Here is a 115343-nt window from a genome sequence, read left to right as displayed (position 1 = left end):
ATCCGTTGTTGCCGACTTAATCCGTATCAGCCGTAGATTAAACGATAAGACAGTTGGTAAATCCTTTAATGAATTTTCTCGTCCAGCACAGTTAGCTAAGGCTGAGGATATTAAGAGTGATTACTATTTCTCTATTCAAACACCAGACCAACCTGGTCAAATTTTGCGGCTTGCAGAAATTTTTAATGCGCAACAAATTTCATTTAAACAAATTCTTCAAAGTCAAGCCAACGGACAAACTGCTCGTATTGTCATCGTCACACACGCTATGAACAAGAAGCAGTTGGATAATGTTTCAAAAGACTTAAAAGCTGTTGCTGATTTTGAAATTCATAATATCTTACGCGTTTTAGGAGAGTAATATGCAAATTAAAGTTCCTGCTACCTCAGCAAACGTGGGGCCAGGATTCGACTCAGTGGGAGTAGCGGTTAGTAAATACTTGACCATCACAGTGGAAGGGCCATCTGAGGAGTGGTATATTGAACACGATCTTGATTACGTGCCTCATGATAAGCATAATTTACTGCTCAAAACTGCTCTAAAAATAAAGTCTGATTTAAAACCACATCGCCTTAAAATGGTAAGCGATATTCCATTGGCAAGAGGATTAGGTTCATCTAGTTCGGTAATTGTAGCTGGTATTGAATTAGCCAATCAATTGGGAGACCTCAACCTCTCTAAAGAACAAAAGTTGCAACTGGCAACTGAAATAGAAGGTCATCCCGATAATGTGGCGCCAGCTATTTTTGGGAATCTGGTCGTTGCCAGTTATGTTGATAAAAAAGCGACTGCTATCGTGGCTGATTTTCCAGATGCTGCTTTTTTAGCCTTTATTCCAGACTATGAATTACGGACTTCTGATAGTCGAGGTGTCCTACCAACACAACTGTCTTATAAAAAAGCAGTTGCTGCATCATCTATCGCTAACGTGGCAGTTGCTGCCTTACTGACTGGTGATCTTACAAAAGCTGGTCAGGCTATTGAATCGGACAAATTTCACGAACAGTTTCGACAAAAACTTGTCCCAGAGTTTTCTACCATCAAAGCAATTGGACATGATCATGGTGCTTATGCGACTTATTTATCAGGTGCTGGACCAACAGTTATGGTCATTGCCCCTCATGAAAAGGTAGAAGTGATCAATAAAGCTGTGAATGCTCTTAATTTCAAGGGGGAATGCGTTTCTTTAACCGTCGATAAAAAAGGTATATCTGTTTCGTAAACATCACCTATTGTCGTGCATAATGGTTTTCATGGTCGATTGTAGTTAAACAATTTTCACTAAAACTTTAAATTTTATAGTTAATTAAGAGAGAAGGCTTCCTAAGACGAAAGGAGTGCCTTTCTTTTTTCCCTTTATTTTCGTTTGTCACCATTCATTCTCGAAAAATTTAGCTTTCCATGATATAATAGAACTGGCGTTTGCCAAGTTTTGGATGAAAGAATTGAAATGATTAATTATGACCATATACAGTCTGTTTTTACAGAAATAGACTATAAAGTAAACGAGCCCTTAAAGGGCTATACCTATACTAAAGTTGGCGGTGAAGCAGATGTTCTATTATTTCCAAAGAATAAAATAGAACTGGCTAAGATTGTCCGCTATGCTAATGACCATGAGATTCCTTGGATGGTTCTCGGAAATGCCAGCAATATTATTGTTCGGGATAAAGGGATTCGCGGGTTTGTCATCATGTTCGACAAGCTCAACACGATTACTGTTAACGGGTATACGATTGAAGCAGAAGCTGGTGCTAATTTAATCCATACGACTCGAGTAGCCCTCTATCATTCTTTGACGGGCTTTGAATTTGCCTGTGGCATTCCTGGGTCTGTTGGTGGCGCTGTCTATATGAATGCCGGAGCATACGGTGGTGAGATTTCGACTATTTTAGTCTCTGCTCAATTATTAACCAAACAAGGTGAGATTATTACGGTTGATAGTAGGGATATGAAATTTGGCTACCGACATTCGATGGTCCAAGATACAGGTGCAATCGTTATTTCCGCTAAATTCGCCCTCAAACCAGGTGTCTATGACATTATTGGACAAGAGATGGGACGGTTGAATTATCTTCGTGAATTAAAACAACCCCTAGATTTTCCGTCTTGTGGATCAGTCTTTAAGCGACCAGTTGGCCATTTTGCAGGTCAGCTCATTATGGAAGCTGGGCTCAAGGGCTATCGCATAGGTGGCGTTGAAGTCTCTGAAAAACATGCTGGTTTTATGATTAATGTGGATAATGCCACTGCTTCAGATTATGAAGAGTTGATCGCTCATGTAATCCATACTGTTGAAGAAAAATTTGGTGTGACGCTAGAACGCGAAGTCCGAATTATAGGAGAGGCTTGATGGCCGTTGGAGATATGAAAAAGGAGGGTCAGTCATTGGCTGAAAAACAACCGATTATAGCCTTTAAGGATGTTTCTAAAGTCTATGAAGACAATGGAACCGTCGTCTTAAAAAATATTAATTTTGAGCTAGAAGAAGGCAAATTCTATACCTTGCTGGGTGCCTCAGGATCTGGTAAATCTACAATCCTAAACATCATTGCAGGGCTTTTAGATGCCTCATCCGGAGATGTCTATCTTGATGGCAAACGGATTAACGATGTCCCAACCAATAAGCGCGACGTCCATACTGTATTCCAATCTTACGCCCTCTTTCCGCACATGAACGTCTTTGATAATGTCGCTTTTGCCTTAAATCTCCAAAAAGTGGACAAAGCAGAAATCGAGACCCGTGTCAAAAAAGCTCTCAAAATGGTTCGCCTTGAAGGTTATGAGAAACGCTCGATTCAAAAACTGTCAGGCGGTCAACGGCAACGAGTGGCCATTGCTCGTGCTATCATCAACCGACCACGCGTCGTGCTCCTAGACGAACCCTTATCAGCTCTTGACTTAAAGCTCCGGACAGAAATGCAATATGAATTGCGGGAATTGCAACAAGACCTTGGCATCACCTTCGTCTTTGTCACTCATGACCAAGAAGAAGCCCTAGCCATGTCGGACTGGATTTTTGTCATGAACGAGGGGGAAATTGTCCAATCTGGAACACCAGTGGACATTTATGATGAACCCATCAACCACTTTGTTGCAACCTTTATCGGAGAATCCAACATCTTGCCAGGCGTCATGATTGAAGATTACTTGGTCGAGTTTAACGGTAAACGCTTTGAAGCGGTAGATGGTGGGATGAAGCCAAACGAACCGATTGAAGTGGTGATCCGACCAGAGGACTTGCGCATTACCCTTCCAGAAGAAGGCAAGCTTCAAGTTAAGGTTGATACGCAACTTTTTCGCGGGGTTCATTATGAAATTATCGCCTATGACGAGCTTGGCAACGAATGGATGATTCACTCAACCCGCAAGGCCATTGTGGGAGAGGTCATTGGTCTTGATTTTGAACCAGAAGATATCCACATCATGCGTCTCAACGAGACCGAAGAAGAATTCGATGCTCGTATTGAAGAGTACGTGGAAGTAGAAGAGCCAGAAGAAGGGTTGATCAATGCCATCGAGGAGGAACGCGATGAAGAAAACCTCTAATTGGCTCTCCGTTCCCTACTGGTTGTGGTTGGCGCTCTTTGTCTTTATCCCACTAGCCCTGATTATCTGGCAGTCGTTCTTTGACATTCATGATAACTTTACCTTGGAGAACTACAAGACTTATTTTACATCGCCTAATGCGACCTATCTTAAGATGAGCCTGAACTCAGTTCTCTACGCAGGTATTATTACAGTAGTCACGCTCTTGATTGCCTATCCGACGGCTTATTTCTTGACCAAACTTAAACACAAGCAACTCTGGCTCATGCTCATTATCTTGCCGACCTGGGTTAACCTCTTGCTCAAAGCCTATGCCTTTATTGGGATTTTTGGCAATAGCGGAGCTGTCAACAGCTTTCTCGGTTTTATGGGTATTGCGCCTCAGCAAATCTTGTTTACGGATTTTGCCTTTATTTTTGTCGCGGCCTACATCGAGATTCCTTTTATGATTCTGCCGATTTTTAATGTCCTAGATGACATGGATCAAAATCTCCTTTCAGCTAGCCGAGACTTGGGGGCCAATAACTGGCAGACTTTTACCAGGGTTATTTTTCCCTTATCTATGAATGGGGTTCGTTCTGGCATTCAGGCGGTCTTTATCCCGTCACTCAGTCTCTTCATGCTGACGCGTTTGATTGGTGGGAACCGCGTGATTTCGCTTGGGACAGCTATTGAGCAACATTTCCTCACCACCCAAAACTGGGGGATGGGCTCAACCATCGGAGTTGTTCTGATTCTGACCATGCTCCTGATCATGTGGGCGACGAAAGAGAGGGCTGACCGATGAAAAAAATTGCCAACCTTTATTTAGCCCTAGTATTTATCATACTTTACCTGCCGATTTTTTATTTGATTTACTATGCATTTAATAGCGATGGGGATATGAATGGTTTCCAAGGCTTTACCTTGGAACATTTTCAGGCTGTCTTTAGCGATAGCCGTTTGATGTTGATAGTAGCTCAAACCTTTCTTTTAGCTTTTCTGAGTTCCCTAATTGCTACAGTGATTGGAACCTTTGGTGCTATCTACATTTATCAGGCCAAACGTAAACTTCGGGACGGGCTCTTATCTGCCAACAATATCTTGATGGTAGCGCCCGATGTCATGATTGGTGCGGCTTTCCTCATTCTCTTTACCATGATAGGCTTTCAATTAGGCTTTGTCTCTGTTTTGCTCAGCCACGTGGCCTTCTCCATTCCCATTGTGGTTTTGATGGTCTTGCCACGTCTTAAAGAGATGAACGCGGACATGATTTCAGCAGCCTATGACTTAGGAGCTAGTCATCGTCAGATGTTCCAAGAGATCATGCTGCCCTATTTGACACCGGCTATTATTGCAGGCTATTTTATGGCCTTTACCTACTCCTTGGATGACTTTGCAGTGACCTTCTTTGTTACTGGTAATGGTTTCTCGACCCTTTCTGTTGAGATATACTCACGGGCACGTCAAGGGATTTCCCTCGAAATAAATGCCTTGTCTGCTCTGGTCTTCCTGTTTTCAATCGTATTAGTCATTGGCTATTACTTTATTTCACGTGAGAAGGAGGAAGCATAATGCGTCGTTTTGTATCCTTTTTTGCTGGTATTTTAGCCATTATTCTTATCCTTTGGGGGATTAGTGCTGGCATGACTGCTCAAAAAGATTCTGGAAGCACGGGTAAGTTGGTCATCTATAACTGGGGAGACTACATTGATCCAGACCTCCTCGATGAATTCACTGCTGAGACTGGCATCCAGGTCGATTATCAGACCTTTGATTCTAACGAGTCCATGTACACCAAGATCAAACAAGGTGGTACCACATATGATATTGCTGTACCTTCTGAATACATGATTTCGAAGATGATCGAAGAAGGCATGCTCTTGCCCATTGATCACAGCCAAATCACAGGCATGGAAAATCTGGGCGAAGAATTTGTTGATCAATCCTTTGACCCAGCTAATAAGTACTCCATTCCCTATTTCTGGGGGACGTTAGGTATTATTTACAATAGCAGTATGGTCGAAGAAGAACCGCTCGAGTGGGAAGACCTCTGGAAAGAGGAATACCGCAACAAGATCATGCTGATTGATGGAGCCCGTGAAGGAATGGGGATCGGTCTTCAGACTCTTGGTTACAGTCTCAACTCAAATGATCCTGCTCAACTCCAAGAAGCTGCTGATAAGCTCTACGACCTCACACCAAACATCAAAGCCATTGTTGCCGATGAGATTAAGGGCTATATGATCCAAGAAGAAGCAGCTGTCGCTGTTAGCTTCTCAGGCGAAGCCAGCGAGATGCTAGATGGCAATGAAAACCTGGTTTACGTCGTACCGTCTAAGGGCAGCAACCTTTGGTTTGACAATATTGTTATTCCAAAGACGGCTAAAAATATTGATGGGGCTCACGCCTTCATTACCTTTATGTTGCGGCCTGAGAACGCCCTTCGAAATGCAGAATATGTGGGCTATTCAACGCCTAACAATGTGGCTAAAGACATGTTAGATGAAGAAACCCGTGAGGATCAGGCCTTTTACCCAAGTGGCGAAACCCTTGATAATCTTGAAGTTTACGATAACCTTGGTAAGGAATTACTGGGTGATTACAATGACCTCTACCTGCAGTTCAAAATGTATCGGAAATAATTTAAAAATGGAAGAAACAAAACAAGAATTTCAATATGTCTCACGATCCATCATGGTATCTGTCCAAAGAGGAATCTTTGTAGGTGTCGTGGTTGGACTAGTCGTCAGTTTGTTCAGACTCTTCATTCATCAAGGGTTTGACTGGGTCGTTCATCTGTATGCATTAGCACGACAAAATCTGTTCGTGCTTTTTGCTATTGTCACAGGATATATCATCTTGACTGGCGTTCTTGCCTATCTGACAAAGGGCGAGAGTGCTGTCAAAGGGTCGGGTATTCCACAGGTTGAGGGTGAACTAAAGGGTCTAATAGATTCCAATTGGTGGAATATTTTGTGGCGCAAGTTTATCGGTGGGGTCCTGGCGATTTCAAGTGGCCTCATGCTTGGTCGGGAAGGCCCCTCTATCCAATTAGGAGCTATGACTGGTAAGGGATTAGCCCGCTACCTTAAATTGTCTCCTATGGAAACACGAGTACTCATTGCCAGTGGAGCAGCTGCAGGATTATCTGCAGCTTTCAACGCTCCCATTGCAGGACTTCTTTTTGTGGTAGAAGAAGTCTACCGTCACTTTTCACGCTTAGTCTGGATTACGACCTTAACAGCAAGTTTGGTAGCCAACGCAGTGTCTCTTTGGATGTTTGGTTTAACGCCGATTTTGCAACTTCCGATGGATATTCCTGCCTTAAAACTCAGTCAATACTGGTTATTGATCCTCACAGGAATCATTTTAGGGGTAGCTGGGTATCAGTACGAACGTGTGATTTTAGCTATGCCAACTGTTTATGAAAAACTTGGTAAGTTTTTACGACTGCCCGTCAAATGGTATCCCTTGGTGCCATTTGCCCTTATCCTTCCTGTCGGTTATTTTCTGCCAGAACTATTGGGAGGTGGTCATGAGCTGATTATGCACCTTCCACATGCAAACTTTGGATTTTGGGCCCTGCTTTTAATTTTTGTCATACGTTTTGCTCTTAGTATGCTTAGCTATGGGTCTGGCTTGCCTGGTGGCATTTTCTTGCCAATCCTAGCTTTAGGATCCCTTTTAGGCTTACTAATCGGGTCTATTTTTGAACAAGTTGGCATAGTGACTTCAGCTGACTTGCCGCTATTCATTGTCATTGGGATGGCGGGCTATTTTGGGGCAATATCAAAAGCACCCCTAACAGGTATTATCCTTGTGACAGAGATGGTTGGGGATATGCGTCAGCTTATGCCACTCGGACTGGTTACCCTTTCGGCTTATATCGTGATGGATCTGCTCAAGGGCGCACCTATTTACGAAGCGATGCTAGAGCGCATTCTTCCAGAGCATGCCAGTGAAACTTCTAAAGCCACTTACATTGAAATTCCCGTTTCTGAGAAAATTGCAGGTCAGCGTGTCTGCGACCTGAATCTCCCAGAAGGTGTCCTCATCACGGGGCAAATCAATCACGGACGTTCAGAAATCGTCCATGGACAAACGGTCTTGTACCTGGGAAATACTATTCACCTAGTTGTTCGAACGCATCAAATGGATGCAGTTAAAGCTTTGCTTCTTGATTGAGACGAGGGAATTGTGTTACATGAACTGCTAAAGACAAGGTCAATGAGCCATGTATTTTGTGGAGTAATGGGTTTAGCTTTTTTGAAACTTTATTCATGCTTAACATTATGGGGAGCTTATATATGATCATTAGACATATTAAAGAACAAGATTTAGACACGATTTATCAGCTATACAGTCAAGAAGGGTGGAAGACTTATACCACTGAAATGATTGAAAGCTTAGTAAATAATTCCTACTGGAAGATTGTCGAAGATAATGGGGAAGTTTGTGGATTTGCAAGATACATCACAGACCACGTCTTAAGCATTTATCTTTGTGAAATTGTCGTTGCTCAGAATAGACGTCGACAAGGCGTTGGCCAAATGCTCATCGAAGCTATCTTTCAATCGCATCCGGGACTACGCATGGATTTATCATCCTTTGAAGATGGCTTTTATGAGCAGTTAGAGTTTAGAGCCATTGGAACAGCCTATCGTAAATATGGAAAAGGCTAACCATTTTGAATGTCAACTACAAACTAATTAAGAAAGGATAGTATGTCTCTTATAAGCGAAATAGATTTCTCTAGACAAATTCAAATCAAAAAAGGTTATTCTCCAGAAAAGAAGTACAAACTTATGGGAGACAAAGCTTATTTCCTAAAAATATCTCCCTTGTCATTTACGGAACGCAAACAATTAGAGCTAAAATACCTAAGTGACCTATCTAGCAAACTACTAAAACGAGCTCGGTTGTTAGATGTTGCGTTTGAAAAAAATCACATTTTTAGCCTATACGACTGGATTGATGGTGAAGACTTTAGAGATGTTGCAGATAGACTAACTGCCCAAGAATTGTATCAATATGGCGTTCAAGCAGGTCAGATGTTAAAGATTATCCATGATATTTCTATTGATGAAGAACTACCTGATTGGGCCAGTCACTATAAGGCTAAAATTGATCGAAAAATTGCGGCTTTCAACGAGGTCAAGGAGTTGTATCCAGATGGTGATGTCTTCATTGATTTCATTATGAACAATAAACATTTGCTTGATAATCGTCCGCAACGTTTGTGTCATGGAGACTACCATGTGGGCAATTTGATGATCGAAAAAACGTCTAAAGAACTGGTCATTATTGACTTTGGTACTTTAGAAATTGGTGATCCGTATGAAGAGTTTAATCGCATGATATGGAATGCCCAACTTTCAGAAGATTTTGCGACAGGGTTTATCCATGGTTATTTTAAGGGAAAAGAAATCCCAGAAAACTTTTGGGGTCTAATGGGGCTCTACATGGCGACTGACGTGATTGGCTCCATTCCTTGGGCTGTGCCTTTTGGTGATGAGCAGGTCCAAACCATGCTTACAAGAGCAAAAGCGGTGCTGGCTTGGTACCAGAATTTTGATACAATCCTTCCGAGTTTTTATAAAGAGGGAGATTCTCATTTCTAACCTAATCTTAGCTTATGTTAAAATAATTAAAAATAGGAAGGAGAAAGAGTGATCAAAGACATGGTACTATTTAAAAAGGGTTCATAAAGTAATCAAGAAAGTATTCCCTAATTCTTCAATAAAATAAGCACAAAAACTGGGAAAAGCCATATTTTTCCATAAGACAAGTGATATTTAGTTATTGACTGCTGTTATTTCCACTATTATACGACAAAAGACAAGGCTCCATGGACCTTGTCTTTTGTCGTATACGAACTATAGAGGAAATTGTAAAAACAAGTTGATATGATGGAGTTATAGTCAGGATCAAAAGATCACGCATGTTAAAGCTAAATGATATAGAACAAAATGTCATTTTCTTGATTGTTTACTATAAAACTAAAGTGAATAGCTCATGACTGTGACAAATACCCGATCTATTTACCTTTCCTGCATTGCAATGGTGTTATACCGTGATACTTTTTGAAGAGATTTTGGAAGTAGGATTGGCTAGAAAAGGAGAGGTAGTTACTAATATCACTGATACTGAAATCAGAGTATTTGAGAAGTTCTTTTGCTTCTTCTAGTTTCGTTTGGATAATGTATTCGTTGATGGTTTTACCTACTTCATTTTTAAATTTCTTTTTTAAATAAGAGTAACTATAACCACTGATTTGTGCAACATCTTCTACTTTAATGGTTTGATTGGTGTTATTATGAATGAACTGTAAGGCAACGAATACTTCCTTACTCGTCTGGCTATTCAATTTTTGTCTAATGACTCTATTTGTGAAATCATAATACATGGTCTGATTCAAGTCTAAAATTTTATTAATGTCGTCTAGACGCTCACATTCTTGAATATAGATGTCACTCAAACTGTATGCTTGTTCAACATCAAGACCACCAGCAACTGCAGCTCGTGTGACTAAAGTTACAGCAGTTATGAAAATATTTTTTTGCTGACGAACGGTATTTTCGGCTAGCTTACCAGCGCTAAGATTACCGGCTTCATTAAGAATTTCCACAATCCTTCTAGTATTTCCTGTTTCGACAGCCTTAAGCAAACGTTGCTCAAAGTGGTAGGTGTTGTGGATGCGACTTTCTTCTTTGCTTTCTGTCAATTGCTGAGCTAATCGACGATTAAAGTTTGTCTTATACTTGCTTTGTGCTGTCATTATTGGGGTTAAATCTAGGAGTTCATTATTCAGATTCAGATTAAGGAAATTGAGCATGTGGAGACATTGGTTGAGAGAATAAGTAGGGGTATTTTCTAACAGAGTTTGAAGAATGTCTTTGTAATTATTTGGAATAGACATTTCTTGCATAAAAGCTTCTACATGATTGGAAAGAAAACTTGTGCTAAAGATAGGTCCAATAACTATATAATCCAGACTATTTTTGATTTGAATGATACCAAAGAATGCGAAGGATTTGGTAATATAGTAATCGGTTCTTTTATTAAAATGAATATTTTCTGTATATGTAGAAAAAATTGGGAGCTGATCAGCTAGCCTAGGAAAAGAATAATCAACTTGAGCTGGTAGTGTCATTTTTGTGATAGGTATATAGGTCGCTTGGTAGAAGGATTGGCAAAATTTTTCTAGGTTCATTGAAGTATCCTTATCTAATTAAAATCAAAATTTATAATAAAAAACCTTATTTTACAATAAAACGTTTTCAATAAATTGTATTATAAAATTACGAAAAAAACAAGCGAGGATTTTGTATGACACCAGAAAAAATTAAAAAAATGGTTAGCCAACTAACTTTGGAAGAAAAAGCATCTCTTTGTTCAGGAAAAGATGTGTGGAATACCAAAGCCATAAAGCGCATGGATATCCCATCTGTAATGGTATCAGATGGACCACATGGCCTTCGTAAACAACCTGAAGATGGCGATCACTTAGGTATGCTCGATAGTATAAAGGCAGTTTGCTTCCCTGCTGGTTGCGCTATTGCGTCAAGCTTTAGCCGTGATACAGCTAAGCTTTTAGGAGAAACCTTAGCAAATGAATGTCAGGCTGAAAATATCAGTACTATTTTAGGACCAGCCATGAATATTAAGCGCTCCCCTCTTTGTGGTCGAAATTTTGAATACTTATCTGAAGATCCATTAGTATCGTCAGAAATTGCTAGAGCGTATGTTAGTGCTGTCCAATCAAAAAATATTGGGACAAGTCCTAAACATTTCTTGGCTAATAACCAAGAATACCGACGTATGACAAGTGATTCTATAGTAGATGAACGTACTCTTCGTGAGATTTATTTAGCTTCTTTTGAAGGTATGGTCAAAAATGCTAAGCCATGGACCATCATGAATAGTTATAATAAACTAAATGGAACTTATCTCTGTGAAAGTGAGGCAATGTTAACAGATGTTTTACGCAATGAATGGGGATTCGATGGATATGTTATGACCGATTGGGGTGCAATGAATGATCGTGTCAAATCCCTTAAAGCAGGATGTGAGTTAGAGATGCCTGGTGGTAATACAACGAATGATTTAGAGATTGTGGAGGCAGTACGCTCGGGCGACTTGGATGAAGCGGTGCTTGATCAAGCTGTTGAGCGAATCTTAACTATTATTTATCGCTTTGAAGAAAATCGTGATAAGAACATTTCATACACTTTAGACCAAGACCATGAAGTTGCTCGCCAACTAGCTGAAGAGTCCATCGTTCTTTTGAAGAATGATGACGGAATTTTACCTCTAAGTGCCAGTCAAAAAATTGCTTATATTGGACAGTATGCAAAGAAACCTCGCTTTCAGGGTGGTGGAAGCTCACATATTAACAGCCATAAGGTTGAATCAGCCCTATCAGTTGCTGATGAGAAGACTATCAGCTATGCAGCTGGTTATAATGATGCCACTGAAGCCATTGATGAGAAAATGCAGGCTGAAGCTGTTAAACTTGCTGCTGAATCAGATGTAGCCGTTCTTTTTGTTGGGCTACCTGATAGCTTTGAGTCAGAGGGTTATGATCGCAAACATTTGAAAATGCCAGCAAATCAAGTTGCTTTGATAGAAGCAGTAACTGCTGTTCAAAAAAACATTGTTGTTGTTCTTCATAATGGCTCAGCAATTGAAATGCCATGGATTGATAAGGTTCAAGCCGTTCTTGAAGTCTATCTTGGAGGCCAGGCAGTCGGAGGTGCCACTGCAAATATCCTCTTTGGTAACGTAAATCCGAGTGGCCGTTTAGCTGAAACTTTCCCACTTCGTCTCCAAGATACGCCAGCCTATCTGACCTTTGGGGGAGAAAAAGACCAGTCAGTTTATTCAGAAGGTGTCTTTGTCGGATATCGATATTACAACTCCAAAGATCTACCAGTTTTATTCCCTTTTGGACATGGTTTATCTTATAGTACATTTGAATATAGCAATATGACTGTTAGCAAAAACAAGCTGAATGATTCAGAAAGAGTGTCTATCTCTGTAGATGTCAAAAATACTAGCAATATAGCAGGAAAGGAAGTTATTCAACTTTATGTTTCTCCCATTAATAGTAGATTAATTCGTCCTGCAAAAGAATTACGGGCCTTTGATAAAATTCACTTAGAAGCAGGTGAAACTAAAACAGTCAGATTTGAGCTGGATAAACGAGCATTTGCCTATTGGGAGGTTGCTATTCACGACTGGCATGTCGAAGATTTAGATTACAAGATCAGCTTTGGAAAGTCAGCCTTGGACACTATTATGAGCGAAGTTATCCATGTAACTCCTAATCAGCTTTTACCAAAAGTATATGACTTAAACTCTACGATTGGGGAGATTATGGCGGATCAAAATGGCAAGGTCATTCTAGAACAGGCTATGGGTTCGGTTATGGCTGGCAATGCGGATGCTGCGACTGTAGCAGAACAAGGACCAAATGACATGATGAATGCTGAAATGTTCGCAGCCATAATGGAAGGAATGCCCTTGCGTCAGTTGCTCAGTTTTGTACCGGGTGTCGAGAAGGCTAGTTTGCAGCAACTGGTTGATGCTCTCAATCAGTAAAATATAAAAATAAAGAAATTTACTAAAAGGAGCTTTTCATGATTAGGAAACCTAAAAAAGATAAAAATGCCATCCGCTATGACCGCGATGGGATTCAAAAAGTAATGCGCGTTCGTGACTATTTTGCAGATTCTCTAGGTATGTTTTCATTGAACGTCATTTCGGGATTGGTTGGACAGTTAACCTATTTCTATACTGACAAGGTTGGCTTGGCTGCAGGTGCTATTGCTACCATCTTCATGGTCAATAAAATCTTTGACGCCTTCACTGATGTTATTATGGGGAACATTATTGACAATACTAAGCCTGGTAAGGAAAAGTACCGCCCATGGTTGCTTAAGGCCGGTGTTCCAGCAGGTCTGATGCTGATTACTATGTTTATGGTACCAAATGGAACTGACATTTTCCAATTGGGATATGTCATGGCAACTAACTTGTTATTAACTTCCGTGTTATATACAGCTATGGCAGTCCCTTATGTTTCCCTTCAACTGGTTCGTACACGTAGTCAGGAAGAACGGTCATATATTGGTACTTGGCGTGCTGCTGCTGGGTATGTATCTGGGATGTTCATTGCTATTTTGGTTATTCCTGTCACAAACATGCTGGGAGGTGACAAGGCAGCTTGGATTAAATTAGCCGCAATATTTGGTGCCTTAGTTGTTATTGCAATGCTAATTTGTTTTGCTTTTGCAAAAGAGTCAGCTGTTGATAGCAAAAACAAAGGTGAAGTTGTTGAGAGCGTGGAGGAAGAGCAAATGACTATGCGTGATGCTCTTTCAAAACTGGTCAAAAACAAATATTGGATGATGTTACTTGTTGTCAATGTTGCCATCAATATTTCGTATGGTCTGACTGGTACTTCTGGTACCTATTATGCAAAATGGATTTATGGTAACGACAACCTGGTTGCGGTTATGGGTGGATTAGGATTGATTCCAACCTTCCTTGGATTTGCTCTTTTAACACCTCTTGTTAAGAAATTTGGTCCAACCAAACTCTTGAAGTACATGGCATTAATTACAGTAGTCTTGACAACTGCGAGGATTGTAAATCCAGACCACTTTATTTTTAACACAGCAATTGGACTTGTGACAACATTTACAGGGATTCCTATTATGGCTTTGACTGGTGTTCTCATGGGAATGGTTGTCGATTATAACGATTACAAGTTTGGATCAAAAATGATTGGTCGATCTTCAAGTGCCCATAGTTTTGCCAACAAAATTGGTACTGGTATCGGTGCTTCTATGGTCGGCTGGTGCTTGGCACTTGCTAGCTATGATGGTTCTGCTGCTGTAGCAACGGAACCAGTCCGTCAAGCTATTTTTACCTTCTCAATCTACATTCCTCTCCTTTTGAACCTTGCTATCTTCTTGGCTCTTCGTAAATTTGACTTAGAAGGTCGTATGGTTGAAATTTATGCAGCCATTGCAGAGCGTCGTGCTGGAGGCGAGTCAAAAGAAGCTGCGCCAGCCATCGAAAAAGCAGAAGTCGTTAAAGGTGAAGTCCTTCTCGCTCCTGTTGCTGGTCAAACCTTCTCATTGCAAGAAGTGAATGACCCAGCCTTCTCAAATGGAGCAATCGGTCAAGGTATTGCTATCAAACCAAGTGAGGGTGTGCTCTATGCACCTGCTGATGGTCAGGTTAGTCTAGCCTTTGCCACAGGTCATGCCGTTAATATTGTGACACCAAATGGTGCCGAAATCTTTGTTCATATTGGTATTGATACTGTAACCATGAATGGTAATGGATTTGAGCTCAAAATTGCTCAAGGTGACTTTGTTAAAGCTGGCGATATTATTGGCAATTTCGACAAGGATAAAATTGCTGCCGCTGGGCTAATCGATACAACAGTCCTTCTTGTAACCAATACTAAAGACTACACTGAGATTAAATCTATAGCCGCTGACACAGTTGCTAAAGCAGATAAGGTTTTGGAACTTAAAGCCTAAATACAGACGAGGGTTGGAAAGGAGGCTTTTCAATCCTTGCTGTTTGTTTTAAGAAAAATGGAGAAAAATATGAAACTTTATGATATAACTATTGAATACCAGACTGAACCTCTCGGTTTAGCTGTGAAACGCCCACGATTTTCATGGAAATTGGCTAGTGGACAAAATGATACAGTTCAAAAAGCTTACCAAGTTATTGTTTCAAATGATGATTTACTTGTATGGGATAGTGGCAAGGTTGAGTCAGACCAGTCTATTCTGATTGAATATGCTGGTGCTGATTTAGAAGATGAGACAAATTATCAGGTCAAAATCACTGTTGAAGACAATCATGGGGAAATTGCAGAAGCAGTTACTCAATTCACAACTGGTATTTTTAATCCTCAAGATTTTGTAGCTGATATGATTGGTCATAATTTTGATGCTAGTGTGACCGCTCCGCCTATTTTCAAAAAATCCTTCACACTTGATAAAGCAGTTGATAAGGCGACTGTCTATGTGACTAGCCAGGGTGTTTATGAATTGGAATTGAACGGTCAAAGGGTGGGTCAAGACTATCTGGCTCCGGGCTGGACTTCTTACAATAAACGTCTTCAATATCAAATTTATGATGTGACAGAAGCTTTAACAGAGAACAATGAACTTGCTGTAACTGTTGGTCAAGGTTGGTATGCTGGTATCATGGGCTTTGAAATGAAAAACCACCACTATGGTGACCGTGTTGGAGCTTTCTTACAACTTAATATTTGTTATGAGGATGGCAGGAAAGAAATCATTGTCACAGATGAGACTTGGTCTGTTGAGACGGGTGCTATTAAATCCAGCGAAATTTACCTAGGCGAAACCATTGACAGCTATCAACCTCAAATTCTAAAAGGTAATGTTCTTGTCTTGCCATTTGATAAAACAACTCTAGTGGCTCAAGAAAACGAACCCGTTCGCATTACAGAACGCCGTGAAGTTGTCGCAGACTTTATTGCACCAAATGGGGAGCGCTTGCTTGACTTCGGTCAAAACATGACTGGCTGGGTTGAGCTTAAGGTCAAGGGCAAAGCAGGTCAAAAATTGGTGGTTGAACATGCAGAAGTTCTTGATAAGGATGGTAATTTTTATAAGGAAACCTTGCGTCAGGCGGTTTCTGTTGATACCTATATCTGTGATGGGACTGAGCAAGTTTTCCGTCCTCACTTTACCTTCCATGGTTTCCGCTATATCAGAATTACTGGTTTTGAAGATGTCAATGCCAACTTTACAGCCTGTGTCCTTCATTCAGACATGAAGCAAACAGGAACTTTCACCACTTCAAATCCTAAGATTAATCAACTCCAGAGCAACATCCGCTGGGGACAGCGTGGCAACTTCTTAGATGTGCCGACAGATTGCCCGCAGCGTGATGAACGTTTAGGCTGGACAGGGGATGCCCAGGTCTTCTCTTGGACCGCTGCCTATAACTACAATGTAGCACCATTCTTCAGTAAATGGATGAAGGATGTGGCAGCCGATTCCTCTCTTGAAAAAGGGGTACCACACGTAGTTCCTGATATTCTAGGTTCCTACAGCTCATCTGCCTGGTCTGATGTGGCAGTTGTAGTGCCTTGGGTTGTCTATCAAGTTTACGGTGACCTTCGTGTTTTAGAAGATTCTTGGACAGTCATGCATGAATGGGTTGATTACATCGCCAATCATGCCGAAGACAATGGCCTTTGGATGTCAGGTTTCCAATATGGTGACTGGCTGGCTTTGGATAAGGAAGAGAGTGCAGATCGTACTGGTGCTACAGACAAGTATCTGATTGCCAATGCCTACTATCTTTATGTGACAGATCTTGTCCGTCAAACGGCTCAGCTATTGGGCAAGAAAAAAGAAGCAACAACCTATCAACAACTTTATGATAGGGTACTCGCAGCCTTTCAAGATGAATACTACACCAAGACGGGGCGTATTGTCAGTGAAACTCAGACAGGTGCCATTTTGTCTCTATACTTCAATTTAGCAAGACCAAACGATCGTGGTCGTATTCTCAAGACTCTTGTAACCAATATTGAAAATCATAAAAATCACTTGTCAACTGGCTTTGTCGGAACGCCTTATATCAATCATGTCTTATCAGAAAATGGTGCTCATGACATAGCAGGAACTCTTCTTATGAGGGAGGACTACCCCTCGTGGCTATATGCTGTTAATATGGGGGCAACTACAATCTGGGAGCGTTGGAACTCTATCAAACCTGACGGCACTTTTGATGAGTCTGGTATGAACTCTCTTAACCACTATGCCTATGGTTCTATTGGAGACTGGATGTATCGTAAGGTTGCTGGTATCAATCAGACGTCACCAGGCTATAAGACCTTTGTCATCAAACCGCTCTTTATCAAAGGTTTGGATGAGGTGACAGCTACTTTGGAAACCCCTTACGGAGAGATTTCAAGTCACTGGATTTGTCGTGATAGCCAGATTATCATTGATGTAACTGTTCCAGTAAATACGACAGCTCAGCTTTACTTGCCAGAAAAAGATGGGTTCATCACACTTGGTTCCGGACAATACCATTATGAGTATGAAACCAATACAGATTTGGCCCTCTTACGCTTTAGTTTGGAAAGTACTTTCGGAGATATTCTAGAACAACCACTAGCTGTAGCAATGTTTAACCAGATGGCTCCAGGGATGCTTGATAATCCAATGATTGATATGGCACGTGGTATGACTCTAGTTGAAGTACTAGGTGCTGCACCTGACGCAAGACCACTCTATGAAGCAGTTATAAATGAGCTTAATAAACAGGAATTCTAATATCTACGACAAATTTAAACATGATTAAAAAAATTTCATCCATTTTGATAATAAGTTTAACGCAGACGTGATTGGCTCCATTCCTTGGGCAGTGCCTTTTGGCGATGAACAAGTAAAAACCATGCTTACAAGAGCAGAAGCGGTGCTGGCTTGGTACCAGAAGTTTGATACGGTCATGCCGAGTTTTTATCAGGGATAAATCAATGGTTTCTTATCCCGTACTAGCTTATGGTATAATATGAACTACCAATGCTATGAAGGAGTTTCCATGGTTTTATCAAAGAAAAAAGCCCGCCACGTCATTGAAGAGATTATCGCCCTTTTCCCTGATGCGCAACCTAGTCTGGATTTTAAAAACCATTATGAGTTGTTGATTGCGGTCATGCTGTCTGCCCAAACGACCGATGCAGCAGTCAATAAGGCGACCCCTGCCTTATTTGAGCGCTTTCCAACCCCTCAAGCGGCAGCAGCAGCCACGCCATCTGACATTGCGCCTTATATTGCTAAACTTGGCCTATACCGTAACAAGGCTAAGTTTATGCATGAGCTCTCTGTTCAGTTAATTGAGCGCTTTGATGGCATTGTCCCTCAGACCCGAGAAGAGTTGGAGAGTTTGCCTGGTATCGGGCGGAAAACAGCTAATGTCGTCATGTCTGTTGGCTTTGGCATTCCAGCTTTTGCTGTTGACACCCATGTGTCTCGTATTTGTAAGCACCACCAGATTGTGAAGCAATCGGCTACACCGCTTGAAATCGAACAGCGTGTCATGGATGTCTTACCACCAGAATTATGGTTGCCAGCTCATCAGGCTATGATTTATTTTGGACGTGCCATTTGCCACCCCAAAAATCCAGAGTGTGACCAATATCCGCAATTGTATCATTTTGAAGGTTTGTAGTTAGAAAGGTAACCATCTTGAGGTTAGATAAATTTATTGTGGCTGTTGGGGCTGGTTCCCGCAGTCAGGCTAAGTCCATGGTCAAGGCCAAACGGTTAACAGTTAATGGGCAAGTAGCTAAAAAGTCGGATATGAAAATCGATCCTGAGAAAGACAGTGTCTGCTTGGATGGTCAAGAGCTTGTCTATACAGCATTTGACTACATCATGCTCAACAAACCAGCTGGTGTCATCTCAGCAACAGAGGATGCGCGGGAGCGGACAGTCCTTGACCTTTTGCCTGATCGTTACCAGCGTGTTGCACCGGTTGGTCGCTTAGATAAGGATACCGTCGGGTTGTTGCTCTTGACAAACGACGGTCAGCTAAATCATAATCTCTTGTCGCCTAAAAAGCACGTCGATAAGTGTTATGAAGTGACCTTGGAACAGCCCTGCCCCCCAGAAGCCATTGCAGCGATGAAGACAGGTGTGACTCTTGATGATGGTTACCAATGCCTCCCAGCAGAATTGACCATTTTGTCCGATTATTTGGTTCATCTGACGATTCAGGAGGGAAAATTCCATCAAGTGAAACGCATGTTTTTAGCCCTTGGCAATAAGGTTACCCACCTGAAGCGCCTTCGAATGGGCAGCTTAACCTTAGATCCATCACTTGAGGAGGGTGATTTCCGCCTTCTTACAGAAGAAGAAGTAACCAGACTTCAAAAAAATGGCAACTAAACATATGTTCGTTTATAACGAATGTTTGTTTTTATTTCTCCTTCTTTAATTTTAAATAACGGACGTTTGGGGTAAAATAATCTATGGAAGCGTGGAAAACACGTAGCGATGCCTATTTCATAAGGCATAGGTAGGTCATTAAATCAATTGAGGTAGAGTAAATGAACTACGATTCACCCGTTTTTGACTATGAAGATATCCAACTAATCCCCAATAAATGTATCGTCAAAAGCCGTTCTGAGGCAGATACATCTGTGGTATTTGGTGGCCACACCTTCAAGCTACCAGTTGTTCCAGCGAACATGCAAACCATTTTAAATGAAGAATTAGCTGAAGAGCTAGCTAAAAATGGTTATTTTTACATCATGCACCGTTTTGATGAAGAAGCGCGCAAGCCCTTTATCGCTAAAATGCACGCTCAAGGTCTAATTGCCTCTATCTCAGTCGGTGTTAAGGACTATGAGTATGACTTTGTGACTTCTCTGAAAGAAGATGCCCCTGAATTTATTACCATTGATATTGCCCACGGCCATTCTGACTCGGTCATCAACATGATCAAGCATATTAAGGCAGAGTTACCAGAAACCTTTGTGATTGCAGGGAATGTCGGGACACCTGAAGCGGTTCGTGAATTGGAAAATGCAGGTGCTGATGCAACTAAGGTCGGTATTGGCCCTGGTAAAGTCTGCATTACCAAGGTTAAAACTGGTTTTGGTACCGGTGGTTGGCAATTAGCTGCTCTTCGTCTCTGTGCCAAAGCAGCGCGTAAACCCATCATTGCTGACGGTGGGATCCGTACACATGGTGATATTGCTAAGTCCGTTCGCTTTGGTGCCAGCATGGTTATGATTGGCTCCCTCTTTGCCAGCCACAATGAAAGTCCGGGTGAAACGATTGAAGTGGATGGTAAAGAATTTAAAGAATATTACGGCTCTGCCTCACAATTCCAAAAAGGCGAATACAAGAACGTTGAAGGCAAAAAAATCTTGATGCCGACCAAGGGGAGCATCTTTGACACCTTAACTGAAATGCAACAAGACTTGCAGTCCTCGATTTCCTATGCAGGAGGTAGAGACCTAGAAAGTTTGACGACTGTCAATTATGTCATTGTTAAAAATTCCATCTGGAATGGGGACAGTCTTTAAGAAGGGACCACGCACGGCGTGGTTCTTTTTGTCCTTCTTTAGATGTATTATATTGAAGAAAAAAAGAAAATCCTTGACACACTTTCAAAAATAGTTTACTATCTATTGGAGTTTACTAAGAAAAGGGATAAGAACTTGACAACTGCAACCAAAGCAAAAACAACTAAGAAAAAGACGAGTAAAAGCTCGCCAAAGAAAAACCTTGTCATCGTGGAATCACCTGCCAAGGCTAAGACGATTGAAAAATACTTGGGCCGCAACTATAAGGTTGTGGCTTCTGTTGGCCATATCCGTGACTTGAAAAAGTCATCTATGTCCATCGATTTTGAGAACAATTATGAGCCAGAGTATATCAATATCCGTGGTAAAGGGCCTTTGATTAACGACTTGAAAAAAGAAGCTAAAAAAGCTGGCAAAGTCTATCTCGCAAGTGACCCGGATAGAGAAGGAGAAGCCATTTCTTGGCACTTAGCTCATATCCTCAAGCTCGATCTTGAGGATAAAAACCGTGTCGTCTTCAACGAAATTACAAAAGACGCTGTTAAAAATGCTTTTAAAGAACCAAGATCGATTGACCAAGATTTGGTAGACGCTCAGCAAGCCCGTCGCGTACTTGACCGGATTGTGGGTTACTCTATCTCTCCTATTCTCTGGAAAAAGGTCAAAAAAGGCCTGTCTGCTGGTCGGGTACAATCTGTTGCCCTTAAACTAATCATTGATCGGGAAAATGAGATTAAGGCCTTCAAGCCTGAAGAATACTGGACTATCGATGGTACCTTTAAAAAGGGAATCAAGTCTTTTCAAGCTACTTTTCACGGTCTAGATGGGAAAAAACTCAAGCTCGAAAGCAATGGTCAGGTCAAAGAAGTTCTGGCTCGTTTGACTTCTGATGAATTTACAGTTGATCAGGTTGAGAAGAAGGAGCGTCGTCGCAATGCGCCGCTTCCTTACACGACCTCTACGTTGCAGATGGATGCGGCTAACAAAATTAACTTCAGAACCCGGAAAACCATGATGGTTGCCCAGCAGCTTTATGAGGGAATTAATCTCGGTAGCGGCAGTCAAGGTCTGATTACCTATATGCGTACAGACTCTACTCGTATCAGTCCTGTGGCACAAGGCGAAGCAGCAAACTTTATCACAGAGCGCTTTGGGGCCAATTATTCCAAGCACGGTAGTCGTGTCAAAAACACTGGTGGTGCTCAAGATGCCCACGAAGCCATTCGTCCGTCAAACGTTTTTCAAACACCAGAAAGTATTGCTAAGTACCTAGATAAGGACCAGCTCAAGCTTTATACCCTTATTTGGAATCGCTTTGTAGCCAGTCAGATGACTGCTGCTGTCTTTGATACCATGAAGGTTAGTCTTTCGCAAAATGGGGTGAGCTTTACTGCTAATGGTAGTCAGGTCAAGTTTAATGGGTATTTGGCTGTCTATAATGATACGGACAAGGACAAGATGCTACCTGAAATGGTTGCTGGTGATACCGTAAAGCGCACCAATACCAAACCAGAACAGCATTTCACCCAGCCTCCAGCCCGCTTTTCAGAAGCAACTCTGATCAAAGCGCTCGAGGAAAACGGTGTTGGACGTCCATCCACCTATGCGCCAACTCTTGAGACGATTCAGCGTCGCTATTATGTCAAGCTGGCTGCTAAACGCTTTGAACCAACAGAGTTAGGTGAAATCGTCAACCAGCTAATTGTGGAATTCTTCCCAGATATTGTGAACATAACGTTCACGGCTGAGATGGAGCAGAAGCTTGATGATGTTGAAATTGGTAAAGAGCAGTGGCAAAAGGTCATTGATGAGTTCTACCAACCGTTTTCGAAAGAATTAACCAAGGCTGAGGCTGAAATGGAGAAAATCCAAATCAAGGATGAACCTGCCGGCTTTGACTGTGACGAATGTGGTCACCCTATGGTAATCAAGCTCGGTCGTTTTGGTAAATTCTATGCTTGTAGCAATTTCCCTGACTGTCGCAATACCAAGCAGATCACCAAGGAAATTGGTGTGGATTGTCCGACCTGTGGCCAGGGGCAAGTGATTGAACGCAAAAGCAAGCGTAACCGCGTCTTCTATGGATGCGACCGTTACCCAGCTTGTGACTTCACGTCTTGGGACAAACCTGTGGGGCGGTCTTGTCCGAAATCGGGACATTTCCTTGTTGAAAAAGCCGTCCGTGGGGGTGGCAAGCAGGTCTTATGCTCTGATCCAGAATGTGATTATAAAGAAGCAATCGTGAAATAAGCAAAATCGCCATTGGTACTTTCCGTTATAATGGCGATTTTATTTTCTTTCCGTTATAATGGACATTTTTTAAAATTGCCGGTATAATGGAAAGTGTGAAAGGAGGAATAAATGATGTACCTAGCTCTTATTGGTGATTTCGTAAACTCCAAGGAATTGGATGACCGCTATGACATTCAAAAACGCCTCAAAGAAACCTTAACGGTTCTAAATAAGAAGTATAAGAAATACCTTGTCTCCCTCATGACTGTAACGCTTGGAGATGAGTTTCAAGGCCTTTTTCAACTGACCTGTCCCATTTTTAAATTGATTGATGAATTAACTGTGGCCTTATCGCCTTATGCGATTCGTTTCGGTCTGGGTATTGGTGACATCGTAACAGCCATCGATCCTGAACAGAGCATCGGTGCAGATGGCCCTGCCTATTGGCGCGCTAGAGCTGCCATTGAAATCGTTCATACCAAAAACGATTATGGCAACACCACAATAGCCATAGATTTCGGGGATGAGAAGGATAATCAGATTGGTAATGCCCTGATAGCGTCATCTGATCATATTAAAGCTAGCTGGCGCTCTAGCCAAGAAGAGATCTTTAAGGCTTTACTAGAGCGTGGCATCTATCAGGAATCCTTTGAGCAAAACGTAGTGGCAGAGAAACTAGGTCTTCACGAAAGTGCTTTTAGTAAACGTCTCAAAAGTAGTGGTCTCAAGGTTTACTGGAGGTGTCGCTTAGCCCTTCAAGAACTGATTAGAGATAGGGAAGGAGACCGTTAATGCCTCTAGTAACTGAAATTCTCCAACACCCTGTTTTTGTTGCGCTACTGAGTTGCCATTTTTTGTCAGATTATCATTTGCAGAACCAATCTATGGCAGATCAAAAAGAAAGGGACAAAAAAGTTCTGGCTAAACATCTCGCTCATGTTTTCTGGCCTTTACTAGTCGTTGGAATCGTTGTTCCCTCTCTCTATCGGCAATTGCTCCTTGTTTTTATTAGCCACGCGCTCATTGATTTTTTGAAGCCTTCTGTCAAAAAAATGCTCAAGCTTTCTGATAGCTTGACCTTTACCTTGGATCAATTGCTTCATATCGCTATCATTGTTAGCGTCACTTGGCATGTTCTTACCGATGGGATAGCTTTAACTAATCCCATACTTCCTTGGGCAGATGGCCTTCGTTTGGTCCTGTTTTTCTTAATGATTACCAAACCCGCTAATGTGGTTTTCAGGGTCTATTTTAGCAAATACCAACCCTCAAAGGTGGTCTGGAAAAACGGTCAAATCGACCAGAAGAAGGACGAGCATGTCACGATGCAAGGAGCAGGAGCGACGATTGGAAATCTCGAACGTATTGTTATGGGGATTTGCATTTACTTTGGTCAATTTGCCTCAATCGGCTTAGTCTTTACAGCCAAATCCATTGCCCGTTATAATAAAATTTCGGAAGACCCAGCTTTTGCTGAATATTACTTAATCGGATCGTTGTTTAGTATCCTATCCGTCTTAATAGCGTCCTGGCTATGTTTCATTATCTAAAAGAAAGAAAATTATAATTGTTATGAAATTTAAAGTGTTTAATGCTACTCCTGAAGAATCGCAAATTGCTCTCAATTGGGGGAAAGTGCATAATGTCGACATTGAAACGACCCCTCACCTTTTAACAATGGATGAATTGCCTGGTTTAGCAGGCATTGATGGGATTATCAACTTGCAAATTGGTCAATTAGAGCCTGAGCTTTATCCTGCCCTCAATCAGCTTGGCATCAAACAGATTGCTCAGCGCGGGGCGGGGACGGACATGTATAATATGGCTTTAGCCAGTGCCAATGACATCATCATTACCAATGTTCCTAGTTATTCCCCAGAATCTATCGCTGAGTTCGCTTTGACCCTTGCTTTGCAATTGATTCGTAAAACAGAGGACATTCGACTTCGTATTGAAGCGCATAATTTCCGCTGGGAGAATGTGATTTGTGGACGTGTTTTAGGTCAAATGACGGTTGCTATCCTAGGAACTGGTCGCATCGGACAAGCCACCGCAAAAATGTTTAAGAGTGTTGGATGCCGAGTCATTGGTTACGACCTCTACCCTTCAGAACAGATGGAGGGCATCATCGAGTACAAAGAGTCTATTATGGAAGCAGTCGAAGAGGCTGATGTGATTTCACTCCATATGCCACCAAGTCCTGAAACCCACCATCTTTTTGACAAAGCCATGTTTGAACGTCTTAAACCAGATGCTATTTTAATCAATACAGCTAGAGGTGCACTAATCAACACGGAGGACCTATTGGAGGCTTTAGATCTCGGACTATTGGCCGGAGCAGGCATCGATACTTATGAGTTTGAAGCTCCTTATATCCCCAAAGATTGGACAGGTCAACCGCTTGAAGACCAAACCTTTGAAGCCTTAATCCACCATCCTAAAGTGATTTATACACCGCATGTAGCATACTTCACTGATGAAGCTGTGAAAAATCTGGTCGAAGGCGCTTTAAATGCAACCCTTGATATTGTAAAAACAGGGACAACACAAAATCGGGTCAACTAGGTATAGAGAAGTCGTAGTCGCAAGACAGCGACTTTTTTGGTATAATCAGGAAGTATTAAAATTTATCTGAGATTAATAGGAGTGGGTGAAAATCGAATCCAAAATAGGTTTGACTTTGTCGTCGCAATCTCACTGTTTTCTCAAGAAGAATAGAAAGATTTGAGCTAGGGATTCCTAGCAAAGAGGTATTAGTGCATGTCTCAATCTTATATCAATGTCATCGGAGCTGGCCTTGCAGGCTCTGAAGCAGCTTACCAAATCGCCAAACGTGGCATTCCTGTGAAGTTGTATGAAATGCGTGGGGTAAAACCTACACCGCAACACAAGACAGATAATTTTGCGGAGCTAGTTTGTTCCAATTCCTTCCGTGGCGATAGCTTAACCAACGCCGTTGGTCTGCTGAAAGAAGAAATGCGACGCTTGGACTCGATCATCATGCGGAATGGTGAAGCCCACCGTGTGCCAGCAGGTGGAGCGATGGCAGTGGACCGTGAAGGCTATGCAGAAGCCGTTACTGCGGAAATCCACAATCACCCACTGATCGAAGTTATCCGTGAAGAAATCACAGAATTACCAACCGATGTGATCACCGTTATCGCAACAGGTCCTTTAACGTCAGACGCCTTGGCAGCGAAAATTCATGACTTTAACGATGGTGATGGTTTTTATTTCTACGATGCGGCAGCTCCTATTATTGATTTCAATACCATCGATATGAGCAAGGTTTATCTGAAGTCCCGCTATGATAAGGGCGAAGCTGCTTACCTCAACTGTCCAATGACTAAGGAAGAGTTCATGGCTTTCCATGAAGCCTTGACAACAGCAGAAGAAGCACCGCTTAATTCCTTTGAAAAAGAAAAATACTTCGAAGGTTGCATGCCGATCGAAGTCATGGCCAAGCGCGGTATCAAAACCATGCTCTATGGCCCGATGAAACCTGTTGGACTAGAATACCCTGAAGACTTTGAAGGACCTCGAGATGGCGATTTTAAAACGCCTTACGCTGTCGTTCAACTTCGCCAGGATAATGCCGCTGGTTCTCTTTACAACATGGTTGGTTTCCAAACCCATCTCAAATGGGGCGAACAAAAACGTGTCTTCCAAATGATTCCAGGTCTTGAAAATGCGGAATTTGTCCGTTATGGTGTGATGCACCGCAATTCGTACATGGATTCCCCAAACCTTCTTAACCAAGCCTTCCAGTCGAAGAAGCAGAGCAATCTCTTCTTTGCGGGACAGATGACAGGTGTTGAAGGCTATGTTGAGTCTGCTGCTAGTGGTTTAGTTGCTGGTATCAATGCTGCGCGCCTCTTCAATGGCGAAGAACCTATCTTCTTCCCTGAAACAACGGCCATTGGCAGTCTGCCTTATTACGTTACGCATACAGAGAGCAAGCATTTCCAACCCATGAATGTCAATTTTGGTATTATCAAGGAGCTTGAAGGCCCTCGGATTCGTGATAAGAAAGCACGCTATGAAGCCATTGCAGAACGAGCACTAGCCGACTTAGATCCCTATCTAGCTTACTAAGCAGGCGGTCGTTTCATAGTTCAATCTAGAATGGCTAGGTGAGTACCTAACTTTTTTATCCTAAAAATATGAAACAATTAAAGAACACGAAACGGTAGAGTAGTTTAAATGATTTTTACCGAAAATTTTTTTGAAAAAAAGTTTGTAAAGCCCTCATCGATGCCGGTTTTGGCTGCGCTAACTTAGATGGAACAATAGCACACATGGGAGTCTCAATGCCGTTGACAAAAAAATGGAGAAACCAGGAAGCAGACAAGAGTTAAAGTATTAGAATAGGAGAAACTATGAGAATTAAGGCAATTCCAGCATTAGCTGATAATTACATTTGGGTATGGTCGCAAGGGGATCAAGCCATTATCGTTGATCCAGGGGAGGCTAAACCCGTCCTAGAATACTTAGAGAAAAACCAGTTAAAAGCAGGTGCTATTTTAATCACGCATGTCCATTCTGATCATGTGGATGGCATCGGAGAGATCGTGGAGAAATACCCTAATGTTAGAACGTATGGTCCAGCAGAAGTCAGTCACTTGGTCCATACGGTTTTAGCAGATGGTGAGCAGATTGACCTCTACGGTTTTCAAATCGAAGTCTTTTTGACAGCTGGTCATTCTGAACAACACATTTCCTATTTAGTAGATAAGGAGCATTTATTGTGTGGAGATTCCCTTTTTTCAGCAGGGTGTGGCAGAGTCTTTACAGGCGATTATGATGCTCAATATCAGTCAATGGTCTTTTTCAGAAGTTTAGCCGATGAGGTGAAGGTGTATTGTGGTCACGAATACACGCTGACTAATTTGCGATTTGGCATGACTCTAAATTCGACTTCCTTTATTAAACATTATTACGAGCAAATGAAAGCCATTGGTGAACAAGGTAGTCCAACTTTGCCTTCGACCATAGGCGTTGAGAAGAAAATCAATGTTTTTCTTATGGCTGAAGATGTTGAAACATTGACAAGATTGAGGACATTACGAGATCATTTTTAGAAAAAGGCCTGAAGACGAACACTTAGGGAAACTTTTATAATCAAACACCAAACATTATGGCAGGCTATAGAGTTAATGATATAGACAAAGCAAGAAACATGGGCTTAAATGTTTTGGAAGCGAAAGAAGCAGAGGATGCCGTTGTGGATTTAACAGGCTCTGATCTGGAGCGCATCCATACTGGATGGAAAGATGCGATGGAAAACTTCTTCCCTGAGCATGGCTTTATGCATTCAGGAAAACCTGACTTTGAATATTATTATGAAGGTGATATGGATAGTAAAGACTACAAAATGGAACTTTGGATTCCAATAACTAAAGCTTAAAAAATCATTTTGTTGAGCAGAATTAAATACAGGACATAGGGAGATAGAAAGTAAAGCATCTGTCGTCTATTTTTTCCAATTGTTAAATGAGATAAACAGAATATAGTGACATACCTCCCTTATAGTAGACAGTGAAAAATAAAAAATTTCACAAGAAACTATAAGCGAGTATATCAAAAATCGCAAGTTTATGTTAGATTTACAGGGAAAAGAAAGAATTATACTTTAATATCCACTTACCAAAATTAATTTCAATGATAAGCGGTGATATTTTTTTGAATTTAATTTCACAATGTTTTAGTAAAAAAATAGCCTGGTAAATAAGGAAAGAAGGTAATCATTGTGAAAAAATAATCAAGCAAAATAGTTGACAAATTAGGAAATAATTTAGTTAAGCTTGACATGTCTTTCTGAATACGTTATCATAGATTTATCAAATAAATTAAGGGGAATACCTATGAAACTCATTGGAATTGTCGGTACAAATTCTGCCAAGTCAACAAACCGTCAGTTACTTCAATACATGCAAAAACGATTTGAAGATAAGGCTGAAATAGAATTAGTCGAAATAAAAGACCTACCAACATTCGATAAACCAGCAGACCGAATTCTTCCTGGAAATGTGAAGGAACTCGTTGCAAAAATAGAAGAGGCTGATGGTGTCATTATTGGTACGCCTGAATATGACCATTCCATTCCAGCAGTTCTGATGAATGCCTTAGCTTGGGTATCTTATGGTGTTTATCCGATGGCTAATAAGCCTGTTATGATCACTGGAGCTTCTTATGGAACGCTTGGTTCTTCTCGTGCTCAGTTGCAATTGCGCCAGATTTTAAACGCACCAGAATTAAAAGCTACTGTTCTACCAGACGAGTTTCTCTTGTCTCATTCTCTTCAAGCCTTTAATTCAGAAGGTGATTTGAATGATATTGAGACTAGCCAAAAATTAGATGCTATCTTTGATGATTTCCGCCTCTTTGTTAAAATGACTGAAAAGCTGTCTAATGCCAAAGATTTGTTGCGTAAAGAAGCTGAAAACTTTGACTGGGAATCTTTAGATTAGAAGTAGAAGAACTGTAGCGCTAGTCGTTTATAAAAAGTCAAATATCTTCTAGCCACGTCCACAAAGGAGAAACTGAGATGAAATTTGTTGCTATCGTCGGCTCAAATGCCGAGCAATCATATAACCGCATGCTCTTGCAATTCATGCAGCGCCATTTTAAAGTCAAATGTGAGATTGAATTATTGGAAATTAAAGATGTCCCAATGTTTAATCAAGATGAAGACCAAACGGATAGCTTTGCCATTCGTTACCTCTACAATAAAATTACACGTGCAGACGGTGTTATTATTGCCACACCTGAACACAACCACACGATTACACCAGCCTTGAAGAGCACCTTGGAATGGCTATCTTACAAGATTCATCCTCTTGAAAATAAGCCTGTCATGATTGTTGGTGCATCATACTATGACCAAGGAACGTCACGTGCTCAAGTGCACTTGCGTAAAATCTTGGAGGCGCCTGGTGTCAATGCCTACACGCTCCCAGGGAATGAGTTTCTTTTGGGTAAAGCTAAAGAAGCCTTTGACCTCAATGGTGACATTACTAACGAAGCAACTGTGAACTTCCTTGAAACTTGCTTAGATAACTTCATGAAATATGTTGATGTGGTATCTGCTTTGAAAAAACCAAAACCTATTGCACCAGAAGACTTAGATTGTACCCAACCTATTGCAACTACAGTTCGTGGGATTGATCCTGATGATCCAGAATGGCTAGAAAAAGCTTCAAAACAGGTAAATGCTGTTGAAGGAAATACCTATGTGAAGTTAAGCAATGGTCTCTTAACCGTTGACCAATTGGATATGTTTCTCAATGCAATGCCTTTTGAATTGACATTCGCAGATGATAACAACCAATTCTTGTACTACAATAACAAGCACCAAGAAGCTTCAACTATGCTTGGTAAACGTGTTAAAGAACAAGTTGGTAGCCGTATGAGAACAATTCATGGGACCCTTCCACCAGCTCGTATGAAAAACGTGGAATGGGTCATCGGAACGCTTCGTAACGGTAATCAAGAATATGTCCGTACCATTGTTCCTGGGACACCTCCGGAAATCATCAATACCCATAATTACCAAGCGATGTACTATCCTGATGGTTCTTACGCTGGTATCAATGAAATCATTTTTAACTTCAAACCATGGTTAGATTGGTATTTAGAAGCTACTGGTCAACGTTTGGTAGGAGGAACAGCAGCTCCTGTTATCCCTAATTCAAAACCCGCCCCACATGGTGCTGATGCAACATCTGGAGCTTCAGAAGAAGCTAATGATGCTGCCGTGACAGATGCTATCTCAGGTGCATCTGAAAGCTAATGATATTCCCCTGAAAGAGGTGAGCAGTCACTCATCTCTTTTCTTGTGACACAGATTTAAAAGGAATTTAACATGTCATTTTTTGAAAAAAAAATCACAGCTGCTTGCAACAAAAAGGAAGCCCTATTCGATGAAAGTTTAGGGCGTTACGCACTGCGTTCAATGTTTGCGGGAGCCTATCTCACGATGTCAACAGCAGTGGGAATTATTGGTGCTGACGTTATCTCAGCTCAATTTCCAGCCTTAGCCCGCTTTGTCTTTACCTTTATCTTTGCGATTGGTCTTTGCTTTGTCTTGATTTTTAACGGAGAACTAGCAACGTCTAACATGATGTACTTAACTGTTGGTTCTTATTATAAAAAAATAAGCTGGGCTAAAACAACTAAAATTTTACTTTATTGTACTTTCTTTAATTTTGTTGGCGCTCTTATTCTAGCCTATCTCTTTAACCAATCTTTCTCATTCATGACCTTAAAAGACGACAGTTTTGTGGTGACAGCTGTTACCATTAAACTTGGCAAGTCAGACTGGTCTAACTTTATCGAAGGAATCACAGCCAATATGTTTGTGAATATGGCCATTTTAGGCTACATCGTCCTCAAAGAAGAATCTGCAAAATTCTTTATCGCTGTATCGGCCATCTTCATGTTTGTTTTCCTGATCAATGAGCACTTAGTAGCTAATTTTGCTTCTTTTATGTTACTTGCCTTTAACCATGCCCGTGGACAAGTTGATGCCTTTAACGTAATTAATGTCCTCCGTCAGTGGATTGTGGTTTTCTTTGGGAACTGGCTTGGTGCAGGAATCTTTATTGGTATTGCCTATGCTTGGCTTAATCAAACCAAAACCGCTCACAAGGAAGGTTAGATATAAAGATCTGATGGCTACTTATTAGGGAGTGTCATTATGTATCAATGCTAAAAACAACCTGTAACTAAATAGAAGTTACAGGTCGTTTCTTCATCTATTCAAGAACTCATTGATTTTATCCACCAGTAACTGACCGCTCGCATCAACAATGTTGTTTCGTTTGCTCATTTCTTCTTGGAGAAGTTGTTGGCTTTGGTTGACCGTTGTCTGAGTTGTGTAGTAAAGAGTGATGGTAGATCCTCGTTTGAGAGAGGTTGTAAATAATGCTGGTTTGGGATCAAAGTCAACCACACTGCGAACCTCGGCAGTTGCATACTCTTTGTCCGCTATTGCAAGCTCAGGACTTACCTTAAATCCTTTTCTTTCCAGAAGTTCTCTAGCAGCCTCAAGGGTTAAGCCTTTTAGGACTGGTAACTCAACCTGTTCATCTACCAGCTCTTTAATTGTTTCATCCATGTAGTAAATGTCTACAATTGTTCCTTTGGAATAATAACCTGGTTTTGGTTGCATATCCAACACAGTATTAAGGCTAGCTGCTGACCACTTTTGATCAGGATCAACTAGAATGGGACGCGGTCGAAAACCAATCCGTTTGAGATGAGTAATCGCATCTAAAAGGCGCATAGTCGTTACGTCTGCTAAGTTTATCACGTTATGGTGATTAGCGCGTCTGCGTTCAGACTCTCCTTTAAACACTGGCGTCCATTGGGTAAGGCTGCTTTTGAGACGGTCTTCAACATCTGAGAATGCCCTTGTCACATGTTTGAGTTTTTTCTTTGGGATGTTCTTTAAAACACGCTTTTTACTGCTGACTTTTCTCACCATATCACTTAATTTCCTTTATCCTGTTTTTTTATTTCATTATATCATACTCATCATTGAACTGCGGTCAACTTCATTGGTTTATCGGTTATTTTTATAAGACAAAACAAGTGAAATAGGGTAAAATAAAAGAAGTGTGTCAATTGATGGAATTGACCTAAATGACCATAACATCATAGTATAGGACTTTTAAATGAGTATTTTAAACGTAGAACACTTAACCCATGGATTTGGAGAACGGGCGATATTTAATGACGTCTCTTTCAGACTCTTAAAAGGGGAGCATATTGGCCTCATTGGAGCCAATGGTGAAGGGAAGTCGACCTTCATGAATATCATCACTGGCAAACTCCAGCCTGATGAAGGCAAGGTTGAATGGAGCAAGCGTGTCCGGGTTGGTTACTTAGACCAGCACACGGTGCTGGAACCAGGCATGACTATCCGAGACGTCCTTCGCAGTGCCTTTTCTTACCTTTATGAATATGAAACCCGTCTGGGGGAAGCCTACATGGAAATGGCTGAAGCAGATGAGGACAAAATGGCAGAGTTAATGGAAGAAACAGGCGAATTGCAAGACCTTCTAGAATCTCATGATTTTTATATCGTCGATATCAAGGTAGAAGAAGTAGCACGCGCCCTTGGCATTACGGCTTTTGGCTTGGATAGTGATGTCAATGAGCTATCAGGTGGCCAACGGACTAAGATTCTATTAGCCAAGCTCCTGCTTGAAAAACCCGATATCTTGCTCCTAGATGAGCCAACTAACTACCTCGATGCTGAGCATATTGAATGGCTTCGCCGCTATCTGAACGAGTATGAAAATGCCTTTATCCTCATATCTCACGATATTCCATTTTTAAATAGTGTCATTAACCTGATTTACCATATGGATAATCAGCAGTTGAACCGCTATGTGGGTGACTATGACAAGTTCCAAGAAGTTTATGCTATGAAGAAGGCGCAGATTGAAGCAGCTTATAATCGTCAGCAAAAAGAAATTGCGGATCTCAAGGACTTTGTGGCACGGAACAAAGCTCGCGTAGCAACTCGTAACATGGCCATGTCTCGTCAGAAGAAGCTGGATAAGATGGAAATGATTGAACTGGTGCAGGAACGTCCTAAACCAGAATTCAACTTCTTAGTAGCGAGAACTCCTGGCCGTTACATCTTTAAAACAGAAGATTTGGTTATTGGATATGATACCCCTTTGACCAAGCCGATGAATCTTGAGATGCAACGTGGCCAAAAGATTGCCATTACCGGATCAAACGGGATCGGGAAAACAACCCTTCTTAAAAGTCTTCTGGGACTCATTGACCCTCTTGAGGGTGAGGTCGAACGGGGTGAATTTTTAGAAATCGGTTACTTTGAACAGGAAATGTCAGGCGATGTTGACAAATCCTGTTTGGATGAGATTTGGGACACTTTCCCTTACATGAACCAGGCTGAAGTACGCGCAGCTCTGGCTAAATGTGGTCTCACGACCAAGCATATCGAGAGCAATGTCCGAGTGCTCAGCGGTGGCGAACAAGCAAAAGTTCGCCTCTGCAAACTTCAAAACAAGGAAAGCAATGTCCTGATTCTAGATGAGCCAACTAACCACTTGGATGTTGATGCCAAGGATGAACTCAAGCGCGCTCTGAAAGAATATAAAGGAAGCATTCTGATGGTCTGCCACGAACCCGAATTCTATGACGGGTTAGCGACAGAAGTCTGGGACTTCTCAGGCTATTCCGTCATGCGTGGCTAAGGATATCAGATTAACGTTAAACCACCAGGAGAGATCTGTCTATGCAGATTGCTTCTGGTGGTTTACTTTTGATAATAATACCTGGGATAAGGTCACTGTTTATTTTTAGATTTGAGAAGTTTCTGAGGGTTCTTAACCAATTCATTTAGGTTGGCTAGGGTCTCTTTTTGTTTAGCATGGCGCTCAGAAAGAAGTTTGCGACTCAAAGCCATATTGTGTCCATCAAGATAGTCAAGGCGAATGATAGTACCAGGGCGGACATTTTTTGTCAAGAAAGTTTGTTTGGGATAGGTTTCGATGACTTGATTGGCATTTTTATCGCCAAGTTCTGCTCTTGGTGCGATAATACGTCGAATGACCGTGAAGCCTTGTTCAGTTAGGATTCGTTCGGCCTCGTCTATATCAGTACCCTTGAGATCCGTTGGTAAAACTATGCTGTCTCCTAAAGCCTTACTCGCTTCGAGTGTTTCCGGGGTTAGGTAATAAAGTTTCACCAGATGGCCAGCCTTGAATTTACCAGATACGGGATTCATGGCCACAACCTCGTCTATTTCAGCCTTGGCAAACTTTTTATGTGCCTTGGCTGGAAGGACATGAACAGAAAAACCAATGCTTTCAAGATAGCTTTGGGCAGAATGGATCGGCATATCAATCACGTTTGGGATTTGAATCAGAGCTGTTTTGGCTTCATGACGGCGGTCTAGAGCCTTGTCAACAATTGGTGCAGCCTTATCAGTGATTTTACCAGCAATTTCGACTGTATCTGGAATAACAGAAAGGGTGGCGTTTAATACCTTAAATGCCCGTCCAGCCAATTTCCCAATCTTAGGTTTTACCATCTCTTTACACCTCCCTTTGTTCTTCCTTTAGTATACCACAAAAGATATGCTAACTCCCCTAAAGTCTTACAAATTTGTAAGAAATCCGTCTAGAGATGTAAGGGCATGTCTTGCTAGATTAGGATAAATTAGAATTGAAGGAGGAGCCCAGAATGACTAAAGAAATTAAGATTAACTTTTCCATGTTTAGTTTGCTACAATATGTATTTGCTGTATTAGTCATCCTCTTACATGCTCAACGGATTTTTCCTAATGACGGATTACATTTTGTTCAAAAAAGTATCTTTAGCCGCATGGCTGTTCCTTTTTTCATTGTTAGTGCCAGTTTTTGGCTTGCTAGGAAGCCGGAGCAGTTGAAGATAACCTCTAAAAAATGGTTGTGCAGCTACTTAGGCTTGTCGTTGCTTTATTTACCCTATGCAGTATGGTATTATCAGCAGTCAAATTATCCAGGTATATATCTACCTATAGGCATTTTGGCCTCGCTGTTTTATACAGGGACATGTTACCACTTGTGGTATTTTCCAGCTATCTTGTTTGGTTTCTTCTTTTATCACAGCCTTCGCAAACTCTTACCTCAAAAAGGGCTTTGGGCATGCTTTATCTTGCTCTATCTCTTTGGTGCTATAGAAACTTATTCTGCTTGCTTATCAGGGACATTTTTTGTAAAGCTTTACGATAACTATTCCCAGATTTTCTTCACCAGTCGCAACGGCCTTTTTTATGTCCCTATCTTCATCTTAATCGGGCAAAGTCTTTATGACAATCGTCAGGCACCATTTTTGGCCAGACAGCCTTTCTTGAAATTTGTATTAGCCTTTGGTTTATTGCTAGCCGAAAGCTTTATCATCTTCCAGCACCAAGGTTATGATAAAAATTTTATTTTTTCTCTCCTTCCGTTCACTTTTTTCTTGGTCAATTGGGCTTGGAGGACAGAACTTTTCCGAGAGAAGCAGTGGCAAACCTTGAAATACTACAGCAAATATTATTATTATTTCCACCCTATCTTTATAGAATTATCTTTTCTCTGGTTGGCAAATAGTGACTTAAAAAAATGGGAAAAGGGAATCGTGGTCAGTCTTATGACACTTGTTGCGACTCATTTTCTCAGTCACCTGCTCTTAAAATACGCTCCTCTAAAACGGCTAATGTTGCACAAGATGATTCAGAGCATCCGTTTTAAGCTTACAAATTTGTAAGACATCCGTCTTAAGGTGTAAGAGAAACTATCAGTTATAATCGGTATACTAGAAATAAGAAAAATCTAGCTACATCAACTAACTTTTGTTACAATTAAGCTAAGAAATAGGAGGTCCCTATGTTTTTATACGCCAAACATTTGCAGCGTGTTTTTCGGACACGTGGGTCAAAAGCAGAAGTCAGAGCTCTTCAAGATGTCCATTTCCAAGTGGAAAAGGGGGAATTCGTCGCCATCATGGGCGAATCAGGCTCTGGTAAGACAACGCTTCTCAATATCCTGGCTACCTTAGATCAGCCCACGTCAGGTGCCGTTATCTTAAACGGCAAAGACCTGACCCATATCAAAGAAAGTGATATGGCTGATTTTCGTTTGAAGAATCTCGGTTTTGTCTTTCAGGATTTCAACCTCTTGGATACGCTCAATATCAGAGATAACATCTTTTTACCGTTAGTTTTAAGTGATCTGCCTATTACGGAAATGGAGCAGCGCTTGCCAGCCTTAGCAGACAATTTGGGGCTGACTGAACTCCTCAATCAACGTCCCTATGAGCTATCAGGTGGTCAGCAACAACGGGTTGCCATCGCACGCGCCCTCATCACCAAACCGCAATTAATCTTGGCTGACGAGCCTACAGCAGCTCTTGATTACCGTAATTCTGAAGACTTGATGCGTATTTTTGAAGATATCAATCAGTCAGGTCAGACCATTCTCATGGTCACGCATTCCCCGATGGCAGCCAGCCATGCTGGTCGTGTTCTCTTTATCAAGGATGGACGTATTTTCCATCAGTTGTACCGTGGCGACCAGTCGTCCTCAGATTTCTATAAAACCATCTCACTAACCATGACAAGTTTGCTAGGAGGTGACTAGGATGCTTTACCTTAAACTGGCTTTGGGCAACCTCAAAAAGGCTTATCAGGCTTACCTGCCCTTTATTCTTTCCAGTACAACACTTTTTATCTTACTTAACACCATCAACATGATATGGTTAGCACCTGATATCCAAGATAGACGTACGACTCCAACCATTCTTAAATTTGCCTTTTGGACCATTGCTATTTTTGCCCTTATCATCGTTCACTACAGTCATAACTTCTTGATGAAGCAGCGGAGCAAGGAGTTTGGCTTATATAGCGTCATCGGGATGAACCGCAAGCGTATTGCTATTGTGGCTATTTTGGAATTATTTATAGTTTTTACAGTGATCATGCTAATCGGAAGCCTTTTAGCAACAGTTTTGGCCAAGTTTCTCTATCTGATTTTGGTCAATATGATCGAGATTGATAATTTTGAAATTGGACTGACGGCAGCCGGCTACCGTGGGACCTGGTTTTTCTTCACAGGGATTTTTATCAGTTTACTTGTAATCACTTGGCTTAAAATCCATAAACTTTCCTCTTTGGAATTGCTCAGGTCCAATAAAACCCCTGAAAAAGAGCCAAAAAGTAATGCCTTGATAGGTTTCCTAGGTGTGTTGATGATCATAGCTTCCTATGCTTTCTCCCTTAACGATAAGATACCGTTTACGCAAGAATATATTCTCTATAGCTTTTTAGCTGTTTTATCTGTCATCTTTGGCACCTATCTCTTTTTCATCAGTTTCCTGACTTGGCTGTTACGGAAACGTAAAAACAACAAGAACTATTTTTACAAGAAAAAACACTTCATTCCAACAGCTAACATGCTCTATCGCATGAAGCAAAACGCCTTTGGGCTTGCCAATATCACAGTTCTTGCCAGTATGGTCATGGCAACAGTCATTGCGACGGCTTCTATTTTTCTAAGCATCAACGATAGCCTCGAGAGAGCTTATCCTAACGGGAAAAACATTTCCTTAGATATTTGGTCTTTGAGGGATAGAACCAAGGCAGAAGAGGTTGCAACTGATTTAGTGACCGAGATTGGAGCAGAATTAGCCGACTTTGATGGTCTTCTTTATTACCAAACGTACCAAAACCTCGAAAATACGGAAAATTTTTCGTTGATTGATGTCTTTTCCAATAGTGATTCTTATGTTAATGGTACCTCTATCTATTTTATCAGTCTAGTAGATTATGAAAAGTCAGGTAACCCTGCCTTATCATTAGCTGATGGGCAAATTGGCTATTACCATACGACTTATCACACCAACCTCAAAACGACACAGATGACCTTATTTGATGGCAGTGTTTATTATGTTATTCCACTAGCCGAACAGCCAGATCTTCCATTACGCAACTTGAGATTTCCAGGAAATACGGCCATTATCATTCTGCCTGATGATCAAGCTCTCATGGAGCAAATGATTGCGCACCAGACAGAGGACTTTGTTTCAGAAGTTTATGCCAATAATCCTGATTATTATGGCTTCTTCTTTTATAGTTTGCTTGGTCGGGTAACAGATGAACAGTACCAAAAGATAGCAGATAAAAGTGACAACCGTGATTATCAAGCACAATCACCGTTTTTCTGGGCGAGCTATAAGCAGGAGGAGTACCAAAACAAACTTGATTTCACCGGCCCCTTCCTCTTTATTGGAGTGATTATCGGCTTTAGCTTCCTCATGGGTGCTTGTTTGATTATGTATTACAAGCAAATTTCAGAAGGCCATGAAGACCGAAAAGCCTACAAGGTCTTACAGGAAATCGGCATGAGCAAGAAAATGGTCAGAAAAACGATTAGCAACCAAATTCTTCTCATTTTCTTTGCCCCTCTCGGTTTAGCTGTCATTCATATTGGCTTTGCTATGCCCTTGTTAATTCGTTTATTAAACGACACGGGCGTCTTCGCAGACAGCATTGTGTGGCCAACTGCGAGCCTCTTTATCCTAGTGTTCATTTTGCTCTATTACCTTGTTTACCGGGTGACCAGCAGAACTTACTATAAGATTATTGAACGCTAGGTCAGCGCTGGCGTCAGAAGCTTTATTTTTGTAAAATAGACTTATGAAAGATATGAAAACGATTTTTGTGGTGGAGGATGATCTGTCCATCGTTCAATCGCTCAAAACTTACTTTAAAGACCGTTATCAGGTGATTGGCGTGACAAATTTCAGAGCTGTTCAGCAGGAAATCACAGAAGCAGGAGCCGATGTGGTACTCATGGACATCACTCTTCCTTACTTCAATGGTTATTACTGGACGACCGAACTCCGTAAGAAGTCTAATATTCCCCTGATTTTCATTTCCAGTGCTAATGAAGAGATGAATGCGATTATGGCACTCAATATGGGCGCGGATGACTTTATCGCCAAGCCCTTTTCCCTCTCTGTTCTGGAAGCTAAAATTACAGCGTTGCTGAGACGGAGCCAGGATTACGCGACTGGTGATCTGGTCTTTGAGGATTACTGCCTAACGCTCGATGGAGAATTTAGCAGAGGACTTGATAAGATTATTCTAACCCCTACGGAGAATAAAATTCTTCATAGCCTTTTATCTAAACAAGGCCAGCTGGTCACCAAAGAAAAGTTGCTGGAAAAACTGTGGGAGAATGAAGACTTCATCGACCAAAACACGCTCAATGTCAATATGACCAGGCTGAGGAAAAAGCTTCGCCAGCTGGATTTTGACCGCATTCATACCATTAGAGGGGTAGGATTCTTAGTGCAATGATTGGAAAATTTCTCAAAGAATACCGCCTCTGGTTATTACTTTATCCGATATTAGTGTTAATCCTAGGCATAACCTTTTGGCTTTACAGACTACCACTTGCGACTTTTAGCAACGCCCTTGTCTTCACGCTTACTATTTATGTGATAGCAATAGCTGTTCTGTATTGGCAGTTTGTGCAAAAGATGAGCCTTCTCTCTGACCACAAGTCTGTCAAAGCTGCTGAAACCAGCTCCCCCTTAGTTCAAGCTCATCTTGATGCCTTAGAAGAGAGCGTCAGTCATTCAAAAAATCAACAAGACAGCTTACGTCAAGAAAGGACGCAACTAACCAGTTTAATCAAGATGTGGTCTCATCAAATCAAGGTGCCTCTAGCTAGCCTTGATCTCATGGTGCAGACGGAGCGTCTTGCACCTCAGGACGTCGCTAATCAAGTGCAGTCGATTGATCACTACCTGACCATGCTCTTGAACTATCTCAAGTTTCAGGAAAAAACGGATGACTACCGCTTTGAAAACTTATCTGTCAAAGCACTGGTCTCATCTATTATCAAAGACTACAGGATTCAATGTTTGAGTAAGGACTTATCTATCTCTATCTCGGGCGAATGGTTGCTTAACTCAGACCGTAAATGGCTGACCTTTGCTATTAGCCAAATTATTGACAATGCGATTAAGTACAGTCGACCAGGGGGTACGATAGTCATTACAATTGATGCTGGAAGCCTGAAAATAAGCGATCAAGGACTGGGGATTTTGCCTGAGGATATCCCTAGGCTCTTTGAGGAGGGTTTTACAGGCTTTAATGGCCATCAACACCATAAATCCACTGGTCTCGGTCTTTATATGACTAAGCTTATTCTGACGGAACTGGAGCTAGCAGTAGCTATTGAAAGTGAAATAGACCAAGGCACGACCGTTACCATCAAACCAAAAAGGAAACTAAATGACCTCAACACACTTTAAACTCTATGCCGCTGTCTTTCCTATCATCCAAAATGAACAGGGACAGCTCTTACTTCATCAACGCCAAAATACCGGTTATATGGACGGTTATTGGGATCTAGCGGGGACAGGGCATATCGATCCCGGAGAAACAGCAACAGAAGCAGTCGTTAGAGAATGCCAGGAAGAATTAGGAATTCAGGTTAATGCTGACAGCCTTCAGCTAGTCCATACCGTGCATCGCACTGGTCAGGAAGACCAATTTCCCTATATCTACCTTTATTTCACGGTATCGCGCTATAGCGGTAAGCCCAAGGTCATGGAAGCTTTCAAAAATGCTGGCTTGGCCTGGTTTAATCTTGAACAGTTGCCTGATCAAATGATTGAGGACCGGAAAATAGCTATTCAAAAAGCAATGGCTGGCATTACTTATCAAGAATGGAGAACCTGATGGAGATTTGGGACATTTATGACGAGCAGAACCAACTGACAGGAGAAACAATTAGCCGAAATGCGGTCCATTCCTTGCAAAAAGGGCAATTCCATGCCTGTGTTAATGCTCTATTGATAGATGAGCAAGGAAATATCCTTACCCAGCAACGCGCACTAACTAAAGAAGTCAATCCAGGCTCTTGGGACCTATTTACGGGTGGTTCCCTTCTGACCAAGGAAACCCCTGAGCAAGGAATCGCTAGAGAAGTAGCAGAAGAACTGGGAGTAACAAGATTAGAGTTCCATTATTTTGGGTATGAGATGAGGCCAGATATTAAGTCCATCATGCATTATTTTTCAGCAAAGATTCCTCAAACGAGCATAAAACACCTAAACCTTCAAGAGTCTGAAGTAGCTCAAATCGCTTGGGTAAGCTTCGAAGAAGCTAATGCTTTAGCCAAGTCAAATCCTTTTGATTGGAACTGGTTGCAAAAGATGACATCTACAAAGCCATTAAAATTGTGAGAACATTTTGATGTTTAACTTGTATGATAGTCACTATTTGGCTATAATATAGGTATAGGAAAGCGTTTTCTTGTAAAGATTAATAAGGAGGTTGACTTATGAACTTTTTAAACCGTGCTTGGTTAAGTGTGACAAGGCGTAAAGGAAAGTCTTTGTTACTTTTTGCCATCATTTTCATCATCTCCAATGTGATTGCTGGAGCTATATCGGTTCAGCAAGCTAGTCATCGTGTCGAGGAAAAAATAAAATACAGTATGGGGGCAACAGCTACTATTGATGTAGATTATAAAGCGGTGGAAAAAGAATACACCAGCAATGAGAATTTCATACTCGAAGATTCCTTGAAACCCGAACTGATTGAACAGATTGGTCAGTCTTCTTATGTGAAATATTTTGATTACAATACTGGCGCATCATTGGGATCTGAAACCCTGACTTACTATATACCAGATTACCTGAAAGAGCAGTCTGACAACGGCATGTATGCGACTGCAGGCGGTGAAGAGTATCATGCCTTTGCTGTCAAGGGAGTGCAATATCCTAACATTCTTGATATTGAAGAAAAAAGAGTTAATCTTATTGATGGCCGTGTTCTAACCCAAGAAGAAGTGGACTCAGGGGCCAATACTGTCCTTATCTCCAAGCAAGTAGCCGATTTAAATAAACTCAAAGTCGGTGATCCTTTGACGCTGTCAAGTTATGGTGTCGATTATAGTAATGCAGTAGTGGCAGCAGACGGCACACCAAACATCCAAGCGACTAATCTTGGTGATTTTGAGTTTGAAATTATTGGTATTTTTGAAGCATTCAAGACTGACATTGCTTCTACTAATGACGAGGGCCAATCTCAAGGTGACTCCGATAAGATGAACAAAGCCTTTATGGAGCAAAGTGTGGCTAACACCATTTATGCTCCTAATAAAGTCGCGTTAGACGTTAATAAAGTCTCTGTTGCCTATTATGCCGAGCTTTATGGGGAAGAGTTTGGATCTGGGGGTGCAGAGTACTATACGCCTGTCTTTATCCTTAATAAACCTGAAGACATTGATGCTTTCAAAGAAGAAAATCAAGCATTAGTTCCTGAGTACTACATGATTTCAGCCTCTTCAGATCAATATGATGCCATTGCTGGTCCAGTTCAATCCATGTCTAAACTAGCTGGCTATGTACTCATCGTCGCTATCCTAGCTGCAATCCTTATCATTACTCTGGTCGTTTTACTGTTTCTGAGAGACCGTAAGCACGAACTTGGCATTTACCTCTCCTTTGGCGAAAAAAGAACCAAGGTATATGGCCAAATACTTATGGAAGTGCTACTCATTGCGTTTATTGCCATTACATTAGCTGTTTTTACAGGAAATCTCATTGCGAATGGACTATCTGCAACTTTGATTCAAAATCAACTGGAAAGCCAGCAAATGACAGATTATGGCTACGTGATGAACCCAATGTTATTCGGAGAAAACAATTTTACAACGGAAGATGTCGTTGCTGCTTATAAGGTTAGTCTGACCCCATTCTACGCCCTTCTGATGTATGGAGTTGGCCTAGGTACCACGCTCTTAGCCACCCTTGCACCGCTAGCGTATATTCTGCGCCTCAATCCTAAGAAAATCATGATGTAAAGGAGGCAACCATGGCTATTCTTGAAACACAAAAAATAGATTATTATTATCAAGATGGTGAGCAACGGCGTACCATTTTAAAAGAAACGTCCGTTCAATTTGAAAAAGGTGTCTTTTATACCATCTTAGGGCAGTCCGGCTCAGGTAAAACGACATTTCTGTCCTTAATTAGTGCCTTAGATGAACCCAAAAATGGGGCTATTCTCTATAATGGCCAAGATATCAAAAAACTAGGGTATGACGCTTTTAGACGGGATAATATTGGTATCATTTTTCAACATTATAACCTTATTCCATATATGACAGCGGTTGAGAATGTACTGGTACCTATGGCAATCACCCAAAATGATTTACCCAAAGATCAAAAAGAAGTTGCTTATAACCTTTTAGATTATATTGGGCTTGACAAGATCAAGGCTGATCGGCTAGTGAACCAACTCTCTGGGGGTGAGCAACAACGGGTTGCCATTGCACGTGCGCTTGCAACCAACGTTGATATCATTTTAGCGGATGAACCGACAGGTAACCTCGATGAAGAAATGGAAGCCGAAATTGTTTCGATTTTCAAAAAACTTGCGCATGAGCATGGGAAGTGTGTCATCGTCGTGACCCATGCCAAAGAAATCGCCGAGGAAAGTGATCAAATTCTTTACCTTCATAAAGGGAAATTAACAGCCTATGAGCAATGATTTCCTCTCTAAATTTTCAGGTAAAAACTACGATGACTTACTTGAGGAAGATAAGAAAAAAGAGGCTGAACCAGCAACACCGAACACCATAGCAACTCCCATCTCTTTCGAAAAGGAGAAATCATCAAAAGAAGCTCTAACAGAAGAAAGTCAGGAGCGATTCAAAAAGGATCCACCGCAAGAACTGACTGAAGCCGACAAAAATCTGTTTTCTCCCACCAATCACCCCCGATCGCGTGGTAATCGCTATCGGGATAATGATCTCTATGAGGTTGATCCAACCTATAAGACTAAGAAAGCAACTCAAAAACGCGCTTTAATTGCTGGAGTTGCTCTTGCAGTTTTGCTGGCGTTGTTTTTGGTGTATCGGATGACCCATGTGGCTATTCCAGATTTTACAGGTCAAACGATTTCAGAAGCTCGAGAATGGGGCGTAAAAAACAGAATCACCCTTGACATGGACCAAGTGTTCAGTTTAGAACAGGATGTGAATCACGTTATTTCCCAAAGTTCTAAACCTAAAAAACGCGTCCGAAAAGGCAGTACGGTTTTACTAACAGTATCAAAGGGAGCTGATCCGAACGAGCTACTGGTTTTGCCAGATTTTGATAAGTTATCAGCTCAGGAGGCCGAAGAATGGATCAATCAGCATAAAGCTGAAAATCTTACCCTCAAAAAGGAATTTAGTGAAACGGTTGAAGCCAATCAATTGATTAGCTTTGAAATAAACGCTTCAGATGTCACCGTACAGGATTATAAGCGAGGCGATAAAGCCACTGTGATCTATTCTCGAGGAAAAGAAAACCTAGAGAAGAACATTGACGTGCCAGACTTTACGGATAAAGCTAAATCAGAAGTTGATTCCTGGGCTAAAAAACACCAAATAAAGGTAACCTACACCGACCAGGCTAGCGATAGTAGTGCTGTCGGAAATATTATCGCTCAGTCTACAGCACCAAATGAAAAAGTAGCTAAAAAAGATGCCATTGAAGTCTTTGTTTCTGTTGGAAAAGGTATAACCGTACCGAATTTTGCTACCTTAACGCCGGAGGCTGCAGCTAATGCCAATGGCTTAACTGTCACTGTGCACTATCAGTTTAATCCAACCCTAAGGTATGGAAGCCTCATTTCACAAAGTATTGAAGCTGGCAAACAATTAGCAGAAAAGGAAAGCAAAAACATTTTAGTCATCTACTCTCAAGGAACTCCCTATCTAAAAGATATTCGTGGCAAGAAATCTAGTGAACTAGCTAAATACTTCTTCGACGAATACCAGTCCAGAGGAGCAGAAGTGACCTATGAGACTTATTGGGTTAACTCTGCTGAACCCCGTGGAACAGTAGTAGAGCAAAGTGACTATGAAGTCCCAATACCCATGAATTATCATGTGTATGTAGGTATTAGTAATGGCGTTTGGGCTAGTCCCACCATAATTCCTGAAGTACCAGTTGAAACTGGTCTTGGATCTAGCGGACAGACCAATGATTCCCCAGAAATAACCGAATAAGATTAGATGTAATTTTAATTATGTATAAAAAACGAAAGATAAAGTCGCTTTGAAACCTTTTGCATGCGATTACTGGATCCAAAACTTTCAAGCACCTGAAATCTTATCATTTCAGGTGCATTTTAATAAATGAGTTATATAATGGTCAGCATAGCTTTTCAATACTATAATGGAAGCAAAAATTACTCATTTTATATTACATAATTTAAATTATGTCAAAAACACCCTGGATTAGAGTTGATCCAGGGCATTTTTTTGTTCATCGTTCACAATATGTGTATAGAGATCTGTAACTTGTGTATTAGCATGTCCCAGTTGATGACTGACTAAGACTTGTGATTTCGTGGCATCGTAGAGACGTGTTGCTAAAGTATGTCTCAGTTTATGAGGCGTCACCCGAATTTTAAAGTTTTCGGAGTATTTGGCGACCATTTTTTCAACGGATGACGCGTCGATACGATTTGGGAGGCCTCGGTATTCTGTTAGAAAGAGAGCGATATCTGTTTTCTCCGTCTTATAGCGTTTATTGCGGATAGCCAAATAGTTTTCTAAGTAAGGTTTTGCAAAGCCAGCGACATTGACCGAGTCGCGTTTCCCACCCTTACGAGTCACCTCGATCAGCATCATCTTAAGGTTCAAATCTTTAAGATCAAGATTAACTGCTTCAGACAGACGGACACCAGAAGCCAGAAGTAGTGCAATGACAGCTAAGTCACGTTCCTTATTCTTATTAAAAGACGATAGAGCCCGAGGAGACAGCTGATCAGGGTACTCATTTTCAATGTAATCCAGAAATCCTTGCGTTTCATCGCCTAAAAAGAGTTTTTGCTTGATATTTTCAGCTCTGGCAGCAAGCGTTTCTTTTTTCTTCTTAGTGGAGACCTTTTTCATAACATTACGGTAAAAATAGGGCTCTCCGTGCTCATTTTCAACCTCCTCGGTCAAGTACTTGTAGAGACTAGACAAGGCAGACAAAGTACGGTTAATGGTTGTCTGTGAGACACCTTGCTTAGTCGTATTCGCATTAAGTAAGGGTCGTTCACGCAGATAGAGTATAAAAGCTTCCATGTCTTTTTTGGTCAAGTTTTCAAGCGTAGAAAGTTCAATTTTCGACATATCAGCAACATCAACAATACCAGCATCTATCAGCCAGGTAAAAAAACGATCGTATTCCTTAAGGTATTCATATAAGGTTGTAAAGGAATAGGGTACCGCCAGCTTGGATTGGTAATAATCTAGGACAAACCAAGGCATCCGTTCCTTCAGTTGATCAATCTTTTCCAGTAACAATTCACGTTTCATAACACTTTCTCCATATCCATCTTTAAATAGAAGTATACCACACCCTTATCTGTTTATCAAGAAAATTATAGTTTTTCGGAAAGATGTTAGGAGATATCCAGGTATTATAAGGGCGATAACTAAATTCAAAGGATAACTAAAAAAATTTTTTCTTTAATAAAATACTTAAAATATACCTTATTCAAGTCTAAACAGGATTTTAGGCTTTTCTCATTTTACTGTAGAAATGTACTTTATTTACGTGAAAACTGGAATTTTTTTCAAATGTACATTCTCTGTGATGAGCTTTATATGCTCTTACTTATATATTCGTAATCAAATAAGAAAAGGCTGAAAAATTTCAACCTTTTTATTTTTTAGGAAAAAGTTATAGATTATTGGGATTATCGACTTTCTTTCAGTCTATCAATCGCAGTCAAGACAAGAACGTGCATTGCCATTGAGTCATAGCGGTCGTATCCAAAAGCCATGAGAACTTTTTCGGCTACGTTCGCCACCAATTCAGGCTCTTTTATTTCCTCTTCACTCAAAGAAGCTATAAATTGATTTACAATATTAATATCCAACATCACTACACCTCGATTCTTTGATTAAGGGCTTCAGGAAAAAATTCGACAATCTTATCCCAGGATTCACTCTTTCATCACTTTTAATATAGCAAAAGTTTCCTGCTAATTATTAATTATCTTCTTCATTCCACAATTTCGGTTCTTCAGGAAAAATATAATCGTGTGTCTTGAAATAATATTCCCTTACTATGTCAACCCATTTATTGATCATGTTAGCTGCCAATAATGCATCGCCAGATGGATAAACTGTTAGAAATAAACCGGTTAATTGTGCCAAAGTGATGGCTGAATGTTCACCTGGAGTCGTTAAGCCAAAATCCGTACGCCCAACGCTAATCATCTCTTCATTTTTCATTGTACCCATTCTATTAAACGTACCTTGTGAGGAGGGATGTACAATTTCATTAGCAAGTTGATATTGGTGTTGCCACAAATTTGAAGGAAAATCGGCCTTATTCTTTATATCATCAAAACGTATAAATTTCTTTTTGGAGTCAAATTCGCCACATGCCCTAGCCCATTCATAGCGGTCTTCTGAGTTTCGAGATGAAATATAGGACTCTGCAACTTCCTCACCATATTTTGAAATAAAAGACGCTATAATGTTTAATTCATAAAGTGATCGCCATCTGGCATAAGCACCATCAGCAAAGCCATTTTTCATCAACGTAATAATTTCTAAAAATTGCTGCAACCCTCTACCATGAACATACTTTAAGGCGGTGTATGTATGTATTGATTCTTCCCTATCTTGGAGTTCCATCTTATTAACAAATTCAGAGTATTCTTCCACAGCTTCAAGTACCATCATATACATTGATTCGGAGGTGACAAATGCATTACACCATTTTTGATTTATACTTGCAAGTGTTTCTGCTTCTTCATTCCTAAAAAATAGTGAATTTTCATGCATCACCGTCTTAGCATTGCTCACCATTTGATTTGAAGTATCGTTGATCATTGTTTCATACAAACCTGAAAAATCAGCTTTCTCATATTTCTCTAAAAAGTCATCAATTTCATCTTGATTTTTTAATGTTTTTGTATGCTCTTCAAGTAACTCATTTAGTGTGTCGGTAAAAAAATTCTCAAATTTATCAGTCATCAGTACTCCTTTTCAGACTATAATACTTCATTTTCACCTATTGTATTTCGATTTTTTTTGGAAGTATTCAGACTGGTTTAGATAATCTAGTAAAAATACTTCATAATTGGAATCTTCTTCATTCTCAATAAATTTATTTAATACAACAGTTGCTGGTATCTCTCGAACGCCTATCCCTTTATTATTCATTTCTACCCTCGCTATCTTTTCAAAAAATATTAGTTGTTTATGGTAAAAATCTTTACAGATTTTCTAGAAAACTATAGTGCCAAAACTCAATACTTCGCAATAAGTACAAAATTACATTAAACAATTTTAGAAAATCTTTTTCATAAATAGTTCCTTCCCAACGCCCATGGCCTATCATATGGCGATTGGGATCATCTATAGTAAAGTTATTAGTATCTTTGAAAAAAATTTGTAACCAATGAACTAACCCAGCCTCACTAAAGGATTTATCTACAAATTGCTTATCTAGAACTTCAACTGAACGTCTTCCTACGGGTATCCTCCCCTCATTAGTTACTTGTTCTGAATTCCTGTTTAGTGCTCCATCTATTGCTAAGGTAGCAAGTGTATACGCAGCATAGTAATTGCCGCTTTTATAACTTTCAAACATTGACTCTATTAATGTTTCTGGATACAAAAATGATTCTTTTAGCTCTCTATAAACATTTTCGCTGGAAAGATCTGTTTTTAATTGAGTTAGCCACTCATTTTCCAATTCTTGAATGTTATCAGCACTTATTCGCCTATATACATCCCCGAAATCATAATAGATAACCCACCCCTGCTCAGCTAATCTCTCAACATTAGGTATTATTTCGTTAATCTCATCTTCAGAATAGGGACTAGGAATATTTTTTAAAATTTCCCCTAAATTTGCTGCGAACTTTGAATAATCAAACTGAAATCCGTTCATTATTTGATTAACCGAATTAACGATATTTCTAACAGAATCGATCTGTATACTTGAAAATATATTATTATAACTTGAACTAATGTTCACTTGAGGTAGGGTTACATTAGTTAACTTTGCTATCTGATGGGCTAAATTGGAAGCTGATAAAGCAGTTATCGCAGCCATGTTTGAGCTCTTCATTGCATTTTGAAAAGAAGCTAAAGAAGTGATCAAATCAGCTGTAACTATTTTTGCTTGTGAATGACTAAGAGCTTCCGATGAACTATCTATACTCCTCTGTAAACCAATCTCTTCTTTTTCTTCTGGATTACCAGTATCTATTTTTACCATCTGCCACTTCTTTCTATGAAAATAATCATAATCCAATTATACCATTAAAACTATTGTATTCTCCATCTTGTTAACACGATAAAGACTATTTTCATTTCACAAGATCCACTAAAAAATGTACAATTGAACATCAAACTTATCATCTATTCTCTACCTCATTTTGTACAATTGAAATTCTATCTTAACTACAATATCTCCATGAAATTCTACACCATATTAGTCTTTAAAATAAAGTACAAAACAAAAATAAAGTACACTTTTTAAAGAATGTACTTTATGCTTCAATTATAGATGTATCAAGGGTTTAGGTACTGTTAGATATAAAGTACATAAATTTTTAGTTTTTAAGTGAAAATTGGATTTATTGTAATTAATTTCTTCTTTGTGTTTGGAACTTAATTACAATTAAAAAATGGACTTTTCATTACATAATAAAATAAAACTAAAATAACTAAAAATTTTTTACTATTATGCTTTACCAATGAACTTTATTTTCTGCAGTCATTTAATAGATGCTTTCTCTGTGATATAAAAAGGCCTATTATAGATAGACCTTTTAAACAAATGGTATAACATTCCTGAGGTCGATTAAAACCATTGTCGTTCATTTTACCTTATTTCATTAACTATGTTCCTGATAGGAATTGATAATTTCTATTTATTAGATAAGCTAATCTTTTAATAATATCTTTGAACATCTAAGACCTTATTGCTGACCACATTTAACTCTATTTTTGTGATTTTTTCTGCTTATTAATTACTATTTCAATAATTATTAATATAATAATCGTTAGAAGTATCAATCCTGCACCGATAAAACCATATCCAGGATTTGCTGCCATTTGAATCCTAAAAATATCAATAATAAAGAAGATTAGGATAATACCACCGAGCCAAAAGAGCAACCGTCCGATAAAAAGGCTATTGAGTCGACCGCCGTCCTCATGGGATTCTCTATCCTTTGTGATGTATGAGAAATATCGAATAATCCCATAAAGCAAGCAGGTGAAAAGAATTAAAAAGAAACTATTACTCATTTAAGACATCCTCTCCTTATCAATAATAGCGAAAGCGACTGGCAGATAGTGTCCAGCCGCTTGATTTTTATTTACGCTTCTTCTTCGCTTTTTTCATTTTGTTAGCCATGCGTTTCATGCTTTGTTCTGCAGCAAAGGCACCGATTTTTCCTTTAAGGCCTCCACCGAACATTTGACTCATGTCCATACTGCTCATATCAGGCATACCAGGCATCCCTCCAAGAGCTGACATATCCATGCCAGACATATCAGGCATATTTGGCATGTTTTTCGGCATATTATTCGGGTTGATTCCCATGTCACGCATCATTTTGGACATGTCACCGCTCATCACACCTTGCATCATAGTTTTAGCTTGGTTAAAATCTTTGATGAATTTGTTGACATCTACGAAACTATTGCCTGAACCAGCTGCGATACGACGGCGACGGCTTGGTGTTAATAGATCTGGATTTTCGCGTTCTTCAGGAGTCATCGATTGGACAATGGCCTTCTTACGAGCAATTTCCTTCTCGTCAACCTTGAGGTTTGAGACAGCTGGATTTCCAGCCATTCCAGGAATCATCTTCAGCAATTCTTCCATAGGTCCCATGTTCTGAACTTGGTCTAACTGTGAAATAAAATCATTGAAATCAAAAGTATTTTCTCGCATTTTTTCAGCGAGCTCAAGTGATTTCTTCTCATCATAATCTGCTGATGCCTTCTCAATGAGTGTTAACAAATCACCCATTCCCAAAATACGGCTGGCCATTCGATCTGGGTGGAAGGTCTCGATATCTGTGATTTTCTCACCGGTACCAGTGAATTTGATCGGTTGCCCAGTAATTTGACGAACAGAAAGGGCAGCACCCCCACGAGTGTCTCCATCAATCTTGGTTAGGACAACACCTGTGATATCCAGTTGTTCGTTGAACTCGCGGGCAACGTTAGCTGCTTCTTGACCAATCATGGCATCCACAACAAGTAGGATTTCGTTAGGTTGTGCTAAAGACTTAACGTCACGGAGTTCTGTCATCAACACTTCATCAATCTGAAGACGACCAGCTGTATCGATAAGGACATAATCATTATGATGCTTGCGGGCTTCTTCTAACCCTTGACGCACAATCTCTACAGCAGAGACTTGATTTCCTAGTTCAAACACAGGAACATCGATTTGCTGACCAAGCGTTTTTAACTGATCAATAGCGGCTGGACGATAGATATCCGCAGCAATCATCATCGGACGAGCTTTTTCGTCTTTCTTCAGTTTATTAGCTAATTTCCCAGCAAAGGTTGTCTTACCAGCCCCTTGAAGACCCACCATCATAATAATGGTCGGAATCTTAGGTGACTTGTTAATCTCTGCCGTATCCGATCCTAATATTTCAGTTAGCTCTTCATTAACAATTTTAACAACCTGTTGGGCAGGATTGAGCGTATCAATAACTTCCTGACCTAGAGCACGTGTACGAATATTTCGCACAAATTCTTTAACGACAGGAAGAGCAACGTCAGCCTCCAAAAGCGCTAATCGAATCTCTTTAGTGACTTCTTGAACGTCCGCTTCTGAAATCTTTTTCTTTCCGCGAAGCCCCTTAAATACGTTCTGTAAACGCTCAGTTAAACTTTCAAATGCCATGGTATTACCAGTTCTCCTTAATCTCTATTATCGATACTAGCTAGTAGGGAAATTTTCTCTTGGATAAAAGTGTCCTCTGGATACTTGTCCAAAAAATCATCAAATATCTGACTTCTAACAATGTAGTCAGAGTACATGTGCAATTTCTTCTCGTAGTCTTCTAAAATCTTCTCAGTCCGTTTAATATTGTCGTACACTGCTTGTCGACTAACCTTAAACTCTTCTGCAATTTCGACCAGACTGTAGTCATCTGCGTAATAAAGCTCGATATAGTTCATTTGCTTATCAGTTAATAAGGCAGCATAAAACTCAAAAAGCGCATTCATGCGATTTGTTTTTTCAATTTCCATAAGTTCTATTATATCAAAAATATACTGTATTTGGGAAAAATATCCCTGTATGAGAATGCTACATGGCCAAAAGAGTTCAGAATAAGCCCAAATTAGAATAATTTATTAGTCATAACTAAAATTATGTAAAGCAAACAGATTAATAAATTTTATTTATTACATAAATAAAATTATGTCAAGATCTTTCTGTGTAAATAACGCCTTCTATACTCTCTATAATGGTACAAATATCTTCAAAGCTGTATTTTTCGGTGACAGGAATCCCTACAATTAATGGAGAAACACTATCATGAGGATTTTTATCAGTGATATACTCCATTTTATGGATAGAGATATCTTTTTCAGATAGCTTTTGGCGAATTGTATCTAAAGGAGTTTTTTTATCAATCTCAACATAGATATCAACAATTTTACTTTTATTTCGAATGTAAAGGTCCAGTCGAATGACCACTTCCATGGTGAGATACACCATAATACCCCCAAGGATAGCCAATTCATAGGCACCGATACCCACTGCCATGCCATTAGCTGCAACTCCCCAGAGGCTAGCAGCTGTTGTCAAGCCCTTAATTTGGTTTTTAGTGGTAACCATAATGGTACCAGCACCTAGAAAACCTATCCCACTAACGACTTGAGCCCCCATTCGAACAGGGTCTCCTTCGCCATAGATTTGATGGATGTACTGATTAGTCATCATGATGATGGCTGAGCCTAGTGACACTAGAATAAAGGTTCGTAAACCAGCTGCCTTATTTTTGATCCCCCGCTCCATTCCTACTATTCCACCTAAAAGAATAGCTAGGACTATCCGAATAACCATTTCTAAAGGGGTGAGCACACGGATCGCTTCAAAAGGTTGGGTTAAAAAATCCATGACAATCTCCTTTCTTGTTACTGCTATTATATCATTTTTATAACAAAAAAGACCCCACAATTAAGTGGGGTTATGGGCACTCAGAGAGTGAGATAGAAAGGTTCACACAATCTATCAAGGTCCGCTCCTGCGTTAATGACCTCCCATGCGCAAATATGGCAAATGCCAAATTCGGCTCATCGCATGTAACCATCTTAACAGATTTTACTGCTTTCTTCAAGCTTTTTGTTTAATGAACTGTGTAACCAGTCATACAAGGTTTGATTGGTCTTTGCACCCCACCATTTCTGATATCTCTCTAAAACACCAGATAGACTTCCGTAGGCTTCTACAAGATGGCAGATTTCTATGAAGGCCTTGGCATAAAAGGACATGAGATAAGCTCGCTGTCCTTTTTCATAAGTGGTCTGATCAAATGATTCGAGATTGAAATGTCCTAATTTAGTTTCAAAATAAGCCACTTGTAATTCTTCAATCTGTTTGATGTTAAGAAATTCATCGTTGGATAAGAGATAGTATCTCGAAATGTATTCGCACATACCTTCTTCAAACCACAAGTCGTCTCGCTCACTGTCGTAATCCGCTCCAAAAATATCACAGTCATGTGTCAATTCATGGAAAAAGACCTGTTTCACATGGGATTCGGATAAGTTTTTATAATAATTTAGAACTTCTACCGGCATATCTGAATAGGGTGCAAATCCTTCCAGAAAGAAGCTCTGCCATTCGCGGACATCTGGGCTGATCACAATTCGAGTACCGTTATTATAAGCTGGGACGACATTTTGAGATAAGATGGTCATCGCCGATTCTGCTGTCGTCCATACCACTGCTTCTGCCGGTTCAAACAGTTGAAAACGCTCTGCTAAGTAGGCCTTATAGGCCGTCGACGCAGAAAGTAGGTTCTCTGTCAACGGTTTGACCTTCTGTATCGCTTCGATGGTTTCATAAGCATAAATAGATTTCATTGGAATTCCTTTCTTTGTGACTTCATTTTACCATAAGGAAGACATCTGCGCTATAATAGGTAAAAAGGAGGTTTAGCTATGACTGATTCTAAAGAAAATTTAAAAGAGCGTTTGACAGATATCCAATATGAGGTCACGCAGAATAACGCAACTGAGGCACCTTTTACCGGGGAATACGATGATTTTTATGAGGAAGGGATCTATGTCGATATCGTGAGCGGCGAGCCACTCTTCTCCTCTCTGGACAAGTATGATGCTGGGTGCGGTTGGGCGGCCTTTACAAAGCCGATTACCAAGGTTAAAAATCTGGCAGACTGTAGCTACGGCATGCACCGTATCGAAGTGCGTAGCCAAGAGGCTGATTCCCATCTAGGGCATGTTTTTTCCGATGGTCCTGTGGATCAAGGTGGCTTGCGCTACTGCATCAACTCAGCAGCCTTGCGCTTTATTCCTAAGGATAACTTGGCAGCTGAAGGCTATGCAGAGTATGAAGCCATGTTTAAACCTTAAAACCTTAATAAAAGACCTCCAGCAATCCTTTGAAAGATTGATAGAGGTCTTTTGGTTTATCTTAGAAGAGCCCTACTGCTGTGCCATCAGAGGTCACGTCCATATTAAGGGCAGCTGGAGCTTTTGGCAGACCCGGCATGGTCATGACATCCCCAGTAAGGGCCACAATAAAGCCTGCACCGAGTTTTGGCACCAACTCGCGAATGGTAATAGCAAAGTTTTCAGGAGCCCCAAGCAAGGTTGGATCGTCAGAAAAACTATACTGGGTTTTGGCCATACAGATTGGCAAATTATCCCAGCCATTCTTAACAATTTGAGCAATTTGCGTTTGGGCTTTCTTTTCAAAAATAACCTTGTTGCCACCATAAATCTTGGTCACGATGGCTTCGATTTTCGCTTCAATACTCTGGTTATCTTGGTATAGACGGGTATAGTCGCTTGGTTTGGTATCCAGTGTTTTAATCAAGGTTTCTGCTAAAGCGACGCCACCTTCAGCACCTTTCGCCCAGACAGAGGTCAATGCCACTGGCACATCAATTGATGCACAAAGTGCTTTAAGCGTCTCGATTTCAGCTTCAGTATCAGAAACAAATTCATTGATGGCCACTACTGCTGGCACCCCATACTGGCGAATATTGGCAACGTGGCGGGCTAAGTTTGCAAAACCTTTTTCTAGTGCATCAACATTTTCGTCCGTTAAGTCTGTCTTCGCAACGCCACCATGCATTTTAAGGGCACGAATGGTCGCAACAATGACAACAGCATCAGGTGTTGTTGGAAGTTGTGGTACCTTGATGTCTAGGAATTTCTCTGCACCTAGATCAGCTCCAAAACCAGCTTCAGTAACCACATAGTCCGCTAGTCCTAGCGCAGTCGTCGTCGCAAGAACGGAGTTACAACCGTGGGCAATATTGGCAAATGGACCACCGTGAACAAGGGCAGGTGTGCCATAGATCGTTTGAACCAAATTCGGTTTCAAGGCGTCTTTGAGGATAAGCGCAAGGGCACCTTCTACCTTGAGGTCACGCACATAGACTGGGCTACGGTCATACCGATAACCAATCACAATACTTGCCAAGCGCTCTTTGAGGTTTTCAAGGCTAGTCGCCAGACAGAGAATAGCCATGATTTCACTAGCTACCGTAATATCAAAACCATCTTCACGCGGAATACCATTAAGTGGGCTTCCAAGTCCAATAGTCACCTGGCGAAGGGCCCTATCATTCAGATCTACAACCCGTTTCCAAAGAATGCGACGTGGGTCGATATTGAGCTCATTACCTTGATGCAGGTGGTTGTCAATAAGGGCAGACAACGCATTATTGGCAGTTGTGATGGCATGCATATCTCCTGTAAAATGAAGATTGATGTCTTCCATAGGAAGAACTTGAGCAAAGCCACCTCCTGCTGCACCGCCCTTAACCCCCATAACAGGGCCTAGTGAAGGCTCACGAAGAGCAATCATGGTTTTTTTGCCTATATGAGATAAGGCATCGGCCAAACCAATCGTCACTGTAGACTTGCCCTCACCTGCTGGTGTCGGGTTGATGGCCGTCACTAAAATTAAATTGCCTTTATCATTTTTTTCTGCTTCCAAAATGGCATCAAAAGACAATTTGGCCTTGTATTTGCCATATAACTCTAAATCATCTTCCTTGATCTCAGCCTTATGGGCAATGTCAGTAATGGGTTTTAATGTAACACTCTGTGCAATCTCAATATCGGTTTTCATGACAACTCCTTTGAAGATCATTTGCTCCTATTATACCATGATATTTTCATTTCATTTGGAACTTATTAAAAAAAGCGTTTTACATATTACGTAATCCGAACAAAGACTCTATTTTCAGCCGTAATGTATGGAATATAAAAAGAGCAAGTAGACTTCCTTTTTAAAGGTCTACTTGCTCTTAATATGTCCTAGCAATCAACTAATTTACTGAGCGCCCACTCTACTCACATTGTGATGAGTTACTCTGCTATCCGAAAGTATCTGGTGTCCTAAACGGAAACCCGTTGTTGCAGGCGGTGCATATCAGCATAGCGTCCGCCAAGTGCCAGGAGCTCTTGATGATTACCACGCTCGACAATCTCCCCTTCATGTAGAACGAGGATTTGATCTGCCGTTTGAATGGTAGAGAGGCGATGGGCGATGATAAAGGTCGTCCGTCCTTCCTTGACCACATCCATGGCTTTTTGAATCACTACTTCGGTCTCGGTGTCGATGTGCGAGGTTGCTTCATCAAGGATTAGGATTTTAGGGTCAGAGGCCAGGGTTCTGGCAAAGGCAATCAACTGCCGCTCTCCACTTGAAAAGGCATTGCCTTTTTCGACGACAGGCTCATAAATCCCCTGATCCAAGCGCTCTAACATAGGGCTAGCGCCGACCTTCTCAAGCGCTTCTTTGATGACTGCTTCTGGCATATCAGCGTCATCCATGGCGACATTGCTGGCAATAGTCCCTGTAAAGAGATAAGGGTCTTGAAGGACTATCCCCATATCTGCCCGGACACTCTCCCGATTATAGTTAGAGATATCCTGTCCATCGATTAGGATGCGACCCTGTTGAGGGTCGTAAAAACGAAAGAGCAGGTTCATGATAGAACTTTTCCCTGATCCTGTGTGACCAACAAGGGCTATCGTTTGTCCTTTTTTAGCATCAATGCTAATGTTTTTCAAGACCCAGTTGTCATCCTTATAGGCAAAAGAAACATTCTCAAACACAACATTTCCAGCAGACACCGTTAATACCTCTTCACTGTCTGCTTCAAGTGCTTGGTCCAAAAGCTCATAAACCCGTTTGCCAGTCGCTAAAGAACGCTGCATGTTAGGTAACAATCTGACCAACATCCCTAGGGCATTAAAGAGACGTTCCACATAATTGACATAAGAGAAAATCAAGCCTGCCGTAATCCCTAGACGACCACCAATGACATAGTAGCCAACTGTCGTTAGAATTAAGGCTAAAACAAGGCGTTTAAACAACTCGACTAAGGTCCAGGACATGGTAGCCTCAACCTTGGTCATTTTTAAGTCTGATGTTAGCATGCGCTGGGCGGTTACGTCAAACTGCTCTGTCATGGACTCTTCTTGGCCGAAGAGCTGGATAATGCTGGCGCCGTTCATGGCTTCATTGACTTGACTGTTAAGCTCACTCTGGGCTTCGTAAAAATCTGTCATGGCAGCTTCTGTCTGTTTACCGTATGCTTTTTGCCAAAAGATAAATATGGGAATCAAGAGCAACAGCGCAACGCCCAGCCAAAGGTTTAAAGACAGCAAGACGACATAGATAATCACGACCCACAACAGGTTAATGATGACGTTCGAGAGCATAGTCCCGTAGAATTGACTGCGTAGCGTCTCGGTATCGTTGACGATGCGGGCTGAAATCTTGCCAGCAGGTTTGTCGTCAAAATAGGAAATAGGCAGAGCCTGCATGGTATCATAAGCTCTATTTCGCAGGGTTTCACCGACCTTGTTGGCCACATGCATGAGAAGCCTTACAGACCCATAACTGATGGCATTGCCTACAACGGTCAAACCAACGAAAAGACCAAGTTGGTTCATGAGGCGTCCTGTATCCAGGATAGCTCCCTTAGACACTGGGGTTAACAGGTTATCAATCACACCCTGGACAATGAGCGGTGCGCCTTGAATCATAAAACCCGAAACCAGCATGAGGATCATTCCTGCAGCAAATAATTTCCAGAAATGCTTAATTTCTGATACTAAACGAATGGCAATGTTCAATTTAAGCACCTCCTTCTTCACTTTGTTGGCGTTGGTATTGCTCAGCATACCAACCATTTTGACGGACCAATTCTTCTGGCCGTCCTTCCTCAATCACGCGCCCCTCATCTAAAACAATAACCCAGTCCGCGTGTTGCACCGCAGATAAGCGATGGGTCACAATCACGTTGGTCTTGCCCGCACGAAGTTTCTGGATATTTCCGATGATTTGGCGTTCGGTTTTGGCATCAACTGCCGAAAGAGAATCGTCCAAAATCAAGAGTTCTGGCTCTTTGATTAAAGCTCTTGCAATAGAAATCCTCTGCTTTTGACCGCCTGAGATAGAAACTCCTTTTTCTCCAACCATGGTAGAGAGCCCTTCGCTCATTCGCTCCAAATCATCCGAAAAGGCGGCTGCCTCTACTGCATTAATTATCTGGACAGCCTTGGAATTGGGCTGACCAAAACGGATATTGTCTTCCACACTGCGGGAAAACAATATATGCTCTTGGGGCACGTAGCCCAGCTTATCTTCGAAAACTCTTCGTCGGTAGCTGGTAATCGGGCGATCATTGACTAGATATTGGCCTGTTCCCACAGGATATTGACGTAATAATTGTCTGACCAAGGTCGTCTTCCCACTACCAGTTTTGCCGACAATCCCCAGTGTCTGACCTTTTTCCAAGGTCACTGTGATATGGTCAAGCGCTGGCTGCTGGCTGCCTGAATAGGTAAAACTGTAATCTTCAAAACGGATGCGGTCTAATTCTCCAAATGCGAGCTGACCGTCCTCTTCCATATCATCGGTCGTCTCCATTAGTTCGGTCAGCTTGTCAAAGGCAACCTTTCCAATCTGATAAATCAGAACCATATCCGACAGCACCCACATTGGGTCCATGAGCATGATGGCATAGAGTTGCAGGGCCACGACGTCTCCAAGCTGGAGTTGTCCCTGGGTCATGTAGTGCCCACCAAAACCGACGACAAAAGCGGTACTGAGCCCTAAAAAGGTAAGCGATAACCGGCCATAGGCGGATTGGTAAAACATAATCCTGTCATTTTTCTTGACCAAGTTAGCTGTTTTTTCTTGAAAACGTCTCGCCCCCAACTCTTTTTTTCCGTAAGCGCGGGTCACTCGGATCCCTTCAACCACTTCTAAGACCTCGTTGCTCAGTTGCGCCACAGCTTCCCGAGATTCCTCAGAAGCAATCTCTTGCTTGGCACTGATCAGGTAAACTAGAACGCCTAAGATGATAATAGGCAAGGCAGCCAAAAGCGTAATTTGCCAGGAAATCATGACCATAGCAGGCAAGACAAAGAAAATGGTTCCTAGGGCCGAAAAAATACTCATAACCCCAAAACCGAGTAATTCGGAATAGTCATTGGTGTCATTGGTAAAGCGTGTCAGCATGTCTCCGGAGCGGAATTTTTCATAAAAGGGCGTCCGCATCTGAATCAGCTTACCAAACAGGCGACGGCGTAGGTCAAAGCGATAGCTGCTAGCTTTTCCAAATAAGAGACGAACCCAGATGTGGTCAGCAACATAGGTCACGATTCCAGCATTCAAAACTGTAGCAATGGCCGTTATCAGATTTTCCCGAGTCAGAGTTCCCTGGCTAATGTGATTAATCACTGTCTGAGTCATCTTGGTCGGCACGACAAAAAGCCCATAAGAGACGGTCAGGCCAACGGCCACCACACTATAGGTCATCCAGTTGGTTTTCACGAAAGTCCAGATCGCTGCTAACATGCTCTGGCTCGTCTTTGTTTCCTTCATACATACTCCTTCATCTTCCCTTTTAAATCGTTAACGACTGACTATGATAGCAATACCGCTGCCATATTTCGTTCGCCAATTCTCCACCAGTCAAAGCTACTTTGATAGCACAGCCAGGCTCCGTATCGTGCTTGCAATTGCTAAATTTACAGTCCTCTGCAATCTCATAAATATGACCAAATAAACGCTCTGGATAGAGCCTATCTCTACTGTCAATTCCCTTAAACCCAGGTGTATCAATCAGATATCCCTTGGTTTGTGGCAGAGGGATCATCAGACTAGTTGTCGTGGTATGTTTTCCCTTGCTGTCCTTGCGAACAGCCTGTGTTTGAAATACTTCTTCACCTAGAAAGCTATTGATTAGACTGGTCTTACCAGCCCCAGAACTACCAATCAAGAGTGTTACCCCTTCTTTTGGAAGAAGGTTCTGCACCTCCTGAAGTTGCTCTGGCTGATAGAGACTAACTGGATGGATATGAACCTCTGGATACAAGGCATTAACTTGTGCGATAAAGCCCTTGTAGTTATCATCTAGATCACACTTGGTCAGCAGGACATGAGCATCTAACTCCTCTTGGCCAAAAACCATAAGATACCGTTCTAACTTAGCTAAAGACAGGTTTTGATCGACAGCCAGTAGAATCATGAGTTGATCTACATTTGTAGCCAGTATTTGCTCTTTAGCGGCAAAATGCTCGTCCTTAGCCGTTTTATTTCTGGCTTTTTTGACGATACGGTTCCGCTCGATAAGGCCAGAAATTGTCTGCTCTTTTGCTACCGTATCTAGCCTAACAATATCTCCCACATAATAGCACTCCTTCAACCGCTTTTTATCGATGGATAGGAGACTCCCATCCACTAATCCAACTTGATAGCTACCCTTGGTTTCAGAAACCACGCGCGCGAGTTTTTCGACACCTGTTACTTTTTCTAATAAATAAGCCATTTGCTTCCTTCTTTCCTTATCCTTACTCATTTCATTGCACAAGGATTTTACACACAAAAAATCCTATCCTTCCATGGCAAAAGACACCAGAAAGAATAGGATTCGGCTTTTTAGGTAAAAGGAATTAGGTCAGTTTCCACTTATCTTACAAGTCTAGATCACATTTCTTTGAAGGAGTTATTGCCAACACTGTTGCTGTCATTTTTAATACTGTGTTCATAGTTAAAAACTCCTTTCATTGTTTGATAACGTGTATTAGTTTAGCATGCGAAGCACTTTCTGTCAAGAGAGTTCAGAAAATTTCTGAACGAAAAATCTAAAAAAGCACCCGAACGAGTGCTTTGACTTGTTTAATAGCCATAACCTGAATTAGTGTAGGTTGCCCATGCTTGATCTTCAGCTAATATTTGAGCTGAGGTGTATTGCCCTCGGTAATGATTCCAAACCGATTCATCAGCTCCAGGGAGATACCCATATGCTGGTTGATCATATACGGTTAACCCATAGGCTTCGATAATGCTATTTAGTTTGAGATTGTAGGTCGTATCTGTCGCATAAGTGCCTGTTAACGCTGCTGTCGCATCCCAATAATTAGGCGCATAGGATTTACGGGCTCCTGCATAAAAATCAGTACTTAGCAAATTCGCATAATCGTACATTGACTCAGCCCAGCTATTATAAGCCCTAAATGGCGCATCAATGTAATACGGATTCCCAAAGCCATCGTCTTCCCAGGTTTTCATGGTCACAGAATTGCCATAATAAGACCCTTTGATGCCATAAAGATTGTAACTTGGCCCAAGTGCTAAACCAGACTGACCACTGTGGGATTCTAAAATCGCTTGCGCAATCATAACGGAAGCGTAAAGATCACGTTCTTGTGCAATTTGTCGAGCTCGCTCACCCACTAGATTAATAAAGTTAACAGTGGCATCACCTGTTAGACCCTCTGCTTCTACAGTATTGTTTTCTGACTCGCTAAAAGGATTGCCAAATAAACCAGCAATCATACCGCTTAAAGCCAACCCAGCCATCATCCATTTTTGAGTTCCTTTAGTCATTCTTATCTCCAATTCTTTTTAAATCCTATAATTCTCACTATATCTCAAAGTATAACGAAGGGATTTGACGAATAGAGGACATTCTATGACAATTGTGTAATATTTATTTTACAGATTTTAACAATGGACTTCCCAAAATGACTAAAGTTAGCAAACGGTTTCGTTTTTCTAATAGATATGGTAAACTACTACTATTGCTTTATTCACTAAAAAAAACAATCAATAGGACAATTCATGAAAAAAATATTCTTCCTCATTATTGGGCTACTAACATTTGCACTAGGTACTTTAGGTCTCTACTTACCAGTATTACCGACAACTGTCTTTTACATGATAGCAGCCTACTGTTTCGCTCGGTCATCTGATAAATTTTACAACAAATTAACTGGATCAAAACATTATGACGAATACATCGTCAAACCTTTCATCCATGGCCAAGTTTCTAATCGCAAAAAATCACATATTTTTCTTTCCTTGACCATCGTTTTTGGCCTTAGTATTTTGATAGCACCTCCTATCTGGGTCAAATGGATGCTTGGCGGGATTTACTTGGCCCACATCATAGGCCTGTCTTGGTACTGGGCCTTCAAAACCAAAAAGAAATAACCTAGTCCTCTCAGAAAGTGGACTTAAGCCTCTAAATAGGATAAAATACTGCTATGAAAATCATTATCACATCTGGGGGAACTTCTGAAGCCATTGATTCCGTTCGTGACATTACCAATAAAGCAACTGGCCGTCTAGGACAGGTCATGGCTGAACGCTTTTTAGAGGCGGGACATCACGTCACCTTTGTGACCACTAAACATGCGCTCAAACCCCAACCTCATGATCGGTTAACGCTTCATCTAATTACGAATGTTACTTCCTTAATGGAGACCCTTGAACCACTGGTCAAAACTCACGATGCTATTATTCATGCCATGGCCGTTTCTGACTACACGCCAGTCTACATGACTGATTTTGAGACGGTCTCTGAAAGCAACGACTTATCGCAATTCCTAACAGCCCACAATGCTGAGACCAAAATTTCTTCTTCAGCAGATTACCAGGTTCTTTTTCTGAAAAAGACACCCAAAGTGATCAGTAAGATTAAGAAGTGGAATCCAGCTATTCATTTAATCGGCTTCAAATTATTAGTTGCTGTTTCTCAGCAAGAACTATTTGAAGTGGCGCGTGCAAGCCTAATTAAGAATAAGGCGGATGCCATCGTTGCTAACGACCTGACCGAAATCTCAGCAGATAGTCACAAGGCTTACCTTGTAACAACATCTGAAGCCATACAGACCGAAACAAAACAGGGCATTGCTGAGATGGTTCTTACTTTTTTAAAACAGATTGAGGACGAAAAATAATGAAACGCTTGACATTAGCCGTTACCGGCTCTATTTCAGCCTATAAGGCCGCAGAACTTGTCAGTCAATTGGGAAAACTCGATTATGAGGTCACTGTGTTGATGACCAAATCTGCGACTGCCTTTATCACCCCGTTGACCCTTCAGGTTCTCTCCAAAAATCAGGTTCATCTCGATGTTATGGAAGAACCTCAAGTCGATAAAGTCAACCACATTGAACTTGCAAAACAAACGGACCTTTTTTTGGTAGCCCCAGCTTCAGCTAATACTATCGCTAAATTGGCACATGGGTTAGCAGACGACATCGTTTCATGCGTTGCCCTAGCGCTGCCTGCGGACACACCAAAATTAATCGCTCCTGCCATGAATACTCAGATGTACCAAAATCCCATCACTCAATCTAATCTTGCTACACTGACACAGTATGGCTACGAGGAAATCTTACCTCGGGAAGCACTGCTAGCCTGTGGCGACTTTGGACGCGGTGCTTTAGCAGACCTTTCACTTATCATCGAAACAATTGAGGAGACCCTAAATGCCATCACTCAGTAGAAAAAAACAAGCGAACCAACTGGCGGTTATTGCCATGTTCTTTGCCACAATGTTGGTTATCCATTTCATGACGTCCTTTATCTTTAATGTCATTCCATTTCCGATTAAGCCCACATTGGTTCATGTCCCTGTTATCATAGCCTCTATTATCTACGGTCCTCGTATTGGGGGGATACTAGGGTTTTTGATGGGGATTATCAGCGTTATAGCGAATACATTTGTATTGTTACCAACAAGTTATTTATTTTCACCCTTTGTTCCAAATGGCAGTTTCTTGTCCCTTATCATTGCTATCGTCCCTCGAGTACTGATTGGGATTACGCCCTATTTTGTCTACAAATGGCTCCATCATAAGACTGGACTGATCATCGCTGGTGCGATTGGTTCCATGACTAATACTTTTTTTGTACTAGGTGGGATTTTCATTCTTTTTGCAAATGTCTATTCAGGAGATATTCAAGCAATGTTGGCGGTTGTGTTCGGAGGTAATGCCATCGCAGAAATGCTTATTTCTGCAATGCTTACTTTAGCAATCGTGCCTTCCTTGCAGAAATTAGCTAAAAAAGCATAACTCAAAAAGGCTCCATAATCTCCATAGAGGGAGTTACCCACTACAGAAATTATAGAGCCAAAAAAGTGGTCAATCGTTTTGGAACGATTGCCACTTTTTTATTGCTTAGTCCTAGGGAATTAAGATAATACACTCGAAAATTACTGAAAATTTTTCTGAAATTTTAAATATTTAACTGTTATTTTTACAAAATCATGATATAATGAAAGCGATTAAATATTAAAGGAGCTTTTCCCATGTCCTATCAAGAAAACTACCAAAAATGGTTAGATGCCTCTAACCTTCCTAATGACTTACGTGAAGAGTTGATTTCCATGGATGAAAAAACCAAGGAAGATGCCTTTTACACAAACTTAGAGTTTGGCACGGCCGGTATGCGTGGTATCATCGGTGCAGGAACTAACCGTATCAATATATTCGTGGTACGGCAAGCGACTGAAGGATTGGCCCAACTGATCGAAAGCAAGGGTGAGGACGCTAAAAAACGAGGTGTCGTTATTGCTTATGATAGCCGTCACTATTCACCAGAATTTGCGGATGAGTCAGCTGCCGTTTTAGCGCAGCATGGCATCAAAGCCTATGTTTTCGAAGGACTTCGCCCTACGCCAGAGCTTTCTTTTGCGGTTCGCCATCTCAACACTTGGGCTGGTATCATGATTACTGCCAGCCATAACCCTGCTCCATTTAATGGTTATAAAGTATACGGGGAAGATGGTGGTCAAATGCCTCCAGCAGACGCGGATGCTCTTACGGATTATATTCGTGCCATCCAAGATCCATTTGCGATTGCAGTGGCTGACTTGGACGCCGTCAAAGAAAGCGGACTTGTGGAAGTTATCGGTGAAATAGTCGATGCCGAATACCTAAAAGAAGTAAAATCAGTCAACATCAACCAAGACCTCATTGATCAGTATGGCCGTGACATGAAAATTGTTTATACACCTCTTCACGGAACAGGTGAAATGTTGGCCCGCCGAGCCCTCGCTCAAGCTGGTTTTGAGTCTGTTGAAATCGTTGAAGAACAAGCTGTAGCTGATCCAGATTTTTCAACAGTTAAATCCCCTAACCCTGAAAGTCAGGCAGCTTTTTCCATGGCTGAAGAGCTAGGACGTCAAGTTGGTGCAGATGTTTTAGTGGCAACAGATCCAGATGCTGACCGTCTTGGTGTTGAAATTCGTCAACCAGATGGCAGTTACACCAATCTTTCTGGAAACCAAATTGGCGCAATTATTGCTAAATACATCCTCGAAGCCCATAAGCAAGCTGGTACCTTACCTACTAATGCTGCCCTTGCTAAATCCATTGTTTCAACGGAATTGGTCACTAAAATCGCCGAAAGCTATGGCGCAACCATGTTCAATGTCCTTACAGGCTTTAAATTCATTGCGGAAAAAATTCAAGAATTTGAAGATACTGGCAACCACACTTACATGTTTGGGTTTGAAGAAAGCTTCGGCTATCTGATCAAGCCATTTGTGCGTGATAAGGATGCCATCCAGGCTCTTCTCTTGATTGCTGAAATTGCTGCTTACTATCGCTCTAGAGGCTTGACGTTAGCTGATGGCATTGATGAAATCTACAATGAGTATGGCTATTTCGCTGAAAAAACGATCTCAGTGACCTTGTCAGGTGTTGATGGTGCCGCTGAAATCAAGAAAATCATGGATAAATTCCGTGGAGAAGCTCCAGCCACCTTTGGCAATATTGCAGTAGCGAAAACAGAAGACTTCCAAGAATTAACATCAACCACTGCTGATGGCCAGGTGATTGCTCTTACGACACCACCAAGCAATGTGTTAAAATACACATTGGCGGATGATTCATGGTTGGCTGTACGACCATCTGGTACTGAGCCTAAGATTAAATTCTACATCGCGACAGTCGGAGCTGATCTTGCTGACGCACAAAGCAAAATTGAAGCCATTGAAACTGAAATCAACGCTTTTGTCAAATAGCTTAGACAAAACCCTTAAAAACACCACGCAATCTCATTCTTTGCATGGTGTTTTTGTATTTGAGAGCTAGTAGACCAAGCCAGTTGGGAACTTTCCAGTCAGAAGTCACTATCTCTCTTTCTATGAAAAAAGCAGAGAGGTTTTATAAAAACTGTGAGCGTAGACAAACCATGTTTTCTGTAGTAATAATACTCAAATTTAAATTAATGGATTTTTAGTGAGCGTGGCGAGCAAAAACAGAAACTTTCCGCTGTGATAAAAAGAGCCTGAAACGCAATAGTTTCAGGCTCTCGGTAGTTTTGAGACTTTGGGCTCAAAACTTAGGTTTGCTTTAACAGTCTGGGAGACTGTTAAAGGTTGGAAATAGACCAAGCGATAGCTTGAGTCAGATGTCCGAAGGAAGTCGCTACCGTCCGTTATAACCTAGGGAAAGTTTCAAAAAAAGGCTTTGTCTTCAGTCTGAGGTATTATAAAAACTTTCTGCTTTTTTATTATTTCATTACGCCTGCGGTTAAGGATACACCTTAATATAGGTCCTCTCATGGTAGACCTGCTCGATATCAAAGAGATCTAAGTTTTCTTTTTGAGAAACGATGTAGACGCCCTCTCTTTGGTAATAAGGGATTTCATGCCCATCACGAGAAAATTTAAGCCGCTTCTCATCTAAGAGCACCTCAAATTGAAAACCTTCTTGGTCTTTAGGTGTTCCTACAACCAGAAAATCTTCTGCAACAACTGTGGCGCCCCATTTTTGATAGAGGTGGTTAGCGGCATCGCCATCACGGGTAAAAATAGCTAGCGCTTCTACTTCTTTGGCCATCAAAGCTTGTTCAGCCTGTACAAAGAGTTGCGAAGCAATCCCCATGTTTTGATGATCCGGGTGCACAGCCAAGTTTTCAAAGTAAGCAACCTTATTGGCAGGATGGTAACGATAGGTTTGGCTGATGTCTTCCTGGTAAATATTGATGGTTAACAATCCTAAAACTTGGTCATCTTCAACAGCAATCAAGTCAATCTGATCCTGGTAAACATCCGTGTTCATTTCCTCCTTCTCTCGTGACATGTCGTCAAAAAAGGGTGAAAAAAGATGGCTAAGTGCCTTGGTATAAACCCAGGATTTTTCGTACTCTGAGCTAAATGGGATAATTTTCATTAATAGTCTCCTCCTAGATGAATTATCTCTAGCGTCTGACCGATTGTCCCATTCGGAAATAGGTATGACGCTTACCCCGAATAGCAATGCTGTAGGCCATAAGGTTTTCAGGTTCTGGCATTCGGCCATAGCCACCGTCACCGATATGATGAATGTCACTTCCAACACGCTTATTGCTAAGGGCAAAAGCACGTATCGTGTCCTTATCAGCACTTTCTTGGCTGGTGCCAATGGTTGACATGACAAGACCACCTCGTTTTTTGACAGCTAGGACAGCGTGTCTAGCATCTTCTTCCGTGACGCCAGGGACCGTTCCGACCGCAGGAATAAGGACGCCATCTGCACCCAAGGCCACAAACTCCTCCAAAACAGGGATATTGACAATACTCTCCCCCAGACCAGCGCCATGCATTTTCCCAGCAAAAACGAGTCCTGAAAAATGCGACTTAGCCACCGAAATCGAAGCCTTTATGGCACCGAGCGAGACACCTGTCGAAGGATTCCCTGTCAGCAGGATGAAGTCGACCCCTAGTTTCTCGGCCTGCTCATAGGCTGCGGCAGTGGCTAAACGACCCGCAGACAGGGTTACTTTCTCGTCTTGGACGTCTACTTGGTCATCCACAGGCTCTAAGTTTATGCCGATAGGACGTCCGGTGAGCGCCTTTAGACGAGCAATTGGGCAATCTTCCTCAAAGCCATTGATGTACTGGGTAAAGACATCAAATTCATTTAAAACCAGGAGGTCAGCACCAAAACTTGCCATCATCTCCGCATTGGTCACACCAGCGATCAAGGGCGCTGCAGTCACCACTGTTTCCCCTAAAATAGTACGCCCCTCACTGCTTAGAATCGCAGCTTTTAAGTCAATTGCCGACATGTTTTCAAAGTCACTGGTATAACAAGATAATAAGCGTTTCATCGGAAACCCCTTCTTTTTTAGATAATATAATATTATTATACCATAAATGACATGGAGTTTTAGTTGGATAACTGAACAATAGCCGAGTCCACTATTGTTTTTAAACCCATTGAACAGCTCAAATGTCATAAGATTTTCGCCTTATAGTTTCAAGCTATACCCTGACTCCGTTTTTAACTATTTTTCAAGCCTTGCTTTATCTGCTAAAATGATTCCAATAGATAAAAAGGAGACTCTAAAATGACTCAATCAAAATTTCAATTAGTCGGTTCACTCTTGCGTCCTGCCACTCTTAAGTCCTATAAAACTGAGATTGAACATCGCGATGATATTACCTACCCTTTCTACGATGCCTTACCAGGTTATCAAGAAACAGAAATAGCTGATATCAAACAAGTCATTGCTGATCAAAAAGAAAACGACATCGATATCCTTACGGACGGTGAGTTTGGTCGTTCTATGTGGCATTTGGACTTTGTTTGGGGGCTTAAGGGAATTGAACGATACATTGCTGAGCGGGGATACACCTTTAAAGATCACGATGGAGACCAATTTGAAACCCGGAAAGATATTGGCATTCGTATTACTGAGCCACTGTCAGGTAAAGGACATCATTTCCTTGACATTTATAAGTTAGTGCAAGCTGAAGCTGGTGATCACGAAACCAAACAAACCATTTGGGGACCAGCCCATGCTTATACCGAATTAGCTATTTTTGATGGACTGGCGGGTGAGGGTCAAGTCTACGAAACTAATGAAGCCTTAAAAGCTGGTCTTATCAACGCTTATAAAGAGTTTCTAAAGGAATACAAGGAAATTGGTGGGAAAATCATTCAGTTTGACGATTGTCTGTGGGAACTCTTTGACGAATCAAATCCTGCTTCATTCTTTGCAGATGGTAATGCGGGATTAGCTGAATTAGCAGATGAATTCATTGCCATTAATAACGAAGTCATTGACTATGCACACGAAATTGGGTTGACTGTTTGGACGCACAATTGCCGAGGAAACTACGAAAGTCGCTCTGCCGCAGAAGGCACTTATGAAGCTATTGCTGCTAAATTTTTAAAAGAACAGCGCTACGACCGCTTTTTCCTTGAGTGGGACAGTGAAGTTGCTGGGGATTTGAAAGCTCTTGAAGCTCTTAAGGATCGAGATGCTGAAGTCGTTTTGGGACTGCTTTCATCTAAAACGACTACACTTGATGATGAAAAACGGGCTTTAAAACTCTTGGAAGAAGCCAGTGAAATTCTCCCTAAAGAACGCCTCTTCTTATCTCACCAATGTGGATTTGCTTCATGTGATTCGGGCAACGAATTAGCCACTCCACAACAATGGGCCAAAATCAAACAAGGACAAGAAATTGCTAAGAAATTCTGGCAAAACTAAGCCTAACAAGTTAGAACATCAGGTTGCATTTGTAACCTGGTGCTTTGTATTTTGGCTATGACAGCTTGCAAAAATAGTCTAACTGATTATCAATATAACTACCATGAAACCCCTAACAGGATTTTCATAAATTTAGCCTGATTTATGAAAAAAGATGTCTCACATCACTCATTAATATACTATTTAATGCTTATAGTTTTATATGTCTTAGGATTTTGTAAAAAGTATGGAAATTTTTTTGGAAAAATAATCAAAAAGTACAGAAAACGGTTTCAATTATAGTGAACTTATGCTATAATATAACCATACTAAAATTAAAGGAGTTGGTTGATTTGGCAAACAATAAAATGTTGGCAATGATCCTTGCTGGTGGACGAGGAACACGTTTAGAAGGACTTACCAAAAAAGTCGCTAAACCTGCCGTAGCTTTTGGTGGAAAATATCGGATTATCGATTTTCCACTAAGTAACTGTGCAAATTCAGGTATTGAGGTAGTTGGAGTCCTAACCCAGTATGAATCCGTTCAACTTAACTCCTACGTCGCTAAGTCGCAACGCTGGGGTCTCGATGTGAAAGATTCGGGTATTTTTGTATTACCGCCTCGCGAAAAAATCGGTGGCTTCGGGTTGTACAAGGGTACCGCTGATGCTATCACTCAAAATATCGATTTCATAGATTTTAACGAGCCTGAATATGTCTTGGTGCTTTCTGGGGACCATATTTACAAGATGAATTACGATAAACTCCTAGAAACGCATGAGCGTAACAAAGCTGATGCTACGATTGCAGTTATCGAAGTGCCTATCAAAGAAGCTTCTCGATTTGGTATTATGAATACAGACGAAGACTACCGTATCGAGGAATTTGAAGAAAAGCCATCCGAACCAAAAAGCAATTTAGCTTCTATGGGGATCTACATTTTTAACTGGAAGACCTTGAAAAAATACTTGTTAGAAGATCAAGAGATTGAAGAGTCTACTCATGATTTTGGGCATGACATTATTCCTAAATACCTCGCCGATGGGCTTAGACTTTATGCACACCCTTATAAGGGGTATTGGAAAGACGTTGGTACTGTCAACAGTCTTTGGGAATCTAACATGGATTTATTAGATACGAGCAATGATTTAGATCTGGCTGATCCGACTTGGAGAATTTATTCGGAAGACTCTGGATCTCCAGCGCAAGTGATTGGCAAGGAAGCTGTTGTTAAATCGGCTTATATCGATAAAGGTGCCATTATTGGTGGGCATGTGGAACATTCAGTGATTTCGACAGATGTTCGTGTTGCTAAGGGTGCTGTTGTTAGGAATTCTGTTCTCTTACCTGGTTCTCAAATTGCCAATGATACTACGTTAGATTATGTTATCGTGGCTGATAGAGTGAAGGTTGGACCAGGTGTTGTCCTATCTGGGACACCAGACAATATCTTATTAGTTGATGAAGATATTGCCTATAACAAGGATGACAAGGAGGATTAAAATGCTTAGAAATACTCTAGGAATTGTTAACATTGACGGAAATAACGTTGACTTTGGACCTGAATTTATGCCTCACCGTAGTACACAGGCCTATGGCTTCTTAGGGCGATACCGTGTTATTGATTTTATACTTTCGAATTTTTCTAACTCTGGCATTTCAGAATTTCAAGTCTACATGTCTTCTAAAATGCGCTCTACGATTCAGCACGTCGGAACAGGTGATCAATACAATATCAATACTAAACGAGGCAGATTACGTCTTTTAAACAGCGAAGCGAACGCTACTTCTATTTACCAGCATGATATCAAAGCCTTTACCGATAATTTACGTTATATTGAAGGTTCCAAAAAAGAATATGTATTGATTGCACCAAGTTATTTTGTCTATAGCCAAGATTTTAACAAAGTTGAAGAAAACCATAAAGCAACTGGAGCTGATATCACTGTTCTTTACAAAAACATCAGCGATGCCAAAGAAGCCTTTATCGGCTGTGACACCTTAAAGTTTGATACGAAAAAACGCATTGTTGGATTTGAAGAAAACCATGGTAAGTATAAAAACCGTCAAGTTTCTTTAGAAGCCTACTTCATGAAACGTACACTTTTCATTGAACTCATCAAGAGAGCCAATAAGGTATCCTCACTATACTGGTTTAAGGAAATCCTTGCTGATGTGGTCAATGATTATAAAATGGTTGGCTATGCACACCGAGATTATGTAGCTTGTATCAATACGATTGAGTCTTACTACAAGACTCAGATTGATCTCATCGACCCTGATAATCGCAGACTTCTCTTCAAACCAAACTGGCCAATCCATACTCAAACGACTGATAGCTCACCAACCCTGTACGGACCGCTCGCTGAAGTATCAGGCAGTTTGATTTCCAATGGTGGTATCATCAATGGCCAAGTTCAAAATTCTGTTATTGATCGTGATGTTGTCATAGAAGACGGCGTTGTCGTTAAGAATGCTATTATTTTAAATGGTGTAACCGTTCGTTCGGGTGTAACGATTGAAAATGCCATCATTGATAAAGAAACTGAGATCAAGCACTCGATTGATATCAATGGAACACCTGAAACGCCCGTTTATATCAAACCACGTGAAATTATTTAATTGACAATTTTACGGTTATTCATTAGCCTTATAAAGCATTAATGGGTAATAGTCGGAGCTAGGCTTAGTCCTTGCTCCGATTTCCTTTAACCCATCGTATTTGAAGAAAGGATTCTATTGTGTCACAATCTATTTTATTTGTTGCTTCAGAAGGTCTTCCCTATATCAAAAGTGGAGGATTGGCAGACGTTATTGGCTCCTTACCCAAAGAGCTAGCTAAAAGTGGAGCTGATGTTCGTGTGGTCCTTCCACTCTACAAAAAAATGGCCATCAATGACCATGACCGTTTTGATTATGTTGTCAGTTATGATGTCAATGCAGGAAATATCCATACCATGGCCAATGTTTACAAGGAAGTCCGTGATGGGGTCACTTTTTACTTCATTGAGCACAGAGATATTTTTGAACGTGATGACCTTTATGGCTACGGTGACAACGCTTACCGCTTCGGTTTTTTCCAACACGCTACTTGTCGGCTCTTAGAAGCCCTCAGCTTTTTCCCTGATGTGATTCACACCCATGATTGGCATACAGCCGCAATTCCCTTCTTATGCCGAACATTTTACAGTTATCGCGAGGAATTTCGCAATATCAAACATGTCTTAACCATTCATAACCTTGCCTTTCAAGGGGTCTTTCCGGAGCATGAACTATGGGCTAGTCTGGGAATGGACTACGGCTATTTCCGAGATGGTACTGCTCGCTACTACGACGATCAGATTAGTTTTATGAAACTTGGTATACTCTATGCAGATAAGGTCACCACTGTTTCCAATACCTATGCTCAAGAAATATTAACAGATGAGTTTGGTGAGAACATGCAACATGTTCTCGGACTACGTTATTTTGATCTTTCTGGAATCGTCAATGGCATTGATTATGATGTTTGGGATAGTCAAACAGATTCAGCACTTGCCAAGAATTATGGTTTAGAGACGATTGAGAATAAAGTTGCTAATAAATTAGCCCTTCAAGAGCAATTTGGGTTACCACAAGATAAAGACACGATACTTGTTGGTGTAGTTTCACGCCTCACTTGGCAAAAAGGCTTCTATCTCATGGTTGAAAAATTACCAGAAATGCTTCAAGCACGCGTTCAATTTGTTGTATTAGGAAACGGGGAAACCAACATCGAAAACACCTTTAATTACTATAAAGAAGCCTACCCTGAGAAATTTGCTTTTTATCAAGGCTACAACGAGACCCTAGCCCATCAGATTTATGCTGGGAGCGACCTCTTCTTTATGCCATCCATGTTTGAACCTTGTGGCATTAGCCAATTGATTGCTATGCGCTATGGCTCGTTGCCGTTGGTCAGAGAAACTGGTGGATTGAAGGATACTGTCTCTCCTTATAACCAGTTCAACCAAGAAGGCACTGGTTTTGTCTTTACAGGCAAATCAGCCGATGCCATGCGAATGGTCTATGACTACGCCTTAGACACCTACTACAACCGCCCTCAGGATTGGCAGGCTCTCATTAAGAATGCCATGAGCAAGGATGTTAGCTGGCAAGTGTCCGCAGAATCCTACTTAAACCTTTATCAAGGAATAACGCGCTAAGAAAGGGGAGATTATGACCCAATTCGGAGAACAAGATCTGTATTTTCTTAATACGGGTCAGCATACAAATCTATATGAAGTCATGGGCGCTCATATCGTCAAAGAGCGCAACAAGATTCTAGGGACAGAGTTTCGAGTTTTTGCTCCTAATGCTAGGGAAGTCTTTGTCATAGGTGAATTTAACGATTGGCAAAAAACACATCCGATGACCTCTGACGGAACTGGGATATTTGACTGTTACATTGCAGATGTCAAATCACAAGTTCTTTATAAATACTTACTGGTTACCCATGATGGTCAAGAAATCACTAAGGCAGACCCTTATGCTTTCTATAGCGAAACTCGTCCAGGTACTGCTTCTTCAACCTACAATTTTAGATACAAATTCAAAGACAATGACTGGATGTACCAGCGAGTTGACTATGATTTCAAATCTTCTCCAGTCTCTATATATGAACTGCATTTAGGCTCTTGGAAACGTCGGTCAGATGAACAGCCCGATGATGCCGCACCTCTTGATTACTTCTTTTCTTATAAAGAGTTGGCTCCCCTTGTTATTGAACATGTGAAAGACCATGGCTTTACTCACATTGAACTCATGCCCATTATGGAGCATCCACTGGACGCATCTTGGGGGTATCAGGTGACGGGCTACTACAGCGCAACCAGTCGTTACGGTAAGCCAGATGACTTGAAATATTTTATCGACCAGTGCCATCAGGCTGGAATTGGTGTGATTTTAGATTGGGTTCCTCTTCATTTTTGTAAAGATGCCCATGGGCTTTACATGTTTGATGGAAGTCCCCTTTATGAATATAGCCAAGAGCATGATAGAGAAAATCATCAATGGGGGACTGCAAATTTTGACCTTGGCAAAGGATCAACCCAAAGTTTCCTTCTATCCAATATCAAATACTGGTTAGAGCAATTCCACTTTGATGGCATTCGGGTAGATGCCTTATCCTATCTCATTTATTGGCGTGGGGAGACTGACGAAGATAAAATCAATCATGCTGCCCTAGAATTTATCAAACGGGTCAATGCACTTGTTCATACCGAGTTTAAGGGCGTGATGATGATTGCTGAAGATTCCTCTAGCTACCCTAAAGTCACTCATCCTTTAGACGACGGTGGGCTCGGTTTTGACCTCAAGTGGGATTTGGGATGGATGAACGATACGCTGAGCTTTTTTGAACGCCAGCCAATCCATAGAACCTACCATAGCAATGAAATAACCTTTGGCATGTTTTACCATCATAATGAACAGTTTATTTTGCCACTATCGCATGATGAAGTTGTCCATGGCAAGCTCTCAATTGTTGAAAAAATGCAAGGCTCTTACGAGGATCAATTTCATCAAGCGAGGGCTTACTATGCCTACTTCTATGCTCATCCCGGGAAAAATCACCTTTTTATGGGGAACGAATGGGCCCATGTGAGAGAATGGCACGAATACCGACAAATGGATTGGTTTTTACTGGATTATCCCATTCATCAAGCCTTTCATGATATGATGAAAACCTTAACCAAGTTTTATCATGATAATGATGCCTTATGGGCTAAGGATTTCCAACCGGAGACTTTTGAATGGGCTAAAATCGATGCCAGTGCTAATTTCTACGCCTTCCGTCGCTTTAGTGATGACCAAGAACTCTTAATCGTCAATAATTTTAACGATCAAAACCTTTATGAAGTTGAGCTCGAGTTGCCTGATAATTCTGAATATCGTTTGGTATTTTCGTCAAATGCCATCCCTACAGAAAGTTTTAACCTTTATGTCAAAGACGGAAAAACCCATCTCACCATCCCGCGCTTTACAACCTACTACTTAGAGCGCGTGATGACTAATATTCTTTAATAAGTTTTTGAATGAGATAATGTAGTTAGAACTAATAATTATCATATCAATCAATTTCTCAATGTGATTTTCAAAGGAAAATAATACAGAGTGACCTTCTAATAAGTAGTCAATACGTCAACTAACTACTCATTACTACACAAAGAAAGCACCAAACCTCTCTGATAGGGTTCGGTGCTTTCTTTTTAAAATTCGTTAAACTAATTAATCATCAGACAAGATGACTTAATTAAAGATGCTATCGTTAAATTCATTTGTCAAAGCTTTGTAAGCAATGAATAAATCACGTTTGAAGTTCATGATCTTAGTATCATTTCCTTCGCTAACTAATTGATTCATTGTGTTCTGAATTTGATCAAAGCTTGTGAATTCGTATCGTTGACGTTGAGAAGTGAATGCAATGGCCTTAATAGAATCCTTTTGCTGAATACGTTGGTTAAACATTGCTTTCTTAAATTCATTTAGATTTTCATAATCACCATTAAAGATTGCTCTGACAGCATCAGTGTCGTTAGTATATTGGCCTGAAACATATGGCACAAAACCATCATGATACCCTTTATACGCTAACATTTCATAAGCTGTACGACGGAAGGTAAAGGCACCTGATATACCTTGAGGGTTCTCTTCAAGACTATAGAATTGATCGAACATATTAACAGAATTGTACCCTCCAACCGTATATGACTTACCATCTGCTTTATAACGTCGACTGACAGCTATACTATTATCAACAAAGTCATCAATTGATTTGAGTGGTGTCTCAGTTAGTTCTTCAGAAGTTATGGCAATAAATTGGTCACTATTATGAATAGAATCTTTACCAGCTCTGGCTATTGGTTTTAAACGTGTTAATCTTGTAGCTTGGACTTCAGGAGATAGTTTAATCAAAGCTTCTGCTTCTGCATAATCCAGGAGATAAAGGACATCCATAACTCCTTTAAAGTAATCCTGTAAGTCTTTTGCAGATTGGAAGCGCTCAGGAGATGCATTATACTCCGGCATAGGATTATTCTCAACCGTGTTAACATGATAGTGGTTGATACTGAAGCTATTGCGAATACGATTTTGATCACCACGAGGAGCCTGAAGAAGTCCTTCTGGATAAGCTTCACCATTTGAACCAATTCTATGGCCCTTTTGGCTTAGGTAAACACTTTTATCTAAAACGTGTACAAATTCGTGTGTCCATATTGAACCACCTGTACCTAGAGTCTTTGTCATAGAGTTGTTATCATCAGTTGCCAAAGCATTCATGATAACAAATACGACTTTAGTACCATTAGAGAAAGCTTCTGTGTTATTCGGTCTAAAGTATCGACCAGTCGGACCAAAAAATGTATTGACTGCTTCTGTGGTATTATTTCCAGAAGCATTAGACCAATCACCATGGTACCAATTCGAGTAATTATTTTTATAGAAATAATAATTGTCCCAAACAGGAATTTGCCCATCCAATAGTTTTTCCTTGACACTATCATCTACTGTACGATACCAGAAGCCCCAATGCGCTGCTTGATTGATAGCTTCTTTTTTAACAAGTTCTTTAAAAGTAGCTACATTCTTCTCATAATTGGCTTCATCATTAATATCGAAGTATGATTCAAGAGAACCGAACTGTATACTATTCATTGTTGAAATGATATATACTCGATCTTTTTTAGCGGTCAAAAGAGGTAAAATCATATTGCTATAATCGCGTGTATTTCCCTGTGCAGTTGTCTGGAAGATTGTCATCTTGTTGAGTTTATCATACAAGGCTAGCATATTAATTTCCTTGCCTTCGATATCAGTCGGCACTTCTTCAATGATAGCTTTTGCTGAATCCGCAAACCAATCAGCATCCGTCATTTCAGGAGCAAAGCGTTCCCTGAAGGCTGTCAGATAGTCTGTTAAACTTTCTGATTGAATCGACATATTTTCACCAACAAATGTAGGTGTTTTTCGGTCATTATTAACAGGATTAAGTGCAGTATACCCTGAGGATCCAACCTTAATGAGCCAATCTAGTGTTTCAACTGGTTTCCCGAAGAAATCCTGTTGGAATGTAACAATATCCTTAACATTTGTCTTATCAAAATCAATATTGTACCAGCGTTGGATATAAGATAAACCTAATAAAAGTTCAGCTTTATTATTCTTAATCTTTTGGGTAGCAGCTTGCCTATCACCGTATACTGTAGAAGTACCTAAGACATTTTTTAGAATCTGTTCAAGATTTTCTTGTGTTTCTGTGAATGACTCTCTTAGATATAATTTTTCAATCATGTCATCTTTTGTACCAGTTGGAGATGACAAAGCTTTCCATACTTCTTCACTCGTATAAGAAATTCCCCTCAATTCTTCGAGTACATCTGTTACTATACTTTCATAACTGCCAACAAATTGATCTGTAGTGTATAGGATACTGTCAGTCTCAGAACCCAAGGTATACTCAGCGATTTTAGTATCCTTAAAAATTTCTTTAAATGTGATATCACGATATTCAATCGTACCATCACTATAATTTAACATCAATTTATTTATACGTTCATTTTGACCAGACACATCTGATATTATTTCACTGTCAGCCATAGGAGTAGCTGATAGCAGTACTTTTGTATAAAGGTTATCGGTGGGTTGGACTTTATTCCCTTGTTTAACTAGATAATTCTTATTATAAAATGGTAACAGTTTTTCCATATTATAATAAGCCTGTTTATGTTCAGTTTGGTAACCATTTACTTTCGAATAGTCAGTCGTATAGGTATTTGATATAAATTGCGTAGAATCAGCGATATTGGCGTTCATCTGAGTCCAACTACGGAGGGTCTCTTTTACTGATTCTTCACTAACTAAGGTCTCTCGAGCTGTATTACTTACGCCAGATGCTAATCCTTCAACTACAGTTTGTTTCGGCACATTAGTTCTAGCATTACCCACAGACATATTTCCATTGGTAACTTCCATTGCAGTTATATTATTAGCGAATGTTCCGCCATTAATCTCACCAACTAATCCGCCAGCCAAACCTTGAGACCAAACACCACCATTGTAAACCGTAACATCCTTATCGACAATAACTTTATTTAATCTTCCTTCTGCATAGTTATTAGATGCATTTGTAGCACTACTAGCACCATAGAAATAACCGGTGAGACCGCCTGCATATAAATAACGAGTACCAGTGACAACAATGTCAGCGTCAACCTTAGAGTAATTCAGTCTACTAGTGCCACTAAAATGTCCAGCTATCCCACCGACGTAACTATCGGCATTTCGGAAATATCCACCCTGAACATATCGCGCATTGGCATTATCCGAATTCAAGGATCCGGAATAACGAACATTAGTAAGATTAGCCCCGTTAACCTGTCCAATTAGACCACCAACATACATTTGGTAAGAAGTATTAGCATCTAAAGATGCATCATATGGCCCTGGCACATAACTCACTTCGATGTCACCTTGGGCAGCAACGTTGGAAACAGTAGTTCCATTTTGAGCTGTTCGAGCAAGAGAACCAACTTTATAATCATGCGAGTCAATATTAATTGATTTAAGATCTAAGTCATTGATGGTCGCTTTATCGAGTACATCAAAAAGAGGTAATTTTAAATCAAAAATCGCAAACTTCTTCTCACTATTTAGACCTGTAAGACTTCCTGTAAAAGGTTTTGTAATATAAGCAGTCTGTCCAGCTTTAACATCAATCCCCTCAGCCGATAAGTCATTCGCTAAAACATATGCACCAGCAGGATCATTTTCTATTTTAGAGAGCAATTCTCTGAAAGTCTTGATTCCTTCTAAAGCGGTGTCTTGCTTAGCGACATAGAAGGTATAATTTGACTCATAACCATCATAGTTCTCATCTTGGTTTAAGAGAGGATGGGTAGCCGTTACTTTAAAGGCTTCTTTGCCATCTGTTGTTGTTGCAGCTTCTATACTTGTGACGCTAAGCTGGACATCTTTGAAGCGATCGGACTTGACTTTCAAGAAATAGGATGATAAGTCTGAAGGCGCCTCAGCTAGTGACATGATTTTAGAGTAATGAAGTTCACCACTATCAGTCGCATAAAGTGCAGCTTCAGTGATGTCTTTAAACTCCAACATCTTATCAGTGTATTTTACGACCACTTCAGTAGAGACTGAATTAGGTGTTACCGTTTCAAGATCTACCTTATCCTCATATGGAATAAACCCTTCTACGGTAGGAGAGATAACTTCTGCATGCGTGTCCGATTCAATGTTCCATGCGCCAGGAGTAACTTCGCTAGTGGCTTGATTTGTCGTAACGATCCGTTTGAAAGTTACTGTTTGAATAACAGGAGCATGTACCGTTTCGCCAGTTTCTTCGTTGACGAAAGTAATGGTCCTTGTAATTTCTTTAGTTTCTTCGGATTCAACAGCATTTTCAGTGTAAGTTACAACTACGGTAGTATCCGTGCTATCTGAAGTCGTTTCTAAGGCTTCTACATTAGCTGGTTCAGCTGTATAGCCCTCTAGTGGTTTACTTTCAACAGCATCAAATGTCGCATTATCACTTTTCCATTCGCCAGGAGTCACTTCACCAGTCACTTCGTTTCTGGTATTGACACGTTTGTAAGTTACAGTTTGAACCAATGTTTCAAAAGCCTCTGTTTGATCAGCTTTAAGATATTTAATAGTTCGCGAAATGGTTTTTGTCTCTGGTTCCTGAGACATATTGGCCTTATAGGTCACCGTTACAGGGGTAACAGCAACTTCGGGATTAGCTGCTAGAGTAGGTACTTCTTCTAAATCGGCTGTATGATTTTCAACAAATGGTGATTTAATGGCTTCAAAGTAACCATCTTTTGTTTCCCACTCAGTATATACAGTGAGATTAGTCGCAGGATTCGTTGTAGCTGTACGGGTATAGGTTACTTCTTGTTCTACTGCTTCTGAAACTGGTTTGCCAGCTTCATCAACATATGAAATAACACGCTTAACGGTTTTCGTTTCTGTGGTTGAAGTTTCTTCTTCATTATACACAACTTGAACCGTTTGATTACCTTCAGAAACACTTGCTTGCGCTGCTTCTACAATGGATTGAGTTGCTGTATAATTTGAAATTTCTGGAACGGTTAACGCCGTAAAGTTATCAGTAGTTTCCCACTCCGTGTAACGAATCGAACCGTCTGATTCAGTCGTTTTCAGACGCGTAAAGGTCACTGACTGAATGACTGGTTCAGCTATTGTATTCCCATTTGGATCCACAAATTGAATTGTACGGGTGATAACTTGTTGTTCTGTCTCTTCAACAGAGGTTTCAATTGGCTGTTCAGTTGTTAAGGTACCTTTGTAGATTTTTTTAGGTGTGGCAAGAACCTCTTCAACAACTTCTCCTGTAGTCGAAACAACAATACCATCTTCAGTGATTGTTGTTATAGCTGTTTTGCGATACCCTTCGACAGCACTTTCTTCACGAGTTTCACCCTCTGGCAACATTGGATCTTCTAAATAGAGGATCTCATCACTTGTTAGTGTTTCAATAACTTCCTCTGTTTGAATTTCTCTTGAAGGGATAAGTTCTGGAACAAAGGTTTCTACTGGCTCGGTGTTAGTTGGTGCACTGCTATTGCGACGGATGCGTTTCGGTGTAGCTGGTGTCTCTGAAATAATTTGGCTTGTTTCAGAGATAACGACGTTATTTTGAGTTGTCGTTGTATATTCAGTAACCCGTATACCATTAATTGCCTCATTTTCAATAATCTCTTCGCCAGGCTCTAAGCTTGAATCTTCAATGTATTCAATAACTGACGACGTCAAGACCTCCTCAACGCGACGAATCGATACAGCTGTTGGTTGAGGTTTTGTAACAACTGGCTTAGTTCCACGTCTTACAATCTGAAAAACTGGCTCTTTTAGGACCTGAGTGGAGATGACTTCACCGTTTTGTGTTTTAATTTCACGGCTACCATCTGCACCTTGTGTTAAGGTAATTTCGTTACCCTGCTCGAGGGTATCATCATCTTGATAGACAATTTCAAATGGAATGGCTTCAACGGTAGTAATGATTGGTGCTATTTCAATGACTGGCTCTTCATCGTCTTTGACAATTGGACGGCTCGGAGGAGCGGGCGTTTCTACCGGAACCCATTCTTCTGTGACAGTTGTTGTATCAACAGGTGTTGGTTCTTGTACAGCTGTTGTGACGGTATTCCCCTCGGTTGTAGTAACCTCAACAGGAGTTGCTTCTTCCTCTTCGGGTGAAATAGGGTCTGCAAGGATGTAACCAATGAATTCGTAGTTATCAATGGTGAGAACGCTATCAGGTATAGTTTGTCCGATAGCTAAGGACTCTTGAGTGTCTAGATAAGACAAACTTCCTTTTGCGATTGCTGAGACGGATAACGATCCTCCAGCGGTGATCAAAAGGATGCTTGAAACCATCCACTTCTTCTTGTTCTTATGTAACGTTAGTCCTAAGACAAGAAAAAGCGCGCCTACTCCTGCAGCAATATGGCTTCCAGTAACCATTCCTGTTTTTGGAAGTGTCGATGTATTTGACTCACGATAAACCATATAGTAAGTTCCGAACGAACCTACTTTTTTAGCATCTTGATCAATAGATTGCGTAATCAGAGTCTTTTCAGACTCTGTTAACTCATTTTCAAGCACATATCGAAAATCGATAGTTACATTTTCACTAACTTGAGCCGGTTGCTCCGTTAGCTGGTTGGCTTGAATGGCCTGTTGCGGCGCAACCATAAATAAGCCACTACCGATGACAGCAGAGGCAACTCCTATTTTAAATTTTCGGATCGAAAATTTTTCTCTTTTTTCTTTTTGAAACATTTTTCACCTTTTATGAATTAATGATAGACTTACAGAATCTAAACGCTCAACTATGAAAAAAGAAGGTTTAAATTTTCAAAATCTACTATATCATTATACCATAAGAGAAATATTATCAAAAGAAATAACACTTTCGAAATCGTATTTAATTTCCAATTTTTGATAACTTACAGAAATCCGATTGTTTTAATATAATGTGAACAAAAAATCTAAAAAGATGAATCCGAAAATTCATCTTTTTTGTCTTATTTTGCTGTTTCTAATTTCCAAATGTCACGGTTGTAGTCTTCAATCGTACGGTCAGAAGAGAAGAATCCTGCTTTTGCGATGTTAACAATAACTTTATCTAACCAAGTATCTCGGTCTTCGTAGCCCTTGAGCATTTGTTCCTTAGTTTCAATGTAGGTTTCTAAATCAAGCAAGGTCATGAACCAATCTTTGTTGATCAACTCATTATGCAAACGGTAAAGACGGTCATCGTTACCATAGTGACGAACGGCATCACTGACAATAAAGTCAATCAATGGTTTAATGTTTGGACGTTCGTAAAACTCTCGTGCATTATAGGACTGGTTGTCATAAGCATCGATAACAGTTTGGCTATCCTCACCAAAAATATAAATATTGTCACTGCCGACTAATTCATGAATTTCTACGTTAGCACCATCATCTGTTCCAAGAGTTAGAGCTCCGTTTAGCATGAATTTCATGTTGCCTGTTCCTGAAGCTTCTTTAGATGCCAATGAGATTTGCTCCGAGATATCTGCTGCTGGAATCAAGAAACTTGCAGCAGTCACATTATAGTTTTCAATCATGACAACTTGCAAATGAGGAGCCACTTCTGGGTCATTAGCAATCAATTGTGACAAGGCAAGGATTAAATGAATGATGTCTTGTGCAATCGTATAGGCCGGTGCTGCCTTACCACCAAAGAAAACAGTTAGTGGTGTTGATGGAATATTGCCAGCCTTGATGTCCAAGTATTTATTGATGACATAAAGCACATTCATCTGCTGACGTTTGTATTCATGCATCCGCTTGATCTGAATGTCAAAAATAGCATCTGGATTAACTGAAATCCCTTGGGACGCCTCTAAATGCGCTTTTAATTTACGTTTGTTATGTTGCTTGATTTTTTCCAGTTTAGCCCGAGTTTCAGGATTCCCTTTATAGTCTAAAAACTTCTCTAATTCACTGGCTTTATGATGGTAACCATGGCCCAATAACTCATCCAAATAGTTTGCTAAACGAGGGTTAGCATGCATGAGCCAACGACGGAAAGTAATCCCATTTGTTTTATTATTGAATTTTTCTGGATACAAATCATAGAACGGTTTAAGCTCTGATGTTTTCAGGATTTCAGTGTGAAGTGCCGCCACACCATTGACTGAGAAACTATAGTGCATATCCATATGGGCCATGTGAACACGTCCATATTCGTCTATAATGGCGAGAGATGGATCAGCATGGGTTTCTTTGACCCGGCGATCTAATTCGATAATAATCGGTACTAAATGAGGGACAACCTCTTCTAGGAAACGAAGTGGCCATTTCTCAAGAGCTTCAGCCAAGATTGTATGGTTGGTATAGGCCGTCATCCGAGATACAATTTCAACAGCCTGATCAAAGTCAATGCCACGTTCTGTTAACAGACGGATCAACTCAGGGATTACCAGAGATGGGTGAGTATCGTTGATTTGAACAACTGCATAGTCAGGCAAATCATAGAGATTTGATCCCTTAGCCAACGCTTCATCGATCAAGAGTTGCGCCGCATTTGATACCATAAAGTACTGCTGGAAGATACGCAACAATTCTCCTTCTCGGTTAGAATCATCTGGATAAAGGAAAAGTGTCAAGTTACGGAAGATATCTTGTTTGTCAAATTCAATGCCATCATAGACAATATTGTCATCGACTGAGCCCAAATCAAAGAGACGGAGACGATTTTTTGTCTTTGTCTTATAGCCTGGGACATCAATATCATAAAGTTTAGAAGTCAACGTAAAGTTTGCAAAAGGAACCTCATAGCTGATTTTTGAGGGCTTAAGCCAAGATTCTGGAGTGATCCATGGATTTGGCACAGCTTTTTGCTGATTGTCCTCAAATAACTGCTGGAAGAGTCCGAAATGGTAGTTCAAGCCGACACCGTCACCATTTAACCCTAGTGATGCGATAGAATCTAAGAAACAGGCTGCCAAACGTCCCAAACCGCCATTGCCAAGAGATGGTTCCATTTCCACATCCTCAATCTGGATGAGGTCTTTTCCAGCTTCAGACAATTGTTCCTTAACATCGGCGTAAAGGCCTAAATTAATAAGGTTATTTGATAAGAGTTTTCCGATCAAAAACTCAGCTGAGATGTAATAAACCTTTTTCTTTTGCGAATTGGTTGATAAAGCTCCACTTGCTCGTTGTGTCAAGCTTAAGAGAGCGTAGTATAATTCTTCGTTAGTACAATCTTCAATGCGTTTCGCATAGATTTCCTGGACAAATTGTTGTAAATTTAGCATATTTTTTAATCTCCTAATGCATAGCTTTCTTGAGGGGGTGTTTGATGTGTTCTTTCCCTACTATAAAGCTTGGTGAGGTTGAATAAGTAGTCTTCAACCATCCTATCTATTATAGCAGAACTCATGCGCCACTGCCAATTAATTCCTAGTGTCGATGGGGTGTTCATTCGGCTTTTACTATCTAAATCCATCAAATCCTGCATAGAGGTTATGGCAATTTGACTATTGGTCGCCCAAGCTTGCCGTATCATAGCCTGACTTGCTGTTTCATCAGCTTTACGATGACTGTATTGGTCAAAAAATACCCTAGTATCTTCAGTAATATCATCTTCATACCAACCACGAATGGTATTGTTGTCGTGTGTGCCTGTGTAGGTTACCGTATTATAATCGCACCGGTGTGGCAAATAGAGACTATCTCCGAGACTATCGTATGCAAATTGCAACACTTTCATTCCTGGCAACCCAAGATGATCCCGTAGTTCAATCACTTCCTCAGTTATCAAGCCTAAATCTTCGGCAATAATTGGAAGATTGTCGCCTAAACTTTCTTTAAAAGCATTAAACAGTCGTTTATCAGGTCCTTTAACCCACCGGCCATTAAGGGCTGTGTCATCTTCAGCAGGAACCTCCCAGTATGCCTCAAAGCCTCGGAAGTGGTCAATCCGAATCCAATCATAAAGTTCTAAGGATTTTTTCATCCTTAGTACCCACCATTGAAATCCATCTGATGCCATAGCGTTCCAATCGTAGATAGGATTCCCCCAAAGTTGTCCTGTATCTGAGAAGGCATCTGGTGGACACCCTGCAACTACTGTCGGTCTCCCAGCTCCATCTGTTTTGAAATAATGGGGCGCTGTCCACATATCACTACTATCTGCTGAAACGTAGATAGGCATATCCCCGATAATAGCAATTCCCTTGCTATTGGCATAAGATTTCAAATCATTCCACTGTTGAAAGAAAAGGTATTGGGTAATTCGGTGGTACATGATTTGGTCTGCTAAGCGTTCACGATAGTAAGCTAAACTGCCAAAATCACGTCTCCTAATTTCCTCATCTGGCCAATCAATCCAAGATTTGTTATCAAAGTGTTCTTTAATAGCCATATAATCAGCAAAATCATAAACCCACTCCATATTATCAGCCAGAAAATGTTGGTAAGCATCTTGATTTCTGTTTTCCTTAAAAGCTTGAACAGCTTTTTCCAAAATAGGACGCCGAGTCTCAAAAATTTTTGCATAATCAACAGAATCTTGTTCTTCTTGATCATTCAAGCCATCTAGGTCTTCCCAGGACAATAATCCGTCCCGAATCAAAAATTCCAAATCAATAAAGTAAGTATTTCCAGCAAAGGCTGAAAAAGACTGATAAGGAGAGTCTCCGTAACTTAAAGGACCAAGTGGTAACACTTGCCAAAATTTTTGCTCTGTCCGATCTAAAAAGTCGACAAATGCGTAGGCTGAATGACCAAAACTTCCGATACCAAACTGGTTGGATAAGGAAGATATGTGCATCAAAATCCCACTGTATCTTTTTTCCATATAACAGTATGTATCCCTTCTCTTCTATTTTCTAATTTCTAATCTCTAACACTATAGTTTAAGATTTTAAGAATAATATATGCAATCGCTTGCGTTAACTACTACCATTATACTATACCCAAAAAGAGATTACAAGTCGTTGACTAATTTTTTTTTTTAAAGTACAATGTTTCATAGTACTTCTATGGCAAGGAGAATAGATTTATGGCCTATCGTAGCTTTCGGGCTCACCTTCAAGATAAACAAACGATTAGAATAACTATTAAAGAAGAGTTTTTTGACCACCGCTTAAAATTTAATTTAGCTTTAAAAAATGACCTATTAGCTCAAGAATTACGGCTTCCAATTATCAACTATTTTCAAGATGGAAACTACTATATTTTCGAATTACAAACTGTGCAAGCGCTTGATTTCGATGAGCAATACATGGTTTATGATAACGACCGAAATGTCACTCAGTTAGAATGGGGAGCGATTGTTCGGACGTCTGTCTTTGATAATTACTTCTATTATGATGGTGACGATCTAGGATCTCGTTATTCCCCTGAAAAAACACAATTTAAACTCTGGGCACCAATTTCTGAAAAAGTTTTTGTCGTTGTTGAAGAAACACCAAGGCAAATGCGCCGACAGGCTAAAGGAGTTTGGAAGGCTGACGTTGAGGGCGATCTTGATGGAAAAGCCTACTACTATCTCCATTTAGTTAATGGAAAGTGGCGGGAGACACAAGACCCCTATGCCCTATCTGCTCAGGCTAATAGCGGGCACAGCTATGTTATCAATCCTGAAAAGATCAAACTGCGCTCAAGCTACACCAATCCTATTCCGATTAACCAATCGATTATTTACGAACTCAGTGTGAGAGACTTTTCATCGCAAAACACCATTCCTTTTAAACATCGCAAGCAATACCTTGGCTTGACAGAGTCACCTCAGGTTGGAGGACATCGTCTGGGCTTAGATTATGTCAAAAATCTTGGCGTCACACATGTTCAGCTTATGCCCATATATGATTTTGGAAGCATTGATGAAAACAATATCGATCTGGTCTACAATTGGGGCTATGATCCCATGCTTTACAATGTCCCTGAAGGGGGCTATGCTTCAGATCCTAATGATCCTTATGCGCGCATCATCGAGCTTCAAAAAGCGATTGAGACCTATCATGATAACGGGATTGGTGTCATCATGGATGTCGTTTATAATCACGTTTATGATGTAGATCAATTTGTTCTTGAAAAAATCGTTCCAGGCTATTGTTCAAGATATGATGCCAACAATCGACGCTTCAATAGCACGGGATGCGGTAACGATATGGGGACTGAGCGCCTCATGGTTCGCAAGTTTATCATAGATTCTATTCTTATCTGGATGAACTATTATGGTATGGACGGCTTCCGCTTTGACCTTATGGGAGTTCTCGATATTGACACCATGTTGGCAATCGAGGAACAAGCTCGGGCTATCTATCCGAACATATACCTATACGGGGAAGGCTGGCAAATGATGTCTGGCCTTGATGCCTCTCAACTAGCTCATCAATTCAACAGCTACCAAACGCCTGGAATCGGCTTTTTCAACGATCGCTTCAGAGAAGAAATCAAGGAATTGATTTGCCGCCCGGATGTCATTTACGGAGGACAAAAAAACCAAGTCATTGAAGAAGTATTGACCGCTAGCATCGGGATGGTTGAACTCTCAGGTCGTTATTATCAGCCGAGTCAATCTCTAAATTACGTAGAGTGTCATGACAATGCAACTTATTTTGACTACCTAACCATTCACAATCCAAGTTTAAGCCATGATGAAAAACGGCATCGCGCAAGCTTTGCCCAACAGATTATTCTTCTATCTCAAGGCGTTGCATTCCTCCACTCAGGTCAAGAAGCTTTTCGCACCAAGGGTCGTATCGACAATACTTATAATCAGCCTGACCGTATTAACCGTTTTGATTGGAAACGGACCATTACTTATAGGGATCATGTCAGCTTTATCGGTAAACTAATAGCCTTTCGAAAAGCCCACCCTATTCTGAGTTTGGAGACCGACCAAGAAATGGAAAACAGTCTGGACTTCTTCTGGTTAACACCAACGGCCCTCAAATATAGTCTGCAAAACGATACTGATGATTTGCTGATTATCTTCAACTTTGGGCAAGACGATTATTCCTTTGACGTTCCTAAAGGGTATGACCTCTACCTTCACAATATGGATATAAGCCTCGATACTCCATTAGAGATCTCACCGAATACAGTTGAAATTAAAGGGTTGTCGTTAATTATCCTAAAAAAATAACCCCTTTCAGGATAAAAAGCACTGTGCCAAACCTCTTTTACCTGAAACAGAGTTATCCTAACAGCCAAAAGAGGAAGGACGATTGTCCTTCCTCTGTGAGCGGGGACAAACCATGTTTTCTTTAGTAATGATACTCAAAAGGTTGATTAATGATTTAAAATTAATGGATTTTTAGCGAGCGTGTCGAGCAAAAACAGAAACTATCCGCTGTGATAAAAAGAGCCTGAAACGCATAGTTTCAGGCTCTCGGCAGTTTTGAGACCTTAGGCTCAAAACTTAGGTTTGGAATTCCGAAGGAAGTCGCTACCGTCCGTTATCACCTAAGGAAAGTTTCAAAAATGACTTTGTCTTCAGTCTGAGAGGAAGGACGATTGTCCTTCCTCTTCTTCGTGTTTTAAATACTATCAACAAAGCCAAACTCTGAGAATGGAGCCAGTCTAAATGAGATGACACCAATAATATCGGATTTATTGATTAAGCCATACTCTCGACTGTCTTTGGAGTTTGTACGGTCATCATTCAGGATAAGGTATTCGCTCTTTGGAATGACCCCATCAACTGTTTGAGTGAGTGTTTCGATACTAAAATCATTGGTGAAATAGGCACCATTGACAAATTGTTTATGGTAAGCTGTTTTCAGATTTTCTATGTAAGGTTCATCCTTAATTTCATGGTTAAGGTAGAGAACATCATCCATGTAAGTTACCGAATCACCAGGCTTGGCAATAATACGTCCGACATGTTTGTTTCCATCTACCTGGTAAAGAACCAAATCGCTATAATCTGTTTTGACCGTTTTAAAAGCCACCACCATATCATTTTGTTGAATGTAGTTATTGGCATCTTGTTTAGCCACCGTATAAGGCTCAAAAACATAGAGCCTGAGGCCAATTAAGCCCAAAACCATAGCAATCACTAAGATGATATATTTTATCAAGTCCCTCTTTACCATACAATCTCACTCCTCTTACTTTTATTGTATCATAAATTAAGAAAAAGTACAGATTGAGTTAAGGTTTCAGGGACTATTTTCAGTAAAAAAATTGAAAATAGTTTTTATTTTTATACTTATTCACCCTTATAAAGACCATAGATCTCATCTATCGTTTGGACGTATATAATGCCACGACCTGGCTCGTCAATGCGTAAGTAGTGACGTATGGACTGAATGATTTTATCAGAGTCTTCTTTAGAGGCCACGATCCAAACCACTTCCTTCTCAGGCTCGATGGTCATATTAAAAAGATTCGTTATTTCGCTTGAACCAGAACCCCGACCATTGATGATCGTTCCACCGCGTGATCCTGCTACTTCTGCAGCTTCAATCACATTATCCGCAAATCCTCGCTCCACAATCGTTGTAATTAAATGGTACATCTTCTCTTCTCCTTTAGATTGGTCTGAATCCATAAAGATCGTTGGAAATCCTTCTACTCCAATGACCTGACAAGTTCTAATACTAAATAACAAGCCATGGTTTGGTTTTTCAAAATGCACCTTCTGATCCAAATAATCCATTATTTCTTGCGTTTTTTCTTGCCAACTAACCATTAAAACAATGTCTTTTTCAGCATCGTAAAGTGACAAAAAATCCATAAAGGGATGCTTAACAGTTCCTAATGCTGAAACGATTGTCCCTTGCTGAACTCCTGCTTCCTGAGCTAGTTTTAAAATATGGTTTCCCTGTCCAGAGTTGACAATGGCGTATAACAGCTCAAGCTGGTTCGTATGTTCTACAGTATTCACGTCTTTATTCTCCTATTTAGCAAATTCAATCCAATAGGTTTGATCCCTTACTAGTATAACAAATGGCCAGTGGGATTTCAAACCAACTTTAGTTGCATGATTCTGTTTATCATTCGAAAGTGATAATGTCTTAGTTAGGTCGAAGGTAAAAATGTCCTATCTGTTACACTAGAAAGATGAGGAAAATAGACTTAACCATGACAGAAATAAGAAAATATCAGACCATTAAGGCTGTTTGTGACGGGAGAAAAACGAAAGATAGGGCCTGTGTGGAACTAGGACTGTCCAGAAGACAAATCAATCGTTTAGTACTGGCTTACAAGGAAAAGGGTAAGGTTGCCTTTAGGCATGGCAATAGGGACAGAAAACCGAGACATGCCATAACTGAAGAAAACAAAGCCATCATTTTGGAGAAATACAGCGCTTATGGTGACCTCAAACCCAATGTCGTCCTTTTCTGTGAACTCTTGGCTGAAGAGGATAGCCTACTTTACTCCGATACGACTGTGAGAAAAGTGCTCTACCAAGCTGGCTTTTTATCTCCTAAGACACAGAGAAAGACCAAAAAACGCCTGAAGAAACGGCTTAAGATGAGGGAGAAAGAAAATGATGGCCTGGCTCTCCTACCAAGGGCTGAGGACTTTTTGGAAATGCCTGAGAAAGCCCACCCTAGTCGACCTCGGAAAAAGTTTCGCGGGGAACTCCTTCAGATGGACGCCAGCCCCTGCAAGTGGTTCGGAGAGTTGGAGACCCATCTTCATGTGGCTATTGATGACGCCTCTGGGGATGTCGTGGGGGCTTACTTTGACCACCAAGAAACCCTAAACGGCTACTACCAGGTTCTCGACCAGATTCTGGAAAACGAGGGGATTCCTGCGCGCTTTCTGACCGACAAACGGACGGTGTTTACCTATCAGTCTAGACAGTCTAAGAAGCTGGAGGAAGACACCTTTACCCAATTTGGCTATGCCTGCCATCAGCTTGGCATTGACATCAAGACCTCCTCCGTTCCCCAGGCTAAGGGACGCGTGGAACGACTCAATCAGACCATCCAATCCCGTCTGCCGGTCGATTTGGCTAGACTGGGCATTGTGACCCTGGAAGAGGCTAACCGCTACCTCAAGACCTGGATGAAACGGTTTAACAAGACCTTTGGCGGCAAGGCCAAGCTATCGGTCTTTGAGGAGCCACCTAAGCCTGCTCAGAGAAACTTGATTCTGGCTCGGGTAACGGAGAGAACCGTTGACGCTGGACACCATATTCGCTTCCAAAATCGATTTTTCCTGCCTGTTGAAAAGGGACAAGACATCTACTTTTTACGCAGGACAAAGGCCCTCGTGATCCAAGCATTGGATGGAAACATCTACCTCAACATCGCTGATAAAATATATCAAACCAAGGAGCTCGTAGAACATGACAAACACTCAGCAGAATTTGAACGCCCTCAAGAACTCAAAAAAGAAAGACGCCAGTACATCCCTCCACAATCACACCCGTGGAAACTGGCATCTTTCAAAAACTATCTGCGTAAGATTGGGAAATCTTACGACCAATATCGGGCTGAGAAAGAAAATCTTACCCAACCACATACTAGTATAAACTATATCTCAACAAAATAACAGTGCTTTTGACACTAATAAGTCCTCGTTTGGCGGGACATTTTCATTTTCGATTGACATCTCTTTTCAAGAGAATTTCATAAGATACTGAAAAAGCAACGCATGGCAATGAGGTGGTAGTCCATAAGCTTCACGACCGTTTACTTTCTTGGTAAAGTCCATAGACGTTAGACAGCACTTGGGTAAAAATAATCCCCTGCCCAGGTTCATCCATGCGTAAGCGTTGGCGAATGGAGGTCACGATTGCTTCGCTATCTCCCACCTGTGATATAATCCAGACTACCTCTTTTTCCGGTTCGATATCCATATTGAATAAACGTGAGGTCTCATTGATCCCAGAGCCTCTACCGTTTAAAATGGTCCCTCCCTGTGAACCAGCGGCTTCTGCTGCCTCAATAACATCCTCAGCATTTCCGCGCTCTACAATAGCAGTAATTAAGTGGTACATAGCCTTCTCCTTCTCTTCTTCTAATCCTTCCTCAGTTACAGCGTAAAACCGACTTCCATACAGCGCTTTAATCGGGACAGAAAACAGTAACCCATGGTGTGGTTTGTCAAAACGAAACTTTTGATTCAGAAGCGTTTGGATAGACGCTCTTTTTTCACGTGAAGTGGCGATGAGAACGACTTCTTTTTCTTCATCGTAAAGGGATAAAAAATTTAAAAAAGGATGTTTAACCGTTCCATTTGCTGGGAGAATGGTTCCTCCAGGAAGTCCGATTTTTTTAACCTGCTCAAGAATTTTGGACCCCATCCCATAGTTTACGATAATGGTCAGCAATTCCAGCTCCTTGACAATTTGCGTTGTAATCATATAACCTCTTTCTAATGACGTTTTGACTTAAGATGATAACCAAATCCCAACAGTTGGATGGTAATAATCGGAGCTAAGGCAACCATTGCAATCATCCCAAAGCCATCGACCAATAAATCTGCGCCTTCAAACACATGAGCAGCACCCTGAATAAAGGCAAGAATTAAAGTTGCTGTCATCGGTCCAGTGGCAACACCTCCAGCATCAAAAGCCATACCAATAAATAATTTAGGAGTGACAAACATGAGCAATAAAGATAACACATAGCCTGGAAGAAGGTAGTGCCATAATTGGATACTTGGCACCACGATACGTAAGACGGATAGACCAACCGCTAGACCTACCCCTAAAGCTAGAGGGATAAGAACCGCTTTACGTTTGACATAACCACTTGTAACCTGTTCAATTTGATGAGTAAGCACGTAAACGGCTGGTTCCGCAAGAATTGTTACCATTCCAAAAGTAAAACCGATTAGAATAATGGGAAGCTTATTGGCCATCATAACCAGGTCTTGCCCAATATGGCTTCCAACAGCCATGAACCCACCATTGACCCCTACCATAAAGAGGAACAAACCTAAATAGGAAAAAACAAAGCCTGTTAGCATTTTTCGAAAGGCCCTCGGTTTCAAGGCCAACACCTTCCACTGTAAAAACAAAAATAGTAAAAACAAGGGTAAAATAACGCCCAAAGTCTCTAACACTAACGGACCTATCAAAGAGACAAAGGGACTCCATATTCCTTGCTGAGAGACAGTCGTTGTTTCCAATTCAGCATGAAAACTTTGCGTATGGGTTAGCAAATCTAGGACTAAGACAGCCATAATCGCACCCGTCGAGGCAATGGCTACAAGACCAAAACTATCTTTTTCAGAGGCCTTGCTGTCCTTTTTTAATTTCGAGATACCAACCGAAAGGGCTAAAATAAAGGGAACTGCTAGAATCCCTGTAGTAGAACCCGAAGCATCAAAGGAAATAGCTAAAAATTCTTTTGATGTTCCTAAAGCCATTAACCCAATCATACCATACAAAACGAGTAATAGCTTATATAAGGGGATGTTATAAAAAATCCTTAAAAATCCCAGGGCCAACATCAATGCAAGACCAACGGACACTACCACTAGTATTAAGATAGATGATATGGCGCCATTCGTCACACCGCTCACTTGATTCGCGAGAACCATCAGACCAGGCTCAGCGATGGAAATAATGAAACCCAAGCCCGCGCCGACTAGCAACACAAACCAAAGTTTGTTTGATTTGGCTAACCAAGCTCCGGTATAAGACCCCAGAGGGGTAATCCCCATCTCAACACCCAGTAAAAATAAGGTTAAGCCAAGAATGACAAACACAGACCCAATCAAAAACCGCTGAAAAAGCAAAGCTGGTATCGGGGTTATAGTAAAATGGAGCAAGACCACCAAACCTATAATAGGTAATATAGATAATAAGACTTCTTTTAGCTGACGTTTTAGCAAATGAACCTCTCTTTCCGTGTGTTTCAACTACGTCGATATAAAAATAATTTTACGACACCAAGTGACTCTATTATAACATATATGGACGGTCACTTCAAATCGACCTAAGAACACCATTAAAAATAAGATGATTTTCACAATGTGCGCCATTTCATGTTATAATAGTCACATGGAAACAAAATCAATTATTATTATCGGTGGTGGCATCGTCGGATCGACTGCTGCCTACTACCTTTCTAAATCACCTGATCACCAGGTTACCCTTATCGACGATGGAACAGGCCAAGCAACCAAGGCTGCAGCAGGCATCATTTGTCCTTGGTTTACTCTAAAAAGAAACAAGGATTGGTACCGTCTAACAAGTCAAGGTGCGGCCTTTTATGAGCCCTTTATGAAAGACTTGAGCAAAGACGGTTTGGAAAGCCTCCCTTACAAACAAACTGGAACCTTTATCTTTAAGAAAAAGGATGAACATCTGGAGCGAGCAGTCCAACTAGCCGATGAAAGGCGTGTCGATTGCCCAAGAATCGGTGAGGTTACCATCCATACCCCAGAAGAAGTCACTGAAGTTATTCCTCCTTTTAGAAGCGACTATGGTGCCGTCTTTGCGACTGGCGGCGGTCGACTTAATGGAGCACAGCTCGTCGAGGATTTAAGACAGCTCTTTATCCAAAATGGTGGCACCTATCTCCAAGGATCGGCAGAGCTGATCGATGAGCACACAGTTCTTTATCAAGGTGACACATATCTGGCTGAGACTATTGTCTTAGCGGTTGGCGCTTGGCTGCCACAGCTCCTCTCCCCTCTCGGCTACGAGGTCGATGTTCGCCCTCAAAAAGGCCAATTGTTAGAATTTCAAACAGACTTTGAAACAGATTCATGGCCTGTTTGTATGCCTCCAGGGGAGATTGATCTTCTACCATTTGAAAATGGTCGTTTAGTGATTGGTGCCAGTCATGAAAACGATATGGGTTATGATATTTCTGTAGACCAAGAGATTATTTCTGGGTTAAAGGAAAAAGCTAGCAGTTTTATAGCAACCTTAGCCGATCAAGACGTCACAAAAGTTCGTGTTGGCACACGTGCTTATACGTCTGATTATGCCCCATTTTACGGGACTGTTCCAAACCATGAGCACCTTTGGGTGGCCTCTGGTCTAGGCTCATCAGGTTTAACGAATGGCCCATTTATCGCTTGGCAAATAGCCCAACACATTTTAGGGCAGGATCCTGATTACGATATTGCTCCTTATTCGCCGTCAAAATACATCCAAAAGCACTCAAAAGCTTGATTTGATAAGCTTTCTGCTCTATTGATTTGAACACCATATATTGTGAGATTGCAAAATACATAACACAATATCTGGTGTTTTTATCTTGACATTCTTCCCAAATCTGGTATACTAGATGAGAATTACTTGAAGTTAAAGGAGTTTCTCATGGTAACTGTTTATTCTAAAAACAACTGCATGCAATGTAACATGACCAAAAAAGAATTGGTCAAATTAGGGGTTGATTTTAAAGAAATCAATCTTGATGAACAACCTGAATTTATCCAACAAGTGAAAGATTTAGGGTTTTCGGCTGCTCCTGTCATTCAAACCCCGACGGATGTTTGGGCTGGTTTTCAACCTGCCAAGTTAAAGGCTCTAGCCTAACCGTTTTTTTATTTTGCCAATAAATCCATTAGAAAAAGGAAACTTATGAGCCTCAAAGATCTTGGAGACGTGTCCTACTTCCGTCTCAACAATGAAATCAACCGTCCCGTCAACGGGCAAATCCCACTTCACAAAGACAAGGAAGCCCTGGATGCCTTCTTTCGCGAAAATGTGATTCCAAACACCAAGGTGTTTGCAAGTATTAATGATAAGATTGATTACTTAATCGCTGAAAACTACATTGAAAAAGAATTCGTCGGCCTTTACCGTCGTGAGTTTTTCACAGAACTAGCAGATTTCTTAAAAGAACAAAAGTTCCAATTTAAGTCTTTCATGGCTGCTTATAAATTCTACAACCAGTATGCCCTCAAAACCAATGATGGCCGCTACTATTTAGAATCTCTAGAAGACCGTGTGATGTTCAACGCCCTCTACTTCGCCAATGGTGATGAAGAGTTGGCCCTTAGCCTAGCAAATGAAATGGTACACCAACGCTACCAACCTGCTACGCCATCGTTCTTGAACGCGGGCCGTGCCCGCCGTGGGGAGTTGGTATCCTGTTTCTTGATTCAGGTGACGGACGATATGAACGCTATCGGACGCTCCATCAACTCTGCTCTTCAACTTTCTCGTATCGGTGGTGGTGTAGGGATTTCCCTCAATAACCTCCGTGAAGCAGGTGCACCTATCAAGGGCTACGAAGGTGCTGCATCAGGGGTTGTCCCTGTTATGAAGCTCTTTGAAGATAGCTTCTCCTACTCCAACCAACTTGGCCAACGTCAAGGTGCTGGTGTCGTTTACCTCAACGTTTTCCATCCAGACATCATCGCTTTCCTATCGACGAAGAAAGAAAATGCTGATGAGAAGGTCCGTGTGAAGACGCTCTCCCTTGGGGTTACCATTCCGGATAAATTCTACGAATTAGCCCGCAAAAATGAAGATATGTACCTCTTCAGCCCATACTCTGTCGAATTAGAGTACGGTGTGCCATTTAACTACATTGACATCACTGAAAAATACGATGAATTGGTGGCTAACCCACGTATCCGCAAGACTAAGATTCGTGCGCGTGACCTCGAGACTGAAATCTCAAAACTCCAGCAAGAATCTGGCTACCCATACGTGATTAACATTGATACCGCAAACAAAACCAATCCAATCGATGGCATGATTACCATGTCAAACCTCTGTTCTGAGATTCTTCAAGTCCAAGAACCTTCTATCATCAATGACAAGCAAGAATTTGTCAAGATGGGGACCGACATTTCATGTAACTTGGGATCTACTAACGTGGTGAACATGATGACTTCCCCAGACTTTGGTAAGTCAATCCGTACCATGACACGCGCCTTGACATTTGTCACTGACTCATCACACATCCACGCTGTACCAACGGTTAACCATGGAAATGAGTTAGCACACACCTTCGGTTTGGGGGCTATGGGTCTCCATTCTTACCTGGCACAAAACCTTATGGAATATGGTAGCCCAGAGTCTATTGAGTTTACAAGCATTTACTTTATGCTGATGAACTACTGGACCTTGGTTGAGTCTAACAACATTGCGCGTGAGCGTGCCGTAACCTTCCATAACTTTGACAAGTCTGATTACGCGAACGGTAGCTACTTTGACAAATACACTGACGGCCAATATGTTCCTCAGTCTGACAAGGTAAAAGAACTCTTTGCCGATATCTTCATCCCAACTGCAGAAGATTGGGCTGAGCTTAAGGCCAAGGTCATGGCAGACGGCCTCTACCATCAAAACCGTCTCGCAGTGGCACCAAACGGCTCGATCAGCTACATCAATGATGTTTCTGCTTCCATCCATCCGATCACTCAGCGAATTGAAGAACGTCAAGAGAAGAAAATCGGTAAGATTTACTACCCTGCTGCTGGTCTCTCAACTGAAACCATCCCTTACTACACTTCTGCTTACGATATGGACATGCGTAAGGTCATCGATGTCTATGCTGCAGCAACAGAGCACGTGGACCAAGGTCTCTCAATGACCCTCTTCCTTCGCAGCGACATCCCTGAAGGCCTTTACGAATGGAAAAAAGAGCGCAAACAAACAACCCGCGATCTTTCTATCCTTCGTAACTACGCCTTCAACAAAGGCATCAAGTCAATCTACTACATCCGTACCTTTACTGATGATGGAGATGAGGTTGGTGCTAACCAATGTGAAAGCTGTGTGATTTAATCAGCAATGAAAAAGAGGTCAGACTACTCTAACCTCTTCTTTTCATAACATATAAACTCACATACTGACTGTACCGAAGGAATCGCTTCAAACCCAGTCTAATGAGGACAAGGAGCGAGAGGAGCACAATACCCACTAAGCCATAATGAACAAGGGAGCGTTCCTTTTCCATAGCGCTGAACAGTATCACCGCTCCTAGTCCTGCTAATCCGAGGATTCCTAATAGAAAAGCCAACCAGATTAGAACTTGTAGGCATTTGCCTTTCCAAGTCCTTCTGGGCTTTTCCATGTAAAGGTCCGTCGATACAAACAGTGCCTCTATTAACAGTTCTAAAATAATATCAATCATAAAGAGAACCCTTTCACAACTCTTTTATAAGTATAGGATAGCATATTTTGCTAAAATTGGAGAAATTATGACCACTTACTATAAAGCCATTAACTGGAATGCCATTGAAGATGCCATCGATAAGTCGACTTGGGAAAAGCTAACCGAGCAATTTTGGCTCGATACTCGTATCCCACTCTCAAATGACTTAGATGACTGGCGCAGCCTTACGGACCAGGAAAAAGACCTGGTCGGTAAAGTATTTGGAGGCTTGACACTTCTTGACACCATGCAGTCTGAAACTGGGGTTGAAGCCATCCGTCAGGACGTCCGCACGCCACACGAGGAAGCTGTCCTCAACAACATCCAGTTCATGGAATCTGTCCATGCCAAATCTTACTCTTCTATCTTCTCAACCCTCAACACCAAGTCTGAGATTGATGAGATTTTTGACTGGACCAACAGCAATGAATACTTGCAACGCAAGGCTGAAATCATCAACGAAATCTACCTTAACGGCACAGCGCTCGAAAAGAAAATCGCCAGTGTATTCCTAGAAACCTTCCTCTTCTACTCTGGTTTCTTCACACCGCTCTACTACCTTGGTAATAACAAGCTCGCTAACGTGGCTGAAATCATCAAACTCATCATCCGTGACGAGTCTGTCCATGGTACATACATTGGTTACAAATTCCAATTAGCCTACAATGAGTTGCCAGAAGACGAGCAAGAACGCCTCCGTGAATGGATGTATGACCTCCTTTACACCCTCTACGAGAACGAAGAAGGCTATACAGAGTCCCTTTACGATGGTGTCGGCTGGACGGAGGAAGTGAAGACCTTCTTGCGCTACAACGCCAACAAGGCCCTCATGAACCTCGGACAAGACCCACTCTTCCCAGACTCAGCTTCTGACGTTAACCCAATCGTCATGAACGGTATCTCTACTGGAACATCCAATCACGACTTCTTCTCTCAAGTCGGTAATGGCTACCTCCTTGGCGAAGTGGAAGCCATGCAGGATGACGATTACCTCTACGGTATGTAAAAAGCACCACACTTCACAAAACCATCTCTAGCCAATTACTAGAGATGGTTTTCTTATGTCTAGAGTAAATCTAAGCATATTCACCACTACTGCTATTTCTAGGACGACTTTCCAAGTGATTTTGGTAAAGAGAAAAATACCCGACCCGACATACTTGGGTAAAACAATTAATAAAACGAGCCCCAAACCAAACTTAACCAAGGTAAACACAAGTGTCCTTGGAAACTCATCTGCTCCCAACCATACCAAGCCATCATAAATCCAATACCAAGGATCATAAATCACCAGCTTCATCACCAGAATCAGCACCCCTAATATCACGTAGTCCCTGCGATTTGGCTCAGCTTCTAATCACTCTAATCCCTTCATATGAGCTCCAAAACTCTTTTATGATTTAGTATAGGATTTAAAAAAACTTTGTCAAGATGAAAAATAAACAAATCTTTCTATGATGACAAACTAGCCTCCTTTTGCTTTTTTTGTTACAATAGTACAAAGGATTCGGAGGTAGTTATGCAAGATTTAGAAATCAGCCGTCAGCATATTGATCAGATTGACCGTGAATTGGTTGCTCTTTTGGAAAAGCGGATGACAGAGGTGAGTCAGGTGATCGCCTATAAAAAAGTGCATGCCATCCCAGTGCTAGATAGCGGGCGCGAGCAAGCCGTTCTTGACAAAGTGGCTCAATTGGTCCAAGATAAGAGCTATGAAGAAACCATTGTAGCGACCTTCTCCGACATGATGGCCCGCTCTAGAGAGTATCAAGCGAAGCAATGATTATTATACCTTTAATAGCAAATAAGCCCTCTAATCACCGATTAGAGGGCTTTGTCGTATCAGAGGAGCTTCTTGTAGGAATAATCGATGCCAATAGCGCCTAAAGGCGCTGTGATCAGAATACCGAGCACGGCTACTGCCAGGATGATTGGCCCTGATTCTAGACCAAGAGAAAGGGGTACAGAGCCTATGGCTGCTTGGACAGTTGCCTTTGGTAGATAGGCAATGACGCAAAATAATTTTTCTTTTACCGTTAAGGAAGTCCCTTGAAGCGATAGGATGACACCAAATGTACGAATTAAGAGAGCACCAAAAATGAGAATAACAGCCATTAAGCCTGCCTCTAGTGTATATCTTACATCTACTGCTGCTCCAACGAGGACAAAGAGCACAATTTCTGCCGCTTGCCAAACCTTCCCCATTTGATCTGAAAGGTTAGCAATTAATCCTTGGGGGCTTTTTAATTTTAAGGCAGCAGCCATGCTAACAACTGCCAATAGCCCTGAAAAGGGCACATGTCCCTGTAGGCTATTTTCGATTCCCATGAGCATAAAAGATAGGGCTAAGAGCAAGATAACCTTATAAGTGCCAGTCATGTGTTTTTGCCGTTTAGTCAACCATTTCCATACCTTAGCTAGAACTAGACCCAATAATGCACCAATAGCAAGACCTAGAAAGATAGAAATCGGGATTTGAAGGAAGCTGAAAACTGAAACAGCATGCCCCTGAGCCATGCTTGTGAAGGTACTGAAGAGAACCAGAACAAAAATATCGTCACAGGAAGCACCAGCTAAGATTATTTGAGGGATTTGTTTTTCTGTGCCAATCCCATTTTCAATCATATGGACCATGCGAGGAACAACGACAGCGGGAGAGACTGCCGCTAGAACAGCACCCATAAGCAAGGCTTCAATCTGATTAATTCCAAGTAAAATAGGGGCAAAAAGATAGTAGGCCAATAATTCAAAACTAGCCGGTAAAAAGGCCAGGAGAATAGCTGGTCTCCCGACTTTTTTCAAATCTGAAAGGTTTAAGGTTAATCCAGCCTTTAAGAGAATGACGATGAGAGCGATTCTTCGTAGATCTGCTGAGACCGCTAAGGTTTGACTGTCTAGCAAATTGAACGCAACTGGACCAATGAAGACCCCAGCAACTAGCATCCCAATGATAGGTGGTAAGCGAAGGCGCTGAAAAAGATTAGCAAATAAGAGACCAAATAGCAAAATTAAACCAAGTGATGTTAACATAAGACTCCTTTAATAAAAAAGCAAAAAACTGACAACCCTGCATTACGCAGACGTCATCAGCTTTTTTCAGCGGTTTAGGTTTCCCAAGGGAGATCATCATTCCCTTTTTATAGTAACCTAAGTTTACCACAACTTGGTGTTTTTTTCAATCTGTTTTTGAAAATGCTTTTCAGAATGTTTGAAAAGATGTCCATTAACTTCCACTTTTCTTATTTTTCATATTTTTGATTTTTTCCTTGCTTTTTAAAAGATTAAATGGTATACTATATACAGTTAACTGGTTAAGTTAATTTAGACAAGGAGAATTCATGGCAAAAAAATCCAAAATAGCACGATACAATAAGCAAGTCAAACTCATTGAGCAATACGCCGAATTAAGGCGAGAACTCAAGGCAGCAGGTGATTACGAAGCACTGCGTAAACTTCCTAGAGATTCGAACCCTAATCGTTTAAAAAACAGGGATAGAACAGACGGAAGACCTCATGCTTATATGCGAAAGTTTGGTGTTAGTCGGATTACTTTCCGTGAATTGGCCCATAAGGGGCATTTACCTGGTGTCAAAAAAGCTAGCTGGTAAACTGCTTTCATTTTCACTCCACAAAAAGGCCCTTGTAAGGCCTTTTTGTTTTTTAGCAAATGTTTCACTATGTCAGAAATATTTTAGTAGCAAAAGATAGATCTCCCCTGCCGGAGTCGAACCAGCGACTAATTCTTAGGAGGAACTTGTTATATCCACTTAACTAAGGGGAGAAAATCAGATAATCTTAGCATACTGAATTATCAAAAAGTTGTCAAGTTTAAATGGTCCTCTTTCTAAAATTATCTGAAGGAGTGACTATGCGTACTGGATTTTTTTGAAGTCTTAAAAAGAGAAGGTCAGGTAAATCACCTGACCTCCCATTTTAACTATTATCTAGATTATCTTAATTAACGCGAGGTTCTGTGCTAAGAGCTTCTGCACCATTGTCAACAGCTGTCTTTATATTTGACGCCTGCTTAGATGTAAACTCTCCTGTAGCTTTTGCTGCTCCAGTTAATTTATCTTGAACCGTTACAGATTCAGCCTCATGTTCAGCTCGTGTTTTAGTATCTACGACATTAACATTCACCTCAACGACTTCGAGATGCGTCATATCAGCTACTGCATTGCTAATAACTGATTTCATTTGATCCACGATGTCTGGAATGTCTTTACCGTATTCAACAACAATATCTAAATCAACAGCGACTTCTTTTTGACCAACTTCAACATTCACACCATCGGTCACATTGTTGGAGTTAACCGTTTTGTTTTTCAAATTGGAGAAGAAACCGCCACTTACAGATAATAATCCTGGAACTGTTTCTAAAGCTTTACCCACAATTTTTTCGACAACTCTGTTTTCATAGGTAATGCTTCCTCGCATTTCATTGCTTTCGTGAGGTACTGTAATATTGTTTAATTCATTTTGAAGGGTATTTGTCATACTAGTCTCCTTTCACTGTTGACTGATATTTACTGCTGTATCCTTATTTTTTCAAACTTTCTACAGCTCCAGTGACTGTGTCTTTGACATCCTTTGCCACTTCCTTAGCTTTACCTGAAAGTTTGTCTACCTTACCTTCAGCTTCTAAGCTTTTATCATCGGTCAGTTTACCTGCTACTTCTTTCACGCTACCTTTAGCTTGGTCTAATTTTGCATCGAATTTTTCTTGACTCATAGGTGGCCTCCTTTTTTATTAATAATTAAACGACTCGTGGCTCGTTGGATTCTGAAACTTCAGCCAATGACGCCTTTGCATTATTGATTTGGGTCGATGTTAGTTCACTCGTAGCCTGTCCAGCTCTGACAAGATGGTCTTGGACAGTCACATCGTCAGACTGGTGTTGTTCACGCGTCTTGATGTCAACAACGTTAACGTTCACCTCGACAACTTCAAGGTCAGTCATACGACCAACTTCTTCAATGACAACAGATTTTATGTTTTCAAAGATCGTAGCAATATGTTTCTGATATTCCACAATGACATTAAGATCAACAGCCACTTGCTTTTTACCAACTTCTACATTAATGCCATCACGAACGTTGGTGTTATTGACAACTTTGTTCTTCAAGTTGTTCAAGAAACCACCATCGACTGCTAACAAGCCATCAACATTGAGCAAGCCATAGCCTACTATCTTTTCAATAACTTTGTTTTCATAGGTCAATGTGCCACCGGTAGTAGCAGGTGCCTGTGTTGTTTCAACAGTTAACTGATCAAATGAGTTTGTCATAAAATGTTCCTCCTTACGAATAGGGTAAATAGTTAAAATGGTTTACATATGAAATCTTGAAAGGATGTTTTCAAGTACACCAGAGTGTCTAAAGTAGTGGCCTAAAAAGGCACAGATAGCAATAAAAGCAAACAGAATTAATGCTTTAACAAATCCTAATGTCAGGAAAGGCAGTATGAAGATAAGGCCTAACAAGCCACCTGCAATTGGATATTTATAGCGTTCTAAAAATAACATAGTACCCTCCTAAATCACTCGTGGAGCATTTTGCTCTTGAGATGTTTCAATCTCAGTATCTGTGACTGTCACTTTAAACTTCAATGGGTAGTCTAGACCAACAAATTCGCGAAGATTTTGAACGAGCAACTCTTCAATCGCTTTAGCTTTTTCTGCCGCCCCTTGACGTGGTATGATACCACCTTTTACAGATACAACAATTTTATTTTTATAAAGCTTCGAACTAACGGATGGATTTTTCATGAACACCTGATTGCTGATGGTCGCTTTGACCAAACCATCAATGGCACTCTTTGTTAATAATAATCGTCCTTTTTCATCTTTCAATTTAACCTGAGTTTTTGGTCTGGGAAAAAATGAAAGGATAAGCAACGCCATTAAGAGAATTGCTGCTAAAATAATGGAGCTCCAAAAGATAAATTGACCACTAAATGGCGTAATGGCTGGTCTGGCGATATTAACTGTATTGGCCACTACTCCTAACCATCTCATGCCTGATACCATCGGTACGACATATTGGTAGGCTAAGATATTATAGAATAATAACCCTAGTACCCACAATCCTAGTACCCACATTATAAATTTTTTAGTTCTTGACATAAATTGTCCTCCTTTTCGCCCCAATATTTTGAAGAGAGAAATGCTACCTTTTGATAAGTGACCACACCTTTTTATATCTATATTGTCAGTATAGCGTTTTCTTTTTATAATTGCAAGTATAAAGGTTTATTTCAAAATATTTTTATAGACAGAAAAACCATCAATGCTTGATGCTTGTTAAACAGCCATTGATGGTTTTGTTAGAGGACAGGCTTTTTGAAATCTAGCTAAGCTAGTCTTCATTAAGTGAGCTGTTATTGCTTTGACTAAAGAGATTTTCCATTCGAGCTTGTGATTCCTCGTTTCCGACAAAGTAGAAAATATCTCCTTCCTCAATTGAAAGGTAAGGGCCAGGGGAAAGAATCATCTGATCGTCCCGCATGACCGCAATGATAGTTGCCCCTGTTTGGTGCCAAATATTGAGCTCACTGATGTTTTTTCCTAATTGTTCTGACATTGGTACGACCATTTCAAAGGGATGAAATGGGTATTCTTTGTGAACAAGGGTTGCCTGATTACTGATAGCTTGCGCTAGTTCTTTCGTTCGTAGCAATTCTGCATTTTGGCGTTTGAGGCTGGCAACTAATTCGTTTTCGAGACGTTTAAGAGTCGTTGTGGCTTCAAACTGCTGGACATATTGCTCTGCTTTTTCTTTTGAGATGACTGTTGCCCCACTACCTTGCTTGACTTTCATAATGTTTAAGTCAGCTAGGATATTAATCGCTTTGCGGGCTGTTTCAGGAGACACATGGAAAAAAGCTGCAATGGTAGACCGTGACTTCACACGTTCACCAACTTTGTACTTTCCTTCCGAAATTTGTTTGGCAATTTCTAAGGCAACTTTTTGATAACTTACATTTAAGACGTCAACTTTAGGCATTGTCCTCCTCTTTCTAGCCAATCCTATCACATACTGGCAATGGATTTCGTTTATTATATCGTTAAAATGAGATTATTACGGATTTTCAAGCGAATATGTGACAGAAACAAAAGACGTAGACAAATAGCATTACTACCACCTAAAAGCTGTCACATCGGCATAATCCTTCTACTCTCATTATAATACAATAAAGAAATAAAAGCAAAACCGTTAAATTTAAAGGATTCTCTATGGGAATTGATAAAAACGTATCTACTTGGAAAACGATAAAATAGAATGGCTGAGGGAGACATCAGCAGAATTGAAAATAGTAAATTCAATGCACATATCCTGAAAAATTCATCTCTTTTCACTACTAGAAAATGAAGCCGTTTTCTTCAAAGACCTATCGCTTAACATTCATTCATTGGTGTACATGAAATGACAAGGTTACAGAACGATTGGTCATACGGCCACTCGAAGAAGGGGATTATGAGAGCTGGTACACCAGTTTTGTAAATCGTGGAAAATCGTTAAACCCCTTTGATGACGGAAAACTGGATATGTCTATGTGTGATAAAGATTGGTTTAATAGCTTAATTGATAGACATGGAACACTGTGGGAACAGGATCAGGTATATATATTTGCTGTTTTTCTAAAAAGTGGTGAGCATTTGGGAATGTTGAATATTGCGACTCTTGCAAGAGCAGATATGCAATGCGGAGAGTTAGGATACGTTTTTCATAATCAATATTGGGGGAACGGTTATGCATTCGAAGCAACTTCAGCACTACTTAAAAGTGCCTATGAAAAATTATGTTTTCATCATATTGAAGCGCAAATTACTCCTGGAAATACTTGGTCAGAACAGTTGTCCAAACGATTAGGGTTATCCTATGAAACAACTCGTAAAAATTTTGCCTTTGAAAAGGGCAAATGGATTGATAAAATGATCTATAGCGTCAATCTGCATAATGATATTTTAGAATAGATTGTAATATGATAAAGCTAGAAACAAACTATAGAAAATGGACTGCCTCCAAGAGGCAATCATAAAGCATCATTGCATGGATTTAGTTTTAATGTGACATAGAACTAAGTCCTTTTTGCTTTGTCTGACTGTCTTCCTATAGACTTACTTCTTAAAATACTGACAAATAGTGTCTATCCCATTTTAAATACTAAAATCATGTTCCTTTAGGTTCCGGAACTTTGACAACTTTTTAAACGAGAAGTCTCATCGTTTATTTTTGCTTGCCTTATAGAAAGTACGAGAATGCAAAAAGAGAGCGCCAACCTAATTCTCTCTCGTAAATGATATAAGTCACCCACTACAATTGACAAAGAGCCTTTTAATTGAATTTCGTGACAGAAAAACGATTACTGTCAACTCTTAAACACCATAAGTCAAAACGCTGGACATTATATCCAGCGTTTGATTAATCATTCTTATTAACGGACTGTGCGAACACGCATTGTGTTAGTACCACCAGAACCTACAGGAACACCTGCAACAATAACAATGTTATCGCCTGGTTCTACCAAGCCGTATTTAACTGCTTCTGCCTCAGCCAATTCAAACATATCATCAGTTGAGTCTGGTTTTGCAGTTACGATTGGAGTGACACCCCAGTTGATCATCAAGCTACGTTGAGTCAACTCGTCAAAGGTTACAGCCAAGATGTCTGCATCTGGACGGTATTTTGAGATCAATCGAGCTGTGTTACCTGTTTCAGTAATACATACCACCAATTTAATATCCATTGACTCAGTCGCGTTCTTAACTGCTGAAGCCATAACTTCTGTTTTACCATTACGTTCAAATTCAGAAGAGTCAAGACGACCATATTCGTTAAGAAGTCCTTGAGCGTTCTTAGCGATTTGAGCCATTGCACGAACAGATTCAACTGGGTATTTACCGTTTGCAGATTCACCTGAAAGCATAGTAGCATCTGTACCATCGATAACCGCGTTGAAGACGTCAGAGACTTCAGAACGGGTTGCACGTGGTTTTTCAGTCATTGTTTCAAGCATGTTTGTTGCAGTGATAACCACTTTACCAGCAGCATTTACTTTAGTGATGATCATTTTTTGGTAAACTGGAACCATTTCAAATGGAACTTCGATACCCATGTCTCCACGAGCTACCATGATACCATCTGCTGCATCAATAATCTCATCGATATTGTCGATACCTTGTTGGTTCTCAATTTTGGCAAACAATTTAACATGAGAATTACCAGTTTCATGACAGATATCACGTACTTCTTGGACATCCTTAGCTGTACGAACAAATGAAATAGCGATAAAGTTAATCCCTTGCTCTAAACCAAAACGGATATCGGCATTGTCACGATCAGCCAATGCTGGGAAAGGAATTTTAGTGTAAGGGATGTTAACACCCTTTTGTTTAGCGATGATACCGTCGTTTTCAACACCAACGATAAATTCACGTGTTTCTTCGTCTTTAGCAACAACAGTCAAACCAAGTTTACCATCATCAACAAGGATTTGTTTTCCAACTTCAACATCATCAAAGACATCAAGTCCACCAGCAACGTTAAGTGCAATCACGTCACGTGTTGATTTGATCCCTTGCTTAGTTGCTACACGGATTTGATCGCCAGTTTGGTAGCTGTACTCTTTTGCGTCACCTTCAAACAATTCTGTACGAATTTCAGGACCCTTAGTGTCCAAAAGGAAACCGACACGACGACCAGCAATTTCTTCTGCACGTTTAACAGTAGCCATACGAGCACCTTGCTCATCATGGTCACCATGAGAGAAGTTAAAGCGGAATGTGTTAGCACCTTCTTCAATCAATTTAGCGATGGTTTGTGCTGATGTTTCAACATCGAGAGGCTCACCCCAATAACCGTCTTCTCCATATTTTTTCCCACCGCGAGTTTCAACAGCAGGTCCAAGGGTAGCAACGATTTTAACACGTTTGTTCATGATTAAGTTTTTCTCCTTTTATTTTATGCCTTTGATGGCAATAATAACACAATTAAATAGATAGGTCTTGATTTAATTTGATTAAATCAATATCAGCCTTATGAGGGTTGTTGACAATAATCTTACGATCTTCTCCCAGACTAAAGAGGGCGCCTTCTTCAGCAGTTCCAAGAATTGGACTGGTTACAATTTCTTCATCCTGAATACCAACTGCAACCCCACCAACACCTTCTTTAAGTAACTCAACTGCTCGAGATCCTAAGCGAGAAGCTAGGACACGATCACGAGCCGTAGGTGAGCCACCACGTTGTGTATGACCAAGATCTGTGAAACGCAGATCACCAACATAACCAGCCGCTTTTAAGTCTTCTGCAAACTCTGTACTTGGTTTTACACCTTCGGCCAATACAATGATATGGTGATTCTTACCATTAGCAAAGCCAACATTGATGTTTTCTACGACATCTTTAATGTCATAAGGGTATTCGGGAATGATAATTTGATCTGCACCTGAAGCGATACCTGACCATAGAGCAATATCACCCGCATTTCGTCCCATAACCTCAACGATAAAGGTCCGACGGTGACTGGATGATGTGTCACGCAAACGGTCAATTGATTCCATTGCTGTATTTACAGCTGTATCAAATCCAATTGTAAAGTCTGTTCCCACGATATCATTATCAATGGTACCTGGTACTCCTACTGCTGGAAAACCATGTTCTGTCAAACGCATAGCACCATGGTAAGATCCGTCACCACCGATAACAACAACACCTTCGATGCCAAACTTTTTCAGTTGTTCAATTCCTTTTAATTGACCTTCCAGTGTTGCAAATTCTGGATAGCGTGCTGAGTAGAGGAAGGTTCCTCCACGTGAGATTTTATCTCCTACTGCTCGTGAATCGAGGGGGAAGATTTCTCCGTCAACCATACCGGCATAACCATGCTGGATACCGTAAACTTCCATACCTTCTGAGATGGCCTTACGTACAACTGCACGCGCAGCCGCGTTCATACCAGGGGCATCACCACCACTGGTTAAAACAGCAATTCGTTTCATTTTAACTCTTGCTCCCTTTTTAGTTTCTAACCCATTTATTATAACATAAAACCTCTTGTTATGCTTGTTCTATCTGGTAAAATTAGTAAAAAATCGTTTTCATATTTTTATTTTTAAAGGCATCTACCAATGATTCCGTTTTCTTAACCCCTATGTATTTAGGTTGGATGGTTTCATTGGATTCTTTATACCGTAAGACCACAGGAACTGGTCCAGGGTGTTGTTTTAACAATTCCGCAACAAGCTCGTCATCGTCATGATTAGCCACTTGGACCCAAAACTGTTCTGTGGGGACGGCAAGGGCTTTTTCTAATAGCATTTGCAACTGTCCATCACGGTCTTGAATTTTTCCTGATAAATAATAAAACTGCCCAATTTCAAGCGTTCGCCCGATAGTTACATAAACTTCTGGAAAGACTGTAACTTCCATTTGGTTTAGAGCGTCTGTTACTTTTACAAAAGCCATGGGTTGTCCTTTTTTTGTGCGGATCTGACGAATATCTAAGACTTCAACCATGATTTGCCCCTGTTCCTCGGCTACTAAATCTCGAATCGGTGTAATAGGATAAACCGCCTGCTTGGCTAATTTTACAAGGGGATGCGGACTGAGCCCAATTCCCATGACTTCTTGCTCTTGATGAAATTTTTCAATCTCTGAAAAATCAGCAACGTCTGTCCAACCATAGGCCATGTCAGGATTATCCTCAAACAGATTAGCCTGCCCTAGTTTATGGTGTTCACGGAGACCTTGGTAATTAACCAGGACTTTCTGACGATTTCGTTCAAATTGATCAAATAACCCAATCTTAATCAATGGCTCTATTAGGGCAGGCTTGGCGTATGGCTCTGGAAGGCGATGGACAAAATCTTCTATACTCGCAAAAGGGCGATGATCAATAATCCAGTGAGAAAAGTCTTTAGGGAGTCCTTTAATATTTTTTAAACCAAGGTAAATTTTTCCTTTGTCAAATTTATCATAATAAGGAACCGTGTTAATGTGTAACTGAGCCACCTGAAAATCAAAGGTCAGGGCATCTTCGATATAGCCATTATTGGAATAATTGAGCATGACATCAAAGAAGACATCCGGATAATGAGCTTTAAAATAGGCTAGCTGAAAGGCTAAGGCTGCATAAGCGTATGCATGCGAACGGTTAAACCCATAGCCGGCAAACTTTTCCATCATAGCAAATAATTGTTTGGCATGGTGCTCGGAATGCCCATTTTTAAGGGCTCCTGTCATGAATTCAGAAGCCATGGCAGCCATTTCTTCAGGTTTTTTCTTACCCATGGCCCGTCTTAAAATATCGGCCTTACCAAGGCTAAAACCAGCGTAACGTTGGGCAATTTGCATCACCTGCTCTTGATAGAGCATGATCCCATAGGTCGGCTCTAAGATATCTGCGATACTAGGGTCTAATAAATCAATGCGTTCTTTGCCCCGTCGTCTCTTAATGAAATTATCAATATAATCACTGGCACCAGGCCGGTTTAAAGACGTAGTCGCAACAATATCTTCAAAGCAATTTGGTTTAACACGTTTTAAAAGCGAGATGGCACCTGTTGCCTCAAACTGGAAAATTCCTTTTGTCTGGCCTTTGGCAAAAAGGGTTAAGGTATCAGGGTCTTCAAGATTAATCTTAGCAATATCGATAGTCACATTATGCTTATCGGCAACACGTTCTGCCATTCGTTGGACAAAGGTCAGGTTTCTTAGGCCTAAAAAGTCCATCTTCAACAGTCCGTTTGCCTCAACACCATGGGCATCGTATTGGGTTAGATGCATTTCTTCGCCCTGCTTTAGCGGAATCCGATCTGTCAGGTCATGATCGCTCATCACAACACCTGCTGCATGAATTGAAGTCTGACGAGGCTGTCCTTCAATCGCTTTTGCCATTTCAAATGCTTTTTGGTATTCAGGTTTGCTCAAAATGAGCTGCCTAAGGCTAGCATTGCGCTCATAAGCCGATTGAAGCGTATCTCTAAAACCAATTTTTTTGGTCAAGTTAGTCAATTCGTATTCAGCAAGGCCAAATCGTTTAAAGACGTCACGTATGGCTTGTTTTGCCCCAAAAGTCGAGAAGGTCACAATTTGAGCGGCATGCCGACTGCCATACTTCTCCCGGACATAGCGAATAAATTCTGGTCGATAAACATCTGGCATATCAATATCGATATCTGGCATGCTGAAACGCTCTAAATTAAGGAAACGCTCAAACAGTAAATTTTTGTCAACAGGATCAATGCCAGTGATATCTAAAGCATAGGCAACCAGACTTCCGACTGCTGAACCCCGTCCCATTCCCATGTAATAGCCTTGGCTCCGTCCGAAACGTAATAAATCCCAGACGATTAAGAAATAATCATCAAAGCCCATTTGGTGAATGATATCGAGTTCTTTTTCTAAGCGGTCTCGGTAAATAGCTGACAAATGATTCTTCTCTGAAAGACCTTCAAATGCGCGTTCCCGGAGTTCTTCAACGGCTGGTCTCTCCCGATTAAATCGTGGAAGGACCAAGGATTGTTCCAATTGATAAGTGATAGTGGATGTGAGAGCCTCTAAATTATCCAAGGCCTCTGGAAAGTCATCCTTAAAGAGCTGAGCCATTTCAGACGGTGTCTGTAGGACTTCTTTCGTTAGAATCGGGGGTGTTTCTTGCAAACTCTGATTATCCCGAATAGCATGAAGCATTTGGATGAGACGACGTTCTTCTAAATCGAAATAGCGAACGGTCTGGATCGGCAGGATTGGATGGTCAAAGGACTGCTGTGGCGTCTCAGGAAAAACACCTATGTAATAAGGCAGGTCCAAAGAAACCTGATTAATGCCTTCTTGATAAGGCAAGATAAGAGTTACTTGTTCTAAATAAGGCCTAAGGTTTTCAACTTTACTTTCTCCCATCATTTTTTGAGTAGAGAGCTTCATCAGAGCCTGGTAAGCTTGTGTATTATGGGCAACAAGATAAACCTTTAATGGTGCTTGTTCGTGCTCAAGGACCATCTCCACTCCGACTATCGGACGGATGCCTAATTGATAGCAAACCTCCATAAAATGATAAGCACCATAGAGATTGTCAATATCCATCATACCAAGCGATTGGTAACCCATAGCTTTGGCTCTTGCCACGTAGGACTCGATTCCTATAACACTATCCATAAAGCTATAAACAGTTTTTGTATCCAAAGGTACAAACATGGTGTCTCCTCTCACTATTCTGATTTCGATTGACGACTGTCTTGTTTTATCATAAATCAAGGGTAGTCTGTTTTATAGTAACCGATTATTCTGGTGCTTAATCGATAATGGCGAAACAATTTGCATCACAGCTGACTAATGTCAACCAATTGACTTAAACAATAAACGGCCTATCTTTAGAAAATTGTTCATTGTATAGTATTTTATTAATTATACCAAATTTTTGCAGACAAAGAAAAAATCATGAGTTTTAGAACCAACTCATGATTTCTAGTAAATACATATTGACCCGCACCTGTCTCGAATAATAGATATTGCCTCCGTTAACATAAAGTTCCCCTCCATGTAAAAGAGCAATTGGATGCAGGTAACGGTAGGTTAGACCAGTCGTATTACCCAAACTAGGAGCAACGACATCTCGGGAATAGGCCTTAGCAACCTTAATCAAATTCTCGCCACCATGAGAGGCAACATAATCCATGTAATTTTTCCCAAAATTATAGGCTTGAACAGCGGTCCACGTATCAATGCCCAACTCTTCAGCGTATGCAACATTGTCTACCAAGACTTGAATCCCTTGTCGGATGCTTTCTTTACTGTCTGTTATTGTGTTAGCAGTCCCATGAATGCTCTCACTGGACTGCATGACATCGTCAGACTTTCCTTTGGTCTCCGTATAAATCATGGCTAAAACCAAATCCTCATCAACTGAGCTTCCGGTTTCAGCAATAACCTCTCTGACGAGTGAACGATAGGTTAACACATGGCTAACATCCTTATGAAGTTTGTACCCTTGATAGAGTAGACCAAGCGTTAAAATGAGAAGGAAAAACCGCCATAATTTTTTCATCATTTTGTCTGAATCGCCTCGATATTTTTTATCAGAATGGAGTATGTTCCATCTGGATTGAGAATGAACTCAACAGATTCTGCATCTTCATAAACCACATTAGGAACCGTTAATTCAATACCATTTGAAAGAGAGAGCTTTTGACTTTCAAATTTTTTAAGTTGGCGGCTGGTATCGATTTGGTCTAATTTAACAGGTTCTGATATCGTTTCACTTGCTTGATCTATAAAACTTAGCTTAGCGGTTAAATTATCCTCAAATAGTTGATCTGCTAATTTCTCAGGAGACAACTCTTGGTTTTCTTCTAAGTTTTTATGTATGGCAGACTTCACTTTTGATTGAAATTGAAAATCATCTTGGTTGAAACTAGCAGCAACTTTTTGAGCTGTTTGTTCCAAAGTTTTGATTGATTTTTGGGCAGAGATAACGGGCTCAACCGCTAATAGCATCTCTGAAAAATAATTGAGAAAAGCGCCATTGTGTTTGATCCGTTTTTCGATAAGAAGGTAATGTCGATTCTCTAGATTGACAATTAGTGCCTCGTCAGGAGGCGAACCTGCACCTGGTAAATTGTTTTGCGTTAAGACAATGGGGTTCGACAACTCTGTCCCAACATGGGCTAATGTTTCCCTTAAGGCCAAACGCATAAAGCAAAAATGTTTTATCCCATGGCTTTCAAAATCGAGAAACACTAAATCATTGGTTTTTTGATTTTCAGAGAGGATAAAGGCTTCTCGCCAAGTGTTAGCTACAGCAACTGAAGTCTCTAAAAAGTCATCC

Annotated in this window: 95 protein-coding genes, 1 tRNA gene, 1 pseudogene and 1 riboswitch (2 of these 98 cut by a window edge); of the genes and pseudogenes, 57 read left to right on the top strand and 40 right to left on the bottom strand. The window is 40.8% G+C overall.

Annotated features, from left to right (window positions below):
- From J2S23_RS01765 to J2S23_RS01720, 10 genes are all read left to right on the top strand, one after another.
- On the top strand, positions 1-361 hold the 3' end of the coding sequence (locus tag J2S23_RS01765) for a homoserine dehydrogenase (protein WP_307121043.1). Its footprint begins 926 nt before the window's first position; only the last 361 of its 1287 coding nucleotides appear in the window; its start codon lies beyond the left edge, outside the window; the stop codon is at positions 359-361.
- 1 nt (position 362) lies between these two features.
- Positions 363-1223 carry a homoserine kinase gene (gene thrB / locus J2S23_RS01760; protein ID WP_307121042.1) on the top strand — a complete coding sequence of 287 codons (861 nt, stop codon included), beginning with the start codon at positions 363-365 and terminating at the stop codon, positions 1221-1223.
- A 228-nt stretch (positions 1224-1451) separates the two neighbouring features.
- Positions 1452-2354, top strand: coding sequence for a UDP-N-acetylmuramate dehydrogenase (gene murB / locus J2S23_RS01755; RefSeq protein WP_307121041.1), 903 nt, complete (start codon positions 1452-1454; stop codon positions 2352-2354).
- 14 nt (positions 2355-2368) lie between these two features.
- Positions 2369-3550, top strand: coding sequence for an ABC transporter ATP-binding protein (locus J2S23_RS01750; protein ID WP_307121058.1), 1182 nt, complete (start codon positions 2369-2371; stop codon positions 3548-3550).
- Complete coding sequence (locus J2S23_RS01745; protein ID WP_307121040.1) at positions 3534-4337, top strand: ABC transporter permease; 804 nt, start codon at positions 3534-3536, stop codon at positions 4335-4337. The genes J2S23_RS01750 and J2S23_RS01745 overlap by 17 nt, the downstream gene beginning before the upstream one ends.
- Positions 4334-5104 (top strand): ABC transporter permease, encoded by a 771-nt coding sequence (locus tag J2S23_RS01740; RefSeq protein WP_307121039.1) that lies wholly within the window; start codon positions 4334-4336, stop codon positions 5102-5104. The genes J2S23_RS01745 and J2S23_RS01740 overlap by 4 nt, the downstream gene beginning before the upstream one ends.
- A complete protein-coding gene (locus J2S23_RS01735; protein ID WP_307121038.1) occupies positions 5104-6174 on the top strand; it encodes an ABC transporter substrate-binding protein in 1071 nt (356 codons plus the stop codon). The genes J2S23_RS01740 and J2S23_RS01735 overlap by 1 nt, the downstream gene beginning before the upstream one ends.
- Positions 6175-6181: 7 nt before the next feature.
- The gene (locus J2S23_RS01730; protein WP_307121037.1) at positions 6182-7717 is read left to right on the top strand and encodes a ClC family H(+)/Cl(-) exchange transporter; all 1536 of its coding nucleotides are present in this window, start codon (positions 6182-6184) and stop codon (positions 7715-7717) included.
- 122 nt (positions 7718-7839) lie between these two features.
- Positions 7840-8214, top strand: a complete 375-nt coding sequence (locus J2S23_RS01725; protein ID WP_307121036.1) for a GNAT family N-acetyltransferase — start codon at positions 7840-7842, stop codon at positions 8212-8214.
- 42 nt (positions 8215-8256) lie between these two features.
- Positions 8257-9153 (top strand): aminoglycoside phosphotransferase family protein, encoded by an 897-nt coding sequence (locus J2S23_RS01720; protein WP_307121035.1) that lies wholly within the window; start codon positions 8257-8259, stop codon positions 9151-9153.
- 416 nt (positions 9154-9569) lie between these two features.
- Here the strand turns inward: J2S23_RS01720 and J2S23_RS01715 are convergent, their stop codons facing one another.
- Positions 9570-10745, bottom strand: a complete 1176-nt coding sequence (locus J2S23_RS01715) for an AraC family transcriptional regulator (protein WP_307121034.1) — start codon at positions 10743-10745, stop codon at positions 9570-9572.
- Positions 10746-10861: 116 nt separating this feature from the next.
- Here J2S23_RS01715 and J2S23_RS01710 point away from each other — a divergent pair, with 116 nt between their 5' ends.
- The 16 genes and pseudogenes from J2S23_RS01710 to J2S23_RS01635 all read left to right on the top strand — a co-directional run bounded on the left by J2S23_RS01710 (position 10862) and on the right by J2S23_RS01635 (position 31536).
- Positions 10862-13135, top strand: a complete 2274-nt coding sequence (locus tag J2S23_RS01710) for a glycoside hydrolase family 3 C-terminal domain-containing protein (RefSeq protein ID WP_307121033.1) — start codon at positions 10862-10864, stop codon at positions 13133-13135.
- Positions 13136-13173: 38 nt separating this feature from the next.
- Positions 13174-15090 carry a glycoside-pentoside-hexuronide (GPH):cation symporter gene (locus J2S23_RS01705; RefSeq protein WP_307121032.1) on the top strand — a complete coding sequence of 639 codons (1917 nt, stop codon included), beginning with the start codon at positions 13174-13176 and terminating at the stop codon, positions 15088-15090.
- A 69-nt stretch (positions 15091-15159) separates the two neighbouring features.
- Positions 15160-17883, top strand: coding sequence for a family 78 glycoside hydrolase catalytic domain (locus J2S23_RS01700; protein WP_307121031.1), 2724 nt, complete (start codon positions 15160-15162; stop codon positions 17881-17883).
- 268 nt (positions 17884-18151) lie between these two features.
- Complete coding sequence (gene nth / locus J2S23_RS01695) at positions 18152-18781, top strand: endonuclease III (RefSeq protein ID WP_307121030.1); 630 nt, start codon at positions 18152-18154, stop codon at positions 18779-18781.
- A 17-nt stretch (positions 18782-18798) separates the two neighbouring features.
- Complete coding sequence (locus tag J2S23_RS01690) at positions 18799-19500, top strand: pseudouridine synthase (RefSeq protein ID WP_307121029.1); 702 nt, start codon at positions 18799-18801, stop codon at positions 19498-19500.
- Positions 19501-19661: 161 nt separating this feature from the next.
- Positions 19662-20645, top strand: a complete 984-nt coding sequence (guaC, locus tag J2S23_RS01685) for a GMP reductase (protein WP_307121028.1) — start codon at positions 19662-19664, stop codon at positions 20643-20645.
- A gap of 135 nt (positions 20646-20780) precedes the next feature.
- Positions 20781-22895 (top strand): type I DNA topoisomerase, encoded by a 2115-nt coding sequence (gene topA, locus J2S23_RS01680; RefSeq protein ID WP_307121027.1) that lies wholly within the window; start codon positions 20781-20783, stop codon positions 22893-22895.
- Between the two features lie 111 nt (positions 22896-23006).
- Positions 23007-23669: a SatD family protein gene (locus J2S23_RS01675; protein WP_307121026.1), complete on the top strand. Its 663-nt coding sequence runs from the start codon at positions 23007-23009 to the stop codon at positions 23667-23669.
- Positions 23669-24427 carry a DUF3307 domain-containing protein gene (locus J2S23_RS01670; protein WP_307121025.1) on the top strand — a complete coding sequence of 253 codons (759 nt, stop codon included), beginning with the start codon at positions 23669-23671 and terminating at the stop codon, positions 24425-24427. The genes J2S23_RS01675 and J2S23_RS01670 overlap by 1 nt, the downstream gene beginning before the upstream one ends.
- Before the next feature lie 22 nt (positions 24428-24449).
- On the top strand, positions 24450-25442 hold the full coding sequence (locus J2S23_RS01665) for a D-2-hydroxyacid dehydrogenase (RefSeq protein ID WP_307121024.1): 993 nt from the start codon (positions 24450-24452) through the stop codon (positions 25440-25442).
- A gap of 195 nt (positions 25443-25637) precedes the next feature.
- Complete coding sequence (gene trmFO, locus J2S23_RS01660; RefSeq protein WP_307121023.1) at positions 25638-26972, top strand: methylenetetrahydrofolate--tRNA-(uracil(54)-C(5))-methyltransferase (FADH(2)-oxidizing) TrmFO; 1335 nt, start codon at positions 25638-25640, stop codon at positions 26970-26972.
- A 284-nt stretch (positions 26973-27256) separates the two neighbouring features.
- A complete protein-coding gene (gene gloB / locus J2S23_RS01655) occupies positions 27257-27958 on the top strand; it encodes a hydroxyacylglutathione hydrolase (protein ID WP_307121022.1) in 702 nt (233 codons plus the stop codon).
- Positions 27959-28002: 44 nt separating this feature from the next.
- Positions 28003-28284 (top strand): annotated as a pseudogene (locus J2S23_RS01650) (GyrI-like domain-containing protein); the annotation flags it as partial.
- A gap of 457 nt (positions 28285-28741) precedes the next feature.
- Positions 28742-29347, top strand: a complete 606-nt coding sequence (locus J2S23_RS01645; protein ID WP_307121021.1) for an NADPH-dependent FMN reductase — start codon at positions 28742-28744, stop codon at positions 29345-29347.
- Between the two features lie 77 nt (positions 29348-29424).
- Positions 29425-30669 carry an NAD(P)H-dependent oxidoreductase gene (locus J2S23_RS01640; protein ID WP_307121020.1) on the top strand — a complete coding sequence of 415 codons (1245 nt, stop codon included), beginning with the start codon at positions 29425-29427 and terminating at the stop codon, positions 30667-30669.
- A 72-nt stretch (positions 30670-30741) separates the two neighbouring features.
- A complete protein-coding gene (locus J2S23_RS01635) occupies positions 30742-31536 on the top strand; it encodes a formate/nitrite transporter family protein (RefSeq protein WP_307121019.1) in 795 nt (264 codons plus the stop codon).
- A gap of 93 nt (positions 31537-31629) precedes the next feature.
- On the opposite strand, the gene J2S23_RS01630 is transcribed toward J2S23_RS01635, so the two are convergent.
- A complete protein-coding gene (locus J2S23_RS01630; protein ID WP_307121018.1) occupies positions 31630-32364 on the bottom strand; it encodes a PASTA domain-containing protein in 735 nt (244 codons plus the stop codon).
- Between the two features lie 190 nt (positions 32365-32554).
- Here J2S23_RS01630 and J2S23_RS01625 point away from each other — a divergent pair, with 190 nt between their 5' ends.
- Entirely contained in the window at positions 32555-34111 is a 1557-nt protein-coding gene (locus tag J2S23_RS01625) for an ABC-F family ATP-binding cassette domain-containing protein (RefSeq protein WP_307121017.1), read from the top strand.
- A 92-nt stretch (positions 34112-34203) separates the two neighbouring features.
- Here the strand turns inward: J2S23_RS01625 and J2S23_RS01620 are convergent, their stop codons facing one another.
- Positions 34204-34950: a PASTA domain-containing protein gene (locus J2S23_RS01620; protein ID WP_307121016.1), complete on the bottom strand. Its 747-nt coding sequence runs from the start codon at positions 34948-34950 to the stop codon at positions 34204-34206.
- Between the two features lie 152 nt (positions 34951-35102).
- On the opposite strand from J2S23_RS01620, the gene J2S23_RS01615 reads away from it, so the two are divergent.
- From J2S23_RS01615 to J2S23_RS01570, 10 genes are all read left to right on the top strand, one after another.
- The gene (locus J2S23_RS01615; RefSeq protein ID WP_307121015.1) at positions 35103-36149 is read left to right on the top strand and encodes an acyltransferase family protein; all 1047 of its coding nucleotides are present in this window, start codon (positions 35103-35105) and stop codon (positions 36147-36149) included.
- Positions 36150-36268: 119 nt separating this feature from the next.
- On the top strand, positions 36269-37021 hold the full coding sequence (locus J2S23_RS01610) for an ABC transporter ATP-binding protein (protein WP_307121014.1): 753 nt from the start codon (positions 36269-36271) through the stop codon (positions 37019-37021).
- Between the two features lies 1 nt (position 37022).
- Positions 37023-39032 (top strand): ABC transporter permease, encoded by a 2010-nt coding sequence (locus J2S23_RS01605; protein ID WP_307121013.1) that lies wholly within the window; start codon positions 37023-37025, stop codon positions 39030-39032.
- Positions 39033-39075: 43 nt separating this feature from the next.
- Positions 39076-39741, top strand: a complete 666-nt coding sequence (locus tag J2S23_RS01600; RefSeq protein WP_307121012.1) for a response regulator transcription factor — start codon at positions 39076-39078, stop codon at positions 39739-39741.
- Positions 39738-40703 carry a sensor histidine kinase gene (locus J2S23_RS01595; RefSeq protein WP_307121011.1) on the top strand — a complete coding sequence of 322 codons (966 nt, stop codon included), beginning with the start codon at positions 39738-39740 and terminating at the stop codon, positions 40701-40703. Before J2S23_RS01600 ends, J2S23_RS01595 begins: the two co-directional genes overlap by 4 nt.
- Positions 40684-41133, top strand: coding sequence for an NUDIX domain-containing protein (locus J2S23_RS01590; RefSeq protein WP_307121010.1), 450 nt, complete (start codon positions 40684-40686; stop codon positions 41131-41133). Before J2S23_RS01595 ends, J2S23_RS01590 begins: the two co-directional genes overlap by 20 nt.
- Entirely contained in the window at positions 41133-41639 is a 507-nt protein-coding gene (locus tag J2S23_RS01585; RefSeq protein WP_307121009.1) for an NUDIX domain-containing protein, read from the top strand. The genes J2S23_RS01590 and J2S23_RS01585 overlap by 1 nt, the downstream gene beginning before the upstream one ends.
- Positions 41640-41737: 98 nt before the next feature.
- Entirely contained in the window at positions 41738-43264 is a 1527-nt protein-coding gene (locus J2S23_RS01580; RefSeq protein WP_307121008.1) for an ABC transporter permease, read from the top strand.
- Positions 43265-43275: 11 nt separating this feature from the next.
- Positions 43276-43953: an ABC transporter ATP-binding protein gene (locus J2S23_RS01575; RefSeq protein WP_307121007.1), complete on the top strand. Its 678-nt coding sequence runs from the start codon at positions 43276-43278 to the stop codon at positions 43951-43953.
- Positions 43943-45460, top strand: a complete 1518-nt coding sequence (locus tag J2S23_RS01570; RefSeq protein WP_307121006.1) for a PASTA domain-containing protein — start codon at positions 43943-43945, stop codon at positions 45458-45460. Before J2S23_RS01575 ends, J2S23_RS01570 begins: the two co-directional genes overlap by 11 nt.
- Positions 45461-45691: 231 nt before the next feature.
- On the opposite strand, the gene xerS is transcribed toward J2S23_RS01570, so the two are convergent.
- The 9 genes from xerS to J2S23_RS01525 form a co-directional block, all read right to left on the bottom strand.
- Positions 45692-46762, bottom strand: a complete 1071-nt coding sequence (gene xerS / locus J2S23_RS01565; RefSeq protein ID WP_307121005.1) for a tyrosine recombinase XerS — start codon at positions 46760-46762, stop codon at positions 45692-45694.
- Between the two features lie 383 nt (positions 46763-47145).
- Positions 47146-47331 carry a hypothetical protein gene (locus J2S23_RS01560; protein WP_307121004.1) on the bottom strand — a complete coding sequence of 62 codons (186 nt, stop codon included), beginning with the start codon at positions 47329-47331 and terminating at the stop codon, positions 47146-47148.
- 109 nt (positions 47332-47440) lie between these two features.
- The gene (locus tag J2S23_RS01555; protein ID WP_307121003.1) at positions 47441-48436 is read right to left on the bottom strand and encodes a DUF5677 domain-containing protein; all 996 of its coding nucleotides are present in this window, start codon (positions 48434-48436) and stop codon (positions 47441-47443) included.
- 241 nt (positions 48437-48677) lie between these two features.
- Complete coding sequence (locus J2S23_RS01550) at positions 48678-49688, bottom strand: hypothetical protein (RefSeq protein ID WP_307121002.1); 1011 nt, start codon at positions 49686-49688, stop codon at positions 48678-48680.
- A gap of 728 nt (positions 49689-50416) precedes the next feature.
- Positions 50417-50725: a hypothetical protein gene (locus tag J2S23_RS01545; RefSeq protein ID WP_307121001.1), complete on the bottom strand. Its 309-nt coding sequence runs from the start codon at positions 50723-50725 to the stop codon at positions 50417-50419.
- 67 nt (positions 50726-50792) lie between these two features.
- Positions 50793-52346: a signal recognition particle protein gene (ffh, locus tag J2S23_RS01540; protein WP_307121000.1), complete on the bottom strand. Its 1554-nt coding sequence runs from the start codon at positions 52344-52346 to the stop codon at positions 50793-50795.
- A 17-nt stretch (positions 52347-52363) separates the two neighbouring features.
- Positions 52364-52696, bottom strand: coding sequence for a putative DNA-binding protein (locus J2S23_RS01535; protein ID WP_307120999.1), 333 nt, complete (start codon positions 52694-52696; stop codon positions 52364-52366).
- A gap of 175 nt (positions 52697-52871) precedes the next feature.
- Positions 52872-53570, bottom strand: coding sequence for an MgtC/SapB family protein (locus J2S23_RS01530; RefSeq protein WP_307120998.1), 699 nt, complete (start codon positions 53568-53570; stop codon positions 52872-52874).
- A gap of 194 nt (positions 53571-53764) precedes the next feature.
- Positions 53765-54538, bottom strand: coding sequence for a hypothetical protein (locus tag J2S23_RS01525; protein WP_307120997.1), 774 nt, complete (start codon positions 54536-54538; stop codon positions 53765-53767).
- 78 nt (positions 54539-54616) lie between these two features.
- Between J2S23_RS01525 and msrB the strand changes: the two genes are divergently transcribed.
- On the top strand, positions 54617-55048 hold the full coding sequence (gene msrB / locus J2S23_RS01520) for a peptide-methionine (R)-S-oxide reductase MsrB (RefSeq protein ID WP_307120996.1): 432 nt from the start codon (positions 54617-54619) through the stop codon (positions 55046-55048).
- Positions 55049-55109: 61 nt separating this feature from the next.
- Here the strand turns inward: msrB and J2S23_RS01515 are convergent, their stop codons facing one another.
- From J2S23_RS01515 to J2S23_RS01495, 5 genes are all read right to left on the bottom strand, one after another.
- Positions 55110-56780 (bottom strand): formate--tetrahydrofolate ligase, encoded by a 1671-nt coding sequence (locus J2S23_RS01515; RefSeq protein ID WP_307120995.1) that lies wholly within the window; start codon positions 56778-56780, stop codon positions 55110-55112.
- A 269-nt stretch (positions 56781-57049) separates the two neighbouring features.
- Positions 57050-58798, bottom strand: coding sequence for an ABC transporter ATP-binding protein (locus J2S23_RS01510; protein ID WP_307120994.1), 1749 nt, complete (start codon positions 58796-58798; stop codon positions 57050-57052).
- Between the two features lies 1 nt (position 58799).
- The gene (locus tag J2S23_RS01505; protein WP_307121057.1) at positions 58800-60527 is read right to left on the bottom strand and encodes an ABC transporter ATP-binding protein; all 1728 of its coding nucleotides are present in this window, start codon (positions 60525-60527) and stop codon (positions 58800-58802) included.
- Between the two features lie 49 nt (positions 60528-60576).
- Positions 60577-61500: a ribosome small subunit-dependent GTPase A gene (gene rsgA / locus J2S23_RS01500; protein ID WP_307120993.1), complete on the bottom strand. Its 924-nt coding sequence runs from the start codon at positions 61498-61500 to the stop codon at positions 60577-60579.
- Between the two features lie 350 nt (positions 61501-61850).
- Positions 61851-62561, bottom strand: coding sequence for a glucosaminidase domain-containing protein (locus J2S23_RS01495; RefSeq protein ID WP_307120992.1), 711 nt, complete (start codon positions 62559-62561; stop codon positions 61851-61853).
- 234 nt (positions 62562-62795) lie between these two features.
- Here J2S23_RS01495 and J2S23_RS01490 point away from each other — a divergent pair, with 234 nt between their 5' ends.
- The 5 genes from J2S23_RS01490 (at position 62796) to J2S23_RS01470 (ending at position 66993) form a co-directional block, all read left to right on the top strand.
- On the top strand, positions 62796-63167 hold the full coding sequence (locus J2S23_RS01490; protein WP_307120991.1) for a YbaN family protein: 372 nt from the start codon (positions 62796-62798) through the stop codon (positions 63165-63167).
- Between the two features lie 53 nt (positions 63168-63220).
- Positions 63221-63916, top strand: coding sequence for a phosphopantothenate--cysteine ligase (locus J2S23_RS01485; RefSeq protein ID WP_307120990.1), 696 nt, complete (start codon positions 63221-63223; stop codon positions 63914-63916).
- On the top strand, positions 63913-64467 hold the full coding sequence (gene coaC / locus J2S23_RS01480) for a phosphopantothenoylcysteine decarboxylase (RefSeq protein WP_307121056.1): 555 nt from the start codon (positions 63913-63915) through the stop codon (positions 64465-64467). Before J2S23_RS01485 ends, coaC begins: the two co-directional genes overlap by 4 nt.
- Entirely contained in the window at positions 64451-65038 is a 588-nt protein-coding gene (locus tag J2S23_RS01475; protein WP_307120989.1) for an ECF transporter S component, read from the top strand. Before coaC ends, J2S23_RS01475 begins: the two co-directional genes overlap by 17 nt.
- A 236-nt stretch (positions 65039-65274) precedes the next feature.
- Positions 65275-66993: a phospho-sugar mutase gene (locus J2S23_RS01470; RefSeq protein ID WP_307120988.1), complete on the top strand. Its 1719-nt coding sequence runs from the start codon at positions 65275-65277 to the stop codon at positions 66991-66993.
- 511 nt (positions 66994-67504) lie between these two features.
- Here the strand turns inward: J2S23_RS01470 and J2S23_RS01465 are convergent.
- Together J2S23_RS01465 and J2S23_RS01460 are read right to left on the bottom strand one after the other, a co-directional pair.
- A complete protein-coding gene (locus tag J2S23_RS01465; protein WP_307120987.1) occupies positions 67505-68146 on the bottom strand; it encodes a GNAT family N-acetyltransferase in 642 nt (213 codons plus the stop codon).
- A 28-nt stretch (positions 68147-68174) separates the two neighbouring features.
- Complete coding sequence (locus J2S23_RS01460; protein ID WP_307120986.1) at positions 68175-69065, bottom strand: DUF7916 family protein; 891 nt, start codon at positions 69063-69065, stop codon at positions 68175-68177.
- Between the two features lie 240 nt (positions 69066-69305).
- Between J2S23_RS01460 and J2S23_RS01455 the strand changes: the two genes are divergently transcribed.
- From J2S23_RS01455 to glgB, 5 genes are all read left to right on the top strand, one after another.
- Positions 69306-70454: a cobalamin-independent methionine synthase II family protein gene (locus tag J2S23_RS01455; protein ID WP_307120985.1), complete on the top strand. Its 1149-nt coding sequence runs from the start codon at positions 69306-69308 to the stop codon at positions 70452-70454.
- Between the two features lie 332 nt (positions 70455-70786).
- The gene (locus J2S23_RS01450) at positions 70787-71935 is read left to right on the top strand and encodes a glucose-1-phosphate adenylyltransferase (protein ID WP_307120984.1); all 1149 of its coding nucleotides are present in this window, start codon (positions 70787-70789) and stop codon (positions 71933-71935) included.
- Between the two features lies 1 nt (position 71936).
- Positions 71937-73055, top strand: coding sequence for a glucose-1-phosphate adenylyltransferase subunit GlgD (gene glgD / locus J2S23_RS01445; RefSeq protein ID WP_307120983.1), 1119 nt, complete (start codon positions 71937-71939; stop codon positions 73053-73055).
- A gap of 119 nt (positions 73056-73174) precedes the next feature.
- A complete protein-coding gene (gene glgA, locus J2S23_RS01440) occupies positions 73175-74617 on the top strand; it encodes a glycogen synthase GlgA (RefSeq protein ID WP_370868685.1) in 1443 nt (480 codons plus the stop codon).
- Positions 74618-74630: 13 nt separating this feature from the next.
- Positions 74631-76475 carry a 1,4-alpha-glucan branching protein GlgB gene (gene glgB, locus J2S23_RS01435; protein ID WP_307120982.1) on the top strand — a complete coding sequence of 615 codons (1845 nt, stop codon included), beginning with the start codon at positions 74631-74633 and terminating at the stop codon, positions 76473-76475.
- 225 nt (positions 76476-76700) lie between these two features.
- On the opposite strand, the gene J2S23_RS01430 is transcribed toward glgB, so the two are convergent.
- The 3 genes from J2S23_RS01430 to malQ form a co-directional block, all read right to left on the bottom strand.
- On the bottom strand, positions 76701-83273 hold the full coding sequence (locus J2S23_RS01430; RefSeq protein WP_307120981.1) for a ZmpA/ZmpB/ZmpC family metallo-endopeptidase: 6573 nt from the start codon (positions 83271-83273) through the stop codon (positions 76701-76703).
- Positions 83274-83518: 245 nt separating this feature from the next.
- Positions 83519-85786, bottom strand: coding sequence for a glycogen/starch/alpha-glucan phosphorylase (locus J2S23_RS01425; RefSeq protein ID WP_307120980.1), 2268 nt, complete (start codon positions 85784-85786; stop codon positions 83519-83521).
- Between the two features lie 5 nt (positions 85787-85791).
- The gene (gene malQ / locus J2S23_RS01420; protein ID WP_307120979.1) at positions 85792-87330 is read right to left on the bottom strand and encodes a 4-alpha-glucanotransferase; all 1539 of its coding nucleotides are present in this window, start codon (positions 87328-87330) and stop codon (positions 85792-85794) included.
- A 204-nt stretch (positions 87331-87534) separates the two neighbouring features.
- Between malQ and pulA the strand changes: the two genes are divergently transcribed.
- Positions 87535-89625, top strand: coding sequence for a type I pullulanase (gene pulA / locus J2S23_RS01415; RefSeq protein WP_307120978.1), 2091 nt, complete (start codon positions 87535-87537; stop codon positions 89623-89625).
- A gap of 394 nt (positions 89626-90019) precedes the next feature.
- On the opposite strand, the gene lepB is transcribed toward pulA, so the two are convergent.
- Together lepB and J2S23_RS01405 are read right to left on the bottom strand one after the other, a co-directional pair.
- Positions 90020-90577, bottom strand: a complete 558-nt coding sequence (lepB, locus tag J2S23_RS01410) for a signal peptidase I (RefSeq protein WP_307120977.1) — start codon at positions 90575-90577, stop codon at positions 90020-90022.
- Positions 90578-90693: 116 nt separating this feature from the next.
- On the bottom strand, positions 90694-91371 hold the full coding sequence (locus J2S23_RS01405; protein ID WP_307120976.1) for a P-II family nitrogen regulator: 678 nt from the start codon (positions 91369-91371) through the stop codon (positions 90694-90696).
- 197 nt (positions 91372-91568) lie between these two features.
- Between J2S23_RS01405 and J2S23_RS01400 the strand changes: the two genes are divergently transcribed.
- The gene (locus tag J2S23_RS01400; protein WP_307120975.1) at positions 91569-92990 is read left to right on the top strand and encodes an ISNCY family transposase; all 1422 of its coding nucleotides are present in this window, start codon (positions 91569-91571) and stop codon (positions 92988-92990) included.
- A 130-nt stretch (positions 92991-93120) separates the two neighbouring features.
- On the opposite strand, the gene J2S23_RS01395 is transcribed toward J2S23_RS01400, so the two are convergent.
- Together J2S23_RS01395 and J2S23_RS01390 are read right to left on the bottom strand one after the other, a co-directional pair.
- Positions 93121-93804, bottom strand: coding sequence for a P-II family nitrogen regulator (locus tag J2S23_RS01395; protein ID WP_307120974.1), 684 nt, complete (start codon positions 93802-93804; stop codon positions 93121-93123).
- Between the two features lie 11 nt (positions 93805-93815).
- Positions 93816-95282, bottom strand: a complete 1467-nt coding sequence (locus tag J2S23_RS01390; protein WP_307120973.1) for a DUF1538 domain-containing protein — start codon at positions 95280-95282, stop codon at positions 93816-93818.
- A gap of 169 nt (positions 95283-95451) precedes the next feature.
- Between J2S23_RS01390 and J2S23_RS01385 the strand changes: the two genes are divergently transcribed.
- The 4 genes from J2S23_RS01385 (at position 95452) to nrdF (ending at position 100520) form a co-directional block, all read left to right on the top strand.
- Positions 95452-96573: an NAD(P)/FAD-dependent oxidoreductase gene (locus J2S23_RS01385; protein WP_307120972.1), complete on the top strand. Its 1122-nt coding sequence runs from the start codon at positions 95452-95454 to the stop codon at positions 96571-96573.
- Positions 96574-96720: 147 nt separating this feature from the next.
- Positions 96721-96939, top strand: a complete 219-nt coding sequence (nrdH, locus tag J2S23_RS01380; RefSeq protein ID WP_307120971.1) for a glutaredoxin-like protein NrdH — start codon at positions 96721-96723, stop codon at positions 96937-96939.
- A gap of 45 nt (positions 96940-96984) precedes the next feature.
- Complete coding sequence (gene nrdE / locus J2S23_RS01375; protein WP_307120970.1) at positions 96985-99144, top strand: class 1b ribonucleoside-diphosphate reductase subunit alpha; 2160 nt, start codon at positions 96985-96987, stop codon at positions 99142-99144.
- 416 nt (positions 99145-99560) lie between these two features.
- Positions 99561-100520, top strand: a complete 960-nt coding sequence (nrdF, locus tag J2S23_RS01370) for a class 1b ribonucleoside-diphosphate reductase subunit beta (RefSeq protein ID WP_307120969.1) — start codon at positions 99561-99563, stop codon at positions 100518-100520.
- 27 nt (positions 100521-100547) lie between these two features.
- Here the strand turns inward: nrdF and J2S23_RS01365 are convergent, their stop codons facing one another.
- Positions 100548-100814 (bottom strand): hypothetical protein, encoded by a 267-nt coding sequence (locus J2S23_RS01365; RefSeq protein WP_307120968.1) that lies wholly within the window; start codon positions 100812-100814, stop codon positions 100548-100550.
- Positions 100815-101033: 219 nt separating this feature from the next.
- Here J2S23_RS01365 and J2S23_RS01360 point away from each other — a divergent pair, with 219 nt between their 5' ends.
- A complete protein-coding gene (locus J2S23_RS01360) occupies positions 101034-101297 on the top strand; it encodes a chorismate mutase (protein WP_307120967.1) in 264 nt (87 codons plus the stop codon).
- A 59-nt stretch (positions 101298-101356) separates the two neighbouring features.
- Here J2S23_RS01360 and J2S23_RS01355 read toward each other — a convergent pair whose 3' ends face one another.
- On the bottom strand, positions 101357-102544 hold the full coding sequence (locus tag J2S23_RS01355; protein WP_307120966.1) for a cation:proton antiporter: 1188 nt from the start codon (positions 102542-102544) through the stop codon (positions 101357-101359).
- Positions 102545-102584: 40 nt separating this feature from the next.
- Positions 102585-102657: riboswitch (Fluoride riboswitch) on the bottom strand.
- A 195-nt stretch (positions 102658-102852) separates the two neighbouring features.
- Between J2S23_RS01355 and rpsN the strand changes: the two genes are divergently transcribed.
- Complete coding sequence (rpsN, locus tag J2S23_RS01350) at positions 102853-103122, top strand: 30S ribosomal protein S14 (RefSeq protein WP_307120965.1); 270 nt, start codon at positions 102853-102855, stop codon at positions 103120-103122.
- 101 nt (positions 103123-103223) lie between these two features.
- On the opposite strand, the gene J2S23_RS01345 is transcribed toward rpsN, so the two are convergent.
- From J2S23_RS01345 to J2S23_RS01315, 7 genes are all read right to left on the bottom strand, one after another.
- Positions 103224-103295, bottom strand: a tRNA-Arg gene (locus tag J2S23_RS01345).
- A gap of 173 nt (positions 103296-103468) precedes the next feature.
- A complete protein-coding gene (locus tag J2S23_RS01340) occupies positions 103469-104011 on the bottom strand; it encodes an Asp23/Gls24 family envelope stress response protein (RefSeq protein WP_307120964.1) in 543 nt (180 codons plus the stop codon).
- Between the two features lie 43 nt (positions 104012-104054).
- Positions 104055-104246, bottom strand: a complete 192-nt coding sequence (locus J2S23_RS01335) for a CsbD family protein (protein ID WP_307120963.1) — start codon at positions 104244-104246, stop codon at positions 104055-104057.
- Positions 104247-104271: 25 nt separating this feature from the next.
- Positions 104272-104802 (bottom strand): Asp23/Gls24 family envelope stress response protein, encoded by a 531-nt coding sequence (locus J2S23_RS01330; protein WP_307120962.1) that lies wholly within the window; start codon positions 104800-104802, stop codon positions 104272-104274.
- A 42-nt stretch (positions 104803-104844) separates the two neighbouring features.
- A complete protein-coding gene (locus J2S23_RS01325; RefSeq protein ID WP_307120961.1) occupies positions 104845-105039 on the bottom strand; it encodes a DUF2273 domain-containing protein in 195 nt (64 codons plus the stop codon).
- Positions 105040-105048: 9 nt separating this feature from the next.
- The gene (amaP, locus tag J2S23_RS01320) at positions 105049-105639 is read right to left on the bottom strand and encodes an alkaline shock response membrane anchor protein AmaP (RefSeq protein ID WP_307120960.1); all 591 of its coding nucleotides are present in this window, start codon (positions 105637-105639) and stop codon (positions 105049-105051) included.
- A gap of 232 nt (positions 105640-105871) precedes the next feature.
- The gene (locus J2S23_RS01315; RefSeq protein ID WP_307120959.1) at positions 105872-106519 is read right to left on the bottom strand and encodes a GntR family transcriptional regulator; all 648 of its coding nucleotides are present in this window, start codon (positions 106517-106519) and stop codon (positions 105872-105874) included.
- Between the two features lie 440 nt (positions 106520-106959).
- Between J2S23_RS01315 and J2S23_RS01310 the strand changes: the two genes are divergently transcribed.
- The gene (locus J2S23_RS01310) at positions 106960-107490 is read left to right on the top strand and encodes a GNAT family N-acetyltransferase (protein WP_307120958.1); all 531 of its coding nucleotides are present in this window, start codon (positions 106960-106962) and stop codon (positions 107488-107490) included.
- A gap of 461 nt (positions 107491-107951) precedes the next feature.
- On the opposite strand, the gene pyk is transcribed toward J2S23_RS01310, so the two are convergent.
- The 5 genes from pyk to J2S23_RS01285 form a co-directional block, all read right to left on the bottom strand.
- Positions 107952-109454: a pyruvate kinase gene (gene pyk / locus J2S23_RS01305; RefSeq protein ID WP_307120957.1), complete on the bottom strand. Its 1503-nt coding sequence runs from the start codon at positions 109452-109454 to the stop codon at positions 107952-107954.
- Positions 109455-109506: 52 nt separating this feature from the next.
- A complete protein-coding gene (gene pfkA, locus J2S23_RS01300) occupies positions 109507-110517 on the bottom strand; it encodes a 6-phosphofructokinase (protein ID WP_307120956.1) in 1011 nt (336 codons plus the stop codon).
- 82 nt (positions 110518-110599) lie between these two features.
- A complete protein-coding gene (locus J2S23_RS01295; protein WP_307120955.1) occupies positions 110600-113713 on the bottom strand; it encodes a DNA polymerase III subunit alpha in 3114 nt (1037 codons plus the stop codon).
- Positions 113714-113963: 250 nt separating this feature from the next.
- Positions 113964-114566: a lysozyme family protein gene (locus J2S23_RS01290; protein ID WP_307120954.1), complete on the bottom strand. Its 603-nt coding sequence runs from the start codon at positions 114564-114566 to the stop codon at positions 113964-113966.
- Positions 114563-115343, bottom strand: partial view of a nucleoid-associated protein gene (locus J2S23_RS01285; RefSeq protein ID WP_307120953.1) — the 3' portion only. Its footprint extends 194 nt past the window's final position; the window shows 781 of its 975 coding nt (coding positions 195-975); the start codon falls outside the window, past its right edge; its stop codon occupies positions 114563-114565. The genes J2S23_RS01290 and J2S23_RS01285 overlap by 4 nt, the downstream gene beginning before the upstream one ends.

It is taken from the genome of Streptococcus moroccensis (genome assembly GCF_030812835.1).
GTDB classification, from domain to species: Bacteria; Bacillota; Bacilli; order Lactobacillales; family Streptococcaceae; genus Streptococcus; species Streptococcus moroccensis.
Note: the sequence above shows the minus strand (reverse complement) of the source record. Positions and strands in the feature narration are given on the sequence as shown.

Coding starts and splice junctions, on each gene's coding strand:
- J2S23_RS01535 (WP_307120999.1), bottom strand. CDS start 52,696: ATGGAAATTGAAAAAACAAATCGCATGAATGCGCTTTTTGAGTTTTAT.
- J2S23_RS01290 (WP_307120954.1), bottom strand. CDS start 114,566: ATGATGAAAAAATTATGGCGGTTTTTCCTTCTCATTTTAACGCTTGGT.
- J2S23_RS01720 (WP_307121035.1), top strand. CDS start 8,257: ATGTCTCTTATAAGCGAAATAGATTTCTCTAGACAAATTCAAATCAAA.
- J2S23_RS01475 (WP_307120989.1), top strand. CDS start 64,451: ATGCCATCACTCAGTAGAAAAAAACAAGCGAACCAACTGGCGGTTATT.
- J2S23_RS01325 (WP_307120961.1), bottom strand. CDS start 105,039: ATGTTATTTTTAGAACGCTATAAATATCCAATTGCAGGTGGCTTGTTA.
- pyk (WP_307120957.1), bottom strand. CDS start 109,454: ATGAACAAACGTGTTAAAATCGTTGCTACCCTTGGACCTGCTGTTGAA.
- J2S23_RS01715 (WP_307121034.1), bottom strand. CDS start 10,745: ATGAACCTAGAAAAATTTTGCCAATCCTTCTACCAAGCGACCTATATA.
- J2S23_RS01495 (WP_307120992.1), bottom strand. CDS start 62,561: ATGACTAAAGGAACTCAAAAATGGATGATGGCTGGGTTGGCTTTAAGC.
- J2S23_RS01555 (WP_307121003.1), bottom strand. CDS start 48,436: ATGACTGATAAATTTGAGAATTTTTTTACCGACACACTAAATGAGTTA.
- nth (WP_307121030.1), top strand. CDS start 18,152: ATGGTTTTATCAAAGAAAAAAGCCCGCCACGTCATTGAAGAGATTATC.
- J2S23_RS01430 (WP_307120981.1), bottom strand. CDS start 83,273: ATGTTTCAAAAAGAAAAAAGAGAAAAATTTTCGATCCGAAAATTTAAA.
- J2S23_RS01295 (WP_307120955.1), bottom strand. CDS start 113,713: ATGTTTGTACCTTTGGATACAAAAACTGTTTATAGCTTTATGGATAGT.
- J2S23_RS01580 (WP_307121008.1), top strand. CDS start 41,738: ATGAACTTTTTAAACCGTGCTTGGTTAAGTGTGACAAGGCGTAAAGGA.
- J2S23_RS01750 (WP_307121058.1), top strand. CDS start 2,369: ATGAAAAAGGAGGGTCAGTCATTGGCTGAAAAACAACCGATTATAGCC.
- J2S23_RS01590 (WP_307121010.1), top strand. CDS start 40,684: ATGACCTCAACACACTTTAAACTCTATGCCGCTGTCTTTCCTATCATC.
- J2S23_RS01490 (WP_307120991.1), top strand. CDS start 62,796: ATGAAAAAAATATTCTTCCTCATTATTGGGCTACTAACATTTGCACTA.
- J2S23_RS01525 (WP_307120997.1), bottom strand. CDS start 54,538: ATGAAATCTATTTATGCTTATGAAACCATCGAAGCGATACAGAAGGTC.
- J2S23_RS01635 (WP_307121019.1), top strand. CDS start 30,742: ATGTCATTTTTTGAAAAAAAAATCACAGCTGCTTGCAACAAAAAGGAA.
- J2S23_RS01665 (WP_307121024.1), top strand. CDS start 24,450: ATGAAATTTAAAGTGTTTAATGCTACTCCTGAAGAATCGCAAATTGCT.
- J2S23_RS01675 (WP_307121026.1), top strand. CDS start 23,007: ATGATGTACCTAGCTCTTATTGGTGATTTCGTAAACTCCAAGGAATTG.
- J2S23_RS01645 (WP_307121021.1), top strand. CDS start 28,742: ATGAAACTCATTGGAATTGTCGGTACAAATTCTGCCAAGTCAACAAAC.
- gloB (WP_307121022.1), top strand. CDS start 27,257: ATGAGAATTAAGGCAATTCCAGCATTAGCTGATAATTACATTTGGGTA.
- rsgA (WP_307120993.1), bottom strand. CDS start 61,500: ATGGCTTATTTATTAGAAAAAGTAACAGGTGTCGAAAAACTCGCGCGC.
- J2S23_RS01545 (WP_307121001.1), bottom strand. CDS start 50,725: ATGAGTAATAGTTTCTTTTTAATTCTTTTCACCTGCTTGCTTTATGGG.
- J2S23_RS01605 (WP_307121013.1), top strand. CDS start 37,023: ATGCTTTACCTTAAACTGGCTTTGGGCAACCTCAAAAAGGCTTATCAG.
- J2S23_RS01550 (WP_307121002.1), bottom strand. CDS start 49,688: ATGGTAAAAATAGATACTGGTAATCCAGAAGAAAAAGAAGAGATTGGT.
- J2S23_RS01725 (WP_307121036.1), top strand. CDS start 7,840: ATGATCATTAGACATATTAAAGAACAAGATTTAGACACGATTTATCAG.
- J2S23_RS01585 (WP_307121009.1), top strand. CDS start 41,133: ATGGAGATTTGGGACATTTATGACGAGCAGAACCAACTGACAGGAGAA.
- J2S23_RS01515 (WP_307120995.1), bottom strand. CDS start 56,780: ATGAAAACCGATATTGAGATTGCACAGAGTGTTACATTAAAACCCATT.
- J2S23_RS01745 (WP_307121040.1), top strand. CDS start 3,534: ATGAAGAAAACCTCTAATTGGCTCTCCGTTCCCTACTGGTTGTGGTTG.
- amaP (WP_307120960.1), bottom strand. CDS start 105,639: ATGTCAAGAACTAAAAAATTTATAATGTGGGTACTAGGATTGTGGGTA.
- J2S23_RS01425 (WP_307120980.1), bottom strand. CDS start 85,786: ATGCTAAATTTACAACAATTTGTCCAGGAAATCTATGCGAAACGCATT.
- ffh (WP_307121000.1), bottom strand. CDS start 52,346: ATGGCATTTGAAAGTTTAACTGAGCGTTTACAGAACGTATTTAAGGGG.
- J2S23_RS01340 (WP_307120964.1), bottom strand. CDS start 104,011: ATGACAAATACCCTTCAAAATGAATTAAACAATATTACAGTACCTCAC.
- J2S23_RS01465 (WP_307120987.1), bottom strand. CDS start 68,146: ATGAAAATTATCCCATTTAGCTCAGAGTACGAAAAATCCTGGGTTTAT.
- J2S23_RS01595 (WP_307121011.1), top strand. CDS start 39,738: ATGATTGGAAAATTTCTCAAAGAATACCGCCTCTGGTTATTACTTTAT.
- J2S23_RS01740 (WP_307121039.1), top strand. CDS start 4,334: ATGAAAAAAATTGCCAACCTTTATTTAGCCCTAGTATTTATCATACTT.
- J2S23_RS01470 (WP_307120988.1), top strand. CDS start 65,275: ATGTCCTATCAAGAAAACTACCAAAAATGGTTAGATGCCTCTAACCTT.
- J2S23_RS01670 (WP_307121025.1), top strand. CDS start 23,669: ATGCCTCTAGTAACTGAAATTCTCCAACACCCTGTTTTTGTTGCGCTA.
- glgD (WP_307120983.1), top strand. CDS start 71,937: ATGCTTAGAAATACTCTAGGAATTGTTAACATTGACGGAAATAACGTT.
- J2S23_RS01710 (WP_307121033.1), top strand. CDS start 10,862: ATGACACCAGAAAAAATTAAAAAAATGGTTAGCCAACTAACTTTGGAA.
- glgB (WP_307120982.1), top strand. CDS start 74,631: ATGACCCAATTCGGAGAACAAGATCTGTATTTTCTTAATACGGGTCAG.
- guaC (WP_307121028.1), top strand. CDS start 19,662: ATGAACTACGATTCACCCGTTTTTGACTATGAAGATATCCAACTAATC.
- J2S23_RS01460 (WP_307120986.1), bottom strand. CDS start 69,065: ATGAAACGCTTATTATCTTGTTATACCAGTGACTTTGAAAACATGTCG.
- J2S23_RS01600 (WP_307121012.1), top strand. CDS start 39,076: ATGAAAGATATGAAAACGATTTTTGTGGTGGAGGATGATCTGTCCATC.
- nrdH (WP_307120971.1), top strand. CDS start 96,721: ATGGTAACTGTTTATTCTAAAAACAACTGCATGCAATGTAACATGACC.
- rpsN (WP_307120965.1), top strand. CDS start 102,853: ATGGCAAAAAAATCCAAAATAGCACGATACAATAAGCAAGTCAAACTC.
- J2S23_RS01395 (WP_307120974.1), bottom strand. CDS start 93,804: ATGATTACAACGCAAATTGTCAAGGAGCTGGAATTGCTGACCATTATC.
- thrB (WP_307121042.1), top strand. CDS start 363: ATGCAAATTAAAGTTCCTGCTACCTCAGCAAACGTGGGGCCAGGATTC.
- J2S23_RS01735 (WP_307121038.1), top strand. CDS start 5,104: ATGCGTCGTTTTGTATCCTTTTTTGCTGGTATTTTAGCCATTATTCTT.
- nrdF (WP_307120969.1), top strand. CDS start 99,561: ATGACCACTTACTATAAAGCCATTAACTGGAATGCCATTGAAGATGCC.
- J2S23_RS01355 (WP_307120966.1), bottom strand. CDS start 102,544: ATGTTAACATCACTTGGTTTAATTTTGCTATTTGGTCTCTTATTTGCT.
- J2S23_RS01385 (WP_307120972.1), top strand. CDS start 95,452: ATGGAAACAAAATCAATTATTATTATCGGTGGTGGCATCGTCGGATCG.
- J2S23_RS01630 (WP_307121018.1), bottom strand. CDS start 32,364: ATGGTGAGAAAAGTCAGCAGTAAAAAGCGTGTTTTAAAGAACATCCCA.
- J2S23_RS01335 (WP_307120963.1), bottom strand. CDS start 104,246: ATGAGTCAAGAAAAATTCGATGCAAAATTAGACCAAGCTAAAGGTAGC.
- J2S23_RS01570 (WP_307121006.1), top strand. CDS start 43,943: ATGAGCAATGATTTCCTCTCTAAATTTTCAGGTAAAAACTACGATGAC.
- lepB (WP_307120977.1), bottom strand. CDS start 90,577: ATGGTAAAGAGGGACTTGATAAAATATATCATCTTAGTGATTGCTATG.
- J2S23_RS01620 (WP_307121016.1), bottom strand. CDS start 34,950: ATGGTAAAACCTAAGATTGGGAAATTGGCTGGACGGGCATTTAAGGTA.
- xerS (WP_307121005.1), bottom strand. CDS start 46,762: ATGAAACGTGAATTGTTACTGGAAAAGATTGATCAACTGAAGGAACGG.
- J2S23_RS01505 (WP_307121057.1), bottom strand. CDS start 60,527: ATGTTAGCAGCGATCTGGACTTTCGTGAAAACCAACTGGATGACCTAT.
- J2S23_RS01330 (WP_307120962.1), bottom strand. CDS start 104,802: ATGACAAACTCATTTGATCAGTTAACTGTTGAAACAACACAGGCACCT.
- J2S23_RS01360 (WP_307120967.1), top strand. CDS start 101,034: ATGCAAGATTTAGAAATCAGCCGTCAGCATATTGATCAGATTGACCGT.
- J2S23_RS01455 (WP_307120985.1), top strand. CDS start 69,306: ATGACTCAATCAAAATTTCAATTAGTCGGTTCACTCTTGCGTCCTGCC.
- J2S23_RS01615 (WP_307121015.1), top strand. CDS start 35,103: ATGACTAAAGAAATTAAGATTAACTTTTCCATGTTTAGTTTGCTACAA.
- msrB (WP_307120996.1), top strand. CDS start 54,617: ATGACTGATTCTAAAGAAAATTTAAAAGAGCGTTTGACAGATATCCAA.
- nrdE (WP_307120970.1), top strand. CDS start 96,985: ATGAGCCTCAAAGATCTTGGAGACGTGTCCTACTTCCGTCTCAACAAT.
- J2S23_RS01400 (WP_307120975.1), top strand. CDS start 91,569: ATGACAGAAATAAGAAAATATCAGACCATTAAGGCTGTTTGTGACGGG.
- J2S23_RS01575 (WP_307121007.1), top strand. CDS start 43,276: ATGGCTATTCTTGAAACACAAAAAATAGATTATTATTATCAAGATGGT.
- J2S23_RS01705 (WP_307121032.1), top strand. CDS start 13,174: ATGATTAGGAAACCTAAAAAAGATAAAAATGCCATCCGCTATGACCGC.
- J2S23_RS01625 (WP_307121017.1), top strand. CDS start 32,555: ATGAGTATTTTAAACGTAGAACACTTAACCCATGGATTTGGAGAACGG.
- malQ (WP_307120979.1), bottom strand. CDS start 87,330: ATGGAAAAAAGATACAGTGGGATTTTGATGCACATATCTTCCTTATCC.
- J2S23_RS01560 (WP_307121004.1), bottom strand. CDS start 47,331: ATGTTGGATATTAATATTGTAAATCAATTTATAGCTTCTTTGAGTGAA.
- pfkA (WP_307120956.1), bottom strand. CDS start 110,517: ATGAAACGAATTGCTGTTTTAACCAGTGGTGGTGATGCCCCTGGTATG.
- J2S23_RS01530 (WP_307120998.1), bottom strand. CDS start 53,570: ATGGATTTTTTAACCCAACCTTTTGAAGCGATCCGTGTGCTCACCCCT.
- J2S23_RS01610 (WP_307121014.1), top strand. CDS start 36,269: ATGTTTTTATACGCCAAACATTTGCAGCGTGTTTTTCGGACACGTGGG.
- J2S23_RS01640 (WP_307121020.1), top strand. CDS start 29,425: ATGAAATTTGTTGCTATCGTCGGCTCAAATGCCGAGCAATCATATAAC.
- J2S23_RS01730 (WP_307121037.1), top strand. CDS start 6,182: ATGGAAGAAACAAAACAAGAATTTCAATATGTCTCACGATCCATCATG.
- trmFO (WP_307121023.1), top strand. CDS start 25,638: ATGTCTCAATCTTATATCAATGTCATCGGAGCTGGCCTTGCAGGCTCT.
- J2S23_RS01365 (WP_307120968.1), bottom strand. CDS start 100,814: ATGAAGCTGGTGATTTATGATCCTTGGTATTGGATTTATGATGGCTTG.
- J2S23_RS01315 (WP_307120959.1), bottom strand. CDS start 106,519: ATGCCTAAAGTTGACGTCTTAAATGTAAGTTATCAAAAAGTTGCCTTA.
- J2S23_RS01485 (WP_307120990.1), top strand. CDS start 63,221: ATGAAAATCATTATCACATCTGGGGGAACTTCTGAAGCCATTGATTCC.
- J2S23_RS01700 (WP_307121031.1), top strand. CDS start 15,160: ATGAAACTTTATGATATAACTATTGAATACCAGACTGAACCTCTCGGT.
- pulA (WP_307120978.1), top strand. CDS start 87,535: ATGGCCTATCGTAGCTTTCGGGCTCACCTTCAAGATAAACAAACGATT.
- murB (WP_307121041.1), top strand. CDS start 1,452: ATGATTAATTATGACCATATACAGTCTGTTTTTACAGAAATAGACTAT.